The following is a 115343-nucleotide window of genomic DNA, read 5'->3' as shown; positions in this document are numbered from 1 at the left end:
CGACCGGATTCCGTGCCCTGCTCGCCGTGGCCGGCGAAGAGGAGGTGACCGGTGCCCGATGGGACGTCCTCGCCAGGCGGATGGAGGGCAAGGTCTCCCAGGCGGTTCAGGACACTGACGTCGCCCTGTCCAGAGCGGTCGCCTTTCTCCGCGACGACCTCGGGGTCCCGCTCGCCCGGCTCATCCCTTACAACAACCAGCTCATGCTGCTCACGCTGTTCTTCCATCTCCGCCCTGAGCCCTCCGCCGAACAGGTCGAGGTGCTGACCCGATGGTTTTGGATCACAGCATGGTCCGGACGCTTCGCCAGTGTGAATTCGACCACCAGCAGGCAGTCCATCCAGGACATGCGGGCATTCGCCGACGGGAAGAAGAGCCTGCCTGAGTTCGCCGGGACTCAGGGCATGTTCGACTTCGCCGATCAGCGGGCTCGCCCTTACCCCGACAGGTTCGACCTGCGCAGTGCACGCGTCCGGGCCTACCTTCTGTGGGAACTCACAGAATTTCCGCTGAGAACAACTCCCGGAGGGAGGCAGTACTCGGCTGTCGAGGCCATCCGGCGCCTGGACTCTGCGGCGTTCCGGAGAATCTCCAACAAGACCGGCCTGCCCAATGGATCCAATCCCGCGAACCGGTTGGTCCTGGAGGTCAATCCGGGCCTCACGGCGCGCTCGTATCTGCATGACCTGCGTCATTCGCCTTCGGGCCTCGGTGATCTGGGCATACCCGATATGGCCTTCGACTTGCTGGCGGCAGGAGACGACGAAAGGTTCATCGATCTGCGGGCGGCCGAGCTCGCCCGCAGGGAGCGCCGGTTCATCGAGTCAGTGGGCGCCATCGTGCCGCGGACCTACACCGGCGAGGCGGAAATCGATACCGAATGATCCGTCGTGCCTCACGCACGGAGCCGCACGGCTCGGCCCGGCCGGGCACCGACAGCAGCTCTGTCCTGCCACACGGCACAGGGGCGTCCGCCCCGGCTCACCGCGTGCAGCAGGACGCCCTGCGGCGGTGCGGAATACTCGAAGGTGCCGAGCGCTCGGCGGCCCAAGCGGACCGGGGCTGCGAGCAACCTTCCGCATGCCCCCATGACAGGATCGTGGTGGCGGTGATTCGCGGGTTACAGTCGGATCCGTGAGCGATAACACCACCGTCATCCAGGAGGGCGCCAAGAAGTCCGGCATCCTCTGGCTCACCCTCGACCGCCCCCGCCTGGCGTGGCACGCCTGGCACGACGGCGCGATCTACCTCGTGACGGGGGGCGAGGAGCAGGCGCTGCCCGGGCTCGACGCGCTCGACCGGGTGCGGGTCACGCTGCGCAGCAAGGACAACGGGGCCAGGCTGGTGGAGTTCGAGGCCGCCGTGGCGGTGGTGGATCAGGCGGCGGCGGCCGACGTCGTGGCGGTGCTGGCCAAGGAGCGGCTCAACGCGCGCGACAGCGAGCACCTGACCGAGCGCTGGGCCCGCGAGTCCACGGTCTGGCGCCTCACCCCGGACCGGCCGTCCCCCGCCGAAAGCTGATCATCCGGGACCGGCCGTCTCCGGCCGGGAGCTGACCACCTCAGGGGTCGCCTCGGGTTGTTCGACGATCTCCGGGTGACCGCCGGAGGTGGCGGTCTGGGCGAGCAGCGCGCCCGAGAGCACGAGCAGGCCGCCGACGATCTGGAACACGCCGAGCGCCTCCCCGACCAGCGCCCACGCCACCACCGCGCCGCCGATGACCTCCAGCGACGCCACGGTGGCGCCCACGGCGGCCGACAGCCGCCGCACGGCGTTGACCCCCAGGATGTACGCGACCACGGTGGCGATCAGCACCATCCACAGGTACGCCCCCAGCACCGGCAGCCGCAGCCCGCCCTCCGGCGCGGCGGTGACGGTGAAGGCGCTCCACGGGATGTCCCAGGGCCGGGCGAACGGGATGAGCACCAGGGCCGCCCCCGCCATGCCCCAGGCGATGAGGCCGAGCGGGTCGATGTCGTCGCCGAAGCTGTCGTTCATCAGGAAGTATCCGGCGCAGCACGCGCCGGCCAGCAGCCCGAGCAGCAGGCCCAGCGCGTCCAGCCGGAGCCCCTGCCACGCCTCCACGACGATCCCGAGACCGACGACCGCGACGACGGCGCCCACGTACGCGGCGCGCGCGAGCCGTACCTTGCGGATGAGCCGCACCCAGGCGACCACCATCACCGGCGCCATGAACTCCAGCAGCAGCGCGACCCCCACCGGCAGCCGCGTGATCGCCACGAAGTACAGCGCCTGCACCCCGGCCACCGCCATGACGGCGTAGAGCGCGAAGAACGGCAGCATGGACCTGGGGATCCGCAGCGCGCGCGGCCTGAGGAGGGCCAGCGCGGCCAGGAGGAGCAGCCCCGCGCCCGCCATGCGTGTCCACACGGCCTCGATGGGCGCCAGCCCGGCGGCTATGAGGTACTTCGCCATCGGCCCCGAGAACGCGAAACAACACGAGGACACGAACGCCAGCGCGAGCCCCGCATACCTCATCGCACACCATCCATCACGTAATCACCGTTTAGCAGGTTTGATACTGACACGACGGGCGTCGGAAAGGAAAGAGGGCAGCGCTGTTAGCCTGGCCACGTGAAGATCTTCGTGGCCCGGCTTCCCGGGACCCCGGTCTTCGACCCGGCAGGAGACCAGATCGGCCGGGTCAGAGACGTCGTGGTCGGGCTGCGCATCGGCCGGCGCCCGCGGGTGCACGGCCTCGTGGTGGAGGTGCAGCCGCGCCGCCCGGTGTTCCTGCCCATCACCCGGGTACGCCGCATCGAGTCGGGATCCGTGGTCTTCACAGGACGGCTCAACATGCGCAGGTTCGAGCAGCGCGCCACCGAGACTCTGGTCATCGGCCAGATGCTCGACCTCACGGTGAGCGTCGGCGACCAGCCGATGACGGTCTACGACGTGGCCATGGAGGAGCTGAAGCCGTCCACCTGGGAGATCACCAAGGTCGCCGTCTACAAGGGCAGGCGGCGCGAGCCGCGCACGGTCGACTGGGCGGAGGTGTCCGGGTTCGACACGCTGCAGAAGGACCAGGGGGCGGCCGGGCTGATCGCCGCGTTCGAGTCGCTGCGCGCCGCCGACATGGCCAGCGCGCTGCACGACCTGCCCATCAAGCGGCGCGTCGAGATCGCCCGCGCGCTGCGCGACGACCGGCTGGCCGACGTGCTGGAGGAGCTGCCGCCCGACGACCAGATCGGCATCCTGGGCAGGCTGGAGCCCGAGCGGGCGGCCGACGTGCTGGAGGAGATGGGCCCCGACGACGCCGCCGACCTGCTGCACGACCTGCCCGAGGAGCAGGCGGCCGAGCTGCTGGCGCTGATGGAGCCGTGGGAGGCGGCGCCGGTGCGGCGGCTGCTGACGTACCCGGAGACCAGCGCGGGCGGCGTGATGACCAGCGAGCCGGTGATCCTGCCGCCGAACGCCACCGTGGCCGAGGCGCTGGCGCACATCAGGCAGCAGGACCTGACGCCCGCCGTGGCCTCGCAGGTCTACGTGACCAGGCCGCCGACCGAGACGCCGACGGGGGCGTACCTGGGGGTCACGCACTTCCAGCGGCTGCTGCGCGAGCCGCCGTCCACGCTGCTCGGCGCCGTGCTCGACCCGTCGATCGACCCGATCAGGCCGGAGTTCACACTCCGGCAGGTGACCTACTACCTGGCCCACTACAACCTCGTCGCCGCGCCCGTGGTGGACGAGCTGGGCCGCCTCGTCGGCGCCGTGACCGTGGACGACGTGCTGGACCACCTGCTGCCCGAGGACTGGCGCGAGAGGGCCGACGACCGTGACGACTGACCGTCTCGACCAGCCGAGGGAGCTGCGCCGCACGCTGCGCCCGCACTACGACCCGGAGGCCTTCGGCCGCCTGTCGGAGCGGATCGCGCGCTTCCTCGGCACCGCCCGGTTCCTGGTCTACATGACCGTGTTCGTGGCGCTCTGGGTGATCTGGAACGCGGTCGCGCCGCAGGGCTGGAAGTTCGACCCGTACCCGTTCATCTTCCTCACGCTGATGCTGTCGCTGCAGGCCAGCTATGCCGCGCCGCTGATCCTGCTGGCCCAGAACCGGCAGGACGACCGCGACCGCATCCAGTACGAGCAGGACCGCGAGGCCGCCGAGCGGAACCAGGCCGAGATCGAGTACCTGACCCGCGAGATCGCCGGGCTGCGGCTGGCGCTGAACGACGTGGCCACCCGCGACTACCTGCGCGCCGAGCTGGGCAGGCTGCTGGAGGAGATCAAGGGCACCGGCCAGGACGCGGGCCGCTGAGCCCGTCCGCCCGGCTAAGGGAGCCGGCCGGGACGCGGAGAGCCGAGCCCGTCCTCCAGCTTGGCGAGCAGGCGGCGCACCTGGGCCAGCTCCCCCGCGTCGAGCATGTCGAGGAACTGCCTCCTGATGCCGCGCAGGTAGGTCGGCGTCGCCTCGGCCAGCCGGGCCGCGCCACGGTCGGTCAGCACCGCGAACAGGCCGCGCGCGTCGTCGGCGCACGCCTCGCGGACCGCCAGGCCGTCGCGCTGCAGGCGGTCGATGAGCCTGGTCAGGCCGCTGCGCGAGAGCAGGACGCGCTCGGCCAGGTCGTTCATGCGCAGCCGCCGGTGCGGGGCCTCGGCGAGCTGCGCCAGCACCTCGTACGAGGCCAGCGGCAGCGCGTGCGCGACGAGCAGCTCACTCTCCAGATGGCGGGTGACGCGCACCTGCGCACGCTGCAACATGCGCCAGACCGCCAGTTCCCCGGCGGTCAGGCTCTCGTCGCGCAGAAGAGTCACGGAGTAACCTTAGACGTTGTTGCACAGACATCTAACAGTGCGGATTAACCCAGCGCGGGCTCTGGTTCATACCATGGAGGGGCATCCTCGCTGGCGCTCAGCGCCTGTCACACCCATACGACAAAGGAGGGACGGCACTCCCTCGTGCCGAGACTTCGATGGCACCAACCCAGGAACTCGTGACGGCGGCTCTGTCCACCGTCATCGACCCGGAGATCCGTCGCCCGATCACGGATCTCGACATGGTCAAGAACATCGAGATCGCTCCCGACGGGGCGGTGCGCGTAGGCGTGTACCTGACCGTGGCCGGCTGTCCGATGAAGGACACCATCACCCGCGATGTCACGACCGCCGTCTCCAAGGTCGAAGGTGTGACGGGCGTCCAGATCGAGCTGGACGTCATGAGTGCCGAGCAGCGCAAGACGCTCCAGACCAAGCTGCGCGGCGACCGCGGGCCCGAGAAGGAGATCCCGTTCAACCAGCCTGGCTCGCTGACCCGCGTGTTCGCGGTGGCCAGCGGCAAGGGCGGGGTCGGCAAGTCGTCCGTCACGGTCAACCTGGCCGCGGCCATGGCCGCGAGCGGCCTCAAGGTGGGCATCGTCGACGCCGACATCTACGGTCACAGCATCCCTCGCATGCTGGGGGCCGCCGAGCGGCCCACCAAGGTCGAGGACATGATCATGCCGCCGTCGGCCCATGACATCAAGGTCATCTCGGTGGGCATGTTCAAGCCGCCGGGCGGCAACACGCCGGTGGTCTGGCGCGGCCCCATGCTCGACCGGGCGCTGCACCAGTTCCTCGCGGACGTCTACTGGGGCGACCTCGACGTGCTGCTGCTCGACCTGCCCCCGGGCACCGGCGACATCGCCATCTCGGTGGCGCAGCGGCTGCCCGGCGCGGAGATCCTGGTCGTGACCACCCCGCAGATGGCCGCCGCCGAGGTGGCCGAGCGGGCCGGCTCGATCGCCGCCCAGACCCACCAGCAGATCGCCGGCGTCATCGAGAACATGGCGTGGCTGCCCTGCCCGCACTGCGACGAGCGCATCGCCGTCTTCGGCGAGGGCGGCGGCCAGACGGTGGCCGACGCGCTGACCCGCACGCTGGGCGCGCGCGTCCCGCTGCTGGGCCAGGTGCCGATCGACATGCGCCTGCGCGAGGGCGGCGACGAGGGCAAGCCGCTGGTCCTGACCGACCCCGACTCGCCGGCCGCCGCCGAGCTGTCGAGGATCGCGGCCGGGCTGAGCAAGCGTTCCTCCAGCCTGAAGGGCCTGCAGCTCGGCCTGGCGCCGCGCCGCTGACCCTGGCCGAGTTCTGGCGCCGCGCCGCTGACCCTTGGCCGGGTCCGGCGCAGCGCCGCTGATCTTGGCTGTGGTACGCGAAAGCCCCCTCCATCCGCGGAGGGGGCTTTTTCACGCCCTCTACAGGGCGGTGTAAGGCCTTGTCAGGTCGCTTCGGCGTCGTAGGGCGGCAGTTCCCCGTAACTGAGCTCATCGACCGGCTCAGGCGCGTACGGAGCCGCGGCGACGGACTCCAGCTCGCGCGGCTTGTCGGGGTTGTTCCAGTCGTCCTCGAGGTCGTCCAGAAGATGCTTGCGGACGAAGTTGCGCGGGTTGAGGTCGGCAGGGTCGAAGTTCTGGAACTCCGGGCCCAGGCCCGCCCGCAGGTCGTCGCGTGCGTTGTTGGCCATCCGGCGCAGGTTGCGCAGCGTCTTGCCGGCCTGCGCCGCGGCCTGGGGCAGCCTTTCCGGACCGAAGACGAGCAGCGCGATGACGATCAGCGCTCCGATCTCCATCCACCCGAGTCCGAACACCGTGAGCTCCTACCGCAGTCAAACCTCTCCGAGGACAACCCCGGCCTATCCACAGACTAAGGGCTCCATCGGGTAGGTCGGTCGTCTCCTCCGGGTCATATCATCCACGGCCCGGGGCGGCGTCCCGCCGCAGGGTCCCCCGCGGCGGGACGGAAGGCTCAGGAGGGCGAGGGGGTGGGCTCGTCCTCGGCCACCACGGTGAGGGTGGCGGTGCGTTCCTGACCGGCCCGCTGGTACTTGATGTTGATCTTCGAGCCGGGCGTCTTGCTGCGGATCAGCGCGATCAGCTCGTTCCCGTCCTGCAGCGTCAGGCCGTCGATCTCCAGGATCACGTCACCGGCCTGCAGCCCGGCCTGGTCGGCGGGACCGCCCTTGGTGACCGGCTGCTGCCCGCCCGCGGGCTCCGAGGCGATGCGGACGCCCTGGCCCTTGTAGTCCTTGTCCAGCACGATGCCGATCTTCGGCCGCTTGGCCTTGCCCGTCGTGATCAGCTCTTCCGCGACCCGCCGCGTCTGGTTGACCGGGATCGCGAAGCCCAGGCCGATGCTGCCGCTCTGGCTGCTCACCGAGCGTCCCAGCGTGGCGATGGCCGAGTTCACGCCCACGACCTCGCCCCTGCCGTTCACCAGCGGGCCGCCGGAGTTGCCCGGGTTGATGGCGGCGTCGGTCTGGATGGCGCTGATGTAGGCCGGCTCCTCCGAGCTGGTGCCCGTCTCGTCGCCGGCGATCACCGGGCGGTTCAGCGAGCTGACGATGCCCGTCGTCACCGTGCCGGTCAGGCCCAGCGGGGAGCCGATCGCGATCACGGGGTCGCCCACCACCACCTGGTCGGAGTTGCCGAGGGTGATCTCCGGCGTGCCGAACGTCTCCTCCGGCTTGACCACCGCCAGGTCCGAGCCCGGGTCACGGCCGACGATGCGGGCCGTGGTGGTCTTGCGGTTGTTGAACATGATCCGGATCTCGCCGCCGTTGGCCGCCAGCGAGACCACGTGGTTGTTCGTGACCACGTAGCCGTTCTTGATCAGGAAGCCTGAGCCCGTCGCGCCCTCGGTGTTGCTGCCGTTGCCGACCTCCAGCGAGACCACGCTGGGCAGCACCCGCGCGGCCACGCCCGCCACCGAGTCGGGCTCGCGGCTGGTCGCTCCCGTCGGGAGCGGGCCGAGGCTGTAGGAGGGGTCGTTGCCGCTGCTGGGCTTGGTCAGCAGGTACGTGCCCACGCTGCCGAACAGCGAGGCCACCAGGGCGATGACCACGGCCATGGCGATCAGGAAGCCGGTGCCAGGGCCTCGCCTGGCCGCGCCCGCGCCGCCGGGAGGCGGTGGGGCCCAGCCTTGGCCCATGCCCAGGGCCTGGCGCGGGGGCGGGGGGCCTCCAGGCCCGCCGGGGCCGCCCGGGCTGCCTGGGCCGCCTGCGCCACCGTAGTTCGGTGCGCCGCCGCCGAACGGCGGGCCGTCGTAGGAGCGGGCGCCGCTGTCCGGCGAGCCGAAGAACGGGCTGTCGTAGACGCGCGTGCCGTTGTCGGGCCGCGAACCGCCCTCGGGCGAGCCGAACGAGGGGCCGTCGTACGAGCGGGTCGAGTGGTCGGGCGAGCCGAAGGACGGCTGGCCGCCGTCTGGCGGGCCGAACGCGGGGCTGTCGTACGAGCGCGCCGACCCGTCGGGCGACCCGAACGAGGGGCTGTCGTAGGAGCGGGTCGAGTGGTCGGGCGAGCCGAAGGACGGCTGGCCGCTGGGACGGCCGCCGTCGGGCGGGCCGAAGGAGGGCGCGCCGTACTGGGGGCCAGTCTGAGGGCCGGTCTGGGAACCCGTCTGGGGGCCGGTCTGGGCGGGGCTGTCCTGGCCGGAGCCGGGTGAGCCGTAGGAGGAGCCGTTCGAGGGCGAGGCGTCGCCGGCCGAGGAGCCGCCCGACGACCCGCCCGACGAGCCATAGGGGGAGCCGTAAGGAGCGCCGTACGACGGTTCGTACGAGCGCGACTCGTACGGCGGCGAGCCGTGGACCTCGGGACGCCCGGACGGGTCGCCCCACGTGGTGCCGAACGAGGCGGGCGGCTCGGGCCGCCTGCCGTCCTGTTCGGGCCTGTCGTCAGCGGGCAGGAATTCCGGCCGCCCCTGTGGCTCGGGGGAGTCCGACGGTGTGCGTCCTTCGCTGGACCGCGTCTCGTCGGTCATCTAAGTCTCACCACTCCTTGGCTCGGCCACCGCAATCCTCGCTCTTGCGGCATACGAGGGTTATAAAGGTTTTGTCAGGACTTGCTTGTGACAATTCCCGAACCCAGATCGTATGCCCCGCGCGCCGCCGACTACGCCAACCGTTCGCTGCCCGGCATGAGCCGGTCAAGGTGTGGCGGTCGAAGAGCCGTTCGTAGGCGTAGTACGGGCCTGCTGCTGGAACAGTTCAACCGGCGGGGCCGGATTGCTCTGGCCGATGCCGGTGGTCGCGAAGAAGGTGCCGATCGCCACGGCCGCCGAGACCACCCCGACGGCCACGTACGCCGATCGCCTCCTACCACCGCGGCCAGGGCCCGAGGCTCCACCGGTGGCGGCCCTGCGCGGGCGGTTGTCGAGGGGTGCGATCGTGTGCGGCCCAGGGATGGGCACTCCCCCGAACGTACGGCTGGGGAAAGGGCGCTCCCTCGGCGGCAGCGGCCCGCCCGGCTCCGCCATCCGGAGCAGGGACATCGTCAGGTCCATCGGCATCGCGGGGGTCTCGAGGGAGCGCAGGCGCGTCTTCAGCGCGCGTACCGACTCGACCTCCCGCCTGCAGTCAGCGCAGAATGTCAGATGCGCGAGCGCGCGCTCGCGCTCGGTGTGGTTGAGCTCTCCGTCTACCAGCGCGGAAACACGCTCACCAAGATGAGACATATCAGACTTCCTCCCCACGGATCACGGTCGGGGGGAGTTGAGAATTACGGGGGGCTCGATGGTCGAGCGCCTCCCGCAACTGCGCCCGGCCACGGTGAATACGGCTTCGGACCGTACCCAGCTTGACGCCGAGCGTGGCCGCGATCTCCTCGTAAGACAGGCCCTCGATGTCACACAGCACGATCGCGGCCCGGAACTCCGGGGCGAGCGCGTCGAGGGCGGCCTGGATGTCGGGCTCCAGGTGGGCGTCGTCGAACGCCTGCGCCGGAGACGGCTCACGACCGCGCAGCCGTTCGGCCGCGTCGTCCGCGAGACCCTCGAACCTGATGCGCTGCTTGCGCCGCGCCATGTCGAGGAACAAGTTGGTCGTGATCCGGTGCAGCCACCCCTCGAACGTGCCAGGGGTGTAGCTCGACAGCGACCTGAAAACCCGGACGAAGACCTCCTGGGTGAGGTCCTCGGCATCGTGGACATTGCCGGTCAACCGGTACGCCAGCCGATACACACGCGCGGAGTGCGTCCGCACGACCTCCTCCCACGTTGGAGGAGTCCAATCAGACGACACGGGAGTATCCGTCTGGTGGTCGCTTTCGTCCACCAGAACTCCTCTCTCTGGGACCACCGCTACCGCCATAGTGCCTGGTTTCGTCCCTTCGTGCGCACTGCCTGCCTTCCGGACCGGCAAAGCCCGTTTAAACCTGCAACGCCTTAGGTCCCTCCTGAGTTCCCGTCCCGGCGCGTCTCCCCTAGGCTGCGATCGGTGCCAATCTCGCGGACCAATCGCACGAAAGTGGGGGGAGGAGGCCGATGACCACTCCGGTGGAGGCCACTCTGGCCTATGCGGAGCAGTTCCATCACGAGGATGAGATCCTGCACGCGGCGCGGCAGCGCGGCCTGGAGATGGGGGCGACGCCCGTCCTTCCCGGCGCGGGGGCGGCGTTGTGCTTCCTCGCGACCGCCGTCAACGCCAAGTCCGTCGTCGAGGTCGGCACGGGCTGCGGCGTCTCGGGGCTGTGGCTGCTGCGCGGCATGCGCAGCGACGGCACGCTGACGAGCGTGGACGTGGAGCCCGAGCACCAGCGGCTCGCCAGACAGGCGTTCACGGAGGCCGGCTTCTCCGGCAGTCGGGTGCGGCTGATCTCCGGCCGGGGGCTCGACGTGCTGCCGCGGCTGTCCGACGGCGGCTACGACATGGTCTTCGCCGACGGCTCCAAGTACGAGTACGCCGACTACCTGGCCGAGGCGGTCCGGCTGCTGCGCGTGGGCGGCATCGTGGCCTTCGACAACATGCTGTGGCACAACCGGGTGGCCGACCCCGCGCAACGCGACTCTGAGACGGTGGCGCTGCGCGAGGTGGGCAAGCTGGTGCAGTCGGACGAACGGCTGCGCTCGGTGCTGATGCCGCTGGGCGACGGCCTGCTCGCGGCCATCAAGATCAGCTCATAGAACTCAGCTGCTGGTCAGCCACTCCAGCAGCAGGCGCACGCCGAAGCCCGTGGCGCCCTTGGTCAGCACGCCCTCGTCCACCGTGCTGCGCCCGACACCGGCGATGTCGAGGTGCGCCCACGGCCGCTCGCCCGCGAACTCGCGCAGGAACAGCGCCGCCGTGATCGACCCCGCCCCGAACGTGGAGCCCGACTCGACGTTGGCCAGATCGGCGACCGACGACTCCAGCGCGGGCGTGTAGTCCTCGATCAGCGGCATCCGCCACAGCCGGTCGTCGGCGGCCTGCCCCGACTCGACGAGCTGCTTGGCCAGCAGGTCGTCGGAGGAGTAGACGGCGCCGACGTTGCGGCCGAGCGCCACCGTGACCGCCCCGGTGAGCGTGGCGATGTCGACCACCGCGTCGGGGTCGAGCTCGGCGTCGGCGTAGGCGAGCGCGTCGGCCAGCACCAGGCGGCCCTCCGCGTCGGTGTTGAGCACCTCGACCGTGCGCCCGCCGTAGTGCGTGATCACGTCGCTGGGCCGCTGCGAGGTGCCCGAGGGCATGTTCTCGGCCGCCGCGATCAGGCCGGTGACGCGTACGGGCGCCTTCAGCGCGGCCAGCGCGCCGAGCACGGCGATGACGACGGCCCCGCCCGCCATGTCGGTCTTCTGGAACTTCATGTTGGCCGTCGGCTTGAGCGACAGCCCGCCCGAGTCGAACGTGATGCCCTTGCCGACCAGCACGACGTGCCGCTCGGCCGGCTCCTCGGGGGTGTAGGAGAGCTGGATGAGCCGCGGCGGGCTGACGGAGCCCCTGCCCACGGCGAGGATGCCGCCGAACCCGCCGGCCCGCAGCTCCTCCTCGTCCCAGACCCGCACCGGCAGGCCGCTCCCCGCGGCCTGCTCCGCCAGCCACGCGGGGTTCTTCACGGAGGCGGGCGTGTTGGCCAGGTCGCGGGCGAGCGCCACCGCGCGCGCCACGGTCTCCGCGCGCCGCACCCGCTCCTCGTCGGCGCCGGCGAACACCAGCTCCCGCACGGCCTTGCGGCCCGCGCCGCCGATCCTGAACGTGTACGCCGCCAGCAGCGCCGCCTCCGCGAACGGGGCCACGTCGGCGTCGGGCGTCACCACGGTCAGCGTGTCGCGGCCTCTGGCCTTCCTGGTGAGCCCGGTGGCGGCGGTGCGCAGCGCCTTGGGCGAGCCGTCGCCCACGCCGTACAGCAGGACCCGCCCGACCCCGCCGGCCCGTGCCACCGGAACCTCGACGATCTCGCCCGCCTCCCCCTTGGCCTCGTAGTGGGCCAGCAGCTCGGACACCGGCAGGGGCAGCTCGACCCCGGGGCTGAGGTCCGCGGCGTAGGGCACGGCCAGCAGCTCGGCGTCGTCGGGAACCTCGGCGACCACCGTCGCAGTGGTCTCAATCGGCACGGGAATCTCTCCTCGAACGTCAGCGACCCTGGCGCCGGTCTACGCCAGGGTCGTGGAACAAGTTGTCTGTATCGGGAGCGCTCAGCCGACGACGTTCTTCAACGCCTCGCCGAGCGCCTTTGCCTCGTCGGCGGAGATCTCCACGACGAGCCGGCCGCCACCCTCCAGGGGGACCCGCATGACAATGCCGCGCCCTTCCTTGGTGACCTCGAGCGGACCATCGCCGGTCCGCGGCTTCATCGCCGCCATGCGTGCATCCCTTCCTGCCTTGGGCTCCCGCGGCCCGCGATTTCCGACCTCCCGAGGGGGTGGTCGGCGCATTCACGTCTTCTGTGATGTCCTATTCTCCCGCATCGAGAGCCCTCATGGGTAACGATCTCCTCCCAGAATGCGTTGTCGAGGCGTGCGATGACGTCCAAACTGGACTTCGTGCACGCTCGCGCCGCTCTGTTCGATCTCTACGGAGACCACCTGCGCTCGCGCGGTGGCCAGGCGTCCGTCGCCGCGCTCGTCCGGCTGATGAAACCCCTGGAAATCGCCGCTCCAGCGGTACGCACGGCGGTTTCGCGGATGGTCCGGCAGGGCTGGCTGCAGCCGCTGCGGCTCCCCCAGGGCGCCGGTTACGGGCTGACTCCGAAGTGCGTCAGGCGGCTGGATGAGGCCGCCCTGAGAATTTACCGAGCCGGGACACTCACCTGGCACGGCCGCTGGCACGTGATCGTCTTCGAGCCCGTGAAGGAGCGTCCGCGCAGGGAACGGCTGCGCGCCGATCTGACGTTCCTCGGGTACGCGTCGCTGTCGGAGACCACCTGGATCGGCCCGCGCTCCTCCATCGAGCTGGACAACCTGCTCGAAGGCGAGGGGGTGCGCGCCGACAGGTTCGACGCGGCGCTGGAGGGCGACCCCCGCGAGCTGGTCGCCCGCGCCTGGGACCTGGCGGCCATCGGCGAGGCGTACGAGCACTGGCACGCCGAGGCCGTCACGCTGATCAGCACGCTGCCCGAGGGGGCGCCGCCCGACCAGGTGTTCGCCACGCGCAGCCGGCTCGTGCACGGCTGGCGCAACTTCCTGTTCCGCGATCCGGGGCTGCCGCCGGAGCTGCTGCCGGCGGGCTGGCCCGGAGAGAAGGCCAGGGCGTACTTCGAGCAGGAGGCCACCCGGCTGCTGCCCGCGGCGGCGGCGTTCGTCGACAAGGAGCTGTGAAGCGCTCTCCAGAAAGAGTTGCAACATTCAACGGTGAGTAACTGATCAACCACGCTCCCATGAGACATGCTGGCGCCATGCGTTCTTCTGACGCCTCGTCGCCCGCCGCGTACGACTTCGAGGCCCTCCGCGCCACCGCCACCGACCTCCTCACCGGCGGAGACCTCGACCTGACCGACCCGGCCTACAGCCGGCCGCTGGCGGCGCTCAGCGAACGGGCCGCCACCTGGCTGGCCCAGATGGTGCCCGGCCTCATCTGGCCGGACCTGCCGCTCGAAGGCCGCCCGGGTCACGTCACCGGCAGCTACGGGCGGCTGCGCGCCATCGCCACCGCCTGGGCCACGCCCGGCACGGATCAGCACGGCGACGACGCCGTGGCGGCGAAGGTGATCGAGGCGCTCGACCTGCTGTACGAGCGGCACTACAACGAGCGGCTGCCCGAGACGGGCAACTGGTGGTTCTGGGAGATCGGCACCCCCGCCGAGCTGAGCCGCGCCTGCGTGCTGCTCGGCGACCGGCTCGACGCGGGCAGACTGGACGCCTACCTCGGCGCGATCGACCGCTTCTGCCCCGACGCCGACCGCCGCGCCGGCTGGCCCGACGCCAGCGAGAGCGGCGCCAACCGGGCCGACAAGGCCGCGATCGTCGCCTTCCGCGGCGTGGCGGGCCGCCACGCGGGCAAGCTCGCGCTGGCCCGCGACGGGCTCTCCGACGTGCGCGACGGCGGGCGGCACAGCGTCTTCGGGTACGTCGACGCGGGCGACGGCTTCCACCGCGACGGCTCGTTCATCCAGCACGCCGTGGTCGCCTACACGGGCTCGTACGGCCTGTCCCTGCTCATCGCCGTCGCCGAGACCGTGGCGCTGCTGCACGGCTCGCCCTGGGAGGTCTCCGACCCCGGACGGCGGGTCGTGCTGGACGCCGTGGAACGCTCTTTCGCGCCCTTCATGTACGACGGGCTGCTCATGGACACCGTCAGGGGCCGGGCGGCCACCAGGCAGGCGTTCCCGGACAGCGTGGCGGGCCACGCGGCGATCGGCGCCGTCCTGCTGCTGGCGCGCAGCGCGCCCGAGCCGTACAGGAGCCGCTTCGAGGAGCTGGCCAAGGGGTGGATCGAGCGCGGCAAGGCGCTGCCGTACCTGGAGCACGCGAGCGTCGCGGAGACCCGGCGGGCGGTCGCCGTGCTGGACGACAAGACGTCCGAGGCCGCGCCGGGGCCTTCGGGGCACTTCGTGTTCCCCGCCATGGACCGGGTCGTGCACCGGCGTCCCGGCTGGGCGGTGGCGATCAGCATGTCGTCGCACAGGACCGCCGCCTACGAGGCGATCAACGGCGAGAACCGGCACGGCTGGTACACCGGCGACGGCATGACCTACCTCTACGCGAGCGACCACGACCACTACGGGCGCGACTTCTGGCCCACCGTGAACCCGTACCGGCTGCCGGGCGTCACGGTCGATCCGCGCCCGCGCGCCGACCTCGACTTCCAGGTCCACCGCCCGCCCACCCCGTGGGCGGGCGGCGTGGTGCTCGACGGCCAGTACGGCGTCAGCGCCATGGAGCTGATCAGCGACGGCGCGAGCCTGCGGGCCCGCAAGTCGTGGTTCTGCCTCGACGGCGCCGTGGTGGCGCTCGGCAGCGGCATCACCAGCTTCGACGGCCGTACCGTCGAGACCGTCATCGAGAACCGCGCGACCGACGTCGAGCCGCACCTCGGCGACGGCTGGGTGCACCTGGCCGGGGTGGGCGGCTACGTGTTCGAGGGCGCCAGGATGCTCGTCGAGACGCGTACGGGCCGCTGGCGCGACATCAACACCGGCGACGACACCGCGGGCGCCTTCGAGCCCGTCACGCGCCGCTACGTGACCTTCTGGTTCGACCACGGCGTGAACCCGTTCGACGCCTGCTACGCGTACGTGCTGCTGCCGAACGCCAGCCGCGAGCGGACCCGCTCCTTCCGCGGCACCCGGCCCGCGCGGGTCCTGAGCAACACCGCCGAACTGCAGGCCGTGCGGACGCGGTCGCTGTTCGGGGCCGTGTTCTGGACGGCGGGCAGCGCCTGGATCATGAGCGCGGACAAGCCGTGCGTGGTGATGGCGCGCCGGGCCAGCCAGCGGCTCCTGCTGTCCGTGGCCGACCCCACCAGGACGGCGGACGCCGTCACCATCACGTTCAGCCGCACCATGGGCGGGGTCGTCCGCGCCGACGACACCGTCACGGTGCACACCGGCAAGAAACCCACCATCGTGGTCGAGGTCGGCGGGTCGATGGGGCGCTCACACAGCGTGGAGCTCAGCGACTTCGGCGGGCCACGCAGCCTTGGATGTGATCGTTGACCAGCCCTATCGCCTGCATCAGCGCGTAGGCCGTGGTCGGGCCGACGAACTTGAAGCCGTGCTTCTTCAGCTCCTTGGCCAGCGCCTTCGAGCCGGGCGTGACGGCCGGCACGTCGGCCATCGACCCCGGCACCGGCGCCCCCGGGTCGGCGTGCCGCCACACCAGCTCCGACAGGCCGCCCGGCAGGTCGAGCGCCGCCCTGGCGTTGCTGATCGCCGCCTCGATCTTGGCCCGGTTGCGGATGATGCCCGCGTCGGCGAGCAGGCGCTCCACGTCCTGCTCCGTGTACGCGGCCACCTTCGGGATCGAGAAGCGGTCGAAGGCGGCGCGGAAGTTCTCCCGCTTGCGCAGGATCGTCAGCCACGACAGGCCCGACTGGAACGCCTCCAGCGAGACCCGCTCGAAGACCGCGTCGTCGCCCTGGACCGGGACGCCCCACTCCTCGTCGTGGTAGGCGAGGTACATCGGGTCGGCCATGCCCGCCCAGGTGCAGCGGATCGGGTCGGTCACCGGCGGTCGTCACCGTCCTTGGCGGCGGCGGCCCGCACGGGCTGCTCGCCGTCGGCCTTGTCGTCCGTCCCGGAGCCGGTACCGGCTTCGGGCTCGTCCGCCGTCTTCAGCTCCGCCTCGGGCTCCTCCGGCTTGCTCTCTGGCTCCAGTCCGGGCTCGCCCTCGCCCTTCGGCCCCTCCGCGGGCGGGTCGGCGGCAGGCGGGTCGGCAGGTGAGCCAGCAGGCGCATCGGCGGCCTGCTTCTCGGGGCGCGCGGCGGCGTGCGTGTCAGCATGCGTCTCGGCGTGCGTGTTGGTGGGCGCCTCGACGGGCGTTTCGACGGGCGAGGGGGCGGGCGTGTCGGCGAGGCCGTTGGCGGGTGAGGAGGCGGGCGTGTCGGTGGTGCCGGGCTGGGGCACGCGCCAGTCCGGCTCCTCCGGCAGGTGGCCAAGCTCCGCCCCGCCGTTCCAGTCGACCGTGGCCCCGCTGACCGACACAGGGTCGCCCGACTCGGGCAGCTCGCGCGGCGTGGCGGGCGCCTCCGGCGTGTGCTCGGTGCGCGGCCCCGCCCCCGGCGCGGCGTAGATCTCCTGCCGCGCGTGCAGCCGGCTGGACAGCAGCTCGGAGACACGCTGCTCCAGCACCGCGATCCGGGTGTCGCGCGCGCTGATGGCTCCGGCGGCCCTGCGCAGGGTCTCGTCGACGCTCTGCGTGTGGTAGCCGACCAGGTTGACCGGCAGTTGGAGCGCCATGAAGTCGACCGCCGTGAGGTGACCGGCCTCGGGCAGGTCGAGCGGCGGCACGTCGGGCGGGAACTCGGTCAGCTCACCGCCCCTGCCCAGGGAGACCAGGACGACGCAGGCCAGGATGGCGACGGCGGCGATGGCGAGTATGACCAGCACATTGGCATCGTACTCACACGGTGGACCACATTCTCGCGGTCCACCGCAAGTCGCGCATACCGCGCGTACCGCCTGGGCGGGGCGGCGTCGCAGGTCAGCCGGTGGCCTCGCCCAGCTCGGCGACGCTGGGACGGACCGGCTGCGCGGGCGATTCGAGCGCGGCGAACGCCTCTTCGACGGTCGTGGTCCAGGAGATCGCGTCGAAGACGTCGGCGCGGGTGAAGCCCTGCTCGTACATGCCGTCCACGAGCTGCCGCAGCGGGTCGTACAGGCCCCAGGGGTCGAGCAGCACCAGGGGGCGGTCGTGCAGGCCGAGCACCCGCGCCGTCCAGATCTCGAACAGCTCCTCCAGCGTGCCGAGGCCGCCCGGCAGCACCAGGAACGCGTCGGAGCGGGCGTCCATGACGCCCTTGCGCTCGCGCATGTCGGAGGTGACGATCAGCTCGTCGGCCTCCTCGTCCGCCACTTCCATGTCCACGAGGGCCTGGGGGATCACTCCGACGGTGTGGCCGCCGGCCGCGCGGGCCGCGGCGGCGACGGCGCCCATGCAGGAGACGGAGCCGCCGCCGCTGACCAGGGTGTGGCCGCGCTTGACCAGCTCCGTGCCCACGGTCCCGGCAAGCTCGATGTACTTTTTGTCGATCTTCAGGCTGGAGGCGCAGTAGACGCAGATGTTCACGTCGCAGAAGCCTATTGGGGCTCCGCCGTCTGGGCCGCGGTGGCCTCGATCTCCTCTTCGCGCTGCTTGGACCTGGCCCGGTCGGCGTCCGCGATGATGCGGACGGCCTCGTCCACGTCGTCGGTGACGCTGATCAGGTCGAGGTCCTGCGGCGCGATCTTCCCGCTGCTCAGCAGCGAGCCCTTGATCCAGTCGAGCAGCCCGCCCCAGAACTCCGAGCCCATCAGCACCACGGGGAACGAGGTGACCTTGTGGGTCTGCACCAGTGTGAGCGCCTCGAACAGCTCGTCGAGCGTGCCGAAGCCGCCGGGCAGGGCGATGAAGCCGCAGGAGTACTTGACGAACATCGTCTTGCGCACGAAGAAGTAGCGGAACTCGATGCCCAGGTCGACGTAGTCGTTCATGCGCTGCTCGAAGGGCAGCTCGATGCCGAGCCCGACCGACACCGCGCCCTCGACGTCGCGCGCGCCCCGGTTGGCCGCCTCCATGACGCCGGGGCCGCCGCCCGTGATCACGGCGTAGCCCGACTCGGCCAGCCGGCGGCCGAGCGCGCGGCCCGTCTCGTACTCGGGGGTGCCGGGCCTGGTGCGGGCCGAGCCGAAGACGGTGACCGCCTGCGGCAGCTCGGCGAGCTGGCCGAAGCCCTCGACGAACTCCGCCTGGATGCGCAGCACCCGCCACGGGTCCATGTGCACCCAGTCGGAGGACCCCTGGCGCGCGAGCAGGCGCTGGTCGTGGGTGGAGGTGGGGACGAGGTTGCCGCGTACGACGGCCTGCCCCTGGCGGCGCTCCCGGCGATTGTGTTCCATGCGGATCACGCTAGCTCCTCCCGATCGCGGCCGTTTTCCCGCGCGTCCTGGCACTCAGACTGCTCTCGGGAGGCGAATCCCCTGGTAGCGGGGGTGGAACAACGGCCTAAAAAATCTTGAAAGAAGCGTGGAACCGAATTTCGACCCACCCGCGTCTAACCGCATGAGGGTGCTGCTCGGGACTGAAAGTGGTCTTCCCCGCCAAATGGCCGGCGAGGAAGGCCACTTTCATATTGTCAGCCAGTCGAGCATCGCGCGCTCGCTCTCGACGATCTTCGGCAGTGACACGTACTCGCCCTGCTGATGCGCGAGGTTCGGATCCCCCGGGCCGTAGTTGACGGCGGGGACGCCCAGCGCGGAGAAGCGGGCGACGTCCGTCCAGCCCAGCTTGGCGCGCGGGGCGCCGCCGACGGCCGCGGTGAAGGCCGCCGCCACCGGATGCGTGAGCCCCGGCCTGGCCGCGGGCGCGGCGTCCACGAAGCTCACCGCGAAGCCGTCGAACACCTCGCGCACGTGCTCCTGGGCGTCCTCGATCGACAGGTCGGGCGCGTAGCGGTAGTTGACCGTCACCACGCACAGGTCGGGGATGACGTTGCCCGCCACCCCGCCGCGCACGCCGACCGCGTTCAGCCCCTCGTGGTACTCCAGCCCGTCGACGACGGGCCGCCGCGGCTCGTACGCGTTCAGCCTGGCCAGCACCGGCTCGATGCCGTGGATGGCGTTGACCCCGAACCAGGAGCGCGCGGAGTGCGCCCGCTTGCCGGTCACCGTGACCTCGGCGCGCAGCGTGCCCTGGCAGCCGCCCTCGATCACGCCGTCCGTGGGCTCCATCAGCACCGCGAAGTCGGCCGCCAGCCAGCCGGGGTGGTCCCTGGCGACCCTGGTCAGGCCGTTGCGCTCGGCCTCGACCTCCTCGCAGTCGTAGAAGACGTAGGTGACGTCCCTGTTGGGCGCGGGCACGGTGGCCGCCAGCTTGAGCGCGACCGCCACGCCGGCCTTCATGTCGGAGGTGCCGCACCCGTACAGCAGGTCGCCCTCCACCCTGCTGGGCAGGTTGCCCGCGGTCGGCACGGTGTCGAGGTGACCGGCGATCAGCACGCGCTCGGCGTGCCCCAGCTCCGTGCGGGCCACGATCGTCTCGCCCGAGCGGGTGACCTTGAGGTGCGGCAGCGCCGACAGCGCCCGCTCGACCTCGGCGGCCAGCGCCTGCTCTGCGCCGCTCACCGACTCGATGTCCACGATCGCCGCAGTCAGGTCGCGTACGTCCTGCGTCAGGTCCAGCATTTCAGGTGTTCACCCCATGTGCGCGCAGCGTCTCGTTGATCGCCGCCTTGTCGTGCCGCCGCCCCGGCTCCAGCCGCTTGATCACCAGCACGCACGGCAGGCCGAACGTGCCTCCGGGGAACTCCTTCATCCGCGTGCCCGTCACGGCCACGCACCACGGGGGGATCTGCCCGCGGGCCAGCTCCTCACCCGTCTCGGTGTCGATCACCGGGATGGACGCCGACAGGATCGTGCCCGCGCCCACCACCGCGCCGTCGCCGACCCGGGCGCCGTCGACGATCATCGACCGGCTGCCGATCAGCACGTCGTCGCCGATCACCACGGGCACGGCGCTGGGCGGCTCCAGCACCCCGCCGATGCCCACGCCGCCGGACAGGTGCACGTTCCTGCCGATCTGGGCGCACGATCCGACCGTGGCCCACGTGTCGACCATCGTCCCCGAGTCGACGTACGCGCCGATGTTGGTGAAGGAGGGCATGAGCACCACTCCGGGCGCCAGGTACGAGCCCCAGCGCGCGATCGCCCCCGGCACCACCCGCACGCCGTCGAAGGAGCTCTTCAGCGGATGCCTGTCGTGGTGCTGGAAGTCGCCCACCTGGGAACGTGCCAGGCCGAGCACCGTGAAGCTGAGCAGGATCGCCCGTTTGGCCCGCTCGTCCACGACCACCTCGTCGCCCACGACCCTGGCCACCCTGGCCTCGCCCCTGTCGAGCAGGTCGACCGCGCCGACGACCAGGTGACGCGCCTCGGCGTCGGCCGGCGACAGCTCCGCGCGGCGCTCCCACAACTCGTCCACCACTGGAGGGAGCGGTGACGAGGTGCTCACTTGACTCATGGCCACGGAGCTTATCCGGCCGGGTAGGTTCTTCAGGGTGCGCCTGCGCTTCTCACGTGGAGTCATCACCATCGCGATCATCGTGGTCGTGCTCGCCGTCGGTGTGTCCGTGGGTTTGTACCAGATTCTCAAGCGGACGCCCCTGGCCGCGCCGCCCGAGGCGTCCTGCTCCGTGACCACGCCGGAGGGCGCGCGCACGCTCCTGCCCGAGCAGGCCCAGATCGCCGCCACCATCGCGGCCGTCGCGGCGCGCCGCAAGCTGCCCGAGCGGGCCGTGGTCATCGCGTACGCCACCGCGATGCAGGAGTCGAAGATCCAGAACCTGGACTTCGGCGACCGCGACTCGGTCGGCGTGTTCCAGCAGCGCGAGTCGCAGGGCTGGGGCAGCAAGAAGCAGCTCATGGACCCCGTCTACGCCACGAACAAGTTCTTCGCCGCGCTGGTGAAGGTCAAGAACTACCGGAAGATCCCGCTCGCGGAGGCGGCGCAGGCCGTGCAGCGTTCGGCGGGCGGGTACGCGTACGCGCCGCACGAGACGGAGGCGAAGATCCTCGCGGCGGCCTTCACCGGGCGGGTCCCGAAGTCCGTGCACTGCTGGTACCCACCGGCCAGGACGCCCGCTCCGCAGCCGCGCGCCGAAGAGGCGCGCAAGCAGCTCGCCAGGGCGATGGGCAGCACGACGATCACCACCAGGAAGCGCGGCTGGCTGGTGGCGGCCTGGTCGGTGGCCCACGCCGAGAAGTACGCGCTGAGCAAAGTGGGCTACAACGGCGCGACCTGGGTCAACGACCTGGAGGCCGAGGGGTGGCAGAGCGGCTCGGCCGGGGCGCGCAAGGTCGAGCTGGCGTAGCAGCCCTACGAGGCGCGGCGGACGATGGAGATGGAGCCGGGCGGGAGCGGCTGGGCGTAGCTGGCCGTCCACGAGCCGCCCTGGATGCGCTCGAACGACAGCAGCCGCCCGTCGGCGGCCCGGTAGTCGGCGAAGTCCAGCAGCCCGCGGTCGGGGTTGCCGGTGTCGCCCTCGCTGCGGAAGGCGGCCGTGCCCCGATCCATCGGGAAGAACTCCACGCCCTCCATGATGAGCATGCTCTTGGCCGGCACCATGCCCTGCGTGGGCACGTCGTTCCAGAGCTGCACCTCCAGGTGCGGCGGGTCGCCCGCCCGCACCTCGACCGACAGCCACTGGAACCGCCGCGAGGCGTCACGCAGCAGGAACTCGGTCCACTGCGCGCCCTGCCAGGAGATGTGCATGGCGCCCAGCACGCGTGCCGGAGCCCCGAGCACCTCGATCCGGTCGCCGATCCGGATCGTGCGAGGGTCGGTGTAGTCGGTGCCGACATGGCCGGGTGCGCTCACCGGCGCGGCCAGCGGGGTCTCGATGGCGGCGACCTCGGCGGGCGGCGCGCTCGTACGGCGGCCCTTCCTGTCTTGCCGCAGCGTGGCCCAAAAGGCCCCGAGCAGCAGCAGGACGGTGGCGATGCTCAGCCCGAGTACGACCATGGAGGTCACGCTCATCGATCAGCTCGCTCCACTCGCGGTCTGCCTCGGCGTTAGCCCTTATTTATGTGTGGGGAGCCCTCAATCGCGGCTCGCTTTTGACGGGCGATCCTACTGGAGGCGGCGCACCGCCGCACCGATCCGTTCGTCAGTGGCGGTGACGGCGATGCGGATGTGGCGCCCACCTGCTGATCCGTAGAACTCGCCCGGCGCGACCAAAATCCCGATTTCGGAAAGCTTGCCTACCTGATCCCAGGCACTCTGCCCGTTCGACGCCCAGAAGTACAGACCGGCCGTCGAGTGGTCGATGCTCCAGCCGGCCTTCTCCAGCGCGGGGCGCAGCACGGCGCGGCGGGCGGCGTACAGCTCGCGCTGCTTGTCGGCGTGCTCGTCGTCGGCCAGCGCGACCGCCATGGCCGCCTGCACGGGCTGGGGCATCAGCATGCCCGCGTGCTTGCGGGTCTCCAGCAGCCGCTTGACCAGGGCGGGGTCGCCGGTCACGAACCCGGCGCGGTAGCCCGCCAGGTTGGAGCGCTTGGAGAGCGAGTGGACGGCGAGCAGCCCCTCGTGGGAGCCGCCGCACACGTCGGGGTGCAGGATCGAGACCGGCCGTTCCTCCCAGCCCAGCTCGATGTAGCACTCGTCGGAGGCCACGACCGCGCCGCGTTCGCGCGCCCAGGCCACCACCTTGCGCAGGTGCTCGGCGGGCAGCACCCGGCCCGTGGGGTTGCCGGGCGAGTTGACCCAGATGAGGTCCACCGGCTCGGGCCCGAGCGCGAGCGTGCTGTCGGAGGCCGTGCCCGCCGCTCCGGCCAGCCTGGCGCCCACGTCGTAGGTGGGGTAGGCCAGCTCGGGGAAGACGACCCGCTTGGCGCCCAGGTAGGTGGGCAGCCAGGCGACGAACTCCTTGGACCCGATGAGCGGCAGCACGTCCTGCTGACCGACCGTGACGCCGTGCCTGCGGCTCAGCCACCCGGCGGCGGCCTCGCGCAACGCCTTGGTGCCGTGGGTGAAGGGGTAGCCGGGGCTGTCGGCCGCCTGGGTGAGCGCGTCCTGGACGATCCTGGGCACGGGATCGACGGGCGTGCCGATCGACAGATCGACGATGCCGTCGGGATGTGCCAGCGCGCGCTCCTTGTACGGCTCCAGCCGATCCCAGGGGAAGTCAGGCAGCTTGTTCACGATTCTCCAGGGTGTTGCGTCGCCGTACGGAGGCGCGTGTGAACGGGGCGCATCCATCTTCGCCGGATGCCCCCGTGCACGGCGCGACAGAACTCTTAGTGGTCCTCGCCCTGCGGCGGCAGCGCGGCCACGACAGGGTGGTCCTTGTCGATCTTGCCGACCTTCGAGGCCCCACCGGGCGAGCCGAGGTCCTCGAAGAAGTCCACGTTCGCCTTGTAGAAGTCCTTCCACTGCTCGGGAAGGTCGTCCTCGTAGAAAATCGCCTCGACGGGGCACACAGGCTCGCACGCGCCGCAGTCCACGCACTCGTCGGGGTGGATGTAAAGCATGCGCTCGCCCTCGTAGATGCAATCGACGGGGCACTCCTCGATGCACGCCTTGTCCAGGACGTCCACGCAAGGCTGCGCGATGACGTAGGTCACCTCGAGCTCCTTCTTCTCCAGCACCATGGCATGACTCTGACCGCGGTTTGCTACGCCCTAGTATTGCCGTGCTTGCCAGCTGGCCGAAACGGAGGGTGGCAAACTCGTGGTCGCACGCCTCGTGATCGCCATTACAACTCAGGACATCGGCGCACGGATCACCACGCGAAGACGGGTCCCGGGCGGGTTTCGCGACGCGGTGGGCATCCTCGTGTCGTGGGCGGATGGAGTGCTCGAAATCCGCAAAAAGGACGGCACGGTCGTGACGATCCAGGAGGAGAGCCTGGTGGCCGCCAGGGTCGTACCGGCCGCGCCTCCTCGACCTGGGCGAATGCAACAGTAAGTATTCGTTGTGTGACTGTACGTACCTGCGCCGCCGCAGCAGCCATCCTCGCCAGCGCCGGATGCGGCGCGTCGTCCACCGATTCCACGACCACCACGGAGACCAAGAATCTGCCGCCGGTCAACGCCCAGGCCGGCTCACTGAAGGCCGGCTTCGGCACCATGGAGCGCCTGGCGGAGACCGCGCAGCGCGAGGGCGAGCTGAACGTGATCGCCCTGCCCCGCGACTGGGTCAACTACGGCGAGATCATCGACACCTTCGCCGACAAGTACGACATCAAGGTCAACCAGCTCGAACCGGGAGCGAGCAGCGCGCGGGAGCTCGACATCGCCGCGAAGCTCAAGCCCGACGTCTTCGACCTGACCATGGACGTGGCCGTCTCGGGGGCCGACCGCTTCGCCCCGTACAAGGTGCAGGGCTGGCAGGACCTGCCCGACCAGGTCAAGGATCCGTCCGGCGCCTGGTACGCCGCCTACGGCGGCTACATGTCCATCGGGTACGACCCGCGCGAGGTCAAGCCGCCCGCCACGTTCGCCGACCTGCTCAAGCCCGGCCACCGGGTGGCGCTCGACGGCGACCCCCTGCGCTCGGCCGCCGGGTTCGGCGGCGTGATGGCCGCCTCGCTGCGCGCCGGGGTGCCGCGTCCCGAGCAGGGCGTGGCGCTGTTCGCCAAGCTCAAGCAGGAGGGGCGGCTCACCGAGCCGGCCAAGGCCAACGTCATCGTCGCCTGGGACCACCTGAACGCGGCGCGCGGCGCGAGCCACCCCGACGCGTGGAAGGTCACCATCCCGCGCGACTCCGCGCTCGGCGGCTACCACGTGCAGGCGATCAGCAAGGCGGCCCCGCACCCGGCGGCGGCCCGGCTGTGGCAGGAGTTCCTGTTCTCCGACGAGGGCCAGAACCTGCTCCAGAAGGGCTTCGCCCGGCCGGCGCGCGGCGAGGCGATGCTCATGAAGGGCACCCTCGACGCCGAGCAGGCCGCGAAACTGCCCAGGCCGCCCGGCCCGCCCGTGCTGATGACGATTCCGCAGGCCGACGCCGCGAAGGCGTACCTCAGGAAGGAGTGGTCGAAGAGTGTGGGATGAGTCCGAAGTGACTTGATATGTCGTAGGGACGATCAGGCTCTAAAGTGAACAGACAGCACGGCCACGGGGGCCCGATGTCTGATCGAATGTGAGCTGATCGTCTTGCGATACGACACACCGAGCTTGGAGCGGTGGAACAGTCGCGCCTACGACAGCAGTTTCGGCTACGTCTCGACACAGGGCGCGCCACTGGTCGACCTGCTCGACGCGCGCGCCGGCGAGCGCGTGCTCGACCTCGGCTGCGGCACCGGGGTGCTGACCGCGCAGATCGCGTTCAGAGGCGCCGAGGTCCTCGGGATCGACGGCTCCGCCGCGATGATCGAGAAAGCCATCGCCCAGTACCCCGGGCTCGACTTCATCGTCGGCGACGGGCACGACTTCACGGTCGTGGACCCGTACGACGCGGTGTTCTCCAACGCCGCGCTGCACTGGATGAGCCGCGACCCCGCCGCCGTGATCGCCAGCGTCCGCGAGGCACTCAAGCCTGGCGGGCGCTTCGTCGCGGAGATGGGCGGAGCCGGCAACTGCGCCGAGCTGACCACCGCGATGCTGACCGCCTGGCGCGAGTACGGCCTGCGCGAGCCCGAGCTCCCGTGGTACTTTCCCACGCCTGCCGAGTACGCCCGCCGCCTCGAGCAGGAGGGGTTCGTGGTCAGGTTGCTGGAGTACTTCGACCGGCCGACTCCCCTGGACGAGTGCCCCGGCGGGGCCGCCGACTGGGTGCGCATGTTCGCCGCCTCGGTGCTCGAAGGGCTTCCCCCCGAGATCGTGGAACCCCTGCTCCGACGCGTGAACGAGCTCGCCGCACCCGCACTTCGCAGGGAGACTGGCTGGATGGCCGACTACGTGCGTCTACGCTTTGCCGCTGTTCGGCGTTGATGCGCCGAGCATGATGCGTAGGGCTGATTTGCCGGACTATGGTCTGTTCCGTGGGCGGCGAGATTATGGCTGCACCGCTGCGGCGGCGTGAGGGGCTGGTGAACGGAACGGGATGAACTTCTGCCTGAGCGACCTCGTACCACCGTTGAGGTGGAGCGACTCGTCGACGATCACGCTACTCACCGGGCAGCCGGACCTGCCGGATGCGTGGTGGCGCAGTTTGCCCATGCCGCGTGTCCTGGCGGCGATCGGTCCCGAGTCGCTGGGCGAGCTGTTGACCGAGATCGCCCTTGAGCACTGGCCCGCCGCGGCGGTCGGCGACGTCCTGCCCGCCCTGCACGTCCTGGACCCGGAGGAGGCCGACGAGCCCGCCGTCGCGATCGCGCTCGACCGCGCCGGGTCGTGGGCCGGGCTGCTCGCGCTGACCAGCCGGGAGCTGGTGGACCAGCCCTTCATCCAGGCCCGGCCGGTGCTGAACACGCTGTTCTCGGCCGTCCTGGTGCGGCTCGCGCACCCGCACGGCGACGACGCGCCCGCCGTGCCCGTCGCGGCTGTCGGGCCCGCCGTGCCCGTCGCGGCTGTCGGGCCTGAGGCCGGGGTCGTCGCCGAGCACCCGCACGTCGCCGACGAGCCTGAGGCGCCCGCTGCGGCGCTGGGGCGCGCGGGGGCGGGCGAGGAGGAGGTCCCGGAGCCGGTCGCCGTTCAGCACGCCGCTGAGGGCGTCGAGGAGGCTGCCGCCGCGCACCCCGACAGCGCCACTCTGGACGAGGAGCTGGACGAGCCCGAGCGGGTCGTGGACGCCGACGCCGAGCCCGTCGCCGACGAGGCTCCCGAGCCGGAGCCCGGGCGGGTGCTGGACGCCGCCGACGAGCCCGCCCCCGAACCGGCCGCCCAGGAGGCCGAAGCGCTCCAGGCGGAGGCATTCCAGGGCGAGGGCCAGGGCCGGGGCGAGGCCGACGCCAGCGCCGAGCACTACGCCGAGCACTACGCCGAGCCCCAGCACTACGCCGAGCCCGACGCCGGCGCCGACGCCGAGGCCGCGCATGAGCGCGAAGCCGCCGCAGCGCACGAGCACGAGGCCGACGCCGCGCACGAGCATGAGGCAGTGCACGAGGACGCCGCCGCACACGAGCACGAGGACGCCGCCGCGCACGAGCACGAGGTCGGCGTCGAGGCAGAAGCTGCGAGCGGGGCTGAGGCTGCGGGCGAGGCTGAGGCTGCGGGCGGGGCTGAGGCTGCGGGCGGGGCTGAGGTCGAGGACGGCCAGGGTGCCGAGCACGACGGCGAGGACCGCCCGCTCCCCCAGCTCATCGAAGCCGCCTTCGCCGGCCTGGACGACAAGAGCTGGGCCGTCGCCCAGAACCGGGTCTTCACCGACGAGCCCTCCGCCGTCGACCAGCTCGCCAAGCTGTTCGCCGTCCCCCCGGCCGAGATCTCCGCCACCGAGGAGGAGCTGCGCGCCCGCCTGGACCGCTGGCTGTCGAGCGACGAGGCCGCCCCCTACCGGGCCCACCTGGACGAGCTGACCAGAACCCTGGGCCCGGCCGCCCCCAAGGAGCAGGTCATCAACGCGGCCGACTGGCACAGCGTGGAGATCCAGGCCCTGGAGGTCCCGGCGTGGCAGTTCGTCCTGACCACGCTGGCCCCGCCCCCGCCGCCCCCGGCGGAGCTGCCGCCACCGCCGCTGCCGCAGCGCAAGCCGTACCAGCAGCAGCCGCAGCCGCCGGTGGAGCTGGTGCAGTCGGCGTTCGGCCCGGTGGGGTTGACGCCGCAGCCGCCCCCTGGCCCGCCGCAGTTCCAGGCGTTCACCCCGGCCGCCCAGCCGATGCAGGAGGCGAACGGCGAGCAGGACAAGCCGTACCAGCCGCTGAAGGACGTCTCGCAGACGCGGCGCTGCTTCAGGCAGCCCGACGGCCGCTGGTGGTTGCGGATCGACGTCACGGCCGAGCAGCTTGCGGGCGGCGAGTGCGTGCTGCCGACGGGGTTCGCCTCGTACCTGGGGCTGTCGCCGGGCGAGAGCAGGACGGTCAGGAGCGCCGCGGGCGAGCTGTCGATGGTCTGGCACGGCAAGCCGATCCTGCAGAGCATCGAGCGGCTCCTGGTGGACGTGGGCGCCCGCGAGGGCGGCCACCTGTTCCTGACGCTGTCGGACGAGGGAGTGCTGAGAGCCAGGCACCTCCCGGTCGCCGCCCAGGGGGCCGAGAAGATCACCAAGGCGTTGCGCCTGGTGGGGTACACGGCTCCGGGAGGCACCCGGGACCAGGCGGCCAGGGTGATCGCCACCAGGATCGGCATGACGGGGCCCGTGGCCCTGCCCGACCTGCTCGGCAGGCTCCGTGAGCGCGGGGATCGCGACCTGCTAGAGCTCCTGGACTGAGCCGGTGCCGCGGCTCGCGATCGGCCCTGAGTTTCCCAGGGAGCTCAGCGCACTGGCACAGCCGGTGCGCAGGGACGCCGTGGTCGCGCTGCGCCGGTTCCTGCTGAACGTGTCGGGCGCGCCGCACCCCGAGCGGGTCAGGGGCGCGAGGGATCCGCGGGTCGCGACGCTGCGTCTGGCCGAGGGCCATCGCGGGGTGGTGGTGCGGCAGCGGGACGTGTACTGGCTGCGTACGCTGCTGCCCGACCCGGAGGCCTGGTCGTACGCCCGCCGCCACCGCTACGGCGTGAACCCGGCAATCGGGGTGGTCGAGGAGTGGGACGCCGAGGCGCTGGACCGGGTGGAGCCCGCGTTACGGCGCTCCGCCAGGTCCTCGCGGCTGTTCGCGCCGATCTGCGACGGCGACCTGCTGGGGCTGGGCCTGGACGGCGCGGCGCTGCCGCTGTTCCGCCTGGTCACGACGGAGGCCGACGTGGCGGCGCTGGAGCCGCTGCTGCCGCCCACCCAGTACGTCCCGCTGGCGGTGCTGGCCAGGGGCGGCTCGCTGTCGGAGGCGTGGCGGGAGCTGAACGCCTGGCGCGCCACGGAGCAGGAGCCGGGGCCGATCGACCCGGAGGACCTGTACGCGGCCCTGCGGCGCAGCCCGGACCGGGCGGTGTTCGTCTCCGACAAGGTCGCGCTGGACCGGGTGCTGGGGGCGCCGGGCTGGTGCACGTTCCTGTACCCGCCGCAGCACCGGCTGGCCAGGGCGGCCAGGTACGAGCATCCGGTGCTGGTCGTGGGCGGCGCGGGCACCGGCAAGACCGTGGTCGCGCTGCACAGGGCGGCGCATCTGGCGGCGCGCGGGGCGGGTCCGGTGCTGCTGGTGACGTTCTCGCAGGGGCTGGCCGACGACCTGTCGTCACGGCTGGACGTGCTGATCGAGGACGAGGTGGTCCGCAAGCGGGTCGAGGTGGACAACGCCGAGCGGCTGGCGATCCGCATCGTGGCCGGCGCGGAAGGCCGCCGCCCCGCGCTGGTGGGGCCGGGGGCGCGGTCGCTGGCCCAGCTCACGGAGGACGCGCTGCGGTTGCTGTCGATCTCGACAGGTGATCTGCTCGACGATGTGGATCCGGGGCGCAAGCCGTACCGTCACATGGTTGTGGACGAGGCTCAGGACATCAGCCCCGCGCAGTGGCGGCTGCTGCGGGCGGCCGTGCCGCGGGCGCGGGACGACCTGTTCATCGTGGGTGACCCGCACCAGCGCGTCACCGACACGAAGGTGGCGCTGGGGGCGCTGGGCATCCCCGCCGTCCAGCACTCGCTCGGCCGCTCCCACCGGCTGCCGCAGGAGCTGCTGTCCTTCTCGGTACGGCTGCGCGGCGGCGGCCCCTCGCCCGGCCTGGTCAAGGGGGTGACCGACATGGCGGACTTCAGCGCCGCGCGGCACGGCGAGCGGCCGGTCGTGCGGGCGTACGACACGCCAGAGGCGGAATTGTCGGGGCTCCGCGGCACCATAGACGCGTGGCTGGCCGACGGTGTGCCCGCGAGCGAGATCGCGGTGGGAGCGCGCAACCAGCGGCTGGTGCGCGCCGCCAGGCGGGCGCTGACCGGCCTGGCCGTGCGCGCCTCGACCTTCCAGCAGTTGAAGGGGCTCGAGTTCGAGCGGGTGGCGCTCATCGGGGTGGCGGAGGGTGTGGTGCCTGAGCCGCCGCCGGATGAGCCTTACGCGCGGGCTCGTGCCCTGCAACGCGAACGGAGCATACTGTTCGTCGCCTGCACCCGGGCCCGATCGTTGCTCTATATCTCCCATTCCGGAAGAGGCAGCCCGTTTCTACCCCTCTGATCACATAGTCTGAACTGCGGATATCTTCCCTTTGCCGGTTGGACCTCAATGAACCTCAGCCTGAGCGACCTCGCGCCACCCCTGCGCTGGACCTCCCCTGGTCAGATAGCGCCGATCGTGGAGGAGCCCCAGCTGCCCGAGGCCTGGTGGCAGGCGATCCCCCTCGACCGCGCGTGTGCCGTCGTCGGCACGCAGACCGTCGCGGGCCACCTGGCCGACCTGGCCGTGGCCTGCTGGGGGCATCTCATGCTCGGCGACATCCTGCCGCTGCTGCGCTTCTCCGACCCCGCCGAGGCCGAGCGGTCGCCGGAGACGCTGGGCAAGGACGTGGTGCAGAAGCTGTTCAGCGGCGTCTTCGAGCGGCTGCTCGAACCCGCCCCCGAGCCGGTGGCCGCGCCGTCCAGGCCGGACAGGCCGCTGCCCGAGCTGATCGACGAGCTGTTCGGCGCGCTGGACGACCGGCAGCGGGCCATCGCCCGCGACCGCCTGTACGCCACGCAGCGCGCCACCCTGGACGAGCTGGCGCAGCGCTTCTCCGTGACGCGGGAGCGGATCAGGCAGATCGAGCGCGACCTGCGCGACCACGTGGACGCCTGGCTGAGCAAGCCGGAGGCCGCCCCCCTGGTCGCGCACGTCACCTGGCTGCGCGGCCGGCTGGGCTCGGCGGCGCCGGCCGACGACCTGCAGGCCACCGTGCCGTGGCACCGCACCGAGCTGCGGACACTGGGGATCCCCGCGTGGCGCTTCGTGCGCACGCTGCTGACCGGCTACGAGCAGGCCGACGGCTGGCTCGTCGCGGGCGGGGCCGACGAGCTGAGGGAGAAGACGCGCCAGCTCTTCGCCGACGGGCCGCACCCGCTCGGCGAGGCGGTGTCCATGGTGTCGCAGCTCGGCGTGCGCGAGGACGTCGCCGAGCGGTGGATCCTGGCCGTGCCGCAACTGCGCGTGCTGGGCCAGCACGTGGTGCCGTGGCCGCGCAGCATCAACGAGAAGGCCGAGGCGGTGCTCGCGGTGGCGGGCGCGCCGCTGTCGCCGGAGGAGATCCAGGAGCGCATCGGCGAGGACTACAGCCTGGTCGGCATCCGCAACCAGCTCACCGCCGACGAGCGCTTCCGCCGGGTCGACCGCAACAAGTACGGGCTGACCAGGTGGGGCGGCGACGAGTACCTGGGCATCAGGGAGATGATCGCCAGGGAGATCGAGCGGGCCGGCGGCGAGGCTTCGGTCAGCACGATCGTGGCCAACCTGACCTCGCGCTACGACGTGAGCGAGAGCTCGGTGCGTGCGTACTCGGGCGGGCCCGGGTTCGAGCGCACGCAGCGCGGCTGGATCAGGGTGGCGGGCACCGCCCCCGGGGGCGAGGCGGAGCCGTACCAGCCGCGCAAGGACGTCTCGGAGACGCGGCGCAGCTTCCGCTCCCGCGACGGCCGCTGGTGGCACCGCGTGGACGTCAACGCCGAGCACCTGCGCGGGTCGGGGTCGCCGCTGCCGACGGGGTTCGCGGCGTACCTGGGGATGGCGCCGGGCGGGCAGCTCACGGCGTCCGCGCCCTCCGGCGACGTGGTGATCAGCTGGCACAACCAGCCCACGATGGGCTCCATCCGCAACGTGCTGGCCGAGTACAAGGCGCAGGAGGGCGACCACGTCTTCCTGACCGTGTCCGACGGCGGCGAGCTGCTGACCCGCTACCTGCCCGCCGCGCCCGTCGGGATGCCGCCCATCAACCGGGCGCTCTACCTGTTCGGCTACACCGCGCCCGTCAGCTCGGAGCTGGAGGGGCTGCGGCTGATCGGCGCCAGGATCGGGCTGCCCGACACCGCCACGCGCGAGGAGGTGCTCGGCAGGCTGCGCGAGCGCGGCGACCGGGACATCCTCGGTTTCCTGGGCGGATGACGCCGGGCTAAGCTCGGCAGATGTTGCGGATCTACGACACGCGCGCCAGGCAGGTCGAGGAGATCGCCGCCGGGCGCGCGGTGCGGATGTACACGTGCGGGCCGACGGTCTACCGGCACGCGCACGTGGGCAACCTGCGCACGTACCTGCTGTCCGACCTGATCAGACGGGTCCTGGAGCGGCGGCGGGTGCGGGTCGTGGCCTGTCAGAACATCACCGACGTCGGCCACCTGGCCGACGACACGGCGGACGAGGGCGAGGACAAGGTTCTCGCCCAGGCCCGCGCGGAAGGGCGCTCGCCGCTGGAGCTGGCGCGCCACTACGAGGAGGCGTTCAGGGCCGACACGGCCGCGCTGAACCTCCGGCCGCCCGAGCACATGCCCAGGGCCAGCGAGACCGTCGATCTGATGGTGGAGCTGATCGCCAAGCTGGTCGAGCAGGGGCACGCCTACGCCGTGCCCGACGGCTCGGTCTTCTTCGACGTACGGACGTTCCCCTCGTACGGTGAGATCTCCGGCAACCGGCTCGACGCGCTCAAGCCCGCCCACCGCATCGACATCGTCGATCCCCGCAAGCGCTTCCACGCCGACTGGGCCCTGTGGAAGCCCGGGGAGGGCGAGCTGACCTGGGAGGCGCCGTGGGGCCGCGGCTTCCCGGGCTGGCACGTGGAGTGCTCGGCCATGTCGCTGCGCTATCTCGGGCCGCGCTTCGAGATCCACACGGCGGGCATCGACCTGCGGTTCCCGCACCACGAGGACGAGCGGGCGCAGTCGAACGCGGCGACCGGCCACGAGGTGGTCGACCACTGGGTGCACGGGGAGCATCTGCTCTTCGACGGGCAGAAGATGGCCAAGTCGACGGGGAACGTGGTGCTGCTGTCCGACGTGGTGTCGGCGGGGCTCGACCCGCTGGCCGTGCGGATGGCGTTCCTGGAGCACCGCTACCGCCAGCAGCTCAACCTCACCTGGGACACGCTGAGGGCCGCCGACCGCACGGTGCGCAGGTGGCGCTCGCGGGTGGCGGAGTGGGCCGAGTCGGTCAGCGCGCCGCTGTCGCAGGAGCACGTCGACCGGGCCGAGTCGGCGTTCGACGACGACCTCGACACTCCGGCGGCGCTGCGGGTGCTGCGGGAGCTGGAGCGCGACGAGTCGGTGGCTCCGGGGGCGAAGTTCGAGACGTTCCTCCATCTGGACCAGGTGCTGGGGCTCGACCTGTCGATCGACATCGGCAAGCCCAAGGTGCTGCCGCCCGGGGCCGCCGAGTTGCTGGAGGCGCGGGCCAGGGCGCGCGAGTCGGCCGACTGGGCCGCGTCCGACCGGCTGCGCGACGAATTGGCGGAGCTGGGCGTGCGGGTGTCCGACACGGCGGAGGGGCAGACCTGGGCCTGACGCGTCCGGAGCAGTGATCACGAACTGCCAGACTTGATGTCGGTTCGGCATGAAGGAGGTGGCGGTGAGGCCCTATGCGTGGATGCCGTTGCCGTTGCGGTGGTCCGCTCGGGTGTTGACCGTGCTTCTGGCACTGGTGGTGGTGCTGGCCGGGGTGGTCGTCTACACGGTGCGCAAGTCGTTCCCGCAGGTGGACGGGACGCTGCGGCTCCCCGGCCTGACCGGCAACGTCGAGATTTATCGGGATAAATCGGGGATCCCCCACATTTATGCCGACAGCGCGGCCGACCTGTTCATGGCCCAGGGCTTCGTCCACGCCCAGGACCGCTTCTACGAGATGGACTTCCGCCGCCACCTGACCGCCGGCCGCCTGTCGGAGCTGTACGGCGCCTCCACCCTCGACAACGACAAGGCCCTGCGCACCATGGGCTGGCGCCGCGTGGCCGAGCGGGAGGTGCCCGAGCTGTCGCAGGAGACGCAGGGCTACCTCGACGCGTACGCCAAGGGGGTCAACAACTGGCTCAGCGCCAACCCCAACGCCTCCGACCGCAGCCTGGAGTACTCGATCCTGAAGCTGCAGGGCGGGGGCGGCGCGCCCGAGAAGTGGACGCCGGTCGACTCCGTCGCCTGGCTGAAGGCGATGGCGTGGGACCTGCGCTCCAACGTCGAGGACGAGATCGACCGCGCCCTGGCGCTGACCAAGCTGCCCAAGGAGCGGGTCGAGCAGCTCTACCCCGGCTACCCGTTCGACCGCCACCTCCCGATCGTCAACGAGGGCGCCGTCCTGCGGGGCCGCTTCGACCAGCGCGCCGAGCCGCGGCTGCCCGGCGACCGGGCGCTCGCCGACGCGGCCGGCACGCTCGACGACGTGCCCAGCTCGATGGGCTCGGCCGACCGGTCCGGCCTCGGGTCGAACTCGTGGGTGATCTCCGGCGAGTACACCGACAGCGGCAAGCCGCTCCTGGCCAACGACCCGCATCTGTCGCCGGCGCTCCCGTCCGTCTGGTACCAGGCGGGCCTGCACTGCCGCAAGATCACCGAGACGTGCCCGTACGACGTGACCGGGTTCACCTTCTCCGGCGTGCCCGGCGTGATCATCGGGCACACGGACAAGATCGCGTGGGGCTTCACGAACCTCGGCCCCGACGTGGCCGACCTCTTCCTGGAGCAGGTGGAGGGCGACACGTACCTGTACAAGGGCTCGCGGCTGCCGCTGGAGACCCGGCAGGAGAAGATCAAGGTGGCCGGGGGCAAGACGGTCACGCTGACCGTGCGCAGCACCAGGCACGGCCCGCTGATCAACGAGGTCATCCCCACCGCCAAGCCCAGCGGCGAGGCGAACGCGGTGGCCCTGCAGTGGACGGCGCTGACGCCCGGCAAGACGGTCGACGCGATCTTCGCGCTGAACAGGGCCGGGAGCTGGCAGGAGTTCAGGGCGGCGGCGTCCCTGTTCGACGTGCCCGCGCAGAACCTCGTCTACGCCGACACCTCCGGCAAGATCGGCTACCAGGCGCCCGGCCGCGTCCCCGTGCGCGCGAAGGGCGACGGCACCTGGCCGGTGCCCGGCTGGACCGGCGAGTACGACTGGGACGCCGCCCCCATCCCCTACGACCAGCTCCCCTCGGTCGAGGACCCTGCCGACGGCTTCGTCGTCACGGCCAACAACGCCGTCATCGACCCCGAGCGCTACAAGCCGCTGCTCACCCGCGACTGGTCGTACGGCTACCGCTCGGAGCGCATCCGCACGCTGCTCAAGGAGGCCATCAAGAAGGGCCCCGTCGACGCTGCCACCATGTCGCAGATCCAGCAGGACACCTACAACGGCTTCGCCGAGACGCTCGTCCCCGCGCTGACGCGGGTGGACCTGGCGGGCCCGTCCGTCCAGGCCAGGGAGCTGCTCAAGACGTGGGACCGCACGCAGGGCACGGGCTCGGCCGCCGCCGCGTACTTCAACGCCGTCTGGCGCCACCTGCTCACGCTGACGTTCGACGACGACCTGCCGGAGTCGGCCCGCCCCTCTGGCGGCGACCGCTGGTACGAGGTCGTCAGGCGGCTGCTGGAGGCGCCTGACGACCCGTTCTGGGACGACGTGACCACCCGCGAGGTCAAGGAGACCCGCGACGACATCCTCCGCCAGGCCATGGCCTCGGCGCACCAGGAGCTGGCCGACCTGCTCGGCGAGGACGTCAAGACGTGGCGGTGGGGCGACCTGCACCAGCTCGAACTGGTCAACGGCTCGCTCGGGACCTCGGGCATCGCGCCGGTGGAGGCGCTGTTCAACCGGGGGCCGCTGCAGGTGGCCGGGGGCAAGGACGCGGTGAACGCGACGGGCTGGAACGTCAGGAACGGTTACGCGATCACGGCGGTGCCGTCGATGCGGATGGTCGTCGACCTGTCGGACCTGGACAAGTCCCGGTGGATCAACCTGACAGGCGCCTCCGGGCACGCCTTCCACGCCAACTACTGGGACCAGGCCGAGGCGTGGGCGCGCGGCGACCTGATGCCGATGTACTCCAAGCCTGAGTCGGTCAGGAAGTCCGCGGTGCACACGCTCAAGCTGACCCCCTGACGCGGGGCGTCAGCGCCGGCGCCACCACAGCAGCTCGCGCGGGTACCCGCCGTCGTCCAGACCCGCCAGGCGTTCGAAGACGTTGTACGAGGCCTGATGGCCACAGACGATCACCGAGCCGAGCATGGCCAGGAGGTAGAGCGGCAACATCGGCAGCCCGAGGCACCACGCCCACTGGGTGGCGTGCCGCCCCTCGTGCGCGATGAGCCGCTCGTCGAGCGCGTCCCTCCTGGTCAGGACCACGTTCCCGACGGTGAACGCGCCCGCGATGGGGAAGCGGTAGCGGTATCCGAACGCGAGGATGAGGCCGTCAGGACCGGACATTCTGGACGCGCCGCCCACGACGGCGAGCAGCAGGCCGAGCGGCGTGGAGAGGTTCACGTAGTTCGCCGCGCGGCGGAACCTGAGGCGCCTGTTCATGCGTCTGAACCTTGACTCATCTTGACAAGTCGGAATAATGATCCCCGTCCTGAAATCTCCCACAAGAGCAGGATTATGAGATTCTCCATCCTGGGCGCGCTGCTCGGCACCGTCGCACTGGCAGGAGCCGGCGGAGTTGCGATCACCCAGACGTCAGCGACCGATTCCCTACGATTCACCGACACTCCTCTCAACGCGCAGGTGGCGTTAGCCGGCGACCCGACCACGTCGCCGCCCCCCACGACGTCGCCGACCCCGACCGAGACCACCAGCCCCCCTACTGAGGGGGAGTACACCGCGCAGACGCGGGTGGTCAAGAGGCGAGGCGTTTCCTACCTCGACGTCTCGGTCACCTACGAAGGGGCGGCGTTCTTCAACGTCGAACAGCGAGTATGCAAGAGGAGAGCGTGTAAGACCGCGAGCGTCGATCTCACGGTCGTCGGGGGCGAATCAAGCGCCACCACCCGGCTGGGCCGGGGCACGTACAAGAAGCGAGGGCAGCCGGGTGTCAGCATGGCGCCGCTGCCGACCGTCACCATCCGCGAGACGGTCACGGTGACCGAGCCAGGTCCCACGGTCACCGTCACAGAGCCGGGGCCGACGGTCACCGAGACGTTCACCTGTCAGCCGTACGTCGAGCCGACTCTTCCGCCTTCCGAGGAACCACCCACGGACACCGTCTCCCCGACGGTCACCGTCTCGGAGACGCCTACGCCGACCTCGACCCCGACCCCGACCCCGACGCCCACCGTCAGCGAAACTCCGACCGATACGTTGTCTCCCACGGTCACCCCGACCGAAACTCCGACCGAAACCCCCACTCCCACTGAGATCCCGACCTGTCCGCCGCCGTCCGAGCCTCCCACCGAGTTGCCCACGGACAGCCCCACGCCGACGGACACCAGCGTGCCCACCGACACCGCGACGACCTCACCGTCCGAGTCGGTCAGCGCGCCCGCCGCGCAGTAGCGGGGTTCGGGCCAGGCCACGCGCCTGGCCCGAATCGCTACAGCGACTTGTAACGGCCCTCGTGGTACAGCAGCGGCGGCCCGTCCGACGGCATGCCCAGCGCCGTCACCCCGCCCACCACGATCGAGTGGTCGCCGCCGTCGTGCACCGCCGTGGTCGCGCACTCCACGGTGGCGATGGCCCCGTCGAACAGCGCCACCCCCGACCCGCCCCGATGGTGCGGCCACCTGACGAGCTGCCCGTTCAGCGGCCGTCCACGGTGGGCGAAGAACCGCGAGGCGTCCTCCATGGACGCCGGCAGGATCGACACGCCCCACACCCCTGCCGCCATCACCGCGTCGTGGAAGCGCGCCACCTTCTCCGCGCAGAACAGCACCAGCAGGGGATCGAGGGACACGGAGGTGAAGGAGTTGATCGTCATCGCGTGATCGACGTCGTCCAGCCTGGTCGTCACGATCGCGACTCCGGTGGCGAAGCGGCCGACGACCTTCCTGTATGTACCGGGATCCGCGTGCCGCTCGATGGAATGCACCTAGCTACTTTATGCCTCTACGTCTGGTTTTTCGGAGGGGTACCCCCGCAAGAGCCACGAACCCCCTCCCGACGAGGGCGAAAGCAGATAAGCCCCGACGAGGGCCACCAACCCCCCGTACAGGTAGACGTACCCGGAGGGACCTGACGCGATCACCAGATCGCCCATCCCCAGCTCCAGCGTGAACGGCATGGTCACCAGCAGCCAGCCGAGCGCCGTCACCATCGCCCCCAGCCTGGCGCGCATCAGCCTGCCCGCCGCCAGGCACACCCCGAACAGCGCCAGCGCCCAGCCGGCCGCAGACACCGGCACCGCGCCCCACTGCCACGTGGGATGCGTGAAGCCGCCCACGACGGCCATGACGACCCCGAGCACGAACAGCATGCCGTACGCCGCCCCGCCCAGCGCCGACTCGGCCTGGCTGCGATGTTCCATGTCGAATGAGGTTAGTGGATGCCCGCGAAGAGATCGTTCTCGCGGGTGTGCGGCTCACCGAGGCCGCCCGCGTCCACCGGCGCGCCCGGAACCGCCGGGCCTGGGACGCCGATGGCCAGCGTGTAGTGCTCGACGGCCGCCACCTCCTGGCCGATGTTGTTCGACAGGGCGTACCAGGGGGCCCGGACGCTGATCTGCGTGGCGTGCGCGCGCAGCGCCTCCAGCTTGTTGCCGACCCACGGGCGGGCGTCGATCTCGGTGGTGACGTCCTCGTCGGGGCTGCCGAACGGCATGTCGTCCACGTTCTCCGTCAGGAAGTCGACGTCGGCCTCCGCCAGCGCCTCCGCCGCGCGCCGCAGCACCGACCTGGCCACCGCCGTGTGGTAGAACTTCGCGATCTGCCAGGGCTCGCCCTCGCCGAAGCCCGGCTTCGCCGCCAGCTCGAACGCCCTGCGCGAGACCCGGTGCGCCTGGATGTGGTCGGGATGGCCGTAGAAGCCGTTGGCGTCGTAGGTGACGAGGACCTGCGGGCGTATCTCGCGGATGATTTTCACCAGCTCGCCCGCCGCCTCGTCGAGGTCGGCGCCCCAGAACGCGCGCGGGTGGTCGTTGGAGGCCACCCCCATCATGCCCGAGTCGCGCCAGCGGCCGGGACCGCCCAGGAAACGGTGGTCCTCCACGCCGAGCGCCTGGCAGGCCGCCGCCAGCTCGCCGATCCGGTACTGGCCCAGCGCGTCGTCGCGATCCGCGGCCAGGTGCGCGAGGTCCGCGGGGATGATCTCGCCCTCCTCGCCGAGCGTGCAGGTCACCAGCGTGACGTGGGCGCCCTCCGCGACGTACTTGGCCATGGTCGCGCCGGTGCCGATCGACTCGTCGTCCGGGTGGGCGTGCACGAGCAGGAGCCGTCGATCAGTCATGCCCACGAGCGTAGCAATGGCAGGATTGAGGCCATGAGCGAGAGCTTCCCGCGCCTGTCAGCCCGCACCCGCCGGTTCACCCTGGGGGTTCCCCGCGGCTTCACGATCTCCCCCGACGGCGGCCGGGTGGTCTTCCTGCGGACGAAGACCGGCACCGACCCGGTGACCTGCCTGTGGGAGCTCGACACCGACACCCACGTCGAACGCCTCGTCGTCGATCCGCGCGCCCTCGACGCCGGCGAGGAGAACCTGCCGCCGGAGGAGCGCGCCAGGCGCGAGCGCAGCCGCGAGGCCGCGGGCGGCGTCGTCGCCTACGCCGCCGACGCCGCGCTGACCAGGGCCTGCTTCGCGCTGTCCGGCAAGCTGCACGTCGTGGAGCTGGCCGCCGGGCAGACCCGCGCGCTCACCACGCCCGGCCTGGTCATCGACCCCCGCCTCTCGCCCGACGGGCGGCACGTCGCCTACGTCTGCGACGGCGCCCTGCGGGTGCAGAGCCTCGACACGGGCGACGACCGCGCGCTGGCCACGCCCGAGTCCGAGACGGTGACGTACGGGCTGGCCGAGTTCATCGCCGCCGAGGAGATGGACCGCATGCGCGGCTACTGGTGGTCGCCTGCCGGCGACGCCCTCCTCGTCGAACGGGCCGACGAGGCGCCCGTACGGGTCTGGCACATCGCCGACCCCGCCAACCCGGACCGCACGCCCGTCGCCCAGCGCTATCCCGCCGCCGGCACCCCCAACGCCCGCACCGAGCTGTTCGTGCTCGGGCTCGACGGGTCGCGGGTGGCGGTGCCGTACGAGGAGGAGTACCTCTCCACCGCGGCCTGGGACTCCCACGCCCTGTCCATCGTCACGCTGACCCGCGACCAGCGCACCATGCGGCTGTTCTCGGTCGACCCCGCCACCGGCGTCACCAGCCTCGTCCGCGAGGACACCGACCCGGCCTGGGTCGACATCGTCGGCGGCGTCCCCGCCCACCTCGACGACGGCTCGCTCGTCTGGGTCGCCAACGCCGACGGCGGCCACCGCCTCTACGTCGGCGACCGCGCCGTCACCCCGCCCACGCTGCAGGTACGCGCCGTGCTCGACGTCGACCACGACAGTGTGCTCTTCAGCGCCAGCGGCGACCCCACCGAGATCCACCTGTGGACCTGGGACGGCCACTCCCTCCTGCCCGTCTCCACCCGCTCCGGCGTGTTCTCCGGGCGGATGGCGGGCGGCGTCGGCGTGCTCAGCGAGCAGAGCATCGACGACGAAGGCGTCTCCACCACCGTCGTCCGCCGCGACGGCATGGCCGTCCCCATCCCGTCCTTCGCCGAACGGCCCGGCCTCGACCTGCGCGTCTCACTCGGCCGCTCCGGCCGCCGCGAGCTGGCCACCGCCGTGGTGCTGCCGTCCTGGTACGAGCAGGGGTCGGGCAAGCTGCCCGTGCTGATGGACCCGTACGGGGGGCCGCACGCTCAGCGCGTACTCAACCGGCGCGGCGCCTTCCTGGAGAGCCAGTGGTTCGCCGAGCAGGGCTTCGCCGTCATCGTCGCCGACGGCCGCGGCACCCCCGGCCGCGGCACCGAATGGGAGCGCGCCGTACTCAACGACCTGGCCGCCCCCGCCCTCGAAGACCAGATCGACGCGCTGCAGGGGGTCGCCGAGCAGTACCCCGACGACCTCGACCTGAGCCGGGTCGCCATCCGCGGCTGGTCCTTCGGCGGCTTCCTGGCGGCGCTCGCGGTGCTGCGGCGGCCCGACGTGTTCCACGCCGCCGTGGCGGGGGCGCCTGTCACTGACTGGCGGTTGTACGACACCTGCTATACCGAGCGGTACCTGGGGGATCCTGGGCAGCAGCCGGACATTTACGACAAGTCATCGCTGTTCGGGGATGCGGGGAAGCTGGAGCGGCCGTTGTTGCTGGTGCATGGGCTGGCTGATGACAACGTTGTGGCTGCTCATACGTTGCGGTTGTCGTCCGCGTTGCTGGCGGCGGGGCGGCAGCACAGTGTGTTGCCGTTGTCGGGGGTTACGCATATGACGCCGCAGGAGGTGGTGGCGGAGAATCTGCTGCTGCTTCAGGTGGAGTTTCTTAAGAGGGCGCTGGGCTGAGTCGGGCGGGGCTTGGGCGCGGGGCGCGGGGCGCTGCGGTGGCCCCGCGCTTGCCTGGCGGCGCTCGCGGTGGTCGTGACGCTCGCGGTGTTCGCGGTGTTCGCGGCGTTGCGGTGATCGCGGTATCGCGGCGTGGCGGTGTTCGCGTTCGCATGCGCCGGGCGCCCTAACTCCGCATGCATCAGGCGCCGTAACCCCACCGCACCGAGCTTCACCGCAATCCGTCCCGCCTCCACATCCCGCCGCGCCTGCGCCTAACCCCACACACGAGCCCCCTCGCGCCTCGCACCCCGTCCCACCTCCGCATCCCGCCGCGCCTGGGCCTCACTCCGCCCCCACAGAGCCCACCCTCGTGCCTCCACACCAGCCCACCGGCGCCCCGCGTCGCCTTCCCGCCCAGTTCCTCCACCCACGCCCACACCGCCGCTGCCCCGAGCCTCGCCCCACGCCACCCGCGCCTGACCCCATTTGCGCGCCTCCACGCCCAGCCCGATAACGCCCCGCACCGCCTCCGCGCAAGCCCAATCCGCGCCGCCACCTCCCGCCAGCACCCCGCACCTCGCAGGCCGCCTGAAACCCATGCGGGCTGCGGTCTATCAACCCGTAGTCCGACACCCACCCCCCAAAGACCAAACCCTGGTCCGACGCGCCCAACCCACCTCCTCCGGCATCGTCTACGCCATGCGCAAGCCCGTCACCCTCCCCCTCACCCTCGCCCTAACCCTGCTCACCACAGCCCCACAGCCCGCCCAAGCGACGACAACCACGGCCACCACCACGACGACCACCAGCACCGCCACAGCCCTGAGCTGGCAACCCTGCCCCAACGACACCATCGGCATGGAATGCACCGACCTCCAGGTCCCCGCCGACTGGCAGAAACCCGAAGGCCGCAAGATCACCCTCAAGATCGGCCGCCTGAAGTCCACCGGCACCTCAAAAGGCTCGGTCCTGGTCTCCTACGGCGGCCCCGGCGCCCCAGGCATCGCCACCACCCAGTCCCTCCAAGCCTGGTGGACCGACCTACGCAAATCCATGGACATCATCACGTGGGACACCCGAGGCTACGGCCCCGACCCGTTCCAGGGCCTCAGCACAGGCCTGCCATGCACCTGGACCCGCATCCCCATCGCCGACCTCCCCCAAGACGACGCCGACTTCGGCCGCCTGTCCGACACCAACCGCGGCTACGCCGAGGCCTGCCGCCACAAAGACCCTGAGCTGTTCGCCAACATGAGCTCAGCCGACCACGCCAGAGACATGGAAGCGATCAGAAAGGCCCTGGGCGACACCAAGCTCAACTACTACGGCGCCTCCTACGCGGGCTTCTACGGCCAGGCCTACGCCCGCCTCTTCCCGAACAGCGTCCGCACGATGGTCCTGGACGGCACGTGGAACCACAGCACCGCCGACTGGCCACGGGAGCTGGAGGCGATGGCCAAGGCGAACGAGCAGTCGATGCGCCGCTTCTTCACCTGGTGCGCCACCAACGACTGCAAGGACGTCCCCACCCTCTGGCGCAAGCTGATCACCCGGGCGACCGCCACCCCCGTCCCCACCAAAACCGCGAACATCGCCTACAAGGCCGGCGACCTCCAGTCCTTCGCCATCGCCATGGCCCGCCAGGGCACCCCGGCCTGGCCGAAGCTGGCCGCCGCGATCCGCAAGGCGAGCAAGGGCGACGCCTCCGACTTCGTACCGGCCAGGGGCGCCCGCTACCCCGACCAGGCCACCCCGGTCACGGAATGCACCGACTGGCCTCGCTTCGCCAACCTCAAGCAACTGACGACCACGATCAACCGCCTCCGTAAGATCGCCCCGAACACCGGCGCCACCAACACGTTCGCCACAAGCACCCTCAACTGCATCGGCTGGCCCGTCACCGTCACCAACCCGCCCGCACCCCTGCCCAGCACCCTGCCGCCGCTGCTCGGCGCAGGCGCATGGGGCGAGTCCGACGCGACGGAACGCGTCCTGTCCCAAGTCCCGGACAGCGTCACGATCCACCACGACGGCCCAGGCCACACCCTCTACGGCGTCAACCCGTGCGCCCGCGACCACATCAACCGCTACCTCACCGACGCCACCCTCCCACCCCGCACAACGAACTGCTGACCGCGCGAGCCACCGCAGCGAGCCCTAGCACCACTCCTCAACATCAACAACTCGCGGCCCATCCCCTTGACGCGCGCTTCTCTATAGTTTAACTCTAGTAACTGTCACTAGAGTCCAACTCTACTAACGAGAAGTGAGGCAGCACCATGCCCAACATCGTCAACAAGCAGCAATCCGAGGCCTGGAACGGATGGGAAGGCCAGACCTGGGCCGACAACCCGGACTACTACAACGGCATGCTCGACGGCTTCAACGAGGCACTCTTCACAGCCGCCGCGATCGAGGAGGACGACCAGGTTCTGGACGTCGGCTGCGGCACGGGCCGCACCACGCTGCTGGCGGCCGGCAGGGCAGCACGGGGCACCGCCCTGGGCATCGACCTGTCGGCCCCGATGCTGAAGCGCGCCCGCGCCGACGCCGCCGAGCAGAACGTGGCCAACGCCGTCTTCGAGCAGGGAGACGCCCAGGTCCACCCCTTCGGCGACGGCAAGTACGACGTCGCCATCAGCCGTGGCGGCGTGATGTTCTTCGCCGACCTCGTCGCCGGCTTCACCAACATCGCCCGCGCCCTGCGCCCCGGCGGTCGCCTGGCCATCATCACCTCGGTCCCCGGCACCCCCGACAGCGACTACGCCCGCGCCACCGCCGCCCTGCGCGACCACATGCGGCGCCCCTCCCCCGCCGCCCAGGGCATGATGTCCATGGTCGACCCCACCCGCATCCACGACGTGCTGACGGACGCCGGCTTCACCACCATCGACATGCAGGTCATCGAAGCCATGGAGAACCTCGGCCGCACCGCCGACCAGGCCGCCACCAACATCTGCGCCATGGGCCCGGTCCGCTTCAACCTCTCCGACCTCGACGAGCCCACCATCGCCACCCTCCGCAACGCGGTACGCGACGGCCTACGCCCGTACGAGACCCCGGACGGCGTCCAGCTACGCGCGAGGGTACGCCTGACCACCGCCACCCGCCCGTAATCGTCGACGTTCGGCCTGGACCTGCCCAAGAAGCTGGCGTGCCGGGGAGCTGAGCATGGGCGAGAGAAGGAGACGCTAAGCGCGGGCGAGAGAAGGAGACGCTGAGCGCGGGCACGAAAGGAGACGCTGAGCCAGCGCAAGAAGGAGAAGTTGAGCGCGGGCGCAGGAAGGGGAGGCTGAGCGTGCTCGGAAGGAGAGGCTGAGCGCGATCAGGAGGAGCTGAGCGCATTCAGGAGAACGCGAGGCTGACAGCGAGGACGGCGAGCAGGGAACCCATGGCCATCCGCTGGAAGCGCAGCCAGGCAGGACGGGCCGCCAGAAAGCCCGCGATGCCGCCCGCCGCCACCACGATCGACAGGTTCACCAGGAGAGCGACCGTCACCTGCACACAGCCGAGGATGATGCCCTGGAGCAGCACGTTCCCCCGGTCGAGATCAACGAACTGAGGGATGATCGAGATGTAGAGGAGGGCGATCTTAGGGTTGAGCAGGTTGGTCATCAGCCCCATGGTGAAGAGCCGAAGCGGGGAGTCGGGCGGCATCTCACTGGCGGCGAAGACGGACGCGCCGCCGGGTTTGAGCGTCTTCCAAGCGAGCCACAGCAGATACAGGGCACCAGCGATCCGGATGACGGCCAGGAGCTCGGGAAACGCCGTGAACAGGACCGCCAGCCCGAGGTTCGCCCCCACCAGGTAGACGAGGAAGCCGGCGGCGACCCCGGCCAGGGAGATGATCCCGGCTCGCCGCCCCTGGCTGGTGCTGCGGGAGACGAGGTACAGCATGTTCGGCCCCGGGGACAGCACCATGCCGAGCGCTACGAGCACGACGCCGAGCACCGCACTTTGTTCGACCATGACAGCGAAGCTAGCGACGCTCAGGATCTCGGTGCAATAGGTGCAATTGCACTCGGAGCAATGTTGTGCTTGGATGCGGCGCATGGAGGACTACCGGCGCATAGCAGACTCCATCGCCGCCGACATCGCGGCCGGGCGGCTGCGGCCCGGAGACCGGCTGCCGCCGCAGCGGAGCTTCGCGCGGCGGCACGGCATCGCCGACTCCACGGCCGCCCGCGTCTACAGGGAGCTGGCCGGTCGCGGGCTGACCGTCGGGGAGGTGGGCCGGGGCACGTTCGTACGGGCCGCCGCGCCGCAGCCCGGCCCCGCGCTCGTCGAGCCGACGGGCAGCCGGATCGATCTGGAGCTCAACTATCCCGTCGTGCCCGAGCAGGCCAGGCTGCTGGCCGACGGCATCGGGCCGTTGCTGCGCGCCGACGTCCTGGAGTCGTCCATGAAACCGGTCGGCGCGGCGGGCACCCCGGCGGCGCGGCGAGTCACCGCCGGGCTGCTGGGGCGCGGGGAGTGGCGGCCGGATCCCGAGCGGGTGTTGTTCGCGGGGAACGGGCGCCAGGCGATCGCGGCGGCCCTGGCCGCGCTGCTGCCGTCGGGTGGGCGGCTCGGGGTGGAGGAGCTCACGTATCCCGTGCTCAAGGGGCTGGCGTCGCGGGTCGGGGTCACGCTCGTGCCGCTGCGGGTCGACGAGGCCGGGCTGGATCCGGCGGCTGTGGCGGCCGCCGCGCGGAAGGCGCCGCTCAAGGCGATCTACGTACAGCCGACGATGCACAACCCGCTGTCGGTCAGCATGCCCGTCGAGCGCAGGGCCGAGCTGGCGGGCCTGCTCGAACGCCTGGACGTGCCCGCGATCGAGGACTCCATCTGGTCGTTCCTGCGCGACGACCTGCCGCCGCTGGCCGCGTTCGCGCCCGGACGCACCATTCTGGTGGACAGCCTGTCCAAGCGGCTCGCGCCCGGCCTGTCGCTCGGCTTCGCCGTCGTGCCCGGACAGGCGGTGGCGGGCGTGGCGGCGGCGGTGCGGTCGGGCGGGTGGACGCCGATGCGGTTCGCGCTGGAGGCGGCGACCCGGTGGCTGACGGACGACACCGCGCGGTCGGTGGCCCGCGCCAAGCAGCGGGACGCGGCCATGCGCCAGGAGATCGCCGCCCGGTGTCTCGCCGGGTTCGGCGTGCGCAGTGATCCGCGGTCTTACTACTGCTGGTGGGAGCTGCCGTCGCCGTGGCGCGCCGAGACGTTCGTGGCCGCCGCCGCCCGGTACGGCATCGCCGTCACGCCCGCCGCCGCGTTCGCGGTGGGGCGGGGCAGCGCGCCGAACGCGGTCCGGCTCGGGCTGGCCTCTCCCCCGCCGGACGTCCTGGCACGCGCCTTGACCACCCTGGCCGATCTCGCCCGCGTCGCGCCTGAGGACCTTGCCGCCGAGTAGCGGGAGCGAGGGCGGGGCAAGAGCGAGGGACGCGGCGCAGGCGGGCGAGCGGGCGAGCGGCGGGAGCGGGAGCAAGCGGGCGGGGCGAGCGGGCGAGCGGCGGGAGCGGGAGCAAGCGGGCGGGGCGAGCGGGTGAGCGGCGGGAGCGGGAGCAAGCGGGCGGGGCGAGCGGGCGAGCGGGCGGGCGGGTGGAGTCGGGGGAGCAAGCGGGCGGGGCGAGCGGGCGCAAGCGAGCGGGCCAGCGGGGACTCCGGCCCCGCCGCTCGCCCGCTTACGCCCGCCCGCCTTGCCCGCTTGCCCGCTCCCGCCCCGCTTACCCGCTCGCCCGACTCCACCCGCCCGCCTGCTTGCGCTGATACGCTCGCCTGCTTGTGCTGGCCCGCTCGCCTGCCCCGCCGCTCCGCCCGCTCGCTTGCGCCCGCCGGCCCGCCCCGCCGCCCTGTCCGCCCCGCCGCCCTGTCCGCTTCGCCCGCCCGCCTGCTTGCGCTGACCCGCTCGCCTGCTTGTGCTGGCCCGCTCGCTTGCCCCGCCGCTCCGCCCGCTCGCTTGCGCCCGCCGGCCCGCTCCGCCCCGCCCGCCCGCTCCGCCCCGCTCGCCCGCTGGAGCTCAGCCCTCGAGAGTTCAGGACGGCGCCGAGGTCCTGCTGGGGCTGCCGTGCCAGCTGCTCCACAACGCCGCGTAAGACCCCCCTTCGGCCACCAGTTCCTCATGCGACCCCAGCTCACTGATCCGCCCATCCTCCACCACAGCCACCCGATCGGCATCGTGCGCCGTGTACAGCCGGTGCGCGATGGCGATCACCGTCCGCCCTTCCAGCACAGCGGCCAGCGACCGCTCCAGGTGCCGGGCGGCACGCGGATCGATGAGCGACGTGGCCTCGTCCAGGACGAGGGTGTGCGGGTCGGCGAGGACCAGCCGGGCGAGCGCGAGTTGCTGCGCCTGCGCGGCCGGCACCGCGACCCCGCCGGACCCGACCTCGGTGTCGAGCCCGGCCGGCAGCCCTCGCGTCCAGTCGAGGGCGTCCACGGCTTGCAGGGCCGAGAGGACGGCGGCGTCGGTGGCGTCGGGCCGGGCGATCAGCAGGTTGTCGCGCAGCGTGCCCTTGAACACGTGGTGTTCCTGGGTGACGAGCGCGACGTGCCCGCGCAGGTCGTCGAGCGGCAGGTCGACGAGGGGCACGCCGCCGACGGTGACGGAGCCGGTGCGCGGCCCGTGGATGCCGGCCAGCAGCCGCCCCAGGGTGGACTTTCCTGCGCCGGACGGGCCGACCATGGCGAGCCGCTCGCCGGGCTGGACGGTCAGGGAGACGTCGTGCAGCACGTCGCGCCCCTCCCGGTAGGCGTAGCGGACGCCGGAGGCTTCCAGCAGCTCGCCGGAGGGCCGGGCCGTGCCGGCCGCCCGGTCGTCGGGGACGTTGGCGACGCCGAGCAGCCGTGCCATCGACGCCGCGCCGACCTGGAGCTCGTCCACCCACATGAGGAACCGGTCGAGCGGGTCGATGAGCTGCTGCGCGTAGAGGGCGGCGGTGACGACCTGTTCGAGCGTCACCCAGGAGTTGGTGTAGAACAGGCCGCCGACGAGCAGGGCGGCCACCACGGGGATGACGTAGCCCAGCTCGACGGCCGGGTACCAGGTGGTGCGCAGGCCGAGGGTGTAGCGTTCGGCGGCGTAGGAGCGGGCGATGTCGCCCTCGGTGCGGGCCCGGCGCCGCTCGCGCAGGCCGAGCGCCTCCACGGCCCTGGCGCCTTCGACGGTCTCGGCGAGCCCTTCGGTGATGTCGGCGTAGGCGGCGTTCTCGCGCAGGTAGCCGTCGCGGGCGCGGCGCAGGTACCACCGGGTGGCGATCCACAGCACGGGGCCGGCGGCCAGCATCGGCAGCATGAGCAGCGGGCTGACCAGCAGCAGCGCGCCAATGGTGATCACGAAGGTGACCATCGCGATGAGCGTCTCGGGCACGGCGTGCCGTACGGTGCGCGACAGGGCGTCCACGTCGCGGGAGGTGCGGGTGATGAGGTCGCCGGACCCGGCCCGTTCGACGGTGGACAGCGGCAGGGCGAGCACCCGGTCGACGAACTCCTCGCGCAGCTCGGCCAGCACCTTCTCGCCGAGCCTGGCGGAGGCCAGCACCGCGTACCGGATGAGGACGCCCTGCAGCAGCAGGAAGGCGCCGATGGCGGCGGCCACGACGGCGACGTTCACCTCGTGGCCGTACTGGAGCTGCTGCACCAGGGCGCCGAGCTGCCACGGGACGACCAGCCCGGCGACGGCGGCCAGGCCGTGCAGGAGGAGGGCGAGCGCGAGCGAGCGCGGGTACTTCAGGGTGAGCCGCCTGGCGTAGGCGCGCACCTGTTTGCGGTCGGCGATCGGCAGGATCTCCCGGGCCATCAGTCTTCCCCTCGGGTCACGGTCGCGGCGTATGCGGGGGATCCGTCGAGCAGTTGCCGGTGTGTCCCCTCGGCCAGGACGCGGCCGTTCTCGACGTAGATCACGTGCTCGGCCCGGTCGAGCACGAGCGGGCTGGTGGTGCAGACCATGGTGGTACGCCCGGAGCGCGCCTTGGCCAGGCGTTCGGCGATGCGGGCCTCGCTGTGGGCGTCGACGGCGCTGGTGGGCTCGACCAGGATGAGCACCTCGGGGTCGGTGACCAGTGCTCTGGCGAGCCGCAGCCGCTGCTGCTGCCCGCCGGAGAACTCGCGCCCCGCCTCGGCCACGTGCGCGTCGAGCCCGTCGGGCAGGGCTTCGACGACGTCGGTGGCACAGGCGGCGTCCAGGGCCTCGCGGATGCGGGTGTCGGTGGCGGTGCCGCGCACGTCGAGCTCGTCGCGCAGCCGTCCGTTGAACAGGCGTGCGCCGTTGTCGGCGACCAGGATGCGCGACCGGATCTGCTCCAGCGGCAGGGTGCGCAGCTCGACGGCGCCGAAGGTGACGTCGCCCTCGGCGTAGCGGCCGAGGCGGTCGGCGATGGCGATGGCGTCGTCGGGGGTGTCGGCGGCGACGGCGGTGAGGGTGCCGGGCTGGAGCGTGACACCGCTGTAGGAGTCGCGCAGCACGCCGCCCTCGCCGGTGCCGGTGCCGCCGGTGACCTCGGGCTCGATGGACAGGATCCTGATCACCCGGCCGGCGGCCACGTGGCCCTTGGTGAGCTTGTCGGCGGCCTCGGTGAGGGTGCGCATGGGGCCGATGAGGAACACCGCGTACAGGTAGAAGGCGACGAGCTGGCCGGTGGGGATGTCGCCGGCGACGGCGAAGGAGGCGCCGACGCCGGTGACGATGGCGATGAGCAGGCCGGGCAGCACGATCTGGGCGCCTTCGAGCACCGATTCGACGCCGGAGACGCGTACTCCGGCGTGGCGTACGCGCTGCGACTCGGCGCGGTAGCGCGCGGCGAACACCTGCTCGCCGCCGATGCCGCGCAGCACGCGCAGCCCGGCGACGATGTCGGCGGCGCGGGTGGACAGCTCTCCGGCCAGCTCCCGCTGCGCCTGCTGCCGCCTGTGCAGGGGCCGCAGCAGCGGCCCGACGGCGACGGCCATCAGCGGCACGCCGAACAGCACGAGCAGGCCGAGCGGCAGCGAGGTGGAGATGAGGATCACGGTGACGGTGACGATGGCGAGGATCGATCCGACGCCGCGCAGCAGGATGTCCATGGAGCTGCCGATGTGCGCGATGTCGGAGTTGCCGACGCTGACGACCTCGCCGGTGGACAGCCGTTTGGGCAGCGTGGCGCCGAGCCTGGCGGCCTGCCGGGAGGTGAGCTGCACGGTGCGGTACGCGGCGGACAGCCAGTTGAAGACGGCCATCCGGTGCCGCATGATCCCGGTGAACGCCTGCACCAGCCCGAGCCCGAACAGGATCGCCGACCACGTCAGCAGCGAGCCGGTGTCCTTGGCGGTGACGGCCTCGATGCCCCTTCCGAGCACGGCAGGCATGAGCGCCTGCACCAGCCACCAGAGGCTGGCGTAGCCGATGCCCGCGAGCAGGGGAACCGCCTGGCGCCGCGCGTTCCACCACAGGTAGCGGAGCGGGCTGCGGATGTCGGGCACGCCGGGATCGGCCTCAGGAAGGGAGCGCATAGCCTGACAACCTTGACAAGGTCGCACCAGGCCCGGCAAACCATTTTCGTCACCGCGGGAAGGCCCGCCAGGTGTAGACCAGGGCGACCGCCGCCGTGACGGCCAGCAGGACGTAGCCGATGGCGTAGGCGCCGGTGGCGGTGTAGACGGCCCCCATCACCAGCGGCGGGAAGTACCCGCCGAGCCCGCCGGCCGCGCCGACCAGCCCGGTGACGGTGCCCACCCTGGACGCGTCCACCAGCTTGGCCACGAGCGCGAACACCCCGCCGGTGCCCAGCCCGAGGAAGAACGCCATGAGCACGAAGCTGAGCCCGGCGGGCACCTCGACGGGCGGGTTGAGCGCCAGCACGAGCGCCATCAGCACGGTCCCGGCGAAGGAGACGGCCAGCACCTTGACGGGCCCGATCCGGTCGGCGACCGTGCCGCCGAGCGGCCTGGACAGCACGGCGGCGATGGAGAACCCGGCGGTGCGCAGCCCGGCCTCGGTCTGCGCGAAGTGGTAGACGTTCTGCAGCAGCGTGGGCAGGTAGGTGGAGAACGCCACGAACCCGCCGAAGGCCACCGCGTAGAGGAACGCGCACTGCCAGGTCGCCTTGATCTTCAGCGCCTCCCGCATGCGGGGCAGCGCGGAGCCGGTGGCGGGCGTCCAGCGGGGCGAGTCGCGGCTGCCGCCCAGCATGACGATGCCCATCAGCGCCAGCACCGCCGCCATCAGCAGGTGCGCGCCCGGCCGCCCGAACTCCTCGACCAGGCGCGGGGTGAAGAACGCCGACAGCGCGGTGCCGCCCATCCCCGCGCCGAACACGCCGGTCGCGAAGCCGCGGCGGTCGGGTTCGTACCAGGCGTTCACGAACGGGATGCCGATGGCGAACGACGTGCCGGGGATGCCCAGCAGGAACCCCCAGAACAGCAGCCAGCCGTAGGTGTCGGACCAGCCCACGAAGAGCACGGGCACGATGGACACGAAGCAGATGATCGCGAACATGCGGCGCCCGCCGAGCCGGTCGGCCAGCATCCCCATGGGGATCCGTCCCAGCGAGCCGACCAGCACCGGGATGGCCACCAGCAGCGAGGTCTGCGTCGGCGACAGGTTCAGCAGCCGGTTGTAGCTGCCGGACAGCGGCCCGATGAGGTTCCACGCCCAGAACGTCACCGCGAAGGCCACCGTGGCCAGAGCCAGGTTCCGCACCTGACCCCTGCGCAGCTCGGAACCTTTACGAAGCTCAGACATACACCCTGTGTAACAGAGGGTCACCATCTGTGATGAAGTGGGGGTATGACCGCCGAGGATTTCCTGCTGAAGACCGGCCGCTTCCTACGCCGGTCAACCACCAGCGGCGACCTGCACACCCTCTTCCTGAAGGGCGGCACGGAGGGGGACGCCTTCTACCGCGACCGGTGGAGCCACGACAAGGTGGTCAGGTCCACGCACGGCGTGAACTGCACGGGCTCGTGCTCGTGGAAGGTGTACGTCAAGGACGGCATCATCACCTGGGAGACGCAGGAGACCGACTATCCGAGCGTCGGCCCCGACCGCCCGGAGTACGAGCCGCGCGGCTGCCCGCGCGGCGCCGCCTTCTCCTGGTACACCTACTCGCCGACCCGGGTCCGCTTCCCGTACGCCAGGGCGGTGCTGGTCGAGATGTACGCGGAGGCGCGCAAGCGGCTGGGAGACCCGGTCGCCGCCTGGGCGGAGATCACGACGGATCCGGAGAAGCGGGAGAGGTACCAGTCGGCCCGGGGGCACGGCGGGCTCGTCCGCGTCTCCTGGGAGCTGGCCACCGAGCTGATCGCCGCCGCCCACGTCCACACCATCAAGGCGTACGGCCCCGACCGGATCGCCGGTTTCTCCCCCATCCCGGCCATGTCGATGGTCTCGCACGCCACCGGCGCCCGCTTCGTGTCGCTGATCGGCGGCGCCATGCTCTCCTTCTACGACTGGTACGCCGACCTCCCGGTGGCCTCCCCCCAGGTGTTCGGCGACCAGACCGACGTGCCGGAGTCGGCGGACTGGTGGGACGCCGCGTACCTGGTGATGTGGGGCTCCAACGTGCCGGTCACCCGCACCCCGGACGCCCACTGGATGGCCGAGGCCCGTTACCGGGGCCAGAAGGTGGTGGTGGTCTCCCCCGACTACAGCGACGCCGCCAAGTTCGCCGACGAGTTCCTGTCGGTGCGGCCGGGCACGGACGGGGCCCTGGCCATGGCGATGGGGCACGTGCTGCTCAAGGAGTTCTTCGTCGACCGGGAGACGCCGTACTTCACGGACTACGTCAAGCGCTTCACCGACCTGCCGTTCCTCGTCACGCTGGAGGAGCGCGACGGCGCGTACGTGCCGGGCGGCTTTCTGACGGCGCGCGACCTCGGCTCGCGGGAGGAGGCGGCCGAGTGGAAGACCGTGCTCATGGCGGAGTCGGGCGAGCCGGTGGTGCCGAACGGCTCGGCCGGTTTCCGCTGGACGGAGTCCGGCCTGGGCCGGTGGAACCTGCGTCTGGACACGTCCCCGAAGCTGACCCTGCGCGGCGGCGAGGAGGCGGAGGTGCTGTTCCCCCGCTTCGACGGCGGCCACTCGACGCGCAGGAGCGTGCCCACCGCCCGGGTGGCGGGCCGGACGGTAACCACGGTCTTCGACCTGTTGCTGGCGCAGTACGGGGTGGGCAGCGACTACGCGGATCCCGCTCAGCCCTACACCCCGGCCTGGCAGGAGCCCATCACGGGCGTCCCGGCGGCCAGAGCGATCAAGATCGCCAGGGAGTTCGCCAGGACGGCCGAGGCCACCGAGGGCCGCTGCATGATCATCCTGGGCGCGGGCACCACCCAGTGGTTCCACGGCGACACGATCTACCGGGCGTTCCTGTCGCTCCTCCTGCTGACCGGCTGCCAGGGCCGCAACGGCGGCGGCTGGGCGCACTACGTCGGCCAGGAGAAGTGCCGCCCCCTGGCCGGGTGGCAGCTCATGGCGGGCGCGCTCGACTGGGCCAGGCCGCCCAGGCAGGTCCCCGGCACCACGTTCTGGTACCTGCACACCGACCAGTGGCGCTACGACCACTTCGACGCCAGTGAGCTGACCAGCCCGCTGGCCAAAGGCGGCTTCCGCGGCAAGCACACCGCCGACCTGGTGGTGGAGTCGGTGCGCAACGGCTGGATGCCGATGGCCCCCGCCTTCGACCGCAACCCGCTCGACCTCGGCGACGCCGCCGACCCGATCGCCGCCACCAGGGCAGAGCTGGAAGCGGGCACGCTCAAACTCGCCGCGGAGGACCCCGACGACCCGCGCAACTGGCCGCGCGTGCTCACCCTGTGGCGCTCGAACCTGCTCGGCTCCTCCAGCAAGGGCAACGAGTACTTCCTGCACCACCTGCTCGGCGCCCGCTCCAACCTGGACAACCCCGATCCGCGCGCCCCGAAGGGCAAGCTGGACCTCCTGGTCACCCTGGACTTCAGGATGACCAGCTCCACGGTCTTCTCCGACGTCGTGCTCCCGGCCGCCACCTGGTACGAGAAGTACGACCTCTCCTCCACCGACATGCACCCGTTCGTGCACGCCTTCAACCCGGCCATCAACCCGCCCTGGGAGACCAGGACCGACTTCGCCACCTTCCACGCCATCGCCCGCTCCTTCAGCGACCTGGCCAGGGACCACCTGGGCGTGCGCAGGGACGTCGTCGCGGTGGCGCACCAGCACGACACGCCCACCGAACTGGCCGGGCGCTCGGGCTTCGGCCTGAAGGTGGTGGAGCGCGACTACGGCGCCACGGCCGAGCAGCTCGCCGCGCTCGGCCCGCTCACGGAGCGGCTCGGCATCCCGGTCAAGGGGGTGACGTTCCTGCCCGACCAGGAGGTGGCCTGGCTGGGCCAGCGCTGCGGCCTGGTGCCGCGCGGCGTGGCCAAGGGCAGACCGGAGCTGGACACCGCGGCCAAGGCGTGCGAGACGATCCTCGCCCTGTCGGGCGTCAGCAACGGCAGGCTGGCCGCGCAGGGCTTCCGTCAGCTCGCCCAGCGGACGGGCGAGAGCTTCGACACCCTGATCCACGAGGACCACCGCATCGTCTTCGGCGACACCCAGGCCAGGCCCGTGCACGTCGCCGCCAGCCCCGAATGGTCGGGCAAGGAGGCGCACGACCGCCGCTACTCCCCCTTCACGATCAACGTCGAGCAGGGCAAGCCCTGGCACACGCTGACCGGCCGCATGCACTTCTTCCTCGACCACGACTGGATGCACGAGTACGGCGAGGCCCTGCCGATCTACCGGCCCCCGCTCGACCTGGCCGCCCTGTACGGCGAGAGCGGCACCCTGCGCTACCTCACCCCGCACAGCAAGTGGTCGATCCACTCGGAGTACCAGGACAACCTGCTGATGCTCTCGCTGTCGAGGGGCGGCCCCACCATCTGGATCTCCACCGAGGACGCCGCGGACCTCGGCATCGCCGACAACGACTGGATCGAGGCGGTCAACCGCAACGGCGTGGTCGTGGCCAGGGCGGTCGTCTCGCACCGCATGCCGAAGGGCACCGTCTACATGCACCACGCCCAGGACCGCCTGATCGACGTGCCGAAGTCGGAGGCCACGGGCCGGCGCGGCGGCATCCACAACGCCCTGACCAGGGTGCTGATCAAGCCCACCCATCTGATCGGCGGCCACGCCCAGCTCTCCTACGCCTTCAACTACCTGGGCCCCACCGGCAACCAACGCGACGAGATCACCGCCATCCGGCGCAGGTCACAGGAGGTGCGGTACTGATGAGACCGATGGCCCAGATCGCCATGGTGATGAACCTCGACAAGTGCATCGGCTGCCACACCTGCTCGGTCACCTGCAAGCAGACCTGGACGAACCGGCCGGGCGTCGAGTACGTCTGGTTCAACAACGTCGAGACCCGCCCCGGCCAGGGCTACCCCAGGCGCTACGAGGACCAGGAGCGCTGGCGCGGCGGCTGGAAGCTCACCCGCCACGGCTTGAAGCCGCGCGCCGGAGGCCGCCTGCGCAAGCTGGCGACCATCTTCGCCAACCCGCTCATGCCCTCCATCCAGGACTACTACGAGCCCTGGACCTACGACTACGAGAACCTCACCAACGCCCCGCTCACCGACGACGTGCCCGTCGCGCCGCCCAGGTCCCTGATCTCCGGCGAGCCGGTGAAGATCGGCTGGAGCGCCAACTGGGACGACAACCTCGGCGGCGACCCCAGCCCCGACCCGGTGCTGCAGAAGCTGTCGGAGCAGGTCACGCTGTCGTTCGAGCAGGCGTACATGTTCTACCTGCCGCGCATCTGCGAGCACTGCCTGAACCCGTCGTGCGTGGCCTCCTGCCCGTCCGGCGCCCTGTACAAGCGGGCCGAGGACGGCATCGTGCTGGTCGACCAGGACCGGTGCAGGGGCTGGCGGATGTGCGTGACCGGGTGCCCGTACAAGAAGGTGTACTTCAACCACAAGACCGGCAAGGCCGAGAAGTGCACGTTCTGCTACCCGCGGGTGGAGGTGGGGCTGCCGACGGTCTGCTCGGAGACGTGCGTGGGGCGCCTGCGCTACCTGGGCGTGCTGCTGTACGACGCCGACCGTGTCACGGAGGCGGCCTCGGTGACGGACGAGCGCGACCTGTACGAGGCGCAGCTCGACCTGTTCATCGACCCGCACAGCGCGGACGCCGAGGCCGCCGGGCTGCCGTCCGACTGGCTGGAGGCGGCCCGCAGGTCGCCCGTCTACGACCTGATCAAGAAGTACCGCATCGCGCTGCCCCTGCATCCGGAGTACCGCACGCTGCCCATGGTCTGGTACGTCCCGCCGCTCTCCCCCGTCGTGGACGCCCTGTCGAGCACCGGCCACGACGGCGAGGACGCGACGAACCTGTTCGCCGCCATCGACGCGCTGCGCATCCCCATCGAGTACCTGGCCGAGCTGTTCACGGCGGGCGACCCGGCGCCCGTGACGTACGCGCTGCGCCGGCTGGCGGAGATGCGGGCGTACATGCGGGCGGTCAACCTGGGCGAGCAGCCGCCCGGGGATCCCGACCTGGAGGCCATGTACCGGCTGCTCGCCATCGCCAAGTACGAGGACCGCTACGTGATCCCGACCGCGTACGGCAACGTGCCCGGCGTCGTCGAGGAGGGCGGCTGCAGCCTCGACTACGACGGCGGGCCGGGCATGCAGCAGCCGTTCGGCGAGGCGTCGGGGCGGCCCGTGCCGGTCTCGATCGAGACCTTCCACGGCCTGAAGGAGCGGCAGACGAGCAGCGAGGTCACCCGCGACCGGGTGAACCTTCTCAACTGGGACGGCCGCGGCACCCCCGCGGGACTCTTCCCACCGAAACGGAGACACCCATGACGCGCCCGGTGATCTGGCAGGCCGCCGCCCACCTGCTCGCCTACCCCGACGAACGTTTCTGGCGCCGCCTCCCGCTGATCAAGGAGGCCGCCGAGCCGCACTTCACCCCGTTCCTCGACCACGTGGCCGACCTGGGCTCCGGCGAGCTGGCCGCACACTACGTCGACACGTTCGACCTGCAACGCCGCTGCTGCCTCTACCTGACCTACTACACCGACGGCGACACCCGCCGCCGCGGCGAGTCACTGGCCGCGCTGAAGCAGCGCTACCGCGCGGCGGGCTGGGAGCTGATGGACGACGAGCTGCCCGACTTCCTGCCCGTCATGCTGGAGTTCGCCGCGTGCGACCCCTCCGGCGCCGCGCTGCTGGCGGAGCACAGGGCGGGGCTGGAGCTGCTGCTGACCGCCCTGACCGAGCGCGACTCGCCGTACCGGCACGTGATCGGCACGGTCTGCGCCGAGCTGCCCCCGATCAGCGCCGCCGACCGGGCCACGGCGGCCCGGCTGGCCGCCGCCGGGCCGCCGGCCGAGAGCGTGGGGGTCTACGGGTGAGCTGGGGCGAGAGCATGCTCTGGATCGTCGCCCCGTACGTCACCCTGGTGATCTTCGTGGGCGGCCTGGTCTGGCGCTACCGGTACGACAAGTTCGGCTGGACGACCCGCTCCTCGCAGCTCTACGAGAGCCCGCTGCTGCGCGTGGCCAGCCCGCTGTTCCACTACGGGCTGCTGTTCGTGATCGTCGGCCACGTGACGGGCCTGCTGATCCCGCTGTCGTGGACCGACGCCATCGGCCTGTCCAACGAGGCCTACCACGCCAACGCGCTCGTCTGGGGCGGCCTGGCGGGCGTGGCCACGCTGGTGGCGCTGGTCCTGCTGATCTACCGCCGCCGCACGAACGGGCCGGTGTTCCAGGCGACCACGGTCAACGACAAGGTGATGTACGTGGTGCTCGCGGCCTCGATCGTCGCCGGCGTGGTGACGACGGTGGCGGGGTTCGTGCCCACGGAGGTGAGCTACCGGACCACGGTCGCGCCCTGGTTCCGCGGGATCTTCGTGCTGCGGCCCGACGCGACGGCGATGGAGCACGCGAGCGGTCTTTACAAGGTGCACACACTGATCGGGATGGCGCTGTTCGTACTTTTCCCGTTCAGCCGCTTGGTGCACGCGCTTTCCGCCCCGTTGGGCTATTTGTTCCGTCCTTACATCGTGTATCGGAGCCGCGCGGATGGCGCGCCGAGGCGCCCGGCAGCGGTGCGGATGCGCCAGAATCGTCCCTTGTGAAGCACGGGTACACCAACAGCACGTTCGGCGACGGCGCCCTGGTCGTGAAGTGCTACGAGGGGCCCGAAGCGGCGTTCAGGCTCAGCACGGAGAGCAGATACCTGCGGCGCCTGCGCGGCCGTCTCCCGGTCCCGCGCGTCCACCAGGTCACCTCGACGAGCCTGACCACCCGCTTCGTCGACGGCTCCCACGGCCAGGACCTGCTCGACGACGGCCGGGCGGTGGAGGTGTTCACCGAGTGCGGGCGGATGCTGGCGCGCATCCACCGGCTCGGCATCGTGCACGGCGACTACGGGCCGCAGAACATGCTGTTCCACCCCGACACGTTCGAGACCGCCGCGATCCTCGACTGGGAGTGGGCCCACCCAGGCCGGCCGGTCGAGGACCTGGCCTGGGTGGAGTGGATCGTGCGCAGCCACCACCCCGAGCACGTGGCGCTGCTGCCGCACTTCTTCTCCGCCTACGGGGAGCCCGTCCCGTCGTGGGCCGAGCGGCACGCGGCCATGCTGGAGCGCTGCCGGGGGCTGCTCGACTTCTGCACCCGCTGGGAGCCGGGCGGCGGCGGCGAGAAGCTCTGGCGCGAACGCCTCGACGTCACGGCGGCCTGGACGCAGTAGCCGTTCTGTCGGTATTCGTCCTACACAGAGGGGCTTTGACGCGTTCTGTCGGTGCCCTTTGCTTGGCTGGGGGCATGACACACGATGTGATGATCCTCGTCCTCGGTGCCACAGGCTCCACCGGCCGCCGCGTCACGGAGCAACTGCGTGCCGCCGGCCACACCGTGCGGGGCGCCTCCAGGAGCGGCCAGGCCACCTTCGACTGGTCCGACCCGGGCACCTGGGAGCCGGCCGTGTCAGGCGCGTCGGCCCTCTACCTGATGGCGCCCGACGGCGTCGCCGTCGATCCCGCGTTCGTCGCGCTGGCCGTGGAGCGCGGCGTCGAACGCATCGTCCTGCTGTCGAGCGGGGCCATCGAGGCCATGGGCGACGAACGCCTGATGGCCGCCGAGCGCACCGTGCGCGACAGCGGCGCGGAGTGGACGATCCTGCGGCCGAGCTGGTTCAACCAGAACTTCGACGAGGGCTTCTTCCAGCCGGCGATCATGGCGGGCGAGGTGCTGATGCCGCTCGGCGACGTGCGCCAGGCGTTCGTGGACGCCGACGACATTGCCGCCGTCGCCGTCGCGGCCCTCACCCAGGACGGACACGCGGGGCGCGCCTACGAGATCACCGGGCCAGGCTCGCTGGCCTTCGGCGAGGCCGTGGACATCATCGGCCGGGCCGTCGGGCGCGAGGTGCGGTACCTGGGCGGCGATGAGGACTACATCGCGGCCAACGGCTTCTCCGGCGAGTCGATCCACGCGGCCAAGGCCTTCGGCGCGCTGCGCGCCCTCGGCGACCAGCCGGTGGCCGACACGGTGAGCGACGTGACGGGGCGCGCCCCGAAGACGTTCGAGACCTTCGCCCAGGAGGCCGCCGCCAGGGGCGCCTGGAGCTGATCAGCGTGCGGCCAGCTTCCTGATCAGCGCCACGGCGTCGTCCAGCAGGCTCACCTCACGCTCGCTCAACCCGCGGTCGGCGGCGCGCCGGGCCTGGGCGTCCTCCAGCGGACCGCCCGGATCCAGGTCCTCGCCCAGCGAGGCGACCAGCGCCCCGGCCGCCTCCCGCGCCGCCGCCGCCAGCTCACCGGTCTCGTCCACCGCCGCCTGCGCGAGGATCAGCACCGACAGGGCGCAGTCCAGCGCGGGCCGCCCCTCCCTGGCGTTGGACCAGTCGATCACCACGGGCCCGTCCGGCGTCAGCATCACGTTGTCCGGGTGCAGGTCCAGATGCAGGATCCGATCGCGCGGATCACCGGACACCCGGGCCGGGATCTCGTGCAGCCGCCGCAGCAGCCCGGCGAGCGTCCGGCCCGCCTCCTCGATCCCGACCTGCCCGGCCAGCATGGCGTGCAGCAGCGTCGGCCCGGACACCCGCCGCATCACCAGGTCGGTGGCGCTGCTCTCGCCGGGGAAGACCTCGGGCACGGGGAACCCGTGCGCGGCCACGTACGCCATGATCTCCAGCTCGCGCCTGGCGTCCACGTCGACCCGGTAGCGGCGCAGCACCCGCCCGTCGCCGAGCGCGTAGACGTCGGCGCTGCGTCCCGCGCCGACCAGCTCCCCGATCTCCATGCCCCCAACCTATGCGGCGACCGCCCGCTCCAGCTCGGCGAGATCGCCGGCGTGCTCGCGGGCCATCGCCCGCGCCAGCTCGCGCGCCCGCGCCGCGCCGCCCGAGCCCTGCTCGCCGTCCGCGACCAGCACGAGCTGTTCCAGGTACGCGCGCAGCAACGCGGCGAAACGCCGGTCGAACGCGCTCTCCCGCAGCCCGGCCAGGGCCTTCAGGTCCGCGGCCGTGGGCATGCCGGGCATGTCGTGCTGGGTGTGCGGGTTCTCGCCGGTGATCCCGGCCTCGGCGAGCAGCGCCCGCAACCGTCCTCGGCCCGCCTCCTGCGCCGCGCCGAGCCGTTCGGCCAGGCGGGCCAGCGATCGGCTGGCGGCCCGCTCGGGGGCCAGCTCCAGCATGGGCCGCGCCCGCGCGTGCAGGGCGTCGGTGAGCTGCAACCACGCCACGTCGGTCGTGCTGAACCCCTCGGTGAACCTCGCGGTGGCGGCGACGGTCGGCCGTTCGGAGGGGGCACATCCCGCCAGCACCATGACCACCAGAAGACTTGCGAACCAGCGCATGACACCCTTCCCGTACAGCGTCCGGGCGGGCGCGCACGCCCGCCCGGACAGGACGACCACCTACGAGGGACGCCCGTCGGCGCCGCACTTGATGATCGGCCGGATGCAGTCACGCACCCGCCGCTCCATCTCGGCCGCGGGCCAGGCGTTGAAGAAGTCGCCGTGCATCGTGAACCCGCCGCCCGACGCCAACCTGAAGCGGGACGGGTCGCCGCTCACCGGGTAGCGGATGACCTGCCGCAGCTTGGGCACCGGCACCGGATGCGTGCTCGGGCACGCCCCCGCCACCGGGTAGGCCATGTGGCTCTTGTGGTCGGCGGAGTCCAGGTCCCGCCCGTTCCAGCACTGCGGGAAGTCCAGGTACGACTCCAGCATGGTGCCCGACGGGCAGTTCACGAAGTCCTTGGAGGCCCCCACGTGCCCGGCGTGCAGGCAGGACCACCTGGAGATCGTCGTGTTGTCGGGCCCGGTCGCCTTGGCGTTGCCCGCCACGATCCGCAACCCCAGCGGAAGCGGCTGGATGCGGGCGATGATGTCGTCCCGCACCCCTTCCCCGAGGTAGTAGAACGTGACGATGGCCGGCTCCACGGGCGCGCCGTCCCGGTAGAGGGTGGGCACCCAGTACGACGACTTGTCCACGGCCGGGTTGCAGTTGGTGGCGCCGTTGAGCAGGTCGTTGAGCTGGGTGTGGGCGTTGGTGACACGGCTGCCGAAGAAGCTGTGCATGTGCGAGGCGCCCGGCAGCCCGGGGAAGACGATCGGGTCGTCGGGCAGCCGGTGGCTGAACGGGCAGTCGGCGAGGAACTCCGCCACCCGTACGGGCTCGGCCGCGGCGGGCGGCGGGGCGGCCACCACGAACGTGCCGAGCAGCAGGGACAACAGGGCTAAGATCCGCATGGCGGCTCCCTTGACGGGGGTCACTGGTAGACCCGCACGTAGTCGACGAGCATTCGTGACGGGAACGGCGTGGCGGCGTTCGGCGGCCCCGGCCAGTCGCCGCCCACGGCGAGGTTCAGGATGAGGTAGAAGGGGTGGTCGAAGATCCACGGGCCGCGGGTCTGCTCCACCTGGTCCTTGCTGATCGTGAACACCGTCCGCCCGTCGAGCGTGTAGACGATGCCCTTGCTGTCCCAGTTGGCGGCCCAGACGTGGAAGTCGTCGGAGTAGTCGGCGCCGTTCGGCAGCGTGTACGGCGACCCGACGCCGCCGCCCCCGTTGTAGGCGGGCGCGTGCACGGTCGAGTACGACGTCTTCACGTCCTTGCCGAGGACCTCCATGATGTCGACCTCGCCGTTGTACGGCCACGGCCGCCCGGTCAGGAAGTCGGCGCCCATCATCCAGAACGCCGGCCAGAGCCCGTTGCCCTTGGGCACCTTGATCCGGGCCTCGACGCGGCCGTAGGTGAAGTGGAACTTGGTGCCGGTGTTCATCCTGGCGGAGGTGTACTGGCAGGTGGTGCTGCCGGTGAGCGGGTCGGGCGGGCAGGCGGAGCCCGGCGTGGCCTGCTTGCGGGCCTCCATGACCAGGTGGCCCTGGCCGTCCATGGAGGCGTTGGCGTGGTCGGTGTAGTACTCCAGCTCGTTGTTCGGGCCGGTGCCCGGGTCGGCGCGCCACTTGGCGGCGTCGGGCTTGGCGCCCGCTGCGCCGTTGAACTCGTCGCTCCACACCAGGGCCGGCGGATTCGCCGGGTCCTTGGGCGGGGCGGGCGGGGTCGCAGGGTTGCCGCCGGTGCCGTACACCTGGAACTCCCACAGGCTGTAGCCGTAGGCGCCGGCCCGTTGGGTGCCGTACATGCGGACGTACCGGCCGGTGCCGCTGACGTTCAGCGTCTGCTTGAAGCCGGCGCCGCTGGTGGTGCTGTATATCGTGGTCCAGGTGTTCGCGTCGGGGGAGGTCTGGAGCTGGTACGACCTGGCGTAGGCCGGGTCCCACTGCAGCACGACCTTGCTGATCTGGGCGGTGGCGCCGAGGTCCACGTAGATCCAGCCGGGGTCCGACCACGCGGCGGTCGCCCACCTGCTGGCGGGGTCGAGGTCGAACGCCCTGGCCGGGGTGCACTCCCAGCAGTTCGCGTCGTGCTGCGAGCTGGAGGCGACGCCGGGCTTGCCGTACGACAGCAGCCGTTCGCCGCCGCCGGAGCCGCCGCCGTTCCCGTACACCTTGAACTCCCAGAGGCTGTAACCCCACTGGGTGGCGCGCTGGGTGCCGTGGACGCGGACGTACCGGCCGCTGCCGGACACGGTGAGGGTCTGGTTGCCTCCGGTGCCGGCGGCCGTGGAGTGCAGGGTGCTCCACGAGTTGCCGTCGGTGGACGCCTGCACCTGGAAGGCGGTGGCGTAGGCGGCCTCCCAGCTCAGCTCGACCTGCGTGATGGCGGCGGTCGCGCCGAGGTCCACCTGGATCCACTGCGGGTCGGAGAACGCGCTGGACCAGCGGGTGCCGGCGTCGCCGTCCACGGCGGCGGAGGCGGGGAAGGCGGCGGCGCTCTCGGTGGAGGAGGCGGTGACGGGTCTGCCCTGCGACAGCAGGGGGTCGGCGGCGTGGGCGGGCAGCGCCGACAGCAGCGGGATCATCAGGGCGGCGAATGCCGCGAGACGGCGTAAGAGTGCGGTCACAACGTCTCCGTCAAAGCGGGGGAAAGGTTCGAGGGAGCGCTCCCTGAGTAGGAGACTGCGCGCGACCGTAACCTCTGTCAAGCCACGGGTTAACCTCTCCGACACCTAAGAGAGCGCTCTCTGAAACACTCTCGTCAAAGGCTTCTCGCTGTGTGACCTGCCGTTATCCGTCCCCCACCGGCCCCGGAACCCGGCCACCGTCCCGGACCCCGAGAAACATTGCGTCTCCCCGCCGCCTTGACTGCTCCGCACCCCTGACCCCACCCTCTTGGGGAAGCGCTCTCTCGCACCGAGGAGGGAAGTGAACAGACCCACCCTGGAAGCCGTGGCCGCCCGCGCCGGCGTCTCCAAGTCCAGCGTCTCCCGAGTGATCAACGGCGCCACCACCGTCGCCCCGTCCATCCGCGAGGTCGTGCTGCGCGCCGTCAGGGAGCTCGGCTACGTCCCCCACGCCGCCGCACGCAACCTCGCCACCCGCCGCACGAACGCCGTCGCCCTCGTCGTCTCCGACCCGCCCAAAGGCCTCGTCTCCGACGACCCGATGTTCTCCGCCGTCGTCCGCCAGGCCAGCAGGAAACTGGAGGCGGCCGGCAAGCAGGTGGTGCTCATGCTGGCCGGCTCCGAGGACAGCCGCGCCCGCGTTGCCCGCTACGTGGCGGCCGGTCACGTGGACGGCGTCATGCTCGTCTCCATGCACGGCGCCGACTCACTGCCCGCCGCCCTCGCCCGCAAGGGCATCCCCATCGTCTCCCTGGGCCGCACCAACCCGGCCGTCCCGTACGTCGACAACGACAACCCCGGCGGCGCCGACCTCGCCGTCCGCCACCTCCTGCGCCAGGGCAGGCGCCGGGTCGCCACCATCACGGGCCCGCTCGACATGATCGCCTCACAGGAACGCCTCACCGGCTACACCGACGTCATGCGCGAGACCTGCCACCGCTCCATCGTCGCCATCGGCGACTTCACCCGCGTCTCCGGCGCCGACGCCATGCGCCAGCTCCTCCAGGACGACCCGGCCCTCGACGCCGTCTTCGCCGCCAACGACCTCATGGCCATCGGCGCCCTGCGCACCCTGCGCGAGGCGGGCCGCAGGGTGCCGGACGACGTGGCGGTGGTGGGCTTCGACGACATCGAGGCCGCCCGCTACACCGCCCCCGCGTTGACCACGGTTCACAGCCCGATGAGCGACTGGGCCACCGCGACCGTGGACCTGCTGCTGGGCTTGTTCGAGGGCGAACCCGACGAGCCGGTGCTGCTCCCGGCCGAACTGATCGTCCGGGAGTCAGCCTGACAACGTTCCTCAGCCCTTGATGCAGATGAGCTGCCGCAGGTGAGCGACCACCTGCACGAGATCCGTCTGAGCCGCCATCACCGACTCCAGATCCTTGTACGCCCCCGGAATCTCATCCAGCACCCGGGAGTCCTTACGGCACTCGACCCCCGCCGTCTGCTCCTCCAGGTCCTTCACCGTGAACGTCTTCTTCGCCTTGTTCCGGCTCATCTTCCGCCCGGCCCCGTGCGACGCCGAGTTGAACGCGGCGGCATTACCCAGCCCCTTGACGATGTACGTCCCGGTGGCCATCGAACCAGGGATGATCCCCAGCTCCCCCGCCCCGGCCCGGATCGCGCCCTTACGGGTGACGAGCACGTCCACCCCGTCGTACCGCTCCTCCGCCACGTAGTTGTGGTGGCAGGAGATCGGCTGCTCGAACGTGATCTCAGGCAGGTGCCGCCGCAGCACGTCGCACACCAGCCCCATCATCAGCGCCCGGTTGCGCCGCGCGTAGTCCTGCGCCCAGAACAGGTCGCGCCGGTAGGCGTCCATCTCCGGCGTGTGCCCGAGGAAGACGGCCAGGTCCCGGTCCACCAGCCCCTGGTTGTGCGACAGCCCGCGGGCCACCCCGATGTGGTGCTCCGCCAGCTCCTTGCCGATGTTGCGCGAGCCGGAGTGCAGCACGACCCACACCCAGCCCTCGTCGTCCGCGCACACCTCGAGGAAGTGGTTGCCGCCGCCGAGCGTGCCCATCTGGACCTCGGCCCGCTCGCGCCGCGCCATCACGGCTGGCGCCAGCTCGTCGAAGTCCTTCCAGAACCGCGTCCACCCGGCCGACCTCATCCCGGACACGGTGTCCGGATCGACCGGCCGCTTGTGGTGGCCGAAGCCGACGGGCACGGCCTGCTCCAGCTTCCCGCGCAGGTAGGCCAGGTTGTCGGGGAGCCGCGAAGCCTGGTACGAGGTCTTCACGGCCGTCATGCCGCACCCGATGTCCACGCCGACGGCCGCCGGCGAGACCGCGTCCCGCATCGCGATGACCGAGCCGACGGTCGCGCCCTTGCCGTGGTGCACGTCCGGCATGACGGCGACACCGTGGACCCACTCCAGGTTCGCCACGTTGCGCAGTTGCTGCATCGCCTGCGGCTCGACCGACTCCGGCTCCGCCCACATCCTCAGCGGACGCCGCGTACCGGTCACCTCGTTGTACGTCATCTCGTATCGCCTCCTCCCGGTCACACTCCGAACGCGATCTATCAGGCCAGAGTTCTCATACCCCCGCAACCGAATTAGCCTCAGTTGCCGAACTGCTTGGTCTCCGGCTTCTCCACCATGAGCGCGTGCGCGGGCTCGTCCGCCACAGGACGGTGCCGCAGCCCGCGCGGGACGACGAAGACGGACCCGGGCGTCATGACGACCGGCTCCCGCCCCTCCAGCTCCAGCCGGAACGTTCCGTCCCAGCACAGGAACAGCTCGTCCTCGTCGTGGTAGTGCCAGGGGCACTCGCCGTGGAGCTGGGCCAGCCGCACCACGGCGTCGTTCACCTCGGCGAGCTGCCGCTGCTGCCAGGGGCCCGGCAGCGTTGCGATGACCTCGGGGACCGACACTGCGACCGTCATGTTCCTGCCTCCTTGATGTGTTGGACACGTCCCATCAAAGCGGCACATAAGGCCAGGCCACAGAGCCAATATCGCTAAATTGGCCCGCCTATCGGACCAATCAGCTCCAGGGTCCGCTCGTACAGCCGCTCGGCCGCCCGGGGATCAGGGGACAGGCGGATCGGACGGTCCCGCAGGTAGGCGGTGAGGGACGCGGCGGGCGGGTCGTCGATGCGCGCCACAATGGGCTTGATGCCCTCCTCGACCGGGACGCCGTACCGCTTGAGCGCCGCCACGTGCGTGGCGGTCGCCGCATCGTACTCGCCGGCGACGCTCGTCGAGACCCCGCCAGGGTGGATGAGGACATATCCGGTACGGGCGCCGTGGCGTGCGGCGAACGCGACCCCCAGCAGGTCGTTCGCCTTCCCCGCCTGGAACTGGGCCGTCATGCCGTCGTACGAGCGTTCCAGCATCAGGTCGTCCCAGTGGATGCGCCCGTCCGGCTGTCCGGGCCCGGACACGTTCACGATCGTGCGGGGCGCGGTGAGGCCGTAGCTGAGCAGGAAGCGGCTCAGGTAGTCCAGCGCGAACGTGCCCTCCAGTCCCTCCTCGGTGACGAACCGGTGCGTACGGAAGAACCGCGCGCACAACACCAGCGCGTCCACGACCGGGAACCGAGCGTTGACCTCCTCGATCACCCGCCGGTTCTCGCGCACCAGGCTCAGGTCCGCCTGGATGAACACCGCCCCCGGCAGCGCCTTGGCCGCGTCCCGGCCGACGACGGCGACCGTGTCGCCGCGCTCCAGGTAGGTGCGGGCGAGCGCCCTGCCCATCCCGTCCGTGCCGCCGGTGATCACGAGCGTCCTCACGCGGGCGCCCCCTCCCGTACGGGCTGCGGCGCGCCGGCCTTGCCGGGCAGGAGCGGGACGAGAGCCAGCACGACCACGTTGGCCGCCACGGACAGCCAGAACACGCCGCGCAGCCCGCCGATCGTGCTGTCCGCGGTCTGCACGACGAGCGTCACCACGGCGACGCCGAGCGCGGCGCCGAGCTGGTTGAGCATGTAGAGCACCGAGCTGCCCTGCGCCACCATGGGGCCGGGGAGCGTCCGGTAGAGGGAGCCCATCGTCGGGGCGCTGAAGCACCCGCTGCCCAGCCCGAACGTGAGCGCCGCCAGGGCGGGCCACACCTCCGGGTGTCCGGGCCGATCCGCGTGAGCGCGAGCACGCTGGCGATGGCCACGACCGCTCCGCCGACGGCCAGGCCGCGCGCGCCGAGCCGGTCCGACAGCCGCCCGGCCAGCGGCATCGCGATGGAGCCGCCGAGGCCGAGCGGGGCCATGAGCAGCCCGGCCGCGAGCACGCCATGCCCGTGGGCCTGCTGGTAGTACAGGGGCAGCGCGAACAGCCCGGCGAACAGGCCCATGCCGCCGAGCCCCATGATCGCGACGCTGGCGCTGAAGCTGCGGCTGCGGAACAGCCCCAGGTCGATCAGCGGGCCGGGACGCCGGGCGTGCACGGCGTACCCGATGAGCAGCACCGTGCCGAGGCCGAGCGGTGTCAGCGCCTGCCACACCGCGAACGCCCCCTGCTCGGCCGTCTGCGACAGCGCCAGCACGACGGCGGCGAAGCCGGGCCCGAGCAGCGCCAGCCCCACGACGTCCAGCCTCGGCACGCGCGCCGGCGCCGGCCCGTCGGCCGGGATCACCCGCAGTGCCAGCACCAGCGCCACGAGCCCGACGACCACGCTGATCAGGAACATCGCCCGCCACGACAGCGCGCCGAGTATCGCCCCGCCGGCGATCGGACCGAGCACGGGGCCGAGCGACAGCACCACCCCCATCAGGCCCATCACCCGTCCGGCCCGCTCCGGCCCGGCGGCCCTGGCCAGCAGGATCAGGACGAGCGGATCGAGCAAGCCCGCCCCCACGCCCTGCACGGCCCTGAACGCGATCAAACTGCCCACGTCCCAGGCCAGCCCGGCGGCCAGCGATCCGGCCAGGAACAGCGCCAGCCCCGCCACCCACAGCCGCTTGCCGCCGTACCGGTCCACCGCCCAGGTCGTGAACGGGATCGTGGCCGTCACCGCCAGCAGGAACCCGGTGGACGCCCAGCCGATCGTGCTGAGCGAGGTGTCGAAGGCGACGGCCAGGGTGCCGGTGGCGACGGCGGCCATCGTGCTGTTGAGGATGCCGAGCAATCCGCCGAGCAGGATCACGGCGATCATCCAGCGCAGTTTTGAACTCATGGGTTCAACGTAATTGTCTGACTTGTCAGGGCGCAAGCCTGAACCAGCCAGTACAATCGTCATCATGACCACAACCCGGGGGCGCATCGACAAGCGGCAGGCGATCCTGGAGGGCGCGTTCACCGTGTTCGCGCGGGAGGGCTACGCCCAGGCCTGCGTGCAGGCGATCGCCCGGGAGGCGGGCGTGGCCAAGCCGACGGTCTACAACCACATGACCGACAAGGCGACGCTGTTCAGGAATGCCCTGGAGGCCGCCGCCCGCACCATCCTGGAGCAGCGGATCGCCGCCCTGGAGCCGCTCGCCGCCCCGGCCGGCGACGGGCTGCGCGCCACGCTGGAGGAGGTCGCTCACGCCCTGCTCCGCCTGCACACCGACGGCCGCTCCTGCGCGCTGCGCCGGCTGCTCTACTCCGAGGTCACCCACTTCCCCGACATTCTCGACATCGTCAAGGAGAGCGGCCCCGACCGGCTCAATCAGGCGCTCGCCGACCGCCTGGCCCGCCTCGCCCTGGCCGGACGCCTGCGCGCCGCCGACCCCGACCTGGCCGCCGAGCAGTTCCTGGCCCTGCTCCTCGGCCCGCTGGAGGCCCGCACTCAGCTCGGCACCCGCCAGCTTGAGGACTCGCAACTGCGGGCGATGGCCGTCGCCGCCGTGGACGCCTTCGTACGAGCCTGGGGCGCGCGGTAACCAACACGCATGGCGAAATCATGCCGACAAGACCCGTTGTCGCTGGTAGCCAAGGGATATAGTCTGCCGCGTGTGGTAGAACGAGACGACTACGCGGCCATCCGCGATCGGATCATCGGGCTCTCCCACCTCCACGGCCTGCGCTGCGACTGGGCAGAGACCACCAGGCGGCAGCGGTTCCTGCTGCTGTGGGACACCGGGGGCCGGGTCGTCGCCCGTGTGATCGTCCCGCTCTACCCAGGGGAGACACCGCAACTGGTGGACTCACTCGAACGAGGGCTGACGCATCTGTTCGGCGACGGCTGGCTGAAGGACTGACGGGAGCACCCATGACCGCGGACAGCGTCGACGTCCACGTCACCATGGCAGGCAACCTGTGGCTTGCGCAGGTGGACGGCGTGGCCGGCGGCATGTCCGCGCGGACGCTGCGCGAGCTGCACTCGGACGTGGCCGAGGGGCTCCCGTTCCTGTTCGGCGATCGCGACCGGCCGCCTGCGCCGGTCTTCCACTACGCGCTGCCCGGCCTGTCCGAGCAGGACCTCGACGACTTCGCCGCCCTCCAGCGCCAGGCGGCCGCCATCGCCGAGGACTACACGCGGACGCTGAAGAAGCGGGTCAAGCACATGCACGAGCTGGGGCTGTCCGACGGCGACATCGGGGAGCTGCTCGGGCTGACCAAGCAGCGCATCCAGCAGATCCGCACGAACGCCAACGACGAGGCCCGCCAGAGCGGCTGACGGGCCGTCGCAGATCACGGCCTGCCCGCGGGCCTCCCCGCGTCAGGACCTGTCAGCGGCTGACGGGCCGCCGCAGATCACGGTCTGTCCACGGCTCTCCCCCTCGTCAGGGCTTGTCGTCCGTCCAGCCCGCCTCGATCAGCGCGGTGGAGCTCCAGACGGCGCCCGGCTCGAACCCGGCCTGCAACCCGCCCGGCTCGACCACCACGTACTCGTGGGCCAGCGCCCGCCCGGTCGCCTCATCGAAGACCAGCCGGTTCTCTGAGACCCCGCCCTGGTCGTAGCGCTCCTCCATCGACACGGCCGTGCCCCGCCGCCCCTCGGCGTCGGTCACGTCCGCGGTGACCTTGACGTCGTCCAGCTCGGCCAGCATGCGGAACGCCGCCCCCCGCACCTCGGGCGTCACCGGCATGTCCATGATCAGCCCGACGCTGACCCGGAACAGCCACGCGTCCCCGGACAGCTTCTCGCTCGACGACTCCGTCCCGTGCCCGGCGTAGGAGGCCATCAGCCACTTCTTCAGTTTGGCGGGGTCGCCCGGCAGCGTCCGCAGGTCCTTCATGGTCACGTTCCTGCCGAGCCAGAACACCTTGTCGCCGTCCACCAGCGGGGTGTGACTGGTCGAGGCCTTCCCCTCGGACGTGGACAGGGCCAGCTTCGCCCGTCCGCCCTTGCCCGGCACGACGACCTCGATCTCGGACGGCGCCCCCGCCTGCTCCCACGCCCTCCGGTCCGCCTCGGTGGCGGGCTCGGCCCCGAGCCGCTGCCCACCGGCCCACTGGTCGCCTCCGGTGGCGGCAGGCGTCCAGCCCTCGTCACGCGTCCGGTCCACGACGAGATAGCCGCCGGACCTGGCCGCGTACAGGTTCCTGTTCACCGTCACGCTGTGCCACCAGTCGCCGCTCCCCTCGGCCTGCGCGTCGGCCTTCTCCGCCGCGGCCAGCAGCACGTCCCGCGCCGACAGCGTCACCCGGGTCGCGCCCGCGCTCGCCACCACCCGCTCGCCGCCGGGCGCGCGCGGCGTCGTCGGCGTCGCGCCGCCGCCCGACATGACCATCGCCACCGCCGTCACCGCGGCCGCCGCCGCCCCGGCCAGCCCGAGCCCCCACACGGGCCTGCTCCGCCGCCTCCTCCCGGCCTCCGGCCTGGGCGTCGCCATGGCGCGCGCCAGCTCGGCCGTCCTCGTCCTGTCGTCCACCGGCCCGTCGCCGAGGTGCGCGGGCCTGGCGGCCCGCAGCTCGTTCATGGGGTTCATGACCACTCCTCGCTGAGGTTCCGCACGTGAGTCCTGGACCGCTCGGGGACACGCCCATCCGGCTCCGCTCTCATGGCCTGCTTGGGTCGGCCGGGCACACGCCCGTCCGGCTCCGCTCTCATGGCCTGCTTGGACCGCTCGGGGACACGCCCGCCCGGCTCCGCCTCCATGGCCTGCTTGAGCCGCTTGCGCGCCCGATGCAGCCGTACGCGGTACGCCGCCGACGAGCAGCCGATGACCTTGGCGGCCTCCCCCGGGGTGAGCCCGTGCCATGCGACGAGGATGAGGATCTCCCGATCGTCCTCCTGCAACGCGGCCAGCGCGCGCAGCCCCCCCATCCGCTCCGTCACCTGATCGGCCACGTCCCCCTCGGTCCAGGCCCGCAATTCGGCGGCCATCGCCTCCCGCCGCAGCTCCGCGCGTACGTTGTCACGCAGCACGTTCCTGGCGACCCCGAGCAGCCACGGCAGCGCCGGCTCCGGCACGTCGTCCAGCCGCCGCCAGGCGATGGCGAACGTCTCGCTCACCACCTCGTCGGCCACCTGCCGCCCGGCGCGGCTGACCACGTACGCCCAGACGCGTTGCCGGCACTCGTCGTACATGCCGGTGAACCGGTGCGCATCATCCGTCACCGCCCAGCCCCTTCGTTCGGGATGCGTCGTTCTTCTGACACCAGGAAGTGGTCCGGGCCTCCCCGTTGTTACGCCTCACCCGAAATTTCCGACCTGCCCGCTCAAGCGCGGCCGTCAGTCTCCCGTGTACATCCGGCGCAGATCGATCAGCTCCACGTCGGCACGCCCGCCGGCCACCTCGGCCAGCTCCCGGCTGAACCCGGCCCGCGCGAACAGCAGCAGCTTGGGCGGCGCCTCGACCTGGGCGTCCGGCAGCAGCGCCCGCAGATGCTCAAGGCGCTGGAGGTGCGGGACGTCCATCGGCGAGAGCGTGCCCTTGGCCTCGCCGATCGCGGTGATCCGAGCAGGCGCGCACGAGCGGGTCTGCGTCACCACCAGGTCCAGCTCGTGCCCTTGCCGATGCGCCCGGCAGGCCACCTCGCTCGGACGTACGGCGCTCGCGTCCCCGCCCAGCGTGTCCGCGGAGGCGTGCAGGAAGCACCACTCGCGGGCCAGGTCCTCGAAGTGCGGCCCGTAGATCTTGGAGGCGACCGTGTCGGCGTTGGTCTCCCAGACCCGCGCCGCCCGCCCGGCGACCAGCTCGGGCTCGCGCCGCTGCGTGATGAGCTGGTGGACCCGGACGATCGGCTCGGCGACCTTGTAGACGCTGCGTTTCTGCCGCAGGGCGTCGTCCACCTGCTCGATGAGGCCGATGCCCTGCAGCCCGCCGAGCAGATGGCCCAGCGCGGTGGCGGGCCGCCCCAGAGTGGCGGCGATCTCCGAGCGGCGATGGTTGCCCGCGCTGATGGCGGCCAGGACGGCGGTGTACGAGCTGGGGTCCGTGATCGACGGCTCCTCGCGCAGCAGCAGCCCGCCCTCGCGGAACATCGCCGAGGCCGGGTTGAGCAGCCGCCGCTGCACCCAGCGGTCGAACGAGCCCAGGTCCGCCGGCCCCGACCCGCCGCACATCTCCAGGTAGGCGGGGGTGCCGCCCACCAGCGCGTTGACCCGGAAGGCCAGCTCCGGATCGTCCGCCAGCCCCCAGAAGACACTCGCGTCGCGGAACCCGAAGGGCCGTACGACCAGCTCGAGCACCGCCCGCCCCCGGAGCGGCGCGCCGGCGCCGAGAAGTTGCGCCATCGTGGTCAGAGCGCTGCCGCAGAGGATCATGCGGGTGCGGGTGTGCTCTTTTGCGTGGCTGGTCGGGCTGAGCGCCTGCTGCAGGTACGACGGCAGCGCCGGCGTGGCCGAGACCAGATACGGGAACTCGTCGATGATCACAGGGGTGGCGCGTTCCTCGCCGAGCCGGAGCAACTCGTCGAGCCCCTCACGCCAGTCACGAAATGCGACCGGCTGGCGAAGCCCGCGATAAGCGGCGTAGGCAACGCCGAGGTCGGCGAGGTTCTGCGCCTCGGTCTGCTGAGTGGCCGCGAACAGCAAGCCACCGGTCTGCTGCGCGAGGAGCTCGAGCATGAGCGTCTTGCCCTGACGGCGGCGGCCGTACACGAGCCCCAGGGACGCACCGGCGGAAGGGGCGGCGACGAAGTCGACCAGTTCCTCCCATTCGGTGTCCCTGCCGAACAGTCGCGCTGGCTTGCTGATCATCCATCAAGTATAGCTGCGACTATTATAGCCACACCTATAATTCACTCCTTGAGCCGCTGAGGCGCGTACGTCCTGACGGCGTCCAGCAGTTCACGCCGCGACGGATTCACCATCGGCCTCCCCGCCACCGTCACCGTCGGCACCGTCTCGAAGCCGTTCGCCACCGACCGCACGAACGCCGCCGCGCCCGGATCCTTCCAGATGTTGACCTTGCGGTAGCGGAGGCTGGTGAACAGCAGGCTGAAACGCAGCTTCATACAGAACGTGCACATCGGCCGCCAGTACATGACGACCTCGTCACCGCCGTCTTGCATCGTTCCCACCCCAATCTCGATACCTGACGAGTCCGGCTCCTCCTGTAGGGTGGTTGCCGGTCGGACGTCCTTCAAGAGTGAAGGGCGCTCGGCGTGACCGGGACGTAGCGCAGCTTGGTAGCGCACTTGACTGGGGGTCAAGGGGTCGCAGGTTCAAATCCTGTCGTCCCGACCAGATTCTTGCTGGTCGTTGAGGGTGTCATCCGTTCGGGTGGCACCCTTTCGCCTTGGTGAGTGACCAACTGGGTGACTATCGGGCGAAGAGGGTGTCCATCGCCGCAGCCCCTTACAGGAAGTGCGGATCTGCTTCCAGTGCTCGGATCTGGAGGCCCTGTGCTCCGAGTCGGGTTGCCATCGTTCTGCTCGGGTTGCTGACTGTGGTGGTTTCCCGACGCGGGTACGGAACGTTCAGGCTGCCCCTCTACGCGTCTGGCCCCGCCTCTGCAGTCTGATCTCGGCCTGCAGGTTCGCTGCCAGTTCGTCCAACGACTCTCCGCACCGGACGTTGGACAACTCGCTTGTACAGGGAACCAGGTTCCTGCGCATGGCCACCCAGCCTCCAGCCAGATCCTGGATGCACCACGCCGGGTAATCCCTGATCAACTGCTCCAAGGTCACGCGCACGGCGACCCTCCGGCGACCGGCGAAGAGAGCGTGTGAGACTCCCGCAGGTGCGCATAATGGAAGGCGATCCGGCACGCGGCCCGTGATGGCTCGATGGCCGGATGGCGGGCGTACAGCACCCGCTTGCGACGGTCGTCCCAGCCCGCCCGCCACCAGTACCATTCACCGTCGCACCACACCACCAGCCCCACCCAGATCGACACCAGGGCGAGGCCGTAGCCCTCATGTATGTCCGCGTGAATGCCATGCTCGGTCTCGAAGGTCTTGCGCAGACGCTTGGCAGCCAGCACAGCTTGCATCTTCTTGCCGTTCTTGGGCACGGCGATAATCTGGTCGTGCATCGTTGACGCCCCAAAGCTCTCGATGCCCCAGACCCCCGTCTGCGGGCGGTGTTCCCGCACCGTTTGTCCCGTAGATGGGGGTCTGCTTAAGGCCCCGTTTTAGGGGGGCTAAAGTCGAGAGTAGAGCTCTGACCTGGCCATCGCAATAGGGGGGCTAAAGTGCGCCGAATGTCAGTTGCTGAGGAGGCAACGCCCGGATGGACTTGAAGACGCTGAGGGAAGTCGCGCAGGTCAGTGAGCCCGTGGAACGAGCCCGACTCCTCAGCCGACTTATGACCGAAGAACAGGGCCTGGTGGCCGAGGCAGCCAAGATGCGGCGGCAGGCCATCGCGGAGGCACGTGAGTCCGGCATGAGCCTGGAGGAGATCGCCGGTCAGTTGGGCGTCTCGCCGGGACGCATCTCCCAGATGCGCAAAGGGCCTACGGCTCGTGCGCCGGAGGGGCCCGCGTCCCCGGCTCCTCGGGTGCTGGTGCAGCGGGCGTTGCCGACCGAGCCCGCCGTACGGGGCTCCAAGTCCCTGTTCCTGGCGGAGGCGGAGCGGCAGGGGCTCAGGGCCGACCGCCGGATGCTTTACGTCGGACTGGAGCCTTCCAGCGATCATGTGGCCACCTGCCTGAGCGTCGAACCCGGTACAGACATCGTGGCGCGGCGCAAGTTGATGACCGCCAATGACGTGCCGGTGCGGATCGCGACTAGCTACTTCCGCGCGGACCTGTTCGGCGATACCCGCCTGGCCGAGCCGGAGTTCGTGAAGCCGTCCCTGCAGTCCGCACTGATCGCCCTGGGCTACGCGTTCGGTCGCGCGGAGGAGAACCTGACCGCTAGACCACCGACCGCCTTCGAACGTGAGACGCTGGAGTTGGAGCCCGGGGAGTGGGTTGTTCAGGTGCTTCGTGCGAGCTATTCGACCGAGGGCACGCCTGTTCACATTCTGGAGACGATCTGTGCGGCGAACCGGCACATTTTCCCCATTGGCCAGGTCTCAGGCCACGACGAATTCTGAGTGACGATCGCGATGGACAGCCTCGGACTCCAGGAGACTCGCACGGACCCATAACCCCAGGTGGGGCGGGCGTCTGCCATGAACCCGTCCCTGCGCAACGCGCCTGGGGGTCAAGGGGTCGCAGGTTCAAATCCTGTCGTCCCGACCAGATCGACGCTGGTCGGTAAGGGTGTCACCGCTTCGGTGGCACCCTTTATTCGTCGGGGCGGGGGCGCGTGGCGCGTTCATCGGCGACGATCAGCGCATGGCGGCGAGATACACCATCATCGGGTGCGGGCACGTCGGGCTGGAGCTGGCGCGGCGCTGGGCCGGGGCCGGGCACGTCGTCACCGGCACCACCACCACACCAGGGCGCGTTCCCGAGCTGCTGAAGGTGTGCGCCGAGGCGGTGGTGCTGCGCGGCGCCGACCGGGAGGCGGTCGCTCGGGCCGTCGAGGGCGCCGACGCCGTGGTGCTGACCGTGAGCCCCCGCCTCGGCAGGGCCTTGGACGCCGCCTCGCGGGTCGCCGAGTACGCCGACACGCTCGTCGCCAGTGCCCGCGTCGCCGTCTCCGCGCATCCGCGCGTCGTCTTCACCAGCTCAGGCTCCGTGTACGGCAGCGGCACCGGCCCCTTGATCGACGAAACGGCCCCCACCACCGGCGACCCGGACGCCTCCCCGCGTTCCTTCGTGGCCGCCGAGCAGGTGGTGCTGGGCTCGCCCGGCGGGGCGGTGCTGCGGATTCCCGACGTGTACGGCCATCCCGATGATCTGGACTATCCGGCCCGGGTGCGGTTCGCGCACGAGCGGCTGGGCGGGAGTGTGCCGTTCGCTGCGGAGGCGTTGTTGTACCGGATCGACTACCGGGATGCGGCAGCTGCCCTGGACTTCGTGGTGACGGAGGGGCTGACCGGTGTGTTCAACGGCTATCCGGATGAGGTGACGCCGCCGACGAACGCCGAGTTCTTCGGGGCGATCTGCGCGGCTGAGGGGTTGCCTGGACTGACGTATCGGGGGGAGATCCGGATGCCTGAAGTGCCGGTCGGGTCGGGCCGGTTACGCGGGCTCGGCTTCCGTTTCGAACACTGACACCGCCGTTTCCGAAGAAGCCACGGCCTCAGGCACCGACGCGGCCAGGGCGCGGCCAGGGCGCGGCCGACGAGCCGGCCGAAGGCGAGGGCCGGGGTGAGGCACATGCCCGAGCAGAACGCGTTCCCGTTGACCGCCGCCGACCCGATCACCTCCCCCACGGCATACGACCCAGGCACAACCCGCCCATCGACTCGCCGCACCCGCGAACGCTCGTCCACGTCCACTCCGGCGAACGTGATGAGCGTGACGGGATGGTTCTCGAGGGCGGCTCGGCAATCCAGCGGCGACCGCTCCGATCGACGTAGATCTCCCGCGGCGGCCGTTCCTGGACGACGAGCTGCGGCCGGTGCAGCCAGTCCACACGCGGGTCGCCGTCGTCGTGCGGCGGCAGGTACCGGCCCAGCCCCTGCAAGCCCGCGCCGACCCGTCGCGCCATCAGCAGCCCGTCACCCGTGGAGGTGGGTGCGGCCGAGGTGACCAGCGGCGCGCCCTCCAACTCGGCGAACAGCTCGGGCGCGAACCCGAACCGCCCGTCGCCAGCACCACGACCGGCGCCCGCCACTCCGCCCGTCCTCACCGATGAAGCCCGCCTCGAACAGCCACTCCAGCATCGCGGGCTGCTCGGCCAGCGACAGCCGGGTGAGGTCCGCGCGCCCGGTCCCCCGGTCATGCGGACGATGTCGGCGTAGTGCCGTTCCGGGTCGTCGTCGATGCCGCGCTCGCGTTGCGCGGAGAACCCTCCGGCCGGCAGGTGCCCGCCCGAGTAGGGCAGCGCGCCGCCGACGTCACCGGTCTTCTCCAGGGCGAGGACGCGCGCCCCGCCACCCGCCGCCGGTGATGGCGCAGGCCAGGGCCGCCGGGACCGGCTCCGACGACGCTCACGTCCCCTGCCATCCGCCACCTCCCGAATGGAATCCTGCGGTACGCGGGTCAAGAGCGCGTTTGACAGCACGTACGGCTAACCGCTAGCTCTTAGCTAACCGTTAGGGGGATGTCGTGCAAGACGCGGTGCTGGCGATGCTCGCCAAGGAGCCGTCACACGGGTACGGCCTGCGCGCCCGGCTGCGCCAGAGCCTGGGCCCGCTGGGCGAGTCGATGAATCCCGGCCAGATCTACGTGACCCTGTCCCGGCTGGAGAAGGCGGGGCTGGTCGTCTGCGAGCGGGCCGACGGCCTCCCCGAACGGCCGGACCGCAAGGTCTACGCGCTGACGCCGGCCGGGCAGCAGCGGGTGTCCGTCTGGCTGGCCGAGGTGGGCTGGCCCAAGCCGGACGTGGCGGAGTTCCATCTCAAGCTGGTCGCGGCGGCATCAGCCCGGCTGGCCGACCCGATCGAGCTGGTGGCGGCCCAGCGGCGGGAGCTGCTGCGCCGCCTGCGTGAGGCGCAGCAGGCGATCATGGCCGAGCCGACGGGATCGAGGGCCGTGCTGCTGCTGGAAGGGGTCGTGCTGCGGCTGCAGGCGGATCTGCGCTGGCTGGAGGCCTGCGAGCAGGTCTGGTCGGCAGCGGGCGCAGGAGCGGATGACAGAGTCGAGGGCGAGTGAACGAGTCGAACGCCGTGATCCAGGTGCGTGACCTGGTGAAGGAGCACGGCCAAGGAGAGAGCAGGGTCCGCGCGGTCGACGAGGTCGTCCTGGACGTGCCCGACGGGCAGATGCTGGCGGTGATGGGCCCGAGCGGCTGCGGCAAGTCGACCCTGCTGCACCTGCTGGGCGGCCTGGAACGGCCGTCCCGTGGTGAGGTGTGGCTGGCGGGGCGGCGCATCGACAACCTGAGCGAGCGGGCTCTGGCGCGCCTGCGACGCCAGTCGGTGGGGTTCATCTTCCAGGCCTTCCACCTGGTGGAGGAGCTGTCGGCGGCGGAGAACGTGGAGCTGCCCGCGCTGCTGGCCGGACGGTCGCCGCGGCAGGCCAGGCGGCGCGCGGGCGTCCTGCTGGAACGGGTGGGGCTGTCGGCGCGCGCCCGGCATCTGCCGTCGCAACTGTCGGGCGGGCAGCGGCAGCGGGTCGCCATCGCCCGGGCGCTGGCGAACGAGCCGCTGGTCGTGCTGGCCGACGAGCCGACCGGCAACCTCGACAGCGCGGCCACTCTGGACGTGCTGCGGATCTTCGAGGAGCTGCGTTCGGCGGGGCAGACGTTCGTGATCGTCACGCATGACGAGCGGGTGGCGGCCACCGCTGACCGGCTGATCTCGATGCGGGACGGGATGTTCGTGGACGACACCCGGCTGGCCGGCTCCCACGCGCGCGGCCTCGGCGGGCTGCTCGGGCTGGAGGGCTGACCGCCGTGGGCTCCATCGTGCTCGTCGCGCGGCTGGTGCTGGCCGACGTCCGCCGCCACACCACCCAGGCCGTGATGCTGCTCCTCGCGGTCACCGTGGCCACCACCACGCTGGCCCTGGGCCTGTCGCTGCGCGGCGTGAGCGACGCGCTGTTCGAGCAGACCCGCACGGCCACCGCCGCCCCGGACATCGTGGCGCTCTCCGGCGACACAGGCGCCGACGTCACCGAGGCCCTGACCTCGCTGACGAAGGCTCCGGAGGTGGTCGGCCACCACGGCCCCTACCGCATCGTCTACGCCGACCTCACCACCCGCGCCTCCGTCTCGTCCCCCGTGGTGGTGCACGGCTTCGCCGAGAAGCAGGGCACGATCAACCGCCCGCTGGTGACCTCGGGCGAGTGGATCCGTTCAGGCGCCACAGTGCTGGAACGCGGCTTCGCCACCGCGCTTGGCGTAGGCGTCGGCGACCGCGTCACGATCGCCGGCCGTTCCTACCCCGTCGCCGGCATCGCCGTCACAGCGGCCACGTCCATCTACCCCTGGGCGGCGGGCATCGGCCCGGGCGGCGGCCCCACCGACTACACCGGCCTGGCCTGGATGACCCGTTCGGACGCCGCCGCCCTGGCCTCGTCCCAGAACCTGCCCGTGACCACCGCCATGGACCTCGACCTGCGCGACCCCGGCGCCACCGAGGCCTTCACGCAGGCCCACCACATCGAGCCGATCCGGGTGAACTTCCGCTCCTGGCAGGACCGCGCCACACAGGACACCGTCATCCTCAGGAACACCCAGCCGATCCTGATCGTCGGAAGCTGGCTGCTCAGCTTCCTGGCCGTCACGGGCGTGGCGGCGCTGGCCGCCGGACGCGCCATCGAGCAGACCCGCCGGGCCGGGCTGCTCAAGGCCGTCGGCGCCACCCCGGGGCTGATCGCCAGCGTGCTGCTCACCGAGTACCTGGCGCTGGCGCTGATCGGCGACGCGCTGGGGCTGGTGATCGCCCGCCTGGCCATGCCCGCCATCGCCAGCCCCACCGCCAGCCGGATCGGCGACGCGGCCGGCCCCGACGGCTCCACCGTGATCGCGGCGACGGTGCTGGCCGTGATGGTGGCGGTGCTGTCCACACTGCGTCCCACGTTGCGGGCCATGCGGACGGCGACCGTCACGGCGCTGTCCGCCACCGCGCACCAGCCCCGGCACCGGCCCTGGCTGACCGCGCTGTCCGCGCTGCTGCCGACGCCGCTCCTGCTCGGGCTGCGGCTGACCGCCCGCCGGCCGGGCCGCGCGATGCTGCAGGCGTTCTCCACCGCCACCACGGTGATCGGGATCGTCGCCCTGCTGGCCCAGCACGCCCAGCCGGTGCGCGGCTACGGCCTGAACGGCTCCGCCGTCCTGCCGAACCTGCGCGGCGAGCACGACCGGCGGCTGCTGCTCGCCGTCACCGTCCTGCTGATCGCCCTGGCCGTCGTGAACACCATCACCTTCACCTGGAGCACCGCCGTCGAGGCCCGCACGAACATGGCCATCGCCCGCACCCTTGGCGCCACTCCCGGGCAGATCTCGGCGGGGCTGTCCGCCGCCCAGCTCCTGCCCAGCGTGGCGGGCGCCCTCGCCGGTCTTCCGCTGAGCTTCGTCGTGGTGGCGATGTTCACCGCCAGGAACGCGGTCGATCCTCCCTCGTCCTGGGTGCTCGCCGCCGTGCTCGCGATTTTGCTGGTGACGGCGGCGCTCACCGCCCTGCCCGCCCGCCTGGCGGCCCGCCGCCCGGTGGCCCAGACCCTCAGCGCCGAAGCCTCCTGACACGCGCGCAGGCCCGGCGTCCTCCAGCACCTCCCGCTGCTCGCGGCCCGGTTTTATCCTCAAGCCGTGAGCGAAGCCGAAGAGCGTCACGCGAGCTGGCTTGAGCTGTTCTTCGATCTGGTGGTGGTCGTGGCGGTGGCGCAGCTCGCGCAACGGCTGCGCCAGCCCACGTGGGCGGAGGTCGGCCTGTGGGTGCTGATGTACTACGCCGTCTGGAGCATCTGGACGACGCTCACGCTCTACTCCAACGTGCGCGCCGAACGCACCAGGACCCGCGCCATGCTCGTCGGCATGTTCTGCATCGCCGTCATGGCCGCCGCCATCCCGGACGTCGCCCGGGACGGCGGCCTGCACGAAGGCTGGTTCATCGCGGCCTACATCGTCTGCCGCGTCGGCGCCTCGCAGACGTTGCAGCAGTCCGGCACGATCCTGACGGCGTGGCCGGCGGCCCAGCTCGGAGCGGGCCTGCTGCCCTGGGTCGTCTCCATCTGGGCCGATCAGCCGATGCGTTACCTGCTGTGGGGCCTCGGCCTGGCGCTGGACATGGCCTTCGCCATCCTGCGCAGCCGCGACCCGCAACGGCTGATCGCCGTCATGGAACGCCAGGTCCGCCGCCTCTACGCGCGGGAACGCCGCTGGGACGGCGTCGCGGGCACGACGGCGTCACCGGCCCGCAAGGTCGTCGCGGCGGTACTCGACCCGTCGCACCTCTCCGAACGGCTCGGCCTGTTCGTGATCATCGTGCTCGGTGAGGCGGTCGCCCAGGTCATCCTGGCGTCGTCGGGCGAGACGTGGAACTGGCAGTTCGCGCTGGCGGCGCTGGCCGGGTTCGGGCTGATCGTCGCGTTATGGTGGCTCACCGTCCGGTTCGGCATCAACACCGTCGTGGGGCCCAGCGAACGCGAGATGAAGGCGTACGTGGCCCTGCCCGCGCACTTCGTCATGACAGCGGGCCTCACCGCCACCGCCGCCGGGCTGGGCGTGGTCATCACCTCACCAGGGACGCCGCTGGACGTCGGCATCGGGTGGGTGCTCGGCGGCGGCCTGGCCGGGTACTTCGCCGCCTCCACCGTCCTCGGCGTCGTGGCCCGGGCCGAGCGGCGGTGGCTGTGGTTGTGGGGGGTGCCTTGCGTGGTGGCGCCGCTGGTGGTGGCGGGGGTGGCGTGGCTGGTGCCTGCTTGGCTGGTGGTCGCCTTGCTGTTGGGGGTGGCTCTGTGGCGGGTCGCCTACCGGCCGAGACAAGACGCCGAGGAGACGCTGCCCACGTCCGGCGGCGAGGGGACGGCCTCTGCGTGAGGCGGCGAGGGGACGCGGCCCGTGGAGTTCCAAGCCCGCCTCGGGATCGCCAGGAACCTCCTCGCCACCCGGCTCGACACCTTGGTGGCCGCGGGGGTGATGCGGCGCGTGCCGTACCAGGAGCCTGGGGATCGGCAGCGGCACGCGTACGAGCCGACCGAGCAGGGCCTGGCGCTGCGACCCACGCTCGTGGCGCTCCTGGAGTGGGGCGACACCTCCCCCGCCGACCCGCAGGGGCCGTCGGTCATCGTCCGGCACCGGCCGCTGGAGACGGCGCTGGCTCGTGCGACGAGCCGGTCAGGGTCGTCCTGGAATGCGCCGGGCTGCATGGGCAGCTCGCTCCCGAGAACATCTACCGCGCACCCGGGCCAGGGGCGCGCTTCGTCGACGCGTCCTGAGGCGCCGGTCCCCGTCAAGGACGGCCACCTGCCCACCGCCATCGCCGTGGACGCGGCGAGAACAGGCATCGGAGGGGTTCCGTATGGCGAGACGCGAGCACCCGGACGGTGGCACACTGTGATCATGCGGACACCCCGAGCGAAGTACTTCAACACCACCGGCCCGTGCGGCCCTGAGCGCCACTACATGCTGCCCCCTACGCAACGGCTTCCGCAGGCCCGCGAGCTCATCGAGATGGACCGCTACTTCGTGCTGCACGCCCCCCGGCAGACCGGCAAGACGACCACGCTGCGCACCCTGGCCGCCGAGCTGACCGCCGAAGGCGACATCGCGGCTCTGATGTTCTCCTGCGAGCGCGCCAAAGTGGCCGGCGACGACTACGCCGCAACTGAGTCACTTCTGCTGGAATCCCTTCACGAGGCCGCGCAACGGTCGGGATGGCCGAAGAAGCTGCTGCCGCCCGCTTCCTGGTCGGAGGTCACGCCCGGCAGCCGATTCCACCAAGCACTGAGCAAGTGGTGCCGCCGCTGCCCGCGCCGGGTGGTGCTGTTCATCGACGAGATCGACGCCTTGCAGGGCGACAGCATGGTGAGCATCCTCAGCCAGCTCCGCGACGGTCACAACGCGCGACAGGACGGCCAGCCGTTTCCCGCGTCCGTGGTGCTGTGCGGGTTGCGTGACGTGCGTGACTACAAGATCGCCTCAGGCGGTGCCGCCGACGGGTACAACGCGGCCAGCCCGTTCAACATCATCCGGAAATCGCTACGGCTGGGCGACTTCACCGCCGACGAGATCGCCGAGCTCTACGACCAGCACACGCAGGCGACCGGTCAGGAGTTCACCAAGGACGCCGTGGAGCGGGTCTTCGAGCTGACCCAGGGACAACCCTGGCTGGTCAACGCTCTCGCCGATGAGATCATCACCGAGATGAGGGTGACCGGGACCATCGCCACCGGGCAGGTGGAGGACGCCAAGGAACGGCTGATCAAGGCGCGCGCCATCCACCTGGACTCCCTGGCGGTCCGGCTGCGCGAGCCCCGGGTCAAGCGCGTCATGGAGCCCATCGTGGCCGGCGGCCCCTACACCGAGCGCCACAACTCCGACGACCTGTCCTACGCCCGCGACCTCGGCCTGATCACCCTGAAACCCCCGCCGCAGGTGGCCAACCCGATCTACCGGGAGGTCATCCTGCGCGTGCTGGGCGACCTGACCGAACAGAACATCCACGCCGACCCGCACAGCTTCGTGCTTCCCGACGGCCGCTTCGACCTGCCCCGCCTGCTCCGGGAGTTCGTCGTCTTCTGGCGCGAGCACGGCGAGGTCCTCATCCGGCAGGAGGGCTACCACGAGGCCGCCTGCCAGATCATCCTGATGGCCTTCCTGCACCGCCTGATCAACGGCGGCGGCTACCTCGACCGCGAGTACGCCTCCGGCACCAAACGCCTCGACGTCCTGGTTCGCTGGCCCTACCCCGGCCCCGACGGCGAGCGCCTCATACAGCGCGAGGCCATGGAGCTCAAGGTCTGGCGAGCAGGCGAGAACGACCCCAAGCCCGACGGCCTCGCCCAGCTCGACCGCTACCTCGACCGCCTCACCCTCACCACCGGCGTCCTGGTGATCTTCGACCGCCGCCCCGATGCCCCGCCGTGGCAGGAACGCGGCGGCTTCGAACAGGCGACCACCCCGTCGGGCCGCCAGGTCACCCTCCTGCGTGTCTGACCGCAGAACCGTTCGCCGCGCACTCGATTCAGGCGCCCTCGGTGATCTGTCCGAGGGTGGCGGTGTAGGCCTGGAAGGCTTTCGCGCCCTTCGTCGGTCAGCGCCAGCCAGGTCCGGGGACGCTTGCCGACGAAACCGGCGCGTGGATGATCCCGTCGAGCGCGTGCCAGGGGTGACTCACCGAGCGTCCTCGTCCCGGAACACCCGCACCGCGCCGTACAGCAGAGGAGCGGCAGCGACGAGCGCGACCAGGACGTCGGGCACCACCCACTCCGGCCCGGGCTCCAGCGGGTGCAGGAACATGTTGTAGAGGGACGCCAGCACACTCGTTCCCACGAACGCGCCAGCGACAGGGAAGATGATCCGGGACATCAGCCGGCTGTGGACCTGCTCGCGGAAGACGAGGCGGGCGCCGAGCACCACGCCGACGACGATGAAGAGAGCTCCTGGACGCCGATCGGCTTGCGATAACGCACGTACTCGCCCCGCCGCCGGAACCCCACGCTCTCGTACAGGTCGTAGGACCGATGCGGGTTGGCAGTGCCGGTGTACAGCCGAGCAGCCGCCGCGCCGTTCTCACGCAGGCACCGCAACCCGTCCACCAGCAGTGCCCGCCCCACTCCCGAACGCCTCGACTCCGCCCGGACGCTCAGCTCCTCGACCTCACCCAACGTGCGATCCTCCCGGCGAAGGGAACACAGGGCCACACCCGCCATGCGGTCACCGTCCCAGGCGGCCCGCCAGCAGGTCGGATCGGCGGTCGCGAGAAAACTCTCGAACGTCCACTTCTCGGTGTACGCGGCGTTCGCGTACGAATCCACCACCGTCTTCCACGCGTCCCGGTAGTCGGCCGTTTCGACGGCCCCGATCCGGACACCGGGTGGCAGTCGCCTGCCGTCCGGGAGCCGGCTCAGATCAGCCAGCTCCAGCTCCAGCTCCACGAGGCTGAAGACGCGCCGGTATCCGGCACCGACCAGCAGCGCCGTCGCGTCCCGCTCGCCGTCCGTGGCGTTCGCGCCGAACACGGCCGTACGGGAGGTGCCGTGCTGCCGTACGAGGTGACGGATGCGATCTTCGGCCCAGGCGAGCATGGCGGAGCCGACGCCCCTGCCGCGGTGGTCGGGAAGCAGGTAGCCGCGGTGCAGGTACAACCACGTGCCGTCCCGCTCCTCCCACCACCTGATCGTCGCGTAGCCGACGACGCCACCGTCGCGCTCCACCACGATCTGGTTCTCGGGCGAATCGTGCAGGGACTGCCCGATCTCAGCAGAAGTGGGAATGCCCTCCAGAACCGACCGGGTATCGACCCGATCCCGCTCCGCGCAGCCGAGCCGTACCGCCGCCATCGCATCATGGTCTTCGTGACCTCGGCAGGGGCGGAGCACGTAGCCGATGGGAGGGCGGTCGGTGTCGTTCACGCTCACACCGAGATCGTAGGGCGACGACTCTTCAGGAGGTAGTCATGCACACTCCCCCCACACCCCCGCCGCGCCGCCCCGACGCGGGCCTGAGATCCGGCAGCACGCCCCCGGGTCCGAACAAGATCCGTGAGACCCGACCAGCCGCTACTCCCCCAGCGCCGAGCGCCCAGCAGATCGCCGACATGACGGCCACCGCTCGTCAGCTGGCCGGCGCACACCAGGAGCAGAATCCGAAGAACCTCCGCTACATCGCCTCGACCCGGCAGGCGACCCTCGCGGCAACCACCCCTTCACGTCCTGTGGGTGACGCGAGTGTCTATGTGATCCAGATGGAGGGCGACTTCCAGCGACATGTCCGGCATGCGAAGGAGCCGTTACGCGGCACGTCCATGTTGATCCTCATCGACGCCGAGACCGGCCAGGTCACGGACTGGAGCATCTCGGCGCAGCCCTTCGACCTGCGAGAGCTGGGACAAACGGTTCCTCTGTGAGGCCCGTTTCAGAGCCCGTCACCGCGCAGAACCCTGATGACCTGAGCGCGGGCCTGCTGAAGGCCGACGCCTGGAACCGCTGCTTCGTTCTCGCGGAGGAGGCCGAGCAGCAGATGCTCGGTGCCGACATACCGATGGCCCAGCTCGGCCGCCTCCTGCCGGGCCAGCTCTGTGAGGCGTCCGAGATCTGCGTTGATGCCCGGGGCGGGCACGGCGCCGAGGCTGTTGAGCGTGAGGACGGCCACGCCCTCGTCCAGGCGCATCAGGCCCGCCAGCAAGTGATCACCGGTGACCTGGTCATGGCCCTGAGCCGCAGCCTCGTGCGCGGCCAGGTCCAGGGCCCGCCGGGCGCGAGCCGTCAGAAGGCGTTCCAAGGGCTGACGACGAGTCGTCCTCTTGAGCTTCCTGAGCATGCGGCCTCCGTCCGGGCGGGCGAAGACCAGCGTACGGAGGCATCCGGCAGGAGGGACAGCGTGATGAAGAAGGTCGTGTTCGTGGATTGGCATGGTGTGCTGTCCTGCGACCCCTTCTGGGCGTCCATCCGGGACGAGCCCCGGCACCCGCTGCACGCTCAGCTCGTGCGGAGCCTCGCCCCGGTCTTCGCCGGCGAGCGGGCACGCGCCTGGATGAGGGGCGAGCTGTCCTACGCCCAGATCATCTCCAGCCTCGGCATCAAGCTGGACCGCCGGTTTCCGCGGCGACTTCCTCCACCGCCGACTGCTCGCCGACTGCGCCAGGATGCGGGTCAACGTCCCGCTGCTCGAACTGCTCCGCGAGATCAGGGCGCTCGCCTCGATCGTCGTGGCCACCGACAACATGGACTGCTTCGCCGAGACCTTCAGGCGGCTGCGCGGCGGGCGGCGCCCCACGGGCCGCGGCTCGACGGAGACACTGGCCTGGTGGGCCTCCGACTGTGACGACCTCATCTCTTCCAGCGACGTCGCGGTGCTCAAGGACGAGGACGCCGCCAGGTTCTTCATGCCCTGGCTGAGCCGGCACGGTATGACGTTCCGGGACGCGCTGCTCATCGACGACTCCACGAGCTGCTGCGCCGCCTTCCGGGAACAGGGTGGGACCGCTCTGCGCTGGAGGATGGGCGACGACGACCTCAGTGGGGTCGCCACCGTCCTGAACGGATGGCTCGGCCACGCCCCCAAGCCATAGACCGCCAGGCCCGGCTCACGCCAGCCAGTCATGCTCACGCGTGTACCGCGCCGCTTCGTGCCTGGTCCGGGTCTGGGTCTTCTGCATCTCGCTGGAGAGGTAGTTGCGCACCGTACCCTCCGCCAGGTGGACCCGCGAGGCGATGTCGGCGAGCGACTAGCCTTCGCCGGTCACCCGCAGCACGTCCAGCTCGCGGTCCGTGAGCGGGCAGTCGTCGATGATGGCGAGGGCGGAGACGTCCGAGTCGATCCATCGCCTGCCCTCGTGCAGGGTCCTGATGACCGAGAGGATGTGCGCCGGCTCGGCGGACTTGCTGACGAAACCCTGCACCCCGAGCTTGAGCGCCCTGCGCAGCACGCCGGGTCTGGCATGGCGGGTCAGCATGAGGATCACCTGCTCGATCTGGCTGGCGATGGCCGTACACACGGTCAACAACCTGACGCTGCCGCTGCTGGTGTGCTTCACCGGGACGGCCGGGCTGGGGACGGCGGGCTGAGCGGCTCCTGGCTGCGGCGGCTCATACCCTCAAAACTGTGACCTGGCGACCGGAGGGGGTGGTCGCCTGTTCGAAGGCGCCGCGTTCCTGCCACGGCGGGGCCTCGGGGCGGCGGTCGAAGATCACCAGGACGCCGGTGGTGAGGGTGAGCCGGTCGAGGTAGCGGTCGAGCTGGGCGAGGCCGTCGGGCTTGGGGTCGTTCTCGCCTGCCCGCCAGACCTTCAGCTCCATGGCCTCGCGCTGCATCAGCCGTTCGCCGTCCGGACCGGGGTGGGGCCAGCGGAGCAGTACGTCCAGGCGTTCGGTGCCGGCGGCGTACTCCGGGTCGAGGTAACCGCCACCGTCGAGGAGGCGATGCAGGAAGGCCATCAGGCTGATCTGGCAGGCGGCCTCGCGGTATCCCTCCTGCTGAGTGAGTACCTCGCCGTGCTCACGCCAGAACAGCACGAACTCCCGCAGCAGGAGCGGCAGGTCGAAGCGGCCGTCCGGCAGCACGAAGCTGTGCGGGTCGGCCATCACGCAGTATTCCAACGAATGGCCCAGCTTCCGGAGGATGGCCTCCCGGTAGATCGGGTTGGCCACCGCCGGCGGCGGTTCCCGCGTGATCAGGCCCAGATCACGGACGTAGGACAGGTCGTCGGACGAGGCCTGCTCGGCAAGGGGCCAGCTGCCGGACAGGATCGGTTCGATCACTCGCTCCACCCCGGGCTCACGCAACTGCGCCATGAGGGCGTCCAGATGGACGGGCCGTTCCTGGATCAGCCGCTCCTTGGCGTCCTCCACCTCGTCGGCGGTGACTGCGCCGGTCACCTTCATGTCGAAGGTGATCTTGGAGGCGAGGGCGTTGACCAGCCACGGTTGTCCCTGGGTCAGCTCAAAGACCCGGTCCACCGCGTCCTTGGTGAACTCCTGACCGGTCGCTTGGGTGTGCTGGCCGTACAGCTCGGCGACGTCGTCGGCGGCGAAGCCGCCCAGGCGCAACGAATCCTCGACGAAGTCGAACGGGCCGCCCGCGTACTCACGCGGGTCGCGCAACCCGCACAGCACTACGGACGTGGGGAACGGATGGCCCGACTGCCGGGCGTTGTGACCGTCGCGGAGCTGGCTGAGGATGCTCACCAGGCTGTCGCCCCGCAGGGCGCCGATCTCGTCCATGAACAGCACCACCCGGCGTGGGCTGCGGCGGCACAGCTCGCTCAGCGCTTCGAAGAACCGGCTGCCCGCCGTGGCCTGCGGAGGCAGCGGTTTCTCCGGCCATCCCGATCGTTGCGCGGCCTCGTGGAGGGAGTGCAGCAGCAGTTCCTCCGTGGCGGCGTAGTCGTCGCCGAACACTACGGCGCTCTCGCAGGAGAACATCAGGGCAGCGAAGTCGCCCTCGGCGGTCAGCTCGGAGGCCAAGGCGTAAAGCGTGGTCGTTTTGCCGGTCTGCCAGGGCGCGTGCAGCACGAAGTAGCGGCCCATCTCGATGAGCGTCCGCGCCTCGGGAAGCCGTGGCGCGGGAGGCAGCATGTAGTGGCGTCGGGGGTCGCACGGGCCTGTGGTGTTGAACCACATCACGGGAGGTATCCGCATGACAACAGCCTGTCACACTGGCGGACAGGTGTACCACAGGGACAGCGGAGAGGCTCCGGAGGCTCCTGGAAAGCGGAACAGCTGAGCCCATACGGTCGTTCACCCCAGCATGCGGTCCGGGACGATGGCTGCCGCTTCTCAGCAAGGGTGGTCACCGGACGTGCCCATCGAGCAGGGCCGCCCAGAGGGTCCAGGCGTCGTTGATCGACATGACGCTTGTCTCGTGTATCTGGTGTCCAACGGCGAGTTGCACTGTACGGCGGAGGAGTCCTCTGCTGCCGCTGGAGCACAGCTCGTACACCGTGGCGCGGCAGTGGCATGTCCACGCGAGCGGACGTAGTCGCTCAAGCGCACCGCGTGGATGCAGCCACTCCAACCGCACATGCTCTGCCCGGAGTGTAGGGACGTGTTGGCTCACGCACTGGCCGAGCGCGAGGGCGCGAAGCTCTGAAGGCGTCATGGCAGGCACCGTACGTTTCCGAAGCCATAGCAGGCGATGGATGGCGTGCCATGGCGCGCTATCCATCGCCTCTCGGAGCACGCCGCCCTAGGGTTGCTGCGGTGGTGGAGTTGCAGGTGAATCAGGCCCGGTGGCGGCGAGTTCACGCGATCATCGCCGAGCGCATTCGCAGGGGTGAGTACAGGGCGGGGGAACGCATCCCGTCCTTGGTGGACCTCATCGAGGAGTTCGGGATCGCCAATGTCACCGGGCAGAAGGTCATGCGGGCGCTTCGTGCCGACGGACTGATCCGTACAGAGCCTGGCATGGGTAGCTTTGTCACTACTCCCGAAGAACGCAAGGAAATAGAGGCCGAGCAGGCGAAGCGCTCGAAGCCTGAGTGACCCTTCTGCCGAAGCCACCGGCCAGGCTTTCGAAGAACACGTCATCGGTGGGTAAGAACCCAGATCCCTACATGAACCAGCGACTCCGGCCCCCCACGGTCAGGGTGGGCATTCGACGGCCCACCACCTACACGGGTAAGGGGTGGGCCGAGTCGCCGAAGGCGTGGGGTGCGCCGCGAGGCGCCACAATCAAAAACAGCCTGATGCCCGCCAGGGCGAAGCCCTTTGTGCGGGGCGGGCATCAGACGGTGACCCACTCAAACGGGCAACGGGTGGGCGAGCCCGGCCCACCTACTTGGCGTTGGCCTTGAGGTAGTCGCTGTTCATCTGGGCGATGGTGTCCAGCGGAATCCCCTTCGGGCAAACCGCCGTGCACTCTCCAGTGTTGGTGCAGCCGCCAAAGCCCTCAGCGTCCATCTGGTCCACCATCGCCTTGGCCCGGGTCAGCCGCTCAGGCTGCCCCTGCGGCAGCAAGCTGAGGTGGGTGATCTTGGCTGCGGTGAAGAGGGACGCGGACCCGTTCGGGCAGGCAGCGACACAAGCCCCACACCCGATACAGGTGGCCGCGTCGAAGGCGGAGTCCGCAGCCTCCTTCCGCACAGGAACGCTGTGGGCGTCCGGCGCGGACCCGGCCGGCACGGACACGAAGCCCCCCGCCTGGATGATGCGGTCGAACGCGCTCCGGTCCACCACCAGATCCTTGACCACCGGGAACGGTGCCGCGCGCCAAGGCTCGATGGTGATCTCGGCGCCGTCCTCGAAGTGCCGCATGTGGAGCTGGCAGGTCGTGGTGGCGCGCTGTTCGCCGTGGGCGACGCCGTTGATGACCATGCCGCACATGCCGCAGATGCCTTCGCGGCAGTCGTGGTCGAAGGCGATCGGGTCGTCGCCTTCGAGGATCAGCTTCTCGTTGAGGACGTCCAGCATCTCCAGGAACGACATGTCCGGGGACACGTCCTCAACCTTGTACGTCACCATGCGGCCCTTGTCCGAGGGTCCGCTCTGACGCCATACGCGCAGGGTCAGATTCACTTGTAGCTCCGCTGGGTCATCTTGACGTACTCGTACTCGAGCTCTTCCTTGTGCAGCACCGGCCCCTCAGGGGAGTGCTCCCAGGCCGAGACGTGCGCGAAATGCTCGTCGTCGCGCAGCGCCTCGCCGTCAGCGTCCTGCGACTCGGCGCGGAAGTGGCCGCCGCAGGACTCCGTACGGACGAGGGCGTCCAGGCACATCAGCTCGGCCAGGTCGAAGAAGTCGGCCACCCGGCCGGCCTTCTCGAGCACCTGGTTGAGCTCTTCGGCGGTGCCGGACACCTTGACGTTCTGCCAGAACTCCTCGCGCAGCTCGGGGATGCGCTCCAGGGCCTTGCGCAGCGACTCCTCGGTGCGCTCCATGCCGCAGTAGTCCCACATGAGCTTGCCGAGCTCGCGGTGGAAGGAGTCGGGGGTGCGGGTGCCGTTGACGGCGAGCAGCCGGTCGATCCTGGTACGGACCTTGATCTCGGCTTCGGCCACGGCCTCCTCGTCCACGTCCCCGTAGGGGCCGTTGGCGAGGTAGTCGCCGATGGTGGTCGGTAGCACGAAATATCCGTCGGCGAGGCCCTGCATCAGCGCGGACGCGCCGAGGCGGTTGGCGCCGTGGTCGGAGAAGTTGGCCTCGCCGATGACGAACAGGCCGGGGATCGTGGACTGCAGGTCGTAGTCCACCCACAGGCCGCCCATCGTGTAGTGCACGGCGGGGTAGATGCGCATCGGCACGTCGTACGGGTTCTCGCCGGTGATGCGCTCGTACATCTCGAAGAGGTTGCCGTACTTCTTCTCGACGGCGTCGCGGCCGAGGCGGTTGATCGCGTCCCGGAAGTCCAGGTAGACACCCAGGCCGCCGGGGCCGACGCCGCGGCCCTCGTCGCAGACGTTCTTGGCGGCGCGGGAGGCGATGTCGCGCGGCACCAGGTTGCCGAAGCTCGGGTAGATGCGCTCCAGGTAGTAGTCGCGCTCCTCCTCGGGGATGTCGCCGGGGGCGCGCTCGTCGTTCTTGCGCAGCGGCACCCAGACGCGGCCGTCGTTGCGCAGCGACTCCGACATGAGCGTCAGCTTCGACTGGTACTCGCCGGACACCGGGATGCAGGTCGGGTGGATCTGCGTGTAGCAGGGGTTGGCGAAGTACGCGCCGCGCTCGTGCGCCCGCCAGATGGCGGTGGTGTTGCAGCCCTTGGCGTTGGTGGACAGGAAGAACACGTTCCCGTAGCCGCCGGTGGCGAGGACGACGGCGTCGGCGAGGTGGCGCTCGATCTCGCCGGTGACCATGTCGCGCACGATGACGCCGCGCGCCCGCCCGTCGGAGATGATCAGGTCGAGCATCTCGTGCCGGGTGTGCATCTCGACGGTTCCGGCCGCGACCTGGCGCTCCAGCGCCTGGTAGGCGCCGAGCAGGAGCTGCTGTCCCGTCTGGCCGCGGGCGTAGAAGGTGCGGGAGACCTGGGCTCCGCCGAAGGAGCGGGTGTCGAGCAGGCCGCCGTACTCGCGGGCGAACGGCACGCCCTGGGCCACGGCCTGGTCGATGATGTTCACGGAGACCTGCGCGAGGCGGTAGACGTTCGACTCGCGGGCGCGGAAGTCGCCGCCCTTCACGGTGTCGTAGAAGAGGCGGTAGATGGAGTCGCCGTCGCCGCGGTAGTTCTTGGCGGCGTTGATGCCGCCCTGCGCGGCGATGGAGTGGGCGCGGCGCGGGGAGTCCTGGTAGCAGAAGGACTTGACGTTGTAGCCCAGCTCGCCCAGGGTCGCCGCGGCCGAGCCGCCCGCCAGGCCGGTGCCGACGACGATCACGTTGAGCTTGCGCTTGTTGGCCGGGTTGACCAGCTTGGCGCTGAACTTGCGCTTCTCCCACCGCTCCTCGATGGGCCCTTCGGGCGCCTTGGTGTCCCTGATCTCGGAACCTTCGGTGTACTTCACTTGACAACTCCGAACGTGATCGCGAGGGGCGGGACCAGGAAGCCGATCACCAGGACGAGGGAGAGCAGCCCGGCGGTGGCGCGCAGCGCCTTGTTGCGGTCCTTGTTGGCCCAGCCGAGGGTCTGGAAGGCGCTCCAGACGCCGTGGCGCAGGTGCAGGCCGACCATGGCGACGGCCACGACGTAGATGAGCGTGACCCACCAGCGGGACGGGTCGAAGCCGTCGATCATCCGGTCGGCCGCGGACGAGGCGGTGCCCGCCGGGTTGACGACGCCGAAGGTCAGGTCGAGCAGGTGCCAGATCACGAAGAGCACGATCGTCACGCCGCCCCATCGCATGATGTGCGTGGCGTAGCCGTTCGCCTGCGACTTCTTGGCCACGTACTTGACGGGCCTGGCCTTGCCCGCGCGGCGGGACAGCGAGATCGCGGCCCACATGTGCAGGACGACCGCGATGACGAGGCCGATCTCCAGAAGAGTCAGGATCGTGCGGTACGGCGCGAACGGCTCCAGCAGCGTGCGCAGCCAGTGGGCGTACTCGTTGAAGGAGTCACGGCCGAAGAAGATCTTCAGGTTGCCCAGCATGTGCAGCACGAGAAAGCTCACCATCACGGCGCCCGTGACGGCCATGACGACTTTCTTGCCGTTGGACGAGCTCAGGAACCCGCCTGGCTTCTTCGGCGTTGGAGTCTTCTTGGAAGCAGGGGTGTTAACAGGCGCGGTGGCGGAGCCGCGCTCTATCGTGGCAGTCACGTTTAAACGCTAGGTATCCAGCGATGATCCGTCCAAGTCATGATGGGCTTGGTTTCGATAGCCTAAGGCTATGATGTGGGCAGGCGCGGCTTTTACCGGCCGCTTACGCCGCGCCGGTGCGAGGAATATCACATGCAGTTTCAGCAGCTCGCGTACTTCGTGGCGGTGGCGGAGACCCGGCACTTCACCCAGGCGGCCGAGCGCATGCGGGTCGCCCAGCCGTCGCTCAGCAAGCAGATCAAGGCGCTGGAGGACGATCTCGGCGCCCGGCTGTTCTCCCGGGCGCGCGGCAACGTCACGCTGACGGCCGCCGGTGAGGCGCTGCTGCCGCTGGCCCGCCGCATCCTGGCCGACGCCGACACCGCCAGGCAGGAGGTGGCCCAGCTCGCCGGGCTGCGCCGGGGCCGGGTGCGGCTGGGCGCCACGCCGTCGCTGTGCGCGGGGCTGCTGGCCGACGCGCTGGCCCGCTTCCACCGCGCGTACCCGGGCATCGAGCTGCTGGTCGAGGAGGGCGGCTCGCGCGACCTGGTCAGGGCGCTGGCCAGGGGGCAGCTCGACCTGTCGCTGATCATCATGCCGCTGCAGAGCGACGACCCCGCGCTGGTGACCGAGGAGATCCTGCGCGAGAACCTGGTGGTCGTCTCGCCGTCGCACGAGCAGATCAAGGGCCCGTACCTGCACATCGAGGACCTGCGCGGCAGGCCGATGGTGATGTTCAGGCGCGGCTACGACCTGCGGGAGGCCACGCTGACGGCGTGCCGGCAGGCCGGGTTCGAGCCGCGGTTCGCGGTGCAGGGCGGCGAGATGGACGCGGTGCTGCGGTTCGTGGAGGCGGGGCTGGGGGTGGCGGTGGTGCCCTCGATGGTGCTCGACGGCCGGCCCGGTCTGCTGGGCACGCCGCTGGCGCCGCCGGGGCTGAGCCGTACGATCGCGCTGGCCCACCGCAAGGACGTCGAGCCGACGAGGGCCGCGCAGGCGTTCAGGGAGACGCTGCTGGCGTTCGTGGTCGAGGCCGGTCACGAAGGCACGCTTCCACAAGGGGTGGCGCTCATCGCAGAATGAGCAACAAGAACGCACAACCCTGAGAGGCGTTTTGACGGCAAATCTCTCGGAGACGCTGACGCTGCTGCTCATCGAGGACGACGACGGAGACGCCTTCCTTGTCGAGGAGTTGCTGAAGCAGGCCATGGCGCCGCCCCGGATCTTCCGGGCGCGGAGCCTGAGCGAGGCCAGGACGAAGCTGACCTCCCAGATCCAGTGCGTGCTCGTCGATCTCTCCCTGCCGGACGCCAGCCGCCTGGAGGCGCTGGACGAGGTGCTGGCGATCGCCTCACCGCACACGGCCGTGCTGGTGCTCACCGGGCTGAGGGACGTGCACGTCGGCGTCTCGGCCGTCCAGTCGGGCGCGCAGGACTACCTGGTCAAGGGCGATGTGGACGCGCGGCTGCTGGTCCGCTCGATCAGGTACGCGATGGAACGCAAACGCGCCGACCTGGCGCAGCTCAAGCTCGTCAAGGCGGAGCTGACGGCCAAGGAGAACGCCCGGCTGGAGGGCGCCCTGCTGCCCGACCCGCTGCTGCGTACCACCGCCATCGAGCACATGACCCGCTACCTGCCGGGCAGCGGCGGCACGCTGGCCGGCGACTTCTTCGACACCGTGCAGACGCCGGACGGCTCGGTGCACGTCATGGTCGGCGACGTGTGCGGGCACGGCCCCGACGAGGCCGCGCTGGGGGTGGCGCTGCGCATCGCCTGGCGCACGCTGGTGCTGGCCGGGCAGACGGGTGACACGCTGCTGCGTACGCTCGACACGCTGTTGCGGGCGGAGCGCAAGGCGCCCGAGATCTTCACCACCCTGTGCATGGCCACGATCAGCCCTGACCTGTGCTCGGCCAGGATGCGGGTGGTCGGTCACCCGCCTCCCGTGCTGGTGCGCGACGGCGCGGTCGAGGTGGTGCAGGGCACGCCGTCGGGGCCGCCGCTGGGCATCTTCCCTGACGCGTCGTGGTCGGTGATCGACGTCCCGCTCGGCGGGCAGTGGTCGATGATGCTCTACACCGACGGCCTGATCGAGGCGGCCGTGGGCGAGCCCAGCAAGTTCCTGGGCGTGGACGGCCTGGTGGAGCTGGTACGCGAGCACGGCGCCATCGACCTCGACCGGCTCATCACCCATGTGGGCACGTTGAGCGACGACCTGGCGGTGGTCATGTTGCGGAGGAGAACTGGATGAGCATTCACCCGCTGCCGCCGCCCAAGGCGCCCACGGGGCTGGGCAGGCTGCCGGTCGCCCGCTGGTTCGTGGTGATCGGGGCGCTGGCGGCCGTCACGTTCGCCGCCGGGGTCGCGATCGTCATGACGATGAGCAGCCAGGCGGAGGCGCTCAACCCGCGCCCCGACGTGGCCGCCCAGCTCGACCGGCTGAACGCGGCCCTGATCGTGGTGTTCGCCCTGCTGCTGGCGCTGGGCGTGGCGCTGGCGTCGGTGGTGCGGTACGCGGTGCTCAAGCCGATCGACCAGCTCACCGCCCAGGTCCGCACGGTCGCGGGCGGCGACTTCGACCACGACCTGCACGTCGACCGCCCGGCGGAGCTGGCGGAGCTGTCCAGCCACATCGACTCCATGCGCGCCCGCATCGTGGCGGCCTGGCGGGTGGCCACCGACCAGACGGAGGAGCTGCGCAGGTCGAACGGGGAGCTGGAGCAGTTCGCGTACGTGGCCAGCCACGACCTCCAGGAGCCGCTGCGCAAGGTGGCCAGCTTCACCCAGATGCTGGAGCAGCGCTACGGCCCGCAGCTCGACGAGCGGGCCAGGCAGTACATCCACTTCGCCGTGGACGGCGCCAAGCGCATGCAACTGCTCATCAACGACCTGCTCGACTTCTCCAGGGTCGGCCGGGTGACCGGCGAGAAGGGCGAGATCGACTCCGGCGAGACGCTGGACCGGGCGCTCGACAACCTCTCGGCCACGATCGAGGACTCCGGCGCCACCGTCACCCGCGACGAGCTGCCCCGCGTCCACGGCAACGAGCTGCAGCTCACCCAGCTCTTCCAGAACCTGATCGAGAACGCCGTCAAGTTCCGCTCGGAGGAGCCGCCGCGCGTGCACATCGGGGTCAGGCGCGACGGCGACCTGTGGGAGTTCAGTTGCGCCGACAACGGCATCGGGGTCGAGCCCAAGTACGCCGACCGCATCTTCCTCATCTTCCAGCGCCTGCACCCGCGCGACGTGTATCCAGGGACCGGCATCGGGCTTGCCCTGTGCCGGAAGATCGTCGAGTATCACGGCGGGCAGCTCTGGCTCGACGGCGACTCCGGCTCCGGCGGCCACGGCGCCACGTTCCGCTGGACGCTACCCGTGGTGGAGGCGAGTGATCGATGAACGGCTGGCGGCCGATCGAGGTGCTCCTGGTGGAGGACGACCAGGGCGACATCCTGCTCACCAAGGAGGCCTTCGACCTGAACAAGGTGCGCAACCGGCTGCACGTGGTCAACGACGGCGAGCAGGCGATGGCGTTCCTGCGCCAGGACGAGGGCTACGCGCAGGCGCCGCGGCCCGACCTGATCCTGCTGGACCTGAACCTGCCGCGGATGGGCGGGATGGAGGTGCTGCGTGAGGTGAAGGCGGACGTGATGCTCAGGACGATCCCGGTGGTGATCCTGACGACGTCGGAGGCGGAGGAGGACATCCTGCACAGTTACCGCCTGCACGCCAACGCATATGTCTCGAAACCGGTGGATTTCGAGCAATTTATCCGTGTTGTCCGGCAAATTGATGATTTTTTCGTGACTGTGGTGAAGTTGCCGGTGCAGGGGTAGCGGCCTGACGCGCGTACGTGACAGGAATCACAGTCAGTCATCGAAAAAGTGAGTGACCCCGCTCACAAATCTCGATCCTGTCGTCGTAACGTATCCCCCACCAACGCGCGCCCGAGCGGGATTCCGCCGTATGAGCGCGCCCAGCGAAACGAAACCCGGACCCCCTGCGCAGAAGGGTCCGCGGGAGGTGGAGAGGTCCGCGATGACCCAGACGACGCCCGACGCTCCGGTCCGACGGCAGCGTGCGCAAGTCAAGGTGCGCACCCTGCGCACAGACAGATGGTGGCTGGCCCCGCTCCTGACATTCCTCGGGCTCAGCTCGTTCCTCATCTACGGTGTATGGGCCATCATCGACACCAGCTACTTCGTCGATCCCTACATCGCCCCGTTCGCCTCGCCCTGCCTGGCGACCTCCTGCGAGGAGGGCGCGCGCTTCCTGGGCTGGGCGCCGATCGGCGACTGGTACGCCCTGCCGCCCGGCCTGATCATCCTCGGCCTGCCCGGCGGCTTCCGGCTGACCTGCTACTACTACCGCAAGTCCTACTACCGCTCGTTCTGGCTGTCCCCGCCGGCGTGCGCGGTGCAGGAGCCGCACGGCAAGTACACCGGTGAGCGGCGCTTCCCGCTCATCCTGCAGAACATCCACCGGTACTTCTTCTACGGCGCCATCGTGATCGGCCTGATCCTGGCCTACGACGCCATCCTGGCGCTCGTGCACAAGCCGCTCGGCCTGGGCTCGTGGGTCCTGATCGCCAACGCGGTGCTGATCAACGCCTACACGCTGTCGTGCCACTCCTGCCGGCACATCACCGCGGGACGCCTCAACCACTTCTCCCGCCACCCGCTGCGGTACCGGGCCTGGACGTTCGTCTCCAAGCTCAACGCCAAGCACCAACCCCTCGCGTGGGCCTCGATGTTCTCCGTCATGGGCGCCGACCTGTACGTCCGCCTGGTGGCCAAGGGCATCATCGCCTTCCCGTACGCGTAAGGACAGCTTTCAGTGGAAAACACGCACAACACAGAGCGCCACGAGTACGACGTCGTCGTCATCGGCGCGGGCGGCGCCGGCCTGCGAGCCGCCATCGAGGCCCGCCAGCAGGGCAAGCGCACGGCGATCGTCTGCAAGTCGCTGTTCGGCAAGGCGCACACGGTCATGGCCGAGGGCGGCGCCGCCGCCGCGATGGGCAACGTCAACCCCGACGACAACTGGATGGTGCACTTCCGTGACACCATGCGGGGCGGCAAGTTCCTCAACAACTGGCGGATGGCCGAGCTGCACGCCAAGGAGGCCCCCGACCGGGTGTGGGAGCTGGAGGCCTGGGGAGCGCTGTTCGACCGCACCAAGGACGGCAAGATCAGCCAGCGGAACTTCGGCGGGCACGAGTACCCGCGGCTCGCACACGTGGGCGACCGTACCGGGCTGGAGCTCATCCGCACGCTGCAGCAGCGCGTCGTCGCCCTCCAGCAGGAGGACTACGAGACGCACGGCGACTACGAGGCCTACATCAAGGTCTTCGCCGAGTGCACCGTCACCCGGCTGCTCAAGGACGGCGACGCGATCTCCGGCGCGTTCGGCTACTGGCGCGAGACCGGCAACTTCGTGCTCTTCGACGCCCCCGCCGTGGTGCTCGCCACCGGCGGCATCGGCAAGTCCTACGTCGTCACGTCCAACTCCTGGGAGTACACCGGCGACGGCCACGCGCTGGCCCTGCTCGCCGGCGCGAACCTGATCAACATGGAGTTCATCCAGTTCCACCCCACCGGGATGGTCTGGCCGCCCTCCGTGCGCGGCATCCTCGTCACCGAGTCCGTCCGCGGCGACGGCGGAGTGCTGCGCAACTCCGAGGGCAAGCGCTTCATGTTCGACTACATCCCGGACGTCTTCAGGGACAAGTACGCCACCACCGAGGAGGAGGGCGACCGCTGGTACACCGACCAGGCCAACAACCGCCGCCCCCCGGAGCTGCTGCCGCGTGACGAGGTGGCCCGCGCGATCAACGCCGAGGTGAAGGCCGGGCGCGGCTCGCCCCAGGGCGGCGTGTTCCTCGACGTCTCCACCCGGCTGCCCGCCGAGGAGATCAAGAAGCGGCTGCCGTCGATGCACCACCAGTTCAAGGAGCTGGCCGACGTCGACATCACCGCCGAGCCCATGCAGGTGGGCCCCACCTGCCACTACATCATGGGCGGCGTCGAGGTGGACGCCGACAGCGGCGCGGCGGCCGTGCCCGGCCTGTTCGCGGCCGGCGAGGTCTCCGGCGGCATGCACGGCTCCAACCGGCTGGGCGGCAACTCGCTGTCCGACCTGCTGGTGTTCGGGCGCAGGGCGGGCGCGGGCGCGGCCACGTACGTGGACTCGCTCAAGGCCAGGCCCAAGGTGCTGCCCGAGCAGGTGGAGTCCGCCAGGGAAGAGGCGCTGGCGCCGCTCGACCGCAGCGGCGAGAACCCGTACGAGGTGCACCACGAGCTCCAGCGCACCATGAACGACCTGGTCGGCATCATCCGCAAGGCCGAGGAGATCACCGAAGCCCTCGGCGTCGTGGAGAAGCTCAAGGAGCGCGTGCGCATGGTCGGCGCGGCCGGCTCGCGCATCTACAACCCCGGCTGGCACCTCGCGATCGACCTGCGCAACATGGTGCTGGTGTCGGAGTGCGTGGCGCGCGCCGCGCTCAAGCGCGAGGAGAGCCGCGGCGGGCACACCCGCGACGACTTCCCCGGCATGAACCCCGGCTGGCGCCGCAAGCTGCTCGTCTGCTCCACGCAGGACGGCTCCTCCGTAAAGGTGGAGGAGCAGGAACAGCCGCCGATGCGCGACGACCTGATCACCCTGTTCGACCGGGACGAGCTGCAGAAGTACCTCACCGACGAAGAGATGGCCGAGTTCGACGGGATAGCGAAGTCATGAGCTACAAGGCAAAGTTCAAGGTCTGGCGCGGTGAGGGCGGCGAGGGCAGGCTCGAGGACTTCACGGTGGAGGTGAACGAGGGCGAGGTCGTCCTCGACATCATCCACCGCCTCCAGGCCACCCAGGCGCCCGACCTCGCCGTCCGGTGGAACTGCAAGGCGGGCAAGTGCGGCTCGTGCAGCATGGAGATCAACGGCAAGCCGCGGCTCGGCTGCATGACCCGGATGTCCACCTTCTCCGAGGACGAGACCATCACGGTCACGCCGATGCGGACGTTCCCCGTCATCAAGGACCTCGTCACCGACGTCTCCTACAACTACCAGAAGGCCCGGGAGGTGCCCTCCTTCACGCCGCCGAGCGGGGTGCAGCCGGGCGAGTACCGGATGAAGCAGATCGACGTGGAGCGCTCGCAGGAGTTCCGCAAGTGCATCGAGTGCTTCATGTGCAACAACGTCTGCCACGTGATCCGCGACCACGAGGAGAACAAGACCAACTTCTCCGGTCCCCGCTTCCTCATGCGGATCGCCGAGCTGGACATGCACCCGTACGACGTGGCGGACCGGCAGGAGGAGGCCCAGGAGGAGCACGGGCTCGGCTACTGCAACATCACCAAGTGCTGCACCGAGGTCTGCCCCGAGCACATCAAGATCACTGACAACGCGCTGATCCCGATGAAGGAGCGCGTGGTGGACCGCAAGTACGACCCGCTGGTGTGGCTGGGCAACAAGATCCTCAGGCGCAAGTAGCGATGAGAAGGGCGGGGCCGGTTCACCCGGCCCCGCCCTTCTTCATGTCCGCTGCTACTTCTTCTTCCTGCCGAACCGCCGGCGCGTGCTGTCCGGCATCTCCTTCGTCGGCTCCGACCCCTGCACGGGCTCGGGCTCCACGGCGGGCGGAGGCAGCGGCTGGACGGCCGTCACGTCCGCGTCGGGGGCCAGGTAGGGCGGCGGCTCGTACTCGGCGGTGCCCTTGTCACGCACGGGCTGGAACAGCGAACCGGGCTGGTCCTGCTCCCACGGCACCGCGTCGCCCGACTCCGCGAAGGGCGCCGGGCCGAGCGGCTGCTCCACGCCGCCGTCGTACGGGTCGGCGCCGCCCGGCGGGATGTCCGCCGGCACCGGCTCGGGCGGGACCAGCGGCTCGAACGGGTCACGCTCGCGCGACCTGGGCGGCTCGCTGTAGGAGTCGAACTCGTCCGGGTGCAGCACCACGGGCTCGGGGTCCGCGGGAGGCGGCTCCTGCATGTAGCCCTGCGGCGGGTACGGGTGGTTCGGGTCCTGGTAGCCGTACTGGGGCGGGCCGCTCGGATAGGTCTGCACCGGCACGAAGCTGATGATCGGCGCGTACGCCGTACCGCCCGGATACGCCGGAGCCGGGGCGGGGAAGCCACCGGCGGTGGCGGCGTAACCGGGACCCGCCGGATACCCACCACCGGCCGGATGCACGTCAGGACCGCTCATCGGGCTGGTCATCGGGCCCGTCATCGGCGGGGGGCCCGCCTTACGGACGGCCGCCGCGTGGGCCATCCTGCGCAGCCTGCCCTCGAAGATCAGCACCGCGAACAGCGCCAGCAGCACCAGCACCAGCGCCGGGATGCTCAGCTTGCGCGTCAGGTCCGTCTGGTCGAACTCCGGCGCCGCCCTGCGCAGCTCCAGCGGCACCTCCTCGGTGGAGGCGGCCTGCGTCTGGCTCGGCGGCGGGGTGCTGACGGTCTCCGTCGGCGCGATGGCCGGCATCTCGACCGACTGCTCGGGCGTGGGCGTCGTCTGGGTGACCGGCGGCACCTCGGCGGTCTGCGTCGGCAGCGGCTGCGGGTTCTGCGCCGGCGGCGTCGCCGCGGGCGTGGTCGCGGGCGCGCTGGTCGTCTTCGTGGGGGTCGGCGCCTTCGTGGTCTTCGTCGGAGTCGCGGTGACGGTCTTGGTCACCGTCGTCTCCGGCGCGTCCTCGGGCCCCGTGGGACTCGGCGAGCCTAACGTCGTGGTGACCGTGATCGTGGTCTCGGGGTTGACGTCACTGCACAGCGTCACGTCGGGGTCGCAGGGCTCCACCGGGTCGAACGCCACGGAAGCGCTCGCGCTCTGCACGATGAACGGCGTCGCACCGGCGCCCGTCAATCCGAGCGCCAGGACAATAGCGGACACGGCTGTCGCTCGCGTGCGTGCCACCGGTGCCCTCCGCGTAGTCCCGGAACCATGGTCAAGGGAATACTAGCCGGGTAAAAGTAACAGTAAAGACGGAATTACAACACCTTTCTACGGTTACGGCCCCGTTGTACCGTGACAACGACCCACAGGGCCGCCATCAGTACCCCGATACCCCCAGCAGCCCAAGGCAAAGCCTTCGGACCGTCGATCGGGCTCACCCATCGGACAGGCATAACAGGCTTGACGGCCACGGCCATCCCCCACGGAAGTGGCGCTTCCCCGCCGGTGGAGTCGCGCTGGAACGGGACAACCGCAGTGGGGAGGGTGGGGGTGGCCTGAGGCACGGCCCCCAAGGGCTGCGGCGCCGTCCCAAGCGGCACCGTCCCAAGCGGCACCGGCACCCCAGCCGCACCCCCGCTTTGCGACGCGCCCCCTGCACCTGCGCCCACGCCACCCACGCCCGCACCCGCACCCGCACCCGCAGGCCCAACGCCAGCGAGCGCGCCGGTGCCCGCCCCGGCCACGCCGCCCGCCGCACCCGCGCCCTGCGACGCGCCACCTGGCCGTGCGCCTGCGCCCACACTCGCACCCGCAGCGCCAGCGCCGAGCGCGCCTGCGCCAGCCGCAGCGGTGCCCCCGGCGCCCGTGCCGTGCGACGCGCCGCCTGAGCCCGCGCGCGCCCCGGCCACGCTCGTGCCACCCACGCCTGCGCCCACGCTGGCCGCGCCCGTTCCGCCCGCGCCTACGCCTGTGCCCGTGCTCTGCGGCGCGCCGCCCGACCTCGCATCCCGCACCAAACCCGGCACCGCGCCCGGAGCGGCGAGAAGCCCACCACGCCGCGACCCGGTGACCGCCCGAGCGCGACGCGACGCCACCCGCGCCCGAGGGGCCACGACCCGCGCCTCAGCCCGCCGAGGCCGCAGCCGATCCACAGGGCCGGTGACCGTGGCCGACTCCCCCGGGATCACCTCCCCACCCCGCACAGCCGCGGTCCTGCTCATGGTCGTCAGCCCCCCGTCCCCGACATCCCGCACCCGCGCCACAGCCGCCAGCACCACTTCCTCACCCCCGGCAGGCGCCCGAACGGTGACATCCACCGCCCGCTCCCCCGAGACCTTGCCCAACGCACACACCCGCGTCCCGGACAACTGCGGAGCCGGCCTCCCCACCACGGCCAACGCCCGCATGGCCACCGCCCCGGCCACGGACAGCCCGCTACCGTCAGACGTCCCACCGACCTGGGGAATCTCCCCGACGACGGAAGCACTCCCGACCCGGACAGGACCCGTACCAGTAACGGCACCCGTACCAGAAACAGGAGCCGCACCAGAAACAGGAGCAGCAGGAACCGCAGAGGACTCGACCGGCGCCCCCGCCTCGCAGGCCACCCCGGCCAACGCCTCCACAGGACTGGCCGCCACCGCGACCCGAGCTCCCCGCGCCATCCCGTTCAACCGCACCCGGAACCGCTGCGTATCCCCGGTCCTGACCCACTGACCGACCCCATCGCCCCCGCTGACCCGTTCCAGCACCAGCGACACCCCGGCCGCCGCCACGGGCACGGAGGGCACAGCCACCAGGATCAGCACACCGCCGACGACCCAGCTCCTCCGCATGGCTCCCCACTCCCCCGCCGCGACAAATTACGCACAGTAATCATTGTGTCACAGAGAGGGATGTCCTAATCACGGAGGAGCAGATTCTCCACAGTCTTCATGATCGGCAGATCGGCCCCCAGCCACTCCACGTCGTAGTACTCCCCAGGCCCGAGCCACCGCAGCGCCAGATGCTCCTTGGCCTCCGGCCGCCCCGACAGCAGGGAGCAGAGCCAGACGCGCATCACGTACCCCTCGGCCAGCGGCCAGTCACCGCCGACGCGCTCACCCACCGCGATCTCGACGCCCAGTTCCTCCCGGCACTCACGGACCAGCGCCTGCGGCTCGCTCTCCCCCGGGTCCACTTTCCCGCCGGGGAACTCCCAGCCGCCGGCGAGCGCGGCGGGCTCGGCGCGCTGGGCTGCCAGTACGCGCCCGCCAGGAGCGACGATCACCGCGGCGACGACCACAATGCTCATAGGGAAGGATTCTGCAGCTTCTTGATCTGTTCCAGCACATCGGGGTTCTGCAGGGGACGGGTGAAGCCGACCCGGTTGTCGCGCGCCAGGTAGCTGGTGACCTTGATGGGCCCGCACAGCCGGCACCTGGCCTCCAGCATCTTGCCCTTCGACACGACCAGCCCGACATGGCCGGGGTTGTCGGCCGAGGTGCCCGGACCGGCGTTGAAGAACACCAGGTCCCCGGGCTGTTCCTCACCCTCTAACACCTTCACGCCGAACGGCCACTGCGTGAACGTGGTGCGCGGGATCGCCAGCCCCGCCGCCTTGTAGGCCGCGTAGATGACGCCCGAGCAGTCGAAGGAGTCGGGCCCCGTGCCGCCCCACAGGTACGGCTTGCCGCGCTGGGCCAGCGCGTACTGCAGGATCTTGGCCACGAGGTCGCTCGGCGCGGCCTCGACCAGCGGCTCGTCGCACTCCTCAGAGGCCTGCGGCGGCACCTTGACCGTGCCGGACTTGGCGTACTTCCTGGCGATCTCCTCGACCTGGTCGACGTACCACCAGGCCCGGTTGTAGACGAACAGCGCCTGCCGGACGTTCTCGGGGGCGCCGTTGCGCTTGAGCATCTTGGCGGCGCCGAGGATGGCGTCGGCCGGGTTGTAGACGTCGGCCACGCCGTCGTCGTCGCCGTCGGAGGCGTACCCGTTGAACTGGGACGTCGTCGGGATCCTGGCCTTGCCGCCCCACGTGGAGATGAGGAACTGCATGGGCCCGGCCGCGCCGGCGGCGTTGGTGCCGCTGCTGACGCCGGGCAGGGTGGAGCGTCCGTGGTCGGTCTCGCGCTTGCCGACGGCGGCCAGGATGTTCCACTGGACGCCGATCTTCTTGCCGTACTCCTTGTACAGCTCCAGGTACTCGGTCGGGATGTCGGAGGTGGCGGAGTCGGAGACCTCCTCGACCTGGGCGGTGTCCTCGCAGTCGACGCCGGCGCCGCCGTCGGACAGGAACGACGGCATCGACATCAGCAGCAGCGGCGACACGATGACGGCCACCAGGAGCAGCAGCCCCGCCGCGCCGATGATCAGAGCGAGCCGGGCGCGAGAGAGCTTCACTGATCACCCTCCTGGCCTTCGGTGGACGGCAGGATGTCGTAGACGCGCCAGTCCGCGCCGAGCTGGCTGACCGTGACCGCGTACTCCTCCGTGGCCAGCTTGTTGCCGCTGGCGGCGGTGACCTGCCTGCTCGCGGTGACGACGAACACGATGGAGAACTTCTCGACCTGCCTGATCTCCTTCAGGTGGGCGGTGGCCGTGGAGACGGTCTGGTCGGTGCGGTTCTGCTCGACGAAGCCCGCGGAGGTGACCGTCCTGGTCAGTGTGCCCGCCAGCTCCGGCGTCGTGTACGCCTTCAGCCGCTCCGCGTACGCCGCCGGGTCCTCGTCGTACCGGTAGGTGCCGTAGGCGGCGGTGAACCGCTCGGCCAGGTCCGCCGCGGCGGCGAGCTGCTCCTTCTGCATCGGCAGGTACGCGTAGACGTCGAACGGCGCGGCACTGGCGGTCGCCAGCGGCGTGCTCGACGCCACGGCGGAGCTGGTGGCGACGCTCGCCTCCGGCTCCGGCGCGGCCTGGTCGGAGGAGTCCGGCCACATCGTCAGGTAGATGCCGACCGCTGCGATGACCACGACGACGGCGGCGAAGGCCACCCCCCGCCTGTCACCTGGCTGCGCCATGTTCAGTCCTTGTCCGGGTTGTTCGGCTTGAGCCAGAACGGCACGTCGGTGCTGTCACCTCCGGAGCCGCCGCCGTTGCGGCCGCTGCGCAGCCAGAGCGGGGGCGCTTCCGAGGTGCGGGACGACGGCTCGTCGGAACCGAAGATCCGCGGGCCGGACGACGTGCCACCCGACCGGGATCCGCCGTTGCCTGACCCGCCGCCGAAGAGACCGCCCGAACCACCCGAGCCACGGGAGCCGTTGGAACCGCCACCGAACAGACCGCCGCCCGAGCCACGCGAGCCGCCGGAGCCACGCGAGCCACCACCGGAGCCGCGCGAGCCACCACCGAACAGGCCGCCCCCACCGGAGCCGCCACGCGAACGGGCACCGCCCGAGCCGCCAGAGGAGCCGCCGAAGCGCGACGTGCGGGCGCCCGTGCTCCGCGTGCCACCCGCCGACCCGGCCGACCCACCGGCCGGTCCGCCCCGCCGGGCCCAGCCGCCGCCGGACGCCCCGCCGAACCAGCCGCCCGCGGAGCCGGTGCCACCGGACCCGCCCGTACCACCGGAGCCGCCGGAGCCGCCTGACGTCGGCGACCCGGCGCCCACCCGGGGCCCACCGGCCGCCGGGCCCCGGCCGCGACCGGCCGTGCCGCCCAGGTTGAGCGGCGGCGCGGTGCCCCTGCGGGGTTCGAGCGGAGCCCGTCCCGCGGCCTTGCCCTGCGCGTCGGTGTCGAGCGGAGCCGCCGTGGCCGGGATGCGGGTGCCCGCCTGAGCGCCCTCCCCTTCCTCGCCGCGTACGCGCACCTGGCCTGCCGCCGCGGAGGCCGCCGCGCCCGCCGGGCCGCCGGCCGCGCCCGCCGCCCTGATCAGCGGCTCGGCCTTGCGCAGGCCCCAGCGGCCGATCCGGGCGGAGGCGACCGGCGGCAGCGCGCCCGCCGACCGTTCGAGCACGGAGGAACTGGCGGCCTCGCCGAGCATCCGGGTGGTGACCGTGTGCCCGCTCATCGAGGCGAACAGGTGCTGGAACGGCCGCCGGTAGAAGAACACCGCGATCGTCAGCAACGCCATGAACAGCACCTGCATGCCCCACGGCATGGCCGTCGAGATGATCAGCGCGTACCCGTACACGAGCACGCTGAGCACGATCGTCAGCACGGCCTGCCGCAGCAGCGTGCCGACGAGCATCTCCACCCAGCGCATGGCGATGATCCGCCCGCTGCCTGGATGCACGCCGATCAGCAGGAAGATCGGCCCCAGGATGAGCAGCAGCAGGAAGCCCACCTTCAGCACCAGCAGCGAGACCGCCACCAGGAAGATGAGCAGCCCGGCCACCAGGGCCGCGATGAACGCTCCGACGGCCACGCCGAGCCGGTTGGACCAGTCGCGTCCTGAGAAGGTGGCGTAGCGGGGGTCGTTCCTCAGCTTCTCGGCCAGCGAGGCGTACTCCGACTGCCTGGCCCCCACGTCGGGGGCGGGCTGGCCGGCCTGCGGCGGCGGGACCGACTGCATCTCCAGCACCTTGCGGCCCCAGTCGCGCACGACGGGCTGCTGCGGGTCGGCGGTGCCGAACAGGCCCACCAGCCACGGCTTGCAGACCAGGGTGGACCACAGCGCGTCGGCGTTCTGGTCGACGCCCGCCGTGCCGGTCTGGGCGTACCCGCCGGCCTGCACCTGCGGGTTGGCGGTGCCGGGCGGGGGCAGGCAGGACGCGCCGCCTGCGCCCGGCAGGCCGGAGAAGGCGGAGTTGACCACCTCGCCGGTCTTGTCCGTGACGACCTTGCCCAGTCCGGTGAAGTCGCCGGGACGGCTGAAGAACCAGACCGCCACGGTAACCGCCAGCACCATCCAGATGACGCCCTCGGCGGTCGTGGTGGCGCGCTTGCGGATCAGCCCGTACCAGGCCAGCCAGATGGCGCCGAGGATGACGATCGGACGGAGGTAGGGCCAGTACATGGCGTTCGACAGGTTCGTGACGATGTCGTCGACCACGTCCTTGATGGACTGCAGCGGCCCTTCCGTCGCCGCCGCCTGGTACGTGGTGATCGTCAGCCGGTCGACCGCCTTGGCCGCCGTGAAGATGCCGTTGGCCCACATGTTGCCGAGCACGGCCACGTAGTCGGAGCAGGTCAGGTCGTGCGTGTGCCAGAACTGGCCGCTCATGCCGAACTGGCCGTAGTTCGTGGTCGGCGCCTGCGGGCCGCTCGCCGGAGCCGGCGCCTGGATGAGGCCGTCGACGCCGCTGCCGACCATCTCGACGTTGAGCGGGCCCGACAGGTCACAGGGGGCCGCGGCGGCCGGGGTGGTGGCGGCGCCCAGCACGAGCGGGACCGCCAGGACGGCGCCGACGATCGCGAGCACGACCGCCGATCGTCGGGATAGCCGGATCTTCATGACCGTACCTCCTGCGCCCTGCCCACGCCCCCTTGAAGATCATGCCCGTTGCCGTCGGGTTTGTCGTGTGTCGGGTTCGTGTCGAGCCAGCGGAGAAGCTCCTCGGAGATCAGGTCTACTCCGATTCGGCCCGCCCTGCCATCCAGATCGCGGAATACGCATTCGCCGTTCCCCAGCGAGCGCAGCACGGCCTTGTGCTCTTCCGACGGCTCCACCCCGAGCAGGGACATGACGTGGTCCACCTCCACCCGTTCGGTGGACCTGAACGCGAACACGGACGACAGGCAGTTGGTCACCTGTTCGTTGAGCAGGTCTCCCGCGTTCTGCGAGACCAGCACGAGAGCGGTGTTGCGGGAGCGGCCCATCCGGCTGACCTCGGGCACCAGCTTGGCGCCCTCGGGCGTGGAGGTGATCGCCCACGCCTCGTCCAGGAAGATCGCCTTGGGGGTGCGCCGGTCGAGGCCGTTCATCAGCCTGCGCGCGAACTGGGACACCAGGTAGAGCAGGGCGACGGAGAGCCGCTGCTCGTAGGAGTAGTCCTCCCTGCCCGTGGTCACGTCGGGCAGCGTCAGGCCGCCCAGCGTGAACACCGTCGTCCACCCCTCGGTGTCGATCTGGTCGCCGCCGGACGGGTCGAAGCAGAGCCTGGCCAGGTGCATCTCGGACATCGAGCGCAGCACCGCGCCGAGGTTCTTCGAGGCGGGGTCGTCGGCCTGCTCCAGGTAGTCGACGACCTTGCCCAGCGAGGGGTCCTCGCCGTTGGAGACCGCCGCCACCGCCTGGATCATCGCCGACTCGCGCTCCTCCGACATGCGCGGCAGCAGCAGCCGCAGCGTCTCGGTCGCCATCGTCTTCTTCGCCGCGATGTCGTCGCCGAACGAGAACGGGTCGAGCAGCCCCGGCGCGGCCGACCCCAGCGGGATCACCCGCGCCTTGCGGCCCCGCTTCTCCAGGAGCTGCACCAGCGACTCCGCGTCGCCCTTCGGGTCGATCACCGCGACCGTCACGCCGCGCAACGCCATCTGGTAGATCATCAGCAGCGCGAGCGTCGTCTTGCCGCCGCCCGGCTCGCCGGTGATCGCGATGGCGGTCGGCCGGTTGCGGGTGGCCGCCACCAGCGGGTCGAAGTGCACGATGCTGCGCGCCCTGCCGACCGTCTCCCCGATGTACGGGCCCAGCCAGCCCTCGTTGCCGTCGTCCAGCCGGTCGCCCAGATCGACCGTGGCCGTGGCCATGCCGCCCGCGATCGTGCGCAGCGGCTGGCGCTGGGCGTAGGCGTTGATGCCCACCTTCTCGCCTGGCAGCGACTCGCGGAACAGCGAGAACTGGTCACCCGTCGAGTTCACGACGTCGATGCCCATGTCGCGGTAGTGCTCCACCACCGCCTCCACCCGCTGCACGCAGATGTCCTCGGTCGGGGCCGAGACGATCAGGCGGTGCCAGCCGTACACGAAGGGCAGCCGCTCCTTGGTGATGCCGTGCTCCAGCATGCGGGCCGCGTCGATCTGCTCCGCCAGCGCCAGCGGCGCCTCCGCGCCCGCCTCGCGGATGTGGTGGTCCATGTCGCGGGCGTGCGCCAGCTTGCGCGCCACGTCCTTGGACGCCTTCACCGGCGGGATCAGCCGCATGCGCGAGGAGATCTCCACCGGGAACGGCAACTGGTCGGCGAAGTGCATCCACGGCTCGCCGTCGGGGAACGGCATCAGGTCGGGGAACCGCGCGAACGACAGGTACGACACGTAGGAGTCGCCCTGCGGCTGCACGATCCGCAGCAGCGACCTGCCGTTGTGGATCTCACCCTCGACCAGCGACTCGATCTCGCCCCTGCCCCAGCGCCTGCGCGGGCTCGCCGACGGCGCGGGATCGCCCACCGCGCCGGCCGCCGCGTGCTGGAACAACCACGCCACCTCGACGGAGGTGGCGTGACGGGCGTACAGAGCGCTCGACGCGAGCGCCCGGCCGAGCCGTTCCGCCTGCTCCGTCCACCGCCCGATCTCGCTGTCGGGCACGTGGTCGTCCGTCATGCCCAGCGCCTTCTCCGTACGCTGGTAGAAGCCGAAGAGCTGGGACAACACGCCGCTGCCGAGCTGCTTGCCGCGCGGGCCGAGCCGCACGCCCAGGTAGACCTCCTTGGTCCAGAAGTCCTTGGCCCAGACGTGCCGGTACATCTCCTCCAGGTAGTCGCGCCAGCCGGACCCCTCGTCGGAGGTGGCGTTCAACGCCATGGCCCACTCGGCGGCGGGATACGTGCGGTGCGCCACCCGCAGGTGGACCTCGGCGTCGGGCATCCTGATCGCCGCCAGCGCGATCGTGATGTTGGTGGCCAGCGCCTCGCGCTCCTCCGGGGTGACGAACTCGTAGCTGACCGTCGGAAGCCGGAAGTACGCCCATGCGCAGGTGTCTGTGAGCAGGATGCGGTCGTCGAAGTAGCGGACCGCGAGGCGCTGGTGCGCTCGGGACGCCCTGCTCATGCCGCCCCCTCGGCGCATGAACGGGCCAGACCTGCTCGCTTGTTCACTTATCGCTCACCGATTCTCGTGCCCGGGGGGTCACTCGCCAACTCCTCTTCGCTCGCCGCTCGTACGGTCTGTGCCGCGAAGCCCGCGACCACCACACCGGCGAGGGCGAGATACGCCCGCCGCCCGGCCGCGCGCAACTGCCCTGGATCGACCACCTCGGCGCCACCCGGCGCCAGATCGTCCTCCCAGGGGACCCTGACGATGGCCCGGCACCTGCCTCTGGCCACCGACTCCGCCTGCTCGACGTCGGTCACCGAGCGCCTGCTGACGCCGTTGACCACCATCACCGCCCGCCTGCGCAGCTCCGCGCAGCCGTGCCCGTCGAGCCACTCGTACGTCATCGCCACCGCCTCCGGCGCCTCCTCGCTCGCCGGAACCACCAGGACGAGCTGGTCCGCGTACGGCAGCAACCTGGCCGCCAGGGCGGCGGCCGGGTCGATGACGGCCAGCTTGTAGTGGCGGTCGAGCAGGCGCATGGATTCGCCGAGCCGGTGGTCGGAGAAGAAGGACCGATCCGCGAGACGCTGCTCGGCGCCCGCGTCGGTGTCCGCGCTGACCACCTCAAGCCCGGAGGCGGTCCGCGTCGTGTAACCCCGCATGGTGAGATAGCCGCTGACCCGGTCGAGCCCTGACAGCAGCGAGGTCAGGGTCTCGGGGGTCTCCGGCTGGATCTTGCTGGTCAGCGTGCCGCCGCCGGTGTTGGCGTCGACGGCCACGACCCTGTCGTCACGCACCTGGGCGAAGGTGTGGCCGAGCATGAGCGCCGTCGTGGTCTGCCCGGCTCCGCCGGTGCAGCCCAGCACGACGATCCTCCTGCCGCCGCCGAACACGGCCCTGGCCCTCGCCTCGTCGATCTCCGATCCGTCGGTACGGACTCCGCCGCCGCCCACCACGACCTGCGCGATGCGGCGCCAGCCGCCGGAGTCCCTGCCCACCACCGACTCGATCCTGCGCACCTTGCCCTCGCCCGGCCTCGGCCCCGGCACGGGCGGCGCGGCGTCGGCGCGCCGGCCGCCTCCTCGCTCCGGCGTCTCCTGGCCCGGCAGCGCCACACCTTGGACGCTCGCCTCACGCGCCTCCGCGCCCGGCACCGCCGCGCCTCGGACACTCGCCTCACGCGCCTCCGCGCCCGGCACGTCGTGCGCCCTGGCCGCCTCACGCGGCACCGGGGCCGCGTCCGGCGTCGGCCAGCCGTGGGCGCTCGCCGCTTCACGCTCGCCGACCGTCCGGCCGTCCTCGCGGGTGGGCTCTGCGCCCCCCTCGCGTTCGTCGGCGGGCAGGCCGACGCCCTCCTGCTCGCCAGCCGCGGGCGCGCTGTGCTCCTGCACCTCGGCGCGTTCCTCGGCCACCCGCGCTTCACGCTCGTCCGCCGCGCCATCGCCTGCCGCCGCACCATCGCCGCCCGCCACCACGGCATCGCGCTCAGCCGCCACCGGCCCCTCAGCGACGTCGGCGACCGTCTCCGGCACCTCGTCGGAAGGCCCAGGCTCCTGCGCAGCCGGCCGGGGCACAGGCTTGGCGTTCGGGTTGAGCGGCGGCCAGACCCGCTGCGTACCGGGCAACAACAACCCCTGAGGCAACCGAGGCGGCTGCCCCTTCCTGTGCTGATCCCTGGCGACCTCGTCCTCACCGCGCCGCCCGCCGCCCTCGCCGCGGGCACCGTTCTCGGCCGGCGCGTCGGCACTGGCCGCCAGCTTGCGCAGCCGCCGCAACGCCTCGGTGTCGATGGGCTTACCGGCCGCGGGCTTGCGGCTCTCCACAGTCTTGATCGGCACGCTGGCCTCGCGCGCCGCCACAGCCTCGGCGCTCACGTCCTCCGCGCTCTGCGCATCCGCCCGCTCCAGGCTCTGCGCATCCGCGCGCTCCGGCGCGGGCCGCACCTCAACGGCCTCAGGCTCAGAAACGTCTTCCCGCACCGGCCCCGCAAGCTCGGGAACGTCCTCACGCATCGGCCCCGCAAGCTCGGGCTCGACGACCGCGTGCCCCGAGGTTCCCACGGCCTCGTCCAGAAGCGACACGGGCTCCTGACGCCGCCCAGCGCCCCCTGAGACCCCCTCCTCGCGCCACACCACGCCCGGCCCGCTCCCGGACACCGGAGGCGCCGCCCCCTGCCGCACCCGGCCCTTGAGGGCGGGCGCCGTGCCACGCCGGGTGCCCCAGCCCGTACGCGACGACGAGGGCTCGGCGACGGGAGCCTGCGCGGCGGCGGCAGCGGCGGCGGCGACGGCGGGGCGGACCTGGCGGGGCCCGGTGAGCCGCTGGCCCTCGCGCTTGCGCTGCGACTGGCGGGCGGTCTTGCGTGGCGCCTTCGCCTTGGCACGGACGGAGCCGGTGCGCCAGACCCGGCCGGAGAACGTCACGGTCTCGGGCTCCGCGCTGGGCGCCATGCGGTACCAGGCCTTGGGCTGGCCGAGGTAGCGGAGCTGGGATTCGAGCAGCTCGGTGAGCCGCTTGCCCTCAATGACGGGACGGGTGGACAACCACGTCACGATGCCCGGTGGCACCAGGAACAGCACGTGCCAGGGCATCTCCACCGGCACGCCCACCAGGACCAGCAGGAGCGACCACGGGACGAACACCCCGACGAAGACGCCGATCCAGACGATGGGCAGCGGCATCGGCAGCCGTAGGTCGTACAGCTTGTACAGCCGCTTCTCGATCCGCCAGATGTTCGTGTACGTGGGCAGGTCCACGCGGTCCTCCTCTCCACCCGCTCGTTCATGACCGCCGCGAAGCGGTCTCAACCCTTATCTGATGCCCAGTGCGCCCGCGATCGCCCGCGCTGTCACCTCGATGATGTTGGGAACGTAGAAGATCACTCCGATGGCCACAGCCAGTATCAGAAACTGCACGAAACGCGTGATCTCGCGGGTGAAGAGGAAGAAGAGCGCGACCACGGAGACGACAACGAGGAACAACGGGGCGAAGAAGGCGCGCAGGAAGTTGGCGAGCCCTCCGGTGTCGATGCCGGTGGACACCGGGGTCGGTGTCGGCGACATCTCGATCAAGGTGAGCATTACGGTCTTCAAGGTCACTTCTTGTCCTCCCGGGGGGTACCGATCCGCGGCGTGGCCGTGCCTCTATCCAACGACCCGTCCGCCGCCGCGGATGTCGGCGACGAACCACTTGTCGCCCTGCTTTTCCACGGTCAGGCGGTACACCTGCTCCAGCGTGCCGCCGACCACCGCCGGGTCGGTGGCGTT

Annotated in this window: 105 protein-coding genes, 1 tRNA gene and 2 pseudogenes (2 of these 108 only partly in view); 50 read left to right on the top strand and 58 right to left on the bottom strand. The window is 70.9% G+C overall.

Annotated features, from left to right (window positions below; all coding sequences use genetic code 11):
• Both ABD331_RS26970 and ABD331_RS26965 read left to right on the top strand, forming a co-directional pair.
• Positions 1–884: the 3' portion of a DUF262 domain-containing protein gene (locus tag ABD331_RS26970; RefSeq protein ID WP_344480092.1), read on the top strand. The gene continues 847 nt to the left of window position 1, outside the view; 884 of the gene's 1731 nt are visible here — the last part of the coding sequence; its start codon lies off the left edge, out of view; it ends in the stop codon at positions 882–884.
• Positions 885–1134: 250 nt separating this feature from the next.
• Positions 1135–1521 carry a hypothetical protein gene (locus tag ABD331_RS26965; RefSeq protein ID WP_344480089.1) on the top strand — a complete coding sequence of 129 codons (387 nt, stop codon included), beginning with the start codon at positions 1135–1137 and terminating at the stop codon, positions 1519–1521.
• Here ABD331_RS26965 and ABD331_RS26960 read toward each other — a convergent pair whose 3' ends face one another.
• Positions 1522–2499, bottom strand: a complete 978-nt coding sequence (locus ABD331_RS26960) for an EamA family transporter (RefSeq protein WP_344480087.1) — start codon at positions 2497–2499, stop codon at positions 1522–1524.
• A gap of 96 nt (positions 2500–2595) precedes the next feature.
• On the opposite strand from ABD331_RS26960, the gene ABD331_RS26955 reads away from it, so the two are divergent.
• Both ABD331_RS26955 and ABD331_RS26950 read left to right on the top strand, forming a co-directional pair.
• Positions 2596–3807 (top strand): magnesium transporter MgtE N-terminal domain-containing protein, encoded by a 1212-nt coding sequence (locus tag ABD331_RS26955; protein ID WP_344480084.1) that lies wholly within the window; start codon positions 2596–2598, stop codon positions 3805–3807.
• On the top strand, positions 3797–4279 hold the full coding sequence (locus ABD331_RS26950) for a DUF1003 domain-containing protein (RefSeq protein WP_344480081.1): 483 nt from the start codon (positions 3797–3799) through the stop codon (positions 4277–4279). The genes ABD331_RS26955 and ABD331_RS26950 overlap by 11 nt, the downstream gene beginning before the upstream one ends.
• A 14-nt stretch (positions 4280–4293) precedes the next feature.
• On the opposite strand, the gene ABD331_RS26945 is transcribed toward ABD331_RS26950, so the two are convergent.
• Positions 4294–4776 carry a MarR family winged helix-turn-helix transcriptional regulator gene (locus ABD331_RS26945; protein ID WP_344480078.1) on the bottom strand — a complete coding sequence of 161 codons (483 nt, stop codon included), beginning with the start codon at positions 4774–4776 and terminating at the stop codon, positions 4294–4296.
• A 158-nt stretch (positions 4777–4934) separates the two neighbouring features.
• On the opposite strand from ABD331_RS26945, the gene ABD331_RS26940 reads away from it, so the two are divergent.
• On the top strand, positions 4935–6074 hold the full coding sequence (locus tag ABD331_RS26940; protein ID WP_344480076.1) for an Mrp/NBP35 family ATP-binding protein: 1140 nt from the start codon (positions 4935–4937) through the stop codon (positions 6072–6074).
• Between the two features lie 143 nt (positions 6075–6217).
• Here the strand turns inward: ABD331_RS26940 and ABD331_RS26935 are convergent, their stop codons facing one another.
• From ABD331_RS26935 to sigE, 4 genes are all read right to left on the bottom strand, one after another.
• The gene (locus ABD331_RS26935) at positions 6218–6586 is read right to left on the bottom strand and encodes a sec-independent translocase (RefSeq protein WP_344480074.1); all 369 of its coding nucleotides are present in this window, start codon (positions 6584–6586) and stop codon (positions 6218–6220) included.
• Between the two features lie 158 nt (positions 6587–6744).
• Positions 6745–8754, bottom strand: a complete 2010-nt coding sequence (locus ABD331_RS26930; protein ID WP_344480072.1) for a trypsin-like peptidase domain-containing protein — start codon at positions 8752–8754, stop codon at positions 6745–6747.
• Positions 8755–8919: 165 nt separating this feature from the next.
• Positions 8920–9447, bottom strand: coding sequence for an anti-sigma factor family protein (locus ABD331_RS26925; protein ID WP_344480070.1), 528 nt, complete (start codon positions 9445–9447; stop codon positions 8920–8922).
• 1 nt (position 9448) lies between these two features.
• Positions 9449–10081: an RNA polymerase sigma factor SigE gene (gene sigE / locus ABD331_RS26920; protein ID WP_148440425.1), complete on the bottom strand. Its 633-nt coding sequence runs from the start codon at positions 10079–10081 to the stop codon at positions 9449–9451.
• Positions 10082–10254: 173 nt separating this feature from the next.
• Between sigE and ABD331_RS26915 the strand changes: the two genes are divergently transcribed.
• Positions 10255–10893, top strand: a complete 639-nt coding sequence (locus ABD331_RS26915; RefSeq protein WP_344480066.1) for an O-methyltransferase — start codon at positions 10255–10257, stop codon at positions 10891–10893.
• A gap of 3 nt (positions 10894–10896) precedes the next feature.
• Here ABD331_RS26915 and ABD331_RS26910 read toward each other — a convergent pair whose 3' ends face one another.
• Both ABD331_RS26910 and ABD331_RS26905 read right to left on the bottom strand, forming a co-directional pair.
• Positions 10897–12300 carry a leucyl aminopeptidase gene (locus tag ABD331_RS26910; protein WP_344480063.1) on the bottom strand — a complete coding sequence of 468 codons (1404 nt, stop codon included), beginning with the start codon at positions 12298–12300 and terminating at the stop codon, positions 10897–10899.
• A gap of 81 nt (positions 12301–12381) precedes the next feature.
• Positions 12382–12549, bottom strand: a complete 168-nt coding sequence (locus ABD331_RS26905; protein ID WP_020545024.1) for a DUF3117 domain-containing protein — start codon at positions 12547–12549, stop codon at positions 12382–12384.
• Between the two features lie 159 nt (positions 12550–12708).
• On the opposite strand from ABD331_RS26905, the gene ABD331_RS26900 reads away from it, so the two are divergent.
• Both ABD331_RS26900 and ABD331_RS26895 read left to right on the top strand, forming a co-directional pair.
• Entirely contained in the window at positions 12709–13503 is a 795-nt protein-coding gene (locus ABD331_RS26900; protein ID WP_344480060.1) for a PaaX family transcriptional regulator, read from the top strand.
• Positions 13504–13580: 77 nt separating this feature from the next.
• Entirely contained in the window at positions 13581–15839 is a 2259-nt protein-coding gene (locus ABD331_RS26895) for a polysaccharide lyase 8 family protein (RefSeq protein ID WP_344480057.1), read from the top strand.
• Here the strand turns inward: ABD331_RS26895 and ABD331_RS26890 are convergent.
• The 6 genes from ABD331_RS26890 to ABD331_RS26865 form a co-directional block, all read right to left on the bottom strand.
• The gene (locus ABD331_RS26890) at positions 15796–16317 is read right to left on the bottom strand and encodes a DNA-3-methyladenine glycosylase I (protein ID WP_344480338.1); all 522 of its coding nucleotides are present in this window, start codon (positions 16315–16317) and stop codon (positions 15796–15798) included. The genes ABD331_RS26895 and ABD331_RS26890 overlap by 44 nt on opposite strands.
• Positions 16318–16346: 29 nt before the next feature.
• Positions 16347–17231, bottom strand: a complete 885-nt coding sequence (locus tag ABD331_RS26885; protein ID WP_344480054.1) for a hypothetical protein — start codon at positions 17229–17231, stop codon at positions 16347–16349.
• 94 nt (positions 17232–17325) lie between these two features.
• Complete coding sequence (locus ABD331_RS26880; RefSeq protein WP_344480052.1) at positions 17326–17910, bottom strand: LOG family protein; 585 nt, start codon at positions 17908–17910, stop codon at positions 17326–17328.
• Between the two features lie 11 nt (positions 17911–17921).
• A complete protein-coding gene (locus tag ABD331_RS26875; protein WP_344480049.1) occupies positions 17922–18719 on the bottom strand; it encodes an LOG family protein in 798 nt (265 codons plus the stop codon).
• A 228-nt stretch (positions 18720–18947) separates the two neighbouring features.
• On the bottom strand, positions 18948–20003 hold the full coding sequence (gene dapE / locus ABD331_RS26870) for a succinyl-diaminopimelate desuccinylase (RefSeq protein ID WP_344480047.1): 1056 nt from the start codon (positions 20001–20003) through the stop codon (positions 18948–18950).
• 1 nt (position 20004) lies between these two features.
• Positions 20005–20838 (bottom strand): 2,3,4,5-tetrahydropyridine-2,6-dicarboxylate N-succinyltransferase, encoded by an 834-nt coding sequence (locus tag ABD331_RS26865; protein ID WP_344480045.1) that lies wholly within the window; start codon positions 20836–20838, stop codon positions 20005–20007.
• Between ABD331_RS26865 and ABD331_RS26860 the strand changes: the two genes are divergently transcribed.
• A complete protein-coding gene (locus ABD331_RS26860; protein ID WP_344480043.1) occupies positions 20837–21688 on the top strand; it encodes a hypothetical protein in 852 nt (283 codons plus the stop codon). The genes ABD331_RS26865 and ABD331_RS26860 overlap by 2 nt on opposite strands.
• A 5-nt stretch (positions 21689–21693) precedes the next feature.
• Here the strand turns inward: ABD331_RS26860 and ABD331_RS26855 are convergent, their stop codons facing one another.
• The 3 genes from ABD331_RS26855 to fdxA form a co-directional block, all read right to left on the bottom strand.
• Complete coding sequence (locus tag ABD331_RS26855; protein ID WP_344480041.1) at positions 21694–22353, bottom strand: DUF4178 domain-containing protein; 660 nt, start codon at positions 22351–22353, stop codon at positions 21694–21696.
• A 93-nt stretch (positions 22354–22446) separates the two neighbouring features.
• Positions 22447–23517 (bottom strand): succinyldiaminopimelate transaminase, encoded by a 1071-nt coding sequence (gene dapC, locus ABD331_RS26850; RefSeq protein WP_344480040.1) that lies wholly within the window; start codon positions 23515–23517, stop codon positions 22447–22449.
• A gap of 95 nt (positions 23518–23612) precedes the next feature.
• On the bottom strand, positions 23613–23939 hold the full coding sequence (gene fdxA, locus ABD331_RS26845; RefSeq protein ID WP_080047500.1) for a ferredoxin: 327 nt from the start codon (positions 23937–23939) through the stop codon (positions 23613–23615).
• Between the two features lie 106 nt (positions 23940–24045).
• Between fdxA and ABD331_RS26840 the strand changes: the two genes are divergently transcribed.
• From ABD331_RS26840 to ABD331_RS26805, 8 genes are all read left to right on the top strand, one after another.
• Positions 24046–24282: a putative acetyltransferase gene (locus ABD331_RS26840; RefSeq protein WP_344480039.1), complete on the top strand. Its 237-nt coding sequence runs from the start codon at positions 24046–24048 to the stop codon at positions 24280–24282.
• Between the two features lie 11 nt (positions 24283–24293).
• Positions 24294–25367 carry an ABC transporter substrate-binding protein gene (locus ABD331_RS26835; protein WP_344480038.1) on the top strand — a complete coding sequence of 358 codons (1074 nt, stop codon included), beginning with the start codon at positions 24294–24296 and terminating at the stop codon, positions 25365–25367.
• Positions 25368–25469: 102 nt separating this feature from the next.
• Positions 25470–26246, top strand: a complete 777-nt coding sequence (locus ABD331_RS26830; RefSeq protein ID WP_344480036.1) for a class I SAM-dependent methyltransferase — start codon at positions 25470–25472, stop codon at positions 26244–26246.
• A gap of 226 nt (positions 26247–26472) precedes the next feature.
• Positions 26473–28623, top strand: coding sequence for a hypothetical protein (locus ABD331_RS26825; RefSeq protein WP_344480034.1), 2151 nt, complete (start codon positions 26473–26475; stop codon positions 28621–28623).
• A gap of 4 nt (positions 28624–28627) precedes the next feature.
• A complete protein-coding gene (locus ABD331_RS26820) occupies positions 28628–30448 on the top strand; it encodes a UvrD-helicase domain-containing protein (protein WP_344480032.1) in 1821 nt (606 codons plus the stop codon).
• A 117-nt stretch (positions 30449–30565) separates the two neighbouring features.
• Entirely contained in the window at positions 30566–32341 is a 1776-nt protein-coding gene (locus ABD331_RS26815) for a sigma factor-like helix-turn-helix DNA-binding protein (protein WP_344480030.1), read from the top strand.
• Between the two features lie 20 nt (positions 32342–32361).
• On the top strand, positions 32362–33729 hold the full coding sequence (gene cysS, locus ABD331_RS26810; RefSeq protein WP_344480028.1) for a cysteine--tRNA ligase: 1368 nt from the start codon (positions 32362–32364) through the stop codon (positions 33727–33729).
• Between the two features lie 82 nt (positions 33730–33811).
• Positions 33812–36298 carry a penicillin acylase family protein gene (locus tag ABD331_RS26805; protein WP_344480329.1) on the top strand — a complete coding sequence of 829 codons (2487 nt, stop codon included), beginning with the start codon at positions 33812–33814 and terminating at the stop codon, positions 36296–36298.
• A 9-nt stretch (positions 36299–36307) separates the two neighbouring features.
• Here the strand turns inward: ABD331_RS26805 and ABD331_RS26800 are convergent, their stop codons facing one another.
• The gene (locus ABD331_RS26800; protein WP_344480026.1) at positions 36308–36718 is read right to left on the bottom strand and encodes a hypothetical protein; all 411 of its coding nucleotides are present in this window, start codon (positions 36716–36718) and stop codon (positions 36308–36310) included.
• Positions 36719–36793: 75 nt separating this feature from the next.
• Here ABD331_RS26800 and ABD331_RS26795 point away from each other — a divergent pair, with 75 nt between their 5' ends.
• Complete coding sequence (locus tag ABD331_RS26795; protein ID WP_344480024.1) at positions 36794–37687, top strand: hypothetical protein; 894 nt, start codon at positions 36794–36796, stop codon at positions 37685–37687.
• A gap of 37 nt (positions 37688–37724) precedes the next feature.
• On the opposite strand, the gene ABD331_RS26790 is transcribed toward ABD331_RS26795, so the two are convergent.
• The 3 genes from ABD331_RS26790 to mshB are packed head-to-tail and all read right to left on the bottom strand — an operon-like array spanning position 37725 to position 39571.
• Positions 37725–38219, bottom strand: coding sequence for a flavin reductase family protein (locus ABD331_RS26790; RefSeq protein WP_344480022.1), 495 nt, complete (start codon positions 38217–38219; stop codon positions 37725–37727).
• Positions 38220–38228: 9 nt separating this feature from the next.
• Complete coding sequence (locus ABD331_RS26785; RefSeq protein ID WP_344480020.1) at positions 38229–38654, bottom strand: DUF6113 family protein; 426 nt, start codon at positions 38652–38654, stop codon at positions 38229–38231.
• Between the two features lie 11 nt (positions 38655–38665).
• Positions 38666–39571: an N-acetyl-1-D-myo-inositol-2-amino-2-deoxy-alpha-D-glucopyranoside deacetylase gene (gene mshB / locus ABD331_RS26780; RefSeq protein WP_344480018.1), complete on the bottom strand. Its 906-nt coding sequence runs from the start codon at positions 39569–39571 to the stop codon at positions 38666–38668.
• 33 nt (positions 39572–39604) lie between these two features.
• On the opposite strand from mshB, the gene ABD331_RS26775 reads away from it, so the two are divergent.
• The 3 genes from ABD331_RS26775 (at position 39605) to ABD331_RS26765 (ending at position 44766) form a co-directional block, all read left to right on the top strand.
• Entirely contained in the window at positions 39605–41668 is a 2064-nt protein-coding gene (locus tag ABD331_RS26775) for a S9 family peptidase (RefSeq protein WP_344480016.1), read from the top strand.
• Positions 41669–42349: 681 nt separating this feature from the next.
• Entirely contained in the window at positions 42350–43783 is a 1434-nt protein-coding gene (locus ABD331_RS26770) for an alpha/beta fold hydrolase (protein WP_344480014.1), read from the top strand.
• Positions 43784–43929: 146 nt separating this feature from the next.
• Positions 43930–44766, top strand: a complete 837-nt coding sequence (locus ABD331_RS26765; RefSeq protein ID WP_344480011.1) for a class I SAM-dependent methyltransferase — start codon at positions 43930–43932, stop codon at positions 44764–44766.
• 229 nt (positions 44767–44995) lie between these two features.
• On the opposite strand, the gene ABD331_RS26760 is transcribed toward ABD331_RS26765, so the two are convergent.
• A complete protein-coding gene (locus ABD331_RS26760) occupies positions 44996–45619 on the bottom strand; it encodes a LysE family translocator (RefSeq protein WP_344480009.1) in 624 nt (207 codons plus the stop codon).
• 73 nt (positions 45620–45692) lie between these two features.
• Between ABD331_RS26760 and ABD331_RS26755 the strand changes: the two genes are divergently transcribed.
• On the top strand, positions 45693–47039 hold the full coding sequence (locus tag ABD331_RS26755) for an aminotransferase-like domain-containing protein (protein WP_344480006.1): 1347 nt from the start codon (positions 45693–45695) through the stop codon (positions 47037–47039).
• A 621-nt stretch (positions 47040–47660) separates the two neighbouring features.
• On the opposite strand, the gene ABD331_RS26750 is transcribed toward ABD331_RS26755, so the two are convergent.
• From ABD331_RS26750 to ABD331_RS26740, 3 genes are read right to left on the bottom strand one after another with little or no spacing between them, the layout of a single operon-like run.
• Entirely contained in the window at positions 47661–49424 is a 1764-nt protein-coding gene (locus ABD331_RS26750) for an ABC transporter ATP-binding protein (protein WP_344480003.1), read from the bottom strand.
• The gene (locus ABD331_RS26745) at positions 49424–51112 is read right to left on the bottom strand and encodes an ABC transporter ATP-binding protein (protein ID WP_344480000.1); all 1689 of its coding nucleotides are present in this window, start codon (positions 51110–51112) and stop codon (positions 49424–49426) included. The genes ABD331_RS26750 and ABD331_RS26745 overlap by 1 nt, the downstream gene beginning before the upstream one ends.
• 49 nt (positions 51113–51161) lie before the next feature.
• Positions 51162–52343 (bottom strand): MFS transporter, encoded by a 1182-nt coding sequence (locus ABD331_RS26740; RefSeq protein WP_344479998.1) that lies wholly within the window; start codon positions 52341–52343, stop codon positions 51162–51164.
• Positions 52344–52388: 45 nt separating this feature from the next.
• On the opposite strand from ABD331_RS26740, the gene ABD331_RS26735 reads away from it, so the two are divergent.
• The 6 genes from ABD331_RS26735 (at position 52389) to ABD331_RS26710 (ending at position 60210) form a co-directional block, all read left to right on the top strand.
• The gene (locus tag ABD331_RS26735; protein WP_344479995.1) at positions 52389–55853 is read left to right on the top strand and encodes a nitrate reductase subunit alpha; all 3465 of its coding nucleotides are present in this window, start codon (positions 52389–52391) and stop codon (positions 55851–55853) included.
• Positions 55853–57433, top strand: a complete 1581-nt coding sequence (gene narH / locus ABD331_RS26730; RefSeq protein WP_344479992.1) for a nitrate reductase subunit beta — start codon at positions 55853–55855, stop codon at positions 57431–57433. Before ABD331_RS26735 ends, narH begins: the two co-directional genes overlap by 1 nt.
• A complete protein-coding gene (gene narJ, locus ABD331_RS26725) occupies positions 57430–57984 on the top strand; it encodes a nitrate reductase molybdenum cofactor assembly chaperone (protein WP_344479989.1) in 555 nt (184 codons plus the stop codon). Before narH ends, narJ begins: the two co-directional genes overlap by 4 nt.
• Positions 57981–58712 carry a respiratory nitrate reductase subunit gamma gene (gene narI / locus ABD331_RS26720; protein ID WP_344479986.1) on the top strand — a complete coding sequence of 244 codons (732 nt, stop codon included), beginning with the start codon at positions 57981–57983 and terminating at the stop codon, positions 58710–58712. The genes narJ and narI overlap by 4 nt, the downstream gene beginning before the upstream one ends.
• A complete protein-coding gene (locus ABD331_RS26715) occupies positions 58709–59329 on the top strand; it encodes a phosphotransferase (RefSeq protein WP_344479983.1) in 621 nt (206 codons plus the stop codon). The genes narI and ABD331_RS26715 overlap by 4 nt, the downstream gene beginning before the upstream one ends.
• Positions 59330–59403: 74 nt before the next feature.
• Entirely contained in the window at positions 59404–60210 is an 807-nt protein-coding gene (locus ABD331_RS26710; protein ID WP_344479980.1) for an SDR family oxidoreductase, read from the top strand.
• Here ABD331_RS26710 and ABD331_RS26705 read toward each other — a convergent pair whose 3' ends face one another.
• From ABD331_RS26705 to ABD331_RS26690, 4 genes are read right to left on the bottom strand one after another with little or no spacing between them, the layout of a single operon-like run.
• Positions 60211–60885 (bottom strand): phosphotransferase, encoded by a 675-nt coding sequence (locus tag ABD331_RS26705; protein WP_344479977.1) that lies wholly within the window; start codon positions 60883–60885, stop codon positions 60211–60213. It lies immediately after the preceding gene.
• A 9-nt stretch (positions 60886–60894) separates the two neighbouring features.
• On the bottom strand, positions 60895–61440 hold the full coding sequence (locus ABD331_RS26700) for a DUF305 domain-containing protein (RefSeq protein ID WP_344479974.1): 546 nt from the start codon (positions 61438–61440) through the stop codon (positions 60895–60897).
• Between the two features lie 60 nt (positions 61441–61500).
• On the bottom strand, positions 61501–62337 hold the full coding sequence (locus ABD331_RS26695) for a DUF1996 domain-containing protein (protein WP_344479971.1): 837 nt from the start codon (positions 62335–62337) through the stop codon (positions 61501–61503).
• Positions 62338–62357: 20 nt separating this feature from the next.
• On the bottom strand, positions 62358–64055 hold the full coding sequence (locus ABD331_RS26690) for a discoidin domain-containing protein (protein WP_344479968.1): 1698 nt from the start codon (positions 64053–64055) through the stop codon (positions 62358–62360).
• 301 nt (positions 64056–64356) lie between these two features.
• Here ABD331_RS26690 and ABD331_RS26685 point away from each other — a divergent pair, with 301 nt between their 5' ends.
• Positions 64357–65346, top strand: a complete 990-nt coding sequence (locus tag ABD331_RS26685) for a LacI family DNA-binding transcriptional regulator (RefSeq protein WP_344479965.1) — start codon at positions 64357–64359, stop codon at positions 65344–65346.
• Positions 65347–65355: 9 nt separating this feature from the next.
• Here ABD331_RS26685 and ABD331_RS26680 read toward each other — a convergent pair whose 3' ends face one another.
• From ABD331_RS26680 to ABD331_RS26660, 5 genes are all read right to left on the bottom strand, one after another.
• Complete coding sequence (locus ABD331_RS26680) at positions 65356–66543, bottom strand: RtcB family protein (RefSeq protein WP_344479962.1); 1188 nt, start codon at positions 66541–66543, stop codon at positions 65356–65358.
• A gap of 80 nt (positions 66544–66623) precedes the next feature.
• The gene (locus tag ABD331_RS26675) at positions 66624–66947 is read right to left on the bottom strand and encodes a cupin domain-containing protein (RefSeq protein ID WP_344479959.1); all 324 of its coding nucleotides are present in this window, start codon (positions 66945–66947) and stop codon (positions 66624–66626) included.
• Positions 66948–67021: 74 nt separating this feature from the next.
• The gene (locus tag ABD331_RS26670) at positions 67022–67795 is read right to left on the bottom strand and encodes an SDR family NAD(P)-dependent oxidoreductase (RefSeq protein WP_344479957.1); all 774 of its coding nucleotides are present in this window, start codon (positions 67793–67795) and stop codon (positions 67022–67024) included.
• A complete protein-coding gene (locus ABD331_RS26665) occupies positions 67792–67989 on the bottom strand; it encodes a hypothetical protein (RefSeq protein ID WP_344479954.1) in 198 nt (65 codons plus the stop codon). The genes ABD331_RS26670 and ABD331_RS26665 overlap by 4 nt, the downstream gene beginning before the upstream one ends.
• Positions 67947–69173, bottom strand: coding sequence for a DHA2 family efflux MFS transporter permease subunit (locus tag ABD331_RS26660; RefSeq protein WP_344479952.1), 1227 nt, complete (start codon positions 69171–69173; stop codon positions 67947–67949). Before ABD331_RS26660 ends, ABD331_RS26665 begins: the two co-directional genes overlap by 43 nt.
• Before the next feature lie 64 nt (positions 69174–69237).
• Between ABD331_RS26660 and ABD331_RS26655 the strand changes: the two genes are divergently transcribed.
• The 3 genes from ABD331_RS26655 to ABD331_RS26645 all read left to right on the top strand — a co-directional run bounded on the left by ABD331_RS26655 (position 69238) and on the right by ABD331_RS26645 (position 70598).
• Positions 69238–69861 (top strand): TetR/AcrR family transcriptional regulator, encoded by a 624-nt coding sequence (locus ABD331_RS26655; RefSeq protein WP_344479949.1) that lies wholly within the window; start codon positions 69238–69240, stop codon positions 69859–69861.
• Positions 69862–69933: 72 nt separating this feature from the next.
• A complete protein-coding gene (locus ABD331_RS26650; protein WP_344479946.1) occupies positions 69934–70179 on the top strand; it encodes a hypothetical protein in 246 nt (81 codons plus the stop codon).
• An 11-nt stretch (positions 70180–70190) separates the two neighbouring features.
• Positions 70191–70598, top strand: a complete 408-nt coding sequence (locus ABD331_RS26645; protein ID WP_148440474.1) for a hypothetical protein — start codon at positions 70191–70193, stop codon at positions 70596–70598.
• A 106-nt stretch (positions 70599–70704) separates the two neighbouring features.
• On the opposite strand, the gene ABD331_RS26640 is transcribed toward ABD331_RS26645, so the two are convergent.
• The 4 genes from ABD331_RS26640 to ABD331_RS26625 form a co-directional block, all read right to left on the bottom strand.
• Positions 70705–71853 carry a CU044_5270 family protein gene (locus tag ABD331_RS26640; protein WP_344479941.1) on the bottom strand — a complete coding sequence of 383 codons (1149 nt, stop codon included), beginning with the start codon at positions 71851–71853 and terminating at the stop codon, positions 70705–70707.
• Positions 71850–72485, bottom strand: a complete 636-nt coding sequence (locus tag ABD331_RS26635) for an RNA polymerase sigma factor (RefSeq protein ID WP_344479939.1) — start codon at positions 72483–72485, stop codon at positions 71850–71852. Before ABD331_RS26635 ends, ABD331_RS26640 begins: the two co-directional genes overlap by 4 nt.
• Before the next feature lie 114 nt (positions 72486–72599).
• Positions 72600–74069 (bottom strand): AAA family ATPase, encoded by a 1470-nt coding sequence (locus ABD331_RS26630; RefSeq protein WP_344479936.1) that lies wholly within the window; start codon positions 74067–74069, stop codon positions 72600–72602.
• Positions 74070–74110: 41 nt separating this feature from the next.
• On the bottom strand, positions 74111–74383 hold the full coding sequence (locus tag ABD331_RS26625) for a glutaredoxin domain-containing protein (protein WP_344480326.1): 273 nt from the start codon (positions 74381–74383) through the stop codon (positions 74111–74113).
• 98 nt (positions 74384–74481) lie between these two features.
• Here ABD331_RS26625 and ABD331_RS26620 point away from each other — a divergent pair.
• Positions 74482–74558: transfer RNA gene (locus ABD331_RS26620), tRNA-Pro, on the top strand.
• Positions 74559–74997: 439 nt separating this feature from the next.
• On the opposite strand, the gene ABD331_RS26615 is transcribed toward ABD331_RS26620, so the two are convergent.
• Complete coding sequence (locus tag ABD331_RS26615; RefSeq protein WP_344479933.1) at positions 74998–75348, bottom strand: hypothetical protein; 351 nt, start codon at positions 75346–75348, stop codon at positions 74998–75000.
• A gap of 197 nt (positions 75349–75545) precedes the next feature.
• Here ABD331_RS26615 and ABD331_RS26610 point away from each other — a divergent pair, with 197 nt between their 5' ends.
• Positions 75546–76352 (top strand): UTRA domain-containing protein, encoded by an 807-nt coding sequence (locus ABD331_RS26610; RefSeq protein ID WP_344479931.1) that lies wholly within the window; start codon positions 75546–75548, stop codon positions 76350–76352.
• 244 nt (positions 76353–76596) lie between these two features.
• Positions 76597–76980: pseudogene (locus tag ABD331_RS61020) on the top strand (NAD(P)H-binding protein); the annotation flags it as partial.
• Positions 76981–77258: 278 nt separating this feature from the next.
• Here ABD331_RS61020 and ABD331_RS61015 read toward each other — a convergent pair.
• Entirely contained in the window at positions 77259–77624 is a 366-nt protein-coding gene (locus ABD331_RS61015) for a hypothetical protein (protein ID WP_425566056.1), read from the bottom strand.
• Positions 77570–78001 (bottom strand): hypothetical protein, encoded by a 432-nt coding sequence (locus ABD331_RS26600; protein WP_344479925.1) that lies wholly within the window; start codon positions 77999–78001, stop codon positions 77570–77572. The genes ABD331_RS61015 and ABD331_RS26600 overlap by 55 nt, the downstream gene beginning before the upstream one ends.
• A 419-nt stretch (positions 78002–78420) precedes the next feature.
• Here ABD331_RS26600 and ABD331_RS26595 point away from each other — a divergent pair, with 419 nt between their 5' ends.
• From ABD331_RS26595 to ABD331_RS26575, 5 genes are all read left to right on the top strand, one after another.
• Positions 78421–78966, top strand: a complete 546-nt coding sequence (locus ABD331_RS26595) for a PadR family transcriptional regulator (protein ID WP_344479922.1) — start codon at positions 78421–78423, stop codon at positions 78964–78966.
• Positions 78963–79703, top strand: a complete 741-nt coding sequence (locus tag ABD331_RS26590) for an ABC transporter ATP-binding protein (protein WP_344479919.1) — start codon at positions 78963–78965, stop codon at positions 79701–79703. The genes ABD331_RS26595 and ABD331_RS26590 overlap by 4 nt, the downstream gene beginning before the upstream one ends.
• Positions 79704–79708: 5 nt before the next feature.
• Positions 79709–81499: an ABC transporter permease gene (locus ABD331_RS26585; protein WP_344479917.1), complete on the top strand. Its 1791-nt coding sequence runs from the start codon at positions 79709–79711 to the stop codon at positions 81497–81499.
• A gap of 66 nt (positions 81500–81565) precedes the next feature.
• Positions 81566–82795 (top strand): low temperature requirement protein A, encoded by a 1230-nt coding sequence (locus ABD331_RS26580; protein ID WP_344479915.1) that lies wholly within the window; start codon positions 81566–81568, stop codon positions 82793–82795.
• Between the two features lie 21 nt (positions 82796–82816).
• Positions 82817–84913, top strand: a complete 2097-nt coding sequence (locus ABD331_RS26575; RefSeq protein WP_344479913.1) for an AAA family ATPase — start codon at positions 82817–82819, stop codon at positions 84911–84913.
• A 177-nt stretch (positions 84914–85090) separates the two neighbouring features.
• On the opposite strand, the gene ABD331_RS26570 is transcribed toward ABD331_RS26575, so the two are convergent.
• Positions 85091–85285 (bottom strand): hypothetical protein, encoded by a 195-nt coding sequence (locus ABD331_RS26570; RefSeq protein WP_344479911.1) that lies wholly within the window; start codon positions 85283–85285, stop codon positions 85091–85093.
• Positions 85285–86337 (bottom strand): GNAT family N-acetyltransferase, encoded by a 1053-nt coding sequence (locus tag ABD331_RS26565; protein ID WP_344479909.1) that lies wholly within the window; start codon positions 86335–86337, stop codon positions 85285–85287. The genes ABD331_RS26570 and ABD331_RS26565 overlap by 1 nt, the downstream gene beginning before the upstream one ends.
• Before the next feature lie 179 nt (positions 86338–86516).
• Here ABD331_RS26565 and ABD331_RS26560 point away from each other — a divergent pair, with 179 nt between their 5' ends.
• Entirely contained in the window at positions 86517–86825 is a 309-nt protein-coding gene (locus tag ABD331_RS26560) for a hypothetical protein (protein WP_344479906.1), read from the top strand.
• Between the two features lie 8 nt (positions 86826–86833).
• Here the strand turns inward: ABD331_RS26560 and ABD331_RS26555 are convergent, their stop codons facing one another.
• Positions 86834–87199 (bottom strand): Clp protease N-terminal domain-containing protein, encoded by a 366-nt coding sequence (locus tag ABD331_RS26555; protein WP_344479904.1) that lies wholly within the window; start codon positions 87197–87199, stop codon positions 86834–86836.
• A 364-nt stretch (positions 87200–87563) separates the two neighbouring features.
• Here ABD331_RS26555 and ABD331_RS26550 point away from each other — a divergent pair, with 364 nt between their 5' ends.
• Entirely contained in the window at positions 87564–87989 is a 426-nt protein-coding gene (locus ABD331_RS26550; protein ID WP_344479902.1) for a hypothetical protein, read from the top strand.
• 15 nt (positions 87990–88004) lie between these two features.
• Here ABD331_RS26550 and ABD331_RS26545 read toward each other — a convergent pair.
• Together ABD331_RS26545 and ABD331_RS26540 are read right to left on the bottom strand one after the other, a co-directional pair.
• A pseudogene (locus ABD331_RS26545) lies at positions 88005–88388 on the bottom strand (response regulator transcription factor); the annotation flags it as partial.
• Positions 88389–88506: 118 nt separating this feature from the next.
• Positions 88507–90057 carry a hypothetical protein gene (locus tag ABD331_RS26540; protein WP_344479899.1) on the bottom strand — a complete coding sequence of 517 codons (1551 nt, stop codon included), beginning with the start codon at positions 90055–90057 and terminating at the stop codon, positions 88507–88509.
• A gap of 561 nt (positions 90058–90618) precedes the next feature.
• On the opposite strand from ABD331_RS26540, the gene ABD331_RS26535 reads away from it, so the two are divergent.
• A complete protein-coding gene (locus tag ABD331_RS26535; protein WP_344479897.1) occupies positions 90619–90900 on the top strand; it encodes a GntR family transcriptional regulator in 282 nt (93 codons plus the stop codon).
• Between the two features lie 291 nt (positions 90901–91191).
• Here the strand turns inward: ABD331_RS26535 and ABD331_RS26530 are convergent, their stop codons facing one another.
• The 3 genes from ABD331_RS26530 to ABD331_RS26520 are packed head-to-tail and all read right to left on the bottom strand — an operon-like array spanning position 91192 to position 94603.
• Entirely contained in the window at positions 91192–91932 is a 741-nt protein-coding gene (locus ABD331_RS26530) for a succinate dehydrogenase/fumarate reductase iron-sulfur subunit (protein WP_344479895.1), read from the bottom strand.
• Positions 91929–93851 (bottom strand): fumarate reductase/succinate dehydrogenase flavoprotein subunit, encoded by a 1923-nt coding sequence (locus ABD331_RS26525; RefSeq protein ID WP_344479893.1) that lies wholly within the window; start codon positions 93849–93851, stop codon positions 91929–91931. The genes ABD331_RS26530 and ABD331_RS26525 overlap by 4 nt, the downstream gene beginning before the upstream one ends.
• Positions 93848–94603 carry a succinate dehydrogenase cytochrome b subunit gene (locus tag ABD331_RS26520; protein WP_344479891.1) on the bottom strand — a complete coding sequence of 252 codons (756 nt, stop codon included), beginning with the start codon at positions 94601–94603 and terminating at the stop codon, positions 93848–93850. Before ABD331_RS26520 ends, ABD331_RS26525 begins: the two co-directional genes overlap by 4 nt.
• Before the next feature lie 132 nt (positions 94604–94735).
• Between ABD331_RS26520 and ABD331_RS26515 the strand changes: the two genes are divergently transcribed.
• From ABD331_RS26515 to ABD331_RS26485, 7 genes are all read left to right on the top strand, one after another.
• The gene (locus ABD331_RS26515; protein ID WP_344479889.1) at positions 94736–95665 is read left to right on the top strand and encodes a LysR family transcriptional regulator; all 930 of its coding nucleotides are present in this window, start codon (positions 94736–94738) and stop codon (positions 95663–95665) included.
• Positions 95666–95696: 31 nt separating this feature from the next.
• Positions 95697–96833, top strand: coding sequence for a PP2C family protein-serine/threonine phosphatase (locus ABD331_RS26510; RefSeq protein ID WP_344479887.1), 1137 nt, complete (start codon positions 95697–95699; stop codon positions 96831–96833).
• Entirely contained in the window at positions 96830–97981 is a 1152-nt protein-coding gene (locus ABD331_RS26505; RefSeq protein WP_344479885.1) for a sensor histidine kinase, read from the top strand. Before ABD331_RS26510 ends, ABD331_RS26505 begins: the two co-directional genes overlap by 4 nt.
• The gene (locus ABD331_RS26500; protein WP_344479882.1) at positions 97978–98418 is read left to right on the top strand and encodes a response regulator; all 441 of its coding nucleotides are present in this window, start codon (positions 97978–97980) and stop codon (positions 98416–98418) included. The genes ABD331_RS26505 and ABD331_RS26500 overlap by 4 nt, the downstream gene beginning before the upstream one ends.
• A 202-nt stretch (positions 98419–98620) precedes the next feature.
• Entirely contained in the window at positions 98621–99406 is a 786-nt protein-coding gene (locus tag ABD331_RS26495; protein ID WP_344479880.1) for a hypothetical protein, read from the top strand.
• Positions 99407–99418: 12 nt separating this feature from the next.
• The gene (locus ABD331_RS26490; protein ID WP_344479878.1) at positions 99419–101320 is read left to right on the top strand and encodes a fumarate reductase/succinate dehydrogenase flavoprotein subunit; all 1902 of its coding nucleotides are present in this window, start codon (positions 99419–99421) and stop codon (positions 101318–101320) included.
• Positions 101317–102066, top strand: coding sequence for a succinate dehydrogenase/fumarate reductase iron-sulfur subunit (locus ABD331_RS26485; protein ID WP_344479875.1), 750 nt, complete (start codon positions 101317–101319; stop codon positions 102064–102066). Before ABD331_RS26490 ends, ABD331_RS26485 begins: the two co-directional genes overlap by 4 nt.
• A 54-nt stretch (positions 102067–102120) precedes the next feature.
• On the opposite strand, the gene ABD331_RS26480 is transcribed toward ABD331_RS26485, so the two are convergent.
• From ABD331_RS26480 to ABD331_RS26440, 9 genes are all read right to left on the bottom strand, one after another.
• Positions 102121–103461, bottom strand: a complete 1341-nt coding sequence (locus ABD331_RS26480; protein WP_344479872.1) for a hypothetical protein — start codon at positions 103459–103461, stop codon at positions 102121–102123.
• 1684 nt (positions 103462–105145) lie between these two features.
• Positions 105146–105538, bottom strand: a complete 393-nt coding sequence (locus ABD331_RS26475) for a (deoxy)nucleoside triphosphate pyrophosphohydrolase (RefSeq protein WP_344479870.1) — start codon at positions 105536–105538, stop codon at positions 105146–105148.
• The gene (locus tag ABD331_RS26470) at positions 105535–106629 is read right to left on the bottom strand and encodes a C40 family peptidase (RefSeq protein WP_344479867.1); all 1095 of its coding nucleotides are present in this window, start codon (positions 106627–106629) and stop codon (positions 105535–105537) included. The genes ABD331_RS26475 and ABD331_RS26470 overlap by 4 nt, the downstream gene beginning before the upstream one ends.
• Positions 106626–107246 carry a hypothetical protein gene (locus ABD331_RS26465; RefSeq protein ID WP_344479865.1) on the bottom strand — a complete coding sequence of 207 codons (621 nt, stop codon included), beginning with the start codon at positions 107244–107246 and terminating at the stop codon, positions 106626–106628. The genes ABD331_RS26470 and ABD331_RS26465 overlap by 4 nt, the downstream gene beginning before the upstream one ends.
• Positions 107247–107248: 2 nt before the next feature.
• Positions 107249–109621 (bottom strand): type IV secretion system protein, encoded by a 2373-nt coding sequence (locus ABD331_RS26460; protein ID WP_344479863.1) that lies wholly within the window; start codon positions 109619–109621, stop codon positions 107249–107251.
• Complete coding sequence (locus ABD331_RS26455; RefSeq protein ID WP_344479860.1) at positions 109618–112092, bottom strand: ATP-binding protein; 2475 nt, start codon at positions 112090–112092, stop codon at positions 109618–109620. Before ABD331_RS26455 ends, ABD331_RS26460 begins: the two co-directional genes overlap by 4 nt.
• Positions 112093–112139: 47 nt before the next feature.
• Positions 112140–114833, bottom strand: a complete 2694-nt coding sequence (locus ABD331_RS26450) for a TcpE family conjugal transfer membrane protein (protein ID WP_344479857.1) — start codon at positions 114831–114833, stop codon at positions 112140–112142.
• 54 nt (positions 114834–114887) lie between these two features.
• Complete coding sequence (locus tag ABD331_RS26445; RefSeq protein ID WP_148437234.1) at positions 114888–115157, bottom strand: hypothetical protein; 270 nt, start codon at positions 115155–115157, stop codon at positions 114888–114890.
• 63 nt (positions 115158–115220) lie between these two features.
• Positions 115221–115343, bottom strand: the 3' portion of a protein-coding gene (locus tag ABD331_RS26440; protein WP_344479854.1) for a conjugal transfer protein. The gene runs 597 nt beyond the window's last position; the window shows 123 of its 720 coding nt (coding positions 598–720); its start codon lies beyond the right edge, outside the window; the stop codon is at positions 115221–115223.

The organism is Nonomuraea monospora (genome assembly GCF_039531895.1).
Taxonomy (GTDB): domain Bacteria; phylum Actinomycetota; class Actinomycetes; order Streptosporangiales; family Streptosporangiaceae; genus Nonomuraea; species Nonomuraea monospora.
Note: the sequence above shows the minus strand (reverse complement) of the source record. Positions and strands in the feature narration are given on the sequence as shown.

What these genes read in the sequence shown, in the direction of transcription:
- sigE (WP_148440425.1), bottom strand. Translation starts at nt 10,081, where the DNA reads ATGGCGGTAGCGGTGGTCCCAGAGAGAGGAGTTCTGGTGGACGAAAGC.
- ABD331_RS26825 (WP_344480034.1), top strand. Translation starts at nt 26,473, where the DNA reads ATGCCGCGTGTCCTGGCGGCGATCGGTCCCGAGTCGCTGGGCGAGCTG.
- dapE (WP_344480047.1), bottom strand. Translation starts at nt 20,003, where the DNA reads ATGCTGGACCTGACGCAGGACGTACGCGACCTGACTGCGGCGATCGTG.
- ABD331_RS26515 (WP_344479889.1), top strand. Translation starts at nt 94,736, where the DNA reads ATGCAGTTTCAGCAGCTCGCGTACTTCGTGGCGGTGGCGGAGACCCGG.
- ABD331_RS26895 (WP_344480057.1), top strand. Translation starts at nt 13,581, where the DNA reads ATGCGTTCTTCTGACGCCTCGTCGCCCGCCGCGTACGACTTCGAGGCC.
- ABD331_RS26485 (WP_344479875.1), top strand. Translation starts at nt 101,317, where the DNA reads ATGAGCTACAAGGCAAAGTTCAAGGTCTGGCGCGGTGAGGGCGGCGAG.
- ABD331_RS26805 (WP_344480329.1), top strand. Translation starts at nt 33,812, where the DNA reads ATGCCGTTGCCGTTGCGGTGGTCCGCTCGGGTGTTGACCGTGCTTCTG.
- ABD331_RS26675 (WP_344479959.1), bottom strand. Translation starts at nt 66,947, where the DNA reads ATGACGGTCGCAGTGTCGGTCCCCGAGGTCATCGCAACGCTGCCGGGC.
- ABD331_RS26630 (WP_344479936.1), bottom strand. Translation starts at nt 74,069, where the DNA reads ATGATCAGCAAGCCAGCGCGACTGTTCGGCAGGGACACCGAATGGGAG.
- ABD331_RS26710 (WP_344479980.1), top strand. Translation starts at nt 59,404, where the DNA reads ATGACACACGATGTGATGATCCTCGTCCTCGGTGCCACAGGCTCCACC.
- ABD331_RS26610 (WP_344479931.1), top strand. Translation starts at nt 75,546, where the DNA reads ATGGACTTGAAGACGCTGAGGGAAGTCGCGCAGGTCAGTGAGCCCGTG.
- mshB (WP_344480018.1), bottom strand. Translation starts at nt 39,571, where the DNA reads ATGACTGATCGACGGCTCCTGCTCGTGCACGCCCACCCGGACGACGAG.
- ABD331_RS26495 (WP_344479880.1), top strand. Translation starts at nt 98,621, where the DNA reads ATGACCCAGACGACGCCCGACGCTCCGGTCCGACGGCAGCGTGCGCAA.
- ABD331_RS26615 (WP_344479933.1), bottom strand. Translation starts at nt 75,348, where the DNA reads ATGCACGACCAGATTATCGCCGTGCCCAAGAACGGCAAGAAGATGCAA.
- ABD331_RS26765 (WP_344480011.1), top strand. Translation starts at nt 43,930, where the DNA reads ATGCCCAACATCGTCAACAAGCAGCAATCCGAGGCCTGGAACGGATGG.
- ABD331_RS26735 (WP_344479995.1), top strand. Translation starts at nt 52,389, where the DNA reads ATGACCGCCGAGGATTTCCTGCTGAAGACCGGCCGCTTCCTACGCCGG.
- ABD331_RS26700 (WP_344479974.1), bottom strand. Translation starts at nt 61,440, where the DNA reads ATGCGCTGGTTCGCAAGTCTTCTGGTGGTCATGGTGCTGGCGGGATGT.
- ABD331_RS26860 (WP_344480043.1), top strand. Translation starts at nt 20,837, where the DNA reads ATGGCCACGGAGCTTATCCGGCCGGGTAGGTTCTTCAGGGTGCGCCTG.
- ABD331_RS26570 (WP_344479911.1), bottom strand. Translation starts at nt 85,285, where the DNA reads ATGTCCCGGATCATCTTCCCTGTCGCTGGCGCGTTCGTGGGAACGAGT.
- ABD331_RS26795 (WP_344480024.1), top strand. Translation starts at nt 36,794, where the DNA reads ATGAGATTCTCCATCCTGGGCGCGCTGCTCGGCACCGTCGCACTGGCA.
- ABD331_RS26855 (WP_344480041.1), bottom strand. Translation starts at nt 22,353, where the DNA reads ATGAGCGTGACCTCCATGGTCGTACTCGGGCTGAGCATCGCCACCGTC.
- ABD331_RS26755 (WP_344480006.1), top strand. Translation starts at nt 45,693, where the DNA reads ATGCGGCGCATGGAGGACTACCGGCGCATAGCAGACTCCATCGCCGCC.
- ABD331_RS26455 (WP_344479860.1), bottom strand. Translation starts at nt 112,092, where the DNA reads ATGAGCAGGGCGTCCCGAGCGCACCAGCGCCTCGCGGTCCGCTACTTC.
- ABD331_RS26655 (WP_344479949.1), top strand. Translation starts at nt 69,238, where the DNA reads ATGACCACAACCCGGGGGCGCATCGACAAGCGGCAGGCGATCCTGGAG.
- ABD331_RS26660 (WP_344479952.1), bottom strand. Translation starts at nt 69,173, where the DNA reads ATGAGTTCAAAACTGCGCTGGATGATCGCCGTGATCCTGCTCGGCGGA.
- ABD331_RS26680 (WP_344479962.1), bottom strand. Translation starts at nt 66,543, where the DNA reads ATGACGTACAACGAGGTGACCGGTACGCGGCGTCCGCTGAGGATGTGG.
- ABD331_RS26740 (WP_344479998.1), bottom strand. Translation starts at nt 52,343, where the DNA reads ATGTCTGAGCTTCGTAAAGGTTCCGAGCTGCGCAGGGGTCAGGTGCGG.
- ABD331_RS26460 (WP_344479863.1), bottom strand. Translation starts at nt 109,621, where the DNA reads ATGAAGATCCGGCTATCCCGACGATCGGCGGTCGTGCTCGCGATCGTC.
- ABD331_RS26930 (WP_344480072.1), bottom strand. Translation starts at nt 8,754, where the DNA reads ATGACCGACGAGACGCGGTCCAGCGAAGGACGCACACCGTCGGACTCC.
- ABD331_RS26890 (WP_344480338.1), bottom strand. Translation starts at nt 16,317, where the DNA reads ATGGCCGACCCGATGTACCTCGCCTACCACGACGAGGAGTGGGGCGTC.
- ABD331_RS26550 (WP_344479902.1), top strand. Translation starts at nt 87,564, where the DNA reads ATGCGGGTCAACGTCCCGCTGCTCGAACTGCTCCGCGAGATCAGGGCG.
- ABD331_RS26915 (WP_344480066.1), top strand. Translation starts at nt 10,255, where the DNA reads ATGACCACTCCGGTGGAGGCCACTCTGGCCTATGCGGAGCAGTTCCAT.
- ABD331_RS26625 (WP_344480326.1), bottom strand. Translation starts at nt 74,383, where the DNA reads ATGCAAGACGGCGGTGACGAGGTCGTCATGTACTGGCGGCCGATGTGC.
- ABD331_RS26745 (WP_344480000.1), bottom strand. Translation starts at nt 51,112, where the DNA reads ATGCGCTCCCTTCCTGAGGCCGATCCCGGCGTGCCCGACATCCGCAGC.
- cysS (WP_344480028.1), top strand. Translation starts at nt 32,362, where the DNA reads ATGTTGCGGATCTACGACACGCGCGCCAGGCAGGTCGAGGAGATCGCC.
- ABD331_RS26475 (WP_344479870.1), bottom strand. Translation starts at nt 105,538, where the DNA reads ATGAGCATTGTGGTCGTCGCCGCGGTGATCGTCGCTCCTGGCGGGCGC.
- ABD331_RS26785 (WP_344480020.1), bottom strand. Translation starts at nt 38,654, where the DNA reads ATGGAACATCGCAGCCAGGCCGAGTCGGCGCTGGGCGGGGCGGCGTAC.
- ABD331_RS26645 (WP_148440474.1), top strand. Translation starts at nt 70,191, where the DNA reads ATGACCGCGGACAGCGTCGACGTCCACGTCACCATGGCAGGCAACCTG.
- narJ (WP_344479989.1), top strand. Translation starts at nt 57,430, where the DNA reads ATGACGCGCCCGGTGATCTGGCAGGCCGCCGCCCACCTGCTCGCCTAC.
- ABD331_RS26465 (WP_344479865.1), bottom strand. Translation starts at nt 107,246, where the DNA reads ATGGCGCAGCCAGGTGACAGGCGGGGGGTGGCCTTCGCCGCCGTCGTC.
- ABD331_RS26800 (WP_344480026.1), bottom strand. Translation starts at nt 36,718, where the DNA reads ATGAACAGGCGCCTCAGGTTCCGCCGCGCGGCGAACTACGTGAACCTC.
- ABD331_RS26560 (WP_344479906.1), top strand. Translation starts at nt 86,517, where the DNA reads ATGACGGCCACCGCTCGTCAGCTGGCCGGCGCACACCAGGAGCAGAAT.
- ABD331_RS26905 (WP_020545024.1), bottom strand. Translation starts at nt 12,549, where the DNA reads ATGGCGGCGATGAAGCCGCGGACCGGCGATGGTCCGCTCGAGGTCACC.
- ABD331_RS26665 (WP_344479954.1), bottom strand. Translation starts at nt 67,989, where the DNA reads ATGCTCAACCAGCTCGGCGCCGCGCTCGGCGTCGCCGTGGTGACGCTC.
- ABD331_RS26500 (WP_344479882.1), top strand. Translation starts at nt 97,978, where the DNA reads ATGAACGGCTGGCGGCCGATCGAGGTGCTCCTGGTGGAGGACGACCAG.
- ABD331_RS26925 (WP_344480070.1), bottom strand. Translation starts at nt 9,447, where the DNA reads ATGTCTCATCTTGGTGAGCGTGTTTCCGCGCTGGTAGACGGAGAGCTC.
- ABD331_RS26900 (WP_344480060.1), top strand. Translation starts at nt 12,709, where the DNA reads ATGACGTCCAAACTGGACTTCGTGCACGCTCGCGCCGCTCTGTTCGAT.
- ABD331_RS26960 (WP_344480087.1), bottom strand. Translation starts at nt 2,499, where the DNA reads ATGAGGTATGCGGGGCTCGCGCTGGCGTTCGTGTCCTCGTGTTGTTTC.
- narH (WP_344479992.1), top strand. Translation starts at nt 55,853, where the DNA reads ATGAGACCGATGGCCCAGATCGCCATGGTGATGAACCTCGACAAGTGC.
- ABD331_RS26875 (WP_344480049.1), bottom strand. Translation starts at nt 18,719, where the DNA reads ATGGAACACAATCGCCGGGAGCGCCGCCAGGGGCAGGCCGTCGTACGC.
- ABD331_RS26705 (WP_344479977.1), bottom strand. Translation starts at nt 60,885, where the DNA reads ATGGAGATCGGGGAGCTGGTCGGCGCGGGACGCAGCGCCGACGTCTAC.
- ABD331_RS26760 (WP_344480009.1), bottom strand. Translation starts at nt 45,619, where the DNA reads ATGGTCGAACAAAGTGCGGTGCTCGGCGTCGTGCTCGTAGCGCTCGGC.
- ABD331_RS26695 (WP_344479971.1), bottom strand. Translation starts at nt 62,337, where the DNA reads ATGCGGATCTTAGCCCTGTTGTCCCTGCTGCTCGGCACGTTCGTGGTG.
- ABD331_RS26505 (WP_344479885.1), top strand. Translation starts at nt 96,830, where the DNA reads ATGAGCATTCACCCGCTGCCGCCGCCCAAGGCGCCCACGGGGCTGGGC.
- ABD331_RS26770 (WP_344480014.1), top strand. Translation starts at nt 42,350, where the DNA reads ATGCGCAAGCCCGTCACCCTCCCCCTCACCCTCGCCCTAACCCTGCTC.
- ABD331_RS26865 (WP_344480045.1), bottom strand. Translation starts at nt 20,838, where the DNA reads ATGAGTCAAGTGAGCACCTCGTCACCGCTCCCTCCAGTGGTGGACGAG.
- ABD331_RS26940 (WP_344480076.1), top strand. Translation starts at nt 4,935, where the DNA reads ATGGCACCAACCCAGGAACTCGTGACGGCGGCTCTGTCCACCGTCATC.
- ABD331_RS26445 (WP_148437234.1), bottom strand. Translation starts at nt 115,157, where the DNA reads ATGCTCACCTTGATCGAGATGTCGCCGACACCGACCCCGGTGTCCACC.
- ABD331_RS26750 (WP_344480003.1), bottom strand. Translation starts at nt 49,424, where the DNA reads ATGGCCCGGGAGATCCTGCCGATCGCCGACCGCAAACAGGTGCGCGCC.
- ABD331_RS26540 (WP_344479899.1), bottom strand. Translation starts at nt 90,057, where the DNA reads ATGCGGATACCTCCCGTGATGTGGTTCAACACCACAGGCCCGTGCGAC.
- ABD331_RS26640 (WP_344479941.1), bottom strand. Translation starts at nt 71,853, where the DNA reads ATGAACCCCATGAACGAGCTGCGGGCCGCCAGGCCCGCGCACCTCGGC.
- ABD331_RS26775 (WP_344480016.1), top strand. Translation starts at nt 39,605, where the DNA reads ATGAGCGAGAGCTTCCCGCGCCTGTCAGCCCGCACCCGCCGGTTCACC.